The sequence below is a fragment of the Rhodococcus sp. USK10 genome (genome assembly GCF_019378875.1).
Taxonomy (GTDB): Bacteria; Actinomycetota; Actinomycetes; order Mycobacteriales; family Mycobacteriaceae; genus Rhodococcus_F; species Rhodococcus_F pseudokoreensis.
In genome coordinates this window covers 5,403,248-5,518,590 of record NZ_CP076048.1, presented here as the reverse complement: position 1 = coordinate 5,518,590, position 115,343 = coordinate 5,403,248, and the positions used below count along the sequence as shown (strand labels likewise).

The window sequence follows — 115,343 nt, the reverse complement described above, 5'->3', positions numbered from 1 at the left end:
GCCCTGATCGACGCCGTGCCGTCCACCGGGTGGCCCCTCGCCGCACCGTGGTGCGCAGTCGGAGCACTCCTCACCGGCAGCGCACTGACCGTTCGCGTCCTCCTCCGACACGTTCGGAACATCGACCGCGGATAGCCCGTCGTCGAGACACCCGGCCGATCCGACTCACGATTACAAATTCTCGCCCTGCCGCTGCGCGATGCTCCACGCCGCGATCTGCGCGCGGGAGGTGAAACCCAGTTTGGACAGGATGTGTTCCACATGGCCCTGCGCGGTGCGTTGCGAGATGACGAGCCTGCCCGCGATCGCCTTGTTCGTCAGGCCCTCGGCGACGAGTTCTGCGACTTGTTGTTCGCGCCGCGTGAGGCTCGTGGGTCCCGGCTCGATTGCGGTATCGGAAGGCCCCGTCTCGTCGAGGGCGTACGCTGCGGCGTCGTCGAATCGCATTTCGAGGCCCTGCCGGAATTCCGCCTCGAACGCGCGGTCACCGATCGCCAGGCGTGCCTGTTGCTCGAACCGGGCATGTTCGAGGTGTGCGCTCGGGAAAATGGTGCTCGGACTCCCCACCGTGTGAACAAGGGCCTCGGTGGCACCCATCAATCTGGCCGCGCGCCTCGGCGCCTCCTGATCCACCGCAATCCACGACAGGAGCTCCATACATCCCAAAGCGCTGATGCGGTCGTCCACCAGCCGTGCGAGCTGCAGCCCTCGCGTGACCAGATCCTTCGCACGGGGGCCCTCGCCGCGCCGCCAAGCGCCCATCGCAGCACCCCACAGAGACCATCCGCGGTACACGGATTCGCCGCGTGACTCGGTGACTTGCAGGATCTCCCGCTGACACTCCTCACTCCGGGTGCGGTCTCCGGCCGCGTCTCCGGCCAGCACGAGACCGAGCAGCGACCACATCAGATACAGCAGGTTGCCGTCCTCCCGGAGCACCGGAAGCGAGGATTCGAAGTACTCGCACGCCGCCGCGGACTCCCCGATGAACAGCGCATGCCAACCGGCTGCATCGGCCATCAGCGCCGCGCCGAGACGATCACCGACCTGAGCCGCCATCGCCGCTCCCCGCTCGGCATAGAGCGCCGACGCATCCGGGTCGCCATTGAGCCCCGACAGCGCACTGAGCACATACAACGCCTTGATCCGCTCCACACCGGGCGTGCCGCCCTGAACCGCCAGAAGCTGCGCGAGCCACCGCATGCCCTCGCGCAGCCGGCCCCGCACCCGCCAGTACGGGTACAGAGCCGCCGCCATCCGCAGTCCGGCATCCGCCTCACTCGGACCCGTCAGGCAGAACTGAAGGGCAGCACGGATGTTCGGAAGTTCGGCGTCGAGACGCGCGAGCCAGGCCACCTGCCGCGAGCTGATCCACTCCGACTCCGCCCGCAACACCAGGTGTTCGTACCAATCCCGGTGCCGACGCAACAGCGATGCGAACTCCCCGGTCTCCTGCAACCGTTCCGTACCGTAATCACGCAACGTCTCGAGCAGCCGATACCGCACCACCCCGCCCGCCTCTTCCCGGATCAGGATCGACTTGTCGATCAACGACCCCACCACATCGACCACCTGATCCGCACCCCTGACATGGCCGCAGATGCCTTCGACCGCGTCGAGCGCGAAGCCGCCCGAGAACACCGCCAACCGGCCCCACAACTCCCGCTCGGCCGGCGAACACAACTCGTGACTCCAGTCGATGCACCATGCCAAAGTCTGCTGCCGGACCGGCGCACCACGACCGCCCGTGGTCAGCAGCCCGTACCGATCTGTCAGCCGTTGCAGGATCTGATCCTCCGACATTGCCCGCAGCCGCACGGCCGCCAACTCGATCGCGAGCGGCAGACCGTCCAGTCGACGACAGATCCTCGCCACGACATCCTGATTGTTCCCGGTGACGGCGAAGCCCGGGACCACCATCGCCGCGCGTTCGGCGAACAGGCTCATCGCCTCGTGGTGGTCGATGTCCCCGCCGGCCGGGGACGGGCGGTCCGGGTCCGGCATGGTCAGGGGCGGCACCCGGTACACCGCTTCTCCCCCGATTCCGAGCGGTTCCCGGCTGGTCGCGAGAATCCGAAGTTCCGGGCACGCGCGCAGAAGGGAACCGGCGAGGTCGGCGGCCGGTTCGACAAGATGCTCACAGTTGTCCAGTACGAGCAGCGGTTTCCGTGCCACGAGGTACTCGACGAGCAATGCCTCGGGTGCGGCGCCCCCGCCCTCGCGAAGCCCCAACCCCGACAGGACCGCGTCGACGACGGCGCCCGGCTCCTGCACTTCCCCCAACTCGACCAACCACACGCCGTCGTCGAACGCGCGCAGGGAGTCCGCGGCGACCCGCAACGCGAGCCTGGTCTTTCCCACGCCCCCGATACCCGACAACGTCACGAGCCGCGACACCGACAGCAGCCGGCGAACCTCGACGATCTCACGGCGACGGCCGACGAAACTCGTCAGCTCATGGGGAAGATTCCCCACGTTCGCCCTGCCACCGAGCGGCATGAACCGTCACCTTCTCACGTACCCCCGCTGACCACGGTACCTCTGCCGATGGGCCGCGGTCTGGCGGTTCGCGACCGCCACCCGACGCGACCGGCGGGGAGGCAGTGTGTGCCTCGTTCAGTGTTGCCCTACAACGAGCTTCGAGTCCGAAGACGGCACTCGTCCTACCCTCGAATCCCGGACGAATTCGGCTGCAGCTCCTTTCGGCTCGCACACTGAGCCGCACCGCCTACCCGTCGGATGCCGACGCCCGAATCGGCCGGACGGGAGCGGTACCGACATCAGCCCGTGCGCCGCGCCGAAACGGCGGGCACGCCGATCCGTTCCCCTAGGACAATGACGTGACGACGCGAAGCGCCACCCGCATCGCCGGCCGAGGCGAGATCGACCCGGCCGATCCCGCCTCGGCACGGCCCCCATTGCGCGCCGTCCGCGAGTTCCTCGAGCAACTCACCCGGACCCCGGACCCCGAACCGCGTCGACGCCGTCGGGGTCGCCGACCTGCCCGGTTCCGCGGCCGCTTCCCGGGTTTCCTGCTTGCCGACGGGAAGCCCACCGACCACGGTGACGTCGCGGCCGATCTGCGCCACGCGGTGCTGGACGCACCTGCCACCACCGACCCATCCCTGCGCGCCGCCGCCGCAGCGGGCGGTCCACTGCCCGAACCCTGCCAGTCCTACGTCACCGCCGTCCGTGACGCGTCGTACACGATCACCGACACCGACATTGCCCGGCTCACCGCCGCGGGACACCGAGGATCAGATCTTCGAGATCACCGCGGCGGCAGCGGTCGGCGCGGCGCTCCGCAGCTTCGACGCCGGCCGGAACGCGCTCGGTCTCGAAGCCTGATCCGGAGTGTCAGTCCGTGATCGTGGGCGGCTCGGTCAGGAACGGGCGCAGCTCGAGCCATTCGTGGATCGGCTTCCCACCCGCACCCGGCGCCGCGGACAGGTCCCCAGCCAGCTCGAGCGCCCGCTCATAGGTCTCGACGTCGATCACCATCCACCCGGCGATCAGATCCTTCGTCTCCGCGAACGGGCCGTCCGTCACCGGCGGCCGCCCCTCCCCGTCGTAACGGACGAACGTCCCCTCCGGAGCAAGCGCCTGACCATCGACGAACTCACCGGTCCCCTCCAGCTTGGCCGCGAAATCCTGCATGTACTGCACGTGCGCCGAGATCTCCTCCGGCGTCCACTCCGCCATCGGCACGTCGTTCACCGCCTCCGGCGCGCCGCGGTAATGCTTGAGCAGCAAGTACTTGGCCATCATGTTCTCCTCGGTACGGATGCGACCCATTCTGGCCACATTCACCCCAGGGACGCAGCCGATCACCGGTTCTCGACATCGCCCCCGGAACTATTTCCGATCGAGGCGATCGAGCCAATCGCCGAGCAGCGCGGCGAGCAGTTCGGGCCGCTCGTGCACGAGCGCATGGCCGGCGTCCTCGAGGACGGCCAGGGTGGCGTGCGGGTAGCGCTCGGCCAATTCGCACGCGTCGGCGTACCCGGCGACCGAATCGCGCCGGCCCGCCACGATCAACGTCTGCCCCGCGAACGCACTCGATCCGACGTCGACCGCCCACCCGGCGAAGATGCGTCCGAGCGCATCCTCGTCGACGAGCGTCGTCCCCGGCACCACATGGTCGCGGTAGCGGCGAGCGGTGGCCCGGGTGCGCACGACGAAGTACTCGTCGAACCCCGCCCACAGCGCACGCTCGAGCTCGTCGTAGGCATCGGCGTCCTGACGAACCACGCTGTGCTCGGGCACATTCCGCGACCGCTCGGGGACCGGGCACAGCAACGCCAGGCCGAGCACCACGTCTGGTCGCTGCGCGGCCACACCACGAGCCAGATAGGCGCCGTACGAATGCCCGACCAGCATCACCGGGCCCGCCCCCAGGCCGTCGATGAAGTCGCCGAGCAACGTCACCACATCGTCGTTGCAGGTCAGCCCACCCGCTGTCGACAGGCCCATCCCCGGCAGGTCCGGGTAGATCCGCCGGTACCCGGTGGCCGGAACGACGGCCTCGATGGCCGCCTCGATCTCACGATGATCCACGCCGGCACCGTGCAGGGCGACAATCGGCAACCCACTGCCGTGCTCGACCCAATGGACCACGGCTTCGTCGATCCGGCGTTCCATGGCAACACCCTAACGATCCAAGGACCACACGAGTCGCACGAAGAACAGCCAGTCGGGCAAACGGGGGGGCAAGATTACGCAGCATCCTCTCGCAGGCAAGTGCAAGCGATCGGAACATTTCGTAGGCCTACACCCTACGAAATGCGCATCGGAGGGGTAGCAGTAACCAGCGCGCAGCACAGCCATACCGGCCCCACCGAACTCGTCGATACCCACTCGGGGCCGCAATGCTGACCACTCTGAGCAAACCATCCTCGATTTGGCGCGGTGTCGGCAACTCGGTGATGTCGAGATCGAAATCCCCGCCCTCACGCGAGCCGAAACTTGGGCGAGGACACGGTCGTGAGACTCGACGGCCGGAAAATGGTTGGCGGGCAGGACGCCCGCACTGCTAGCGTTCGGAAGACCGTGACTTCGAGCGAGGAGGTGAGACCCATGACCGCAGTACGCAGGTGGGTGCTCCCCCTCTTCACGGCCGGGCGATCGACGTAGGTGTCGCCGGGAGCGCCTCGACAACAAGGCAATCCCGAAAGGCAACACCATGCACTTCACCTCTGAGACATCGGCGAACGGTGTCATCGAACGCAACTTCACCCTGGGCGAGATCACCGGCGTGCTCTGGTCACCCGCATCCAGAACCGTCGGCGCGCCGCTGCTGCTGTCGGGGCACAGCGGCGGCATGCACAAGAAGGCACCGGGGCTGGTGGCCGGCGCACTCCACTGCGTGACCACGTACGGATACACCGTCGCCGCCATCGACGCGCCCGGACACGGTGACCGGCCGCGGAACACTCAGGATCGACGGTGGGGCGACGCGATCCACCGGGCCCGGGCGGCGGGCGAGCCGATCGCCCCGATCGTCATCGACTACAACGCGTCGCTGGCGGAGCGTGCGGTGCCGGAATGGCAGGCCACCCTCGACGCCCTGCAGGCACTCCCCGAGATCGGCGCCGATGCGCCCGTCGGCTACGGCGGCATGACGCTGGGTGTCGTGACCGGGCTGATGTTGGCGACGGTCGAACCCCGGATCGCCGCCCTGAGCATCGGTGCGGTCTTCGTCGACGACGCTCTGATCGAGACGGCACGCAAGATCACCGTTCCGATCGAGTACCGGATTCCGTGGGACGACGAATACATCGACCGCCGAGCCGGCCTCGCACTGTTCGACGCCTTCGGCTCGAGGGAGAAGACACTGCACGCCCACCCGGGTGGGTACACCCAGGTGCCCGAATACGAGCGCGACAGCTCGGCCCGGTTCTTCGCCCGCCACCTCCGCCGGGACGGCGCGACACCGGCCTGACGTGACCGGTAGCGGCGGCCGACCACCAGATTCGCCGACGCCGAATCACCCACCGCCTGTCGAGGACTGCGGCGGGTGATTCGGCAACACGGTCAGACGAGTTCGGCCTGGTAGTCGATGTTCGGACGTAGTGCTGCCCAGCCGAATCCCAGTGCCGCGCAGAGCGGGATCAGCAAGAGCAGCCACCGTGCGACGCCGCCCTGCCCGCCGAGCAGGACGCCGTAGTTCTGCACGGCGAGCCAGACGACCACCGCGAACCCGAGGAGCGCACCGGCCGGTGCCACCCTGGTCTTCCAGATGCTCGTCTCCAGACGGGTGCGGGCGAAGAAGGCGATGATCGACGCCGAGGTGAGGGCGAGGATCACGATGAGCGAGACGGTACCCAGCGAGAGCAACCAGCTGAACGTCACGGTGATCGGGTCCGCTCCGGCGAGGGCGAAGGCGGCGAGGAGGATCGCGAGCGAGATGCCGACCACCAGGGCAGCCGCAGCGGGGGTGCCGGTCTTGGCGTTGGCTTCACCGAGGCGGTGCGGCAGCACTTTCGCTCGCCCCAGCGCATAGAGGTAGCGGGAGAACATGTTCTGGAAGCCGATGAGCATGGCGATGAAGCTCGTGACCACCAGGATTTCCATCACGGTGCTCAACCAGGGACCGACTTCGGCCTCGGCGACGGCGAACACGAATCCGGCCGGGTCGTCGGTTGCGGCGGCCTGGACGGTGTCCGCGCCGACGGAGTTGCCCAGCGCCCAGGTGGTCAGGGCGTAGAAGACGCCGATGAACGCGATCGAGGTGTACACGGCGCGGGGAATGGTGCGGTGCGGGTCCTTCGCTTCCTCGGAGAAGACGACGGTGGCCTCGAAACCGGTGAAGCAGGTGATGCAGAACAGGAACGCCACACCGAGCCCCGGACCGACCAATGCGGAGGGATCGAAGGCCTCCAGCGAATTCCCCGAGACACCGCCCCCGAAAATGATCGCGACGTCCAGGACGACGAAGGCGGCGATCTCGGCCAACACGAGCAGTCCCAGCACCTTCAGGCTGACGTCGACACCGCGGACGGTGAGCGCGGTGACCAGGGCCAGGGTGGCGAACAGCAGCACCCACGCCGGCACGTCGACACCGAGTTTGTCGGTGATCAACTGTTGCGCGAACACCGAGTACTGGGACCACAGGGCCGCCTGCAGCGCCGTGTAGGCCAGGATGGCCAGCCCGGCGGCGGCAGTGGCCAGCCGCGGCCCGAATCCCTGTGCGATGTACGCGACGAACCCGCCGGCGTTGGTGATGTGCCGGCTCATCGTCACGTACCCCACGGAGAAGACCACGAACAGGAGGGCAGCCAGCAGATACGTCGCGGGGGCGGCAACGCCGTTGACGGAGAAGACGACGGGTGAGGCGCCGACGATCGCGGCCATCGGTGCGACTGCGGCGACGACGAAGAACACGATCGCTGCGACCCCGAGCCTGCCGGCCCGCAGCCCCGCCCGACCCTCCCCGGGTGGCTCGTTGTGACCGGTGTTCTGCGGCGGGACGGCCTGGTGGGGAGGGGTGGACATGGGAGCCTCCGAAGAAAGACATTCGCGGGGTAGTGCGGGGTGGGTGTCGCGGCGTGTTCGTGGGTGACAGTTGGCGGACGGATCCGCGTCAGGCCGTGGGTCCGGGGCGGGCGTCGTCGACGGACGGCGTGCGTTCGAATTCGCGCGCGTACGAGCCCATGGTGATGTTGACCAGGTCACCGCTCTGCTGGTCGATGCCGAATTGGATGCCGACGGTGCGGAGGGCGTTCAGGTCGACCAGGACCATGCCCTCGACGCCGACGTTCTTCTCCAGCCAGGAGAACAGGTATGTGTGCTCGCGCAGCTTCCAGTAGGTGCAGCTGTCGGTGTCACCCACACCGAGCTCGGCGCCGCCGATGCACAGCCAGGTGAAGAGGTTCTCGTTGAGGTAGACGTGGTCGTAGACGTCGTCGCGGCTGTAGGCGTAGCGCACCCGGCGCCCGATCAGCTCGTCGGTCGGCTCGTGGGCGTCGGCTGAGGTGGCGGCGCTGCCGGCGATCTGGCCCTGGAACCACCGCTGGCGGGCAAGGTGGGGGTTGGGGCCGAGGCCGAGTTCGCCGACCGCGCCGGTGACCTGACCGGTGGTCAGATCGAGGGCGGCGCTGACGACCACCGGGTGGTCCTCACCGCTGCGCCGGTAGTGGAGGTAGAACAGTCCGGGCTGCATCTCGAACAGCTCGTAGGTCTCGGTGCCGGCCTGCTCGCCGGTGCGCCAGCTCAGTTCTGCTTCGGAGAATGCGTGGGTGAGGGTGAACTCGTCACCCGAATCCACGAATCGGGCGTTCAGGGTGAGTTCCCGGCCGTCGAGGGCGCGGCTGTAGGCGGGCCGGTATTCGTCGAAGCCGTCGGCCATCTCGCTCAGCGAGGCCCAGTCGTCCTTGTTCCAGCTGAAGGCCGAGGTAGTGGAGGTGCTCATGATTTCAGGTGTCCTTGAATCTGTGGTGGGTTCTGATGGGTCGTTCGGGGCCGGGTCAGCCGAGGTTGACCCAGACGCCCTTGGTCTCGGTGAATTCGTCGATGGCGTTGGAGCTCATCTCCCGGCCCCATCCGCTGGAACCGAATCCGCCCCACGGGGCAGCGGGATCGAGGAACGGCAGCATGTTCACGAAGACGCTGCCGGCGTGGATCGACGCGGCGAGGTTGTGCGCCAGCTCGAGGTCCTTGGTCCAAATACATGCGGCCAGACCGTAATCGGTGTCGTTGGCGCGGGCGGCGAGCTCGTCGGCGTCGTCGTAGGACAGGATCGACAGCACCGGCCCGAAGATCTCCTGCCGGGCGATGGTCATGTCGTCGCGCACACCCGAGAACACGGTGGGGGCGAAGAAGTTCCCGCCGGACAGCTCGCCGCCGACGCGGCTGCCGCCGGTCACCAACTGCGCGCCCTCGGCGACTCCGGCGTTGACGAGGCGCTCGACGTGGTCGGCGTGTTCGGGCGAGGCCAGCGGGCCGATCACCGTCTCAGGCGACATGCCGGGACCGATCGGCAGCGCGCTCGCCGCGGCGGCGATCTTCTCGGTGAACTCGTCCACCCTCTTCGAATCGACGAAGAACCGCGTGTAGGCGGCACAGACCTGACCGCTGTTGAGCAGGGCGCCCTGCAGGTTCCCCGCGACCGCGGCGTCGATATCCGCATCCCGCGCAATGACACTCGGCGCCTTACCGCCGAGTTCGAGAGTGACCCGCTTGAGGTTGCCCGAGGCGGCGACGACGATTTGCTTACCGACCGCGGTGGACCCGGTGAACGACACCTTGTCGACGTCGGCGTGCTCGGTGAGGGCCTTGCCCGCCGCGGGACCGCCGGTCAGGCAGTTCACGACTCCGGGCGGGAACCCGGCCTCTACGCACAGCCTGGCCAGGAACACCGTGCTCAGCGGCGTCTGCTCGGCGGGCTTGAGAATCACCGTGTTGCCGCAGGCCAGCGCCGGGGCCAGCTTCCAGGCGGCGATCATCAGCGGGAAGTTCCATGGGGTGATCAGCGCGCACACGCCGACCGGTTCACGGCGGGTGTAGTGCATCGTGTTGGGGATCGACACCGCCGAGTTCTTGCCCTCGATCTTGGTGCACCAGCCGGCGTAGTAGCGGAAGACCTCGGCGGCCATGGTGAGGCTGACCGTCTTCGCGACCCCGAGCGGCTGCCCCTGGTCGCGGGTTTCGAGTTCGGCGAGTTCGTCGGCGTGCTGCTCGATCAGGTCGGCGACCTTCCACAGCAGCCGTGCGCGAGCGGCCGGCACCAGCGCCTTCCAGGCCGGATCGGTCAGTGCCTGCCGCGCCGCCGCGACCGCGGCGTCCACATCGGCGGTGCCGGCGTCCGCGACCGTGCCCAGCGGCTCACCCGTCGCCGGGTCGTAGGTCTTGAACTCGGCACCGGACCGGGCCGGAACCCAGCGGCCGTCGATCAGCAACTGCTCGCGCACATCCATTGTGAGAACTCCTCGAAATACTCGTGACCAGGCCACGTGACGTGAGTCTCACTCTGCTCCGGGATTCGCGGAACCGCATTGCCCGAAACCGTACAAACATTGACTAATCCCGCATACCTTCGGTGGCGCCGAGTCAATCGAGAGCGGTCGCGGCCGACGAGTCGCGCGCCACGAAAGTCGAATTCCGTTTCAGCAAACTATATTTGGGATTTCACGCGTCGCCCACCTCACTCGGCAAGTGAGCGCAGAAACCGGCGAAGATGCGCGAGCGCGGCCTCGTTGAGTTCGGGGCGATCGAGAGTGATCTGCTGAAAGATCAGTCCGTCGGCGGCCGCGATGAACAGTTGGGCCATCGCCTCGTCGCAGTCGATTCCGCCGTGCGCCAACTCTTCGCGCAGGGCCTGCCGATAGGTGCCGTACAGCGACTCGACGTGCGGACGCAGTTCGGGACGCCGCCGCGATTCGAGGATCAGTTCGTACTGGAAGGCCTGCTCGTCGGGGTTGGCGACGACCATCCCGATCAGCCCGGCGAAGAGCGCGTCGAGGTCCCCGGTGCCCGGCCGGGTGCTGATCGAGGTGACGCTGTTTTCGACGGAGTACTGCAGGGCGGCCTCGAGCAGGGCGTCCCGGCTGCCGAAGTGGTGGGCGACCAGGCCGTGCGTGACGTTCGCCTCGCGAGCGACGGCGCGGTAGGTCAGTTTTCGCAGCCCCTGGGCGGCGACGACGTGGACGGCCGCGGCGAGCAACGCCTGCCTACCCTCGCCGTACATCGGCGAACTCCGACCCGGTGTGGACGCAACAGCGGTCATCGGTGTCCTCCAGGATTCTTTTCATCTATCCACTTGACTAGTTCTACAGCACGGGGCATATTTGTGCCACCGATCACATCTATCCATCTGGATATTTTGCATCTGTTCGTTCGCGGTCCGGTCGGCCGCACCACTGCCCTCGGCACGCAGAAGGACCCCCACCATGACGAATACAGCAGACAACGAACCGCAGGCCACGCTCGCTGACCGGGAGGCGTCCGGCGCAGTCGCCATCGTCACCGGCGGTGGGAGCGGGATCGGTGCAGCCACCGCGCAGGCGCTCACTGCCGCCGGCTGGTCGGTGGTGATCTGCGGACGGCGTGCGGACGCGCTCGAGCGGGTGGCCGACGCCACCGGGGCACATCCGATCGTCGCCGACACCACCGACGCGGCCGCCGTAGCCCGCCTCGTCGAGAGCACCGTCACTCGCTTCGGGCGCATGGACGGACTGGTCCTCAACGCCGGAATCGTCCGGCCCGGCCCGGTCGGCGAATTGTCCGACAGCGATTGGGCGGCAATGGTCGAGACGAACCTCACCGCGCCCTACCGTCTGCTGCACACCGCCCTGCCGCACCTGGTCCGGAACGGCGGGGCGGTGGTCGGGGTGTCCTCGGTCAGCGGGCTGCGCGCCTCGGGCGGAACCCCCGGCTACAACGCCACCAAGGCGGGACTGAACATGCTGCTGCAGTCGGTCGCCGTCGACTACGGGCCACAGGGCGTGCGCGCCAACGTCGTCTGCCCCGGTTGGACCCGCACCGAGATGGCCGACGAGGAAATGGCCGAACTCGGCGGTGAACGCGGCCTCGACGCGGAGCAGGCCTATCGTCTCGCCTCCGCACTCGTCCCGCTGCCGCGGCCCGCGCACGCTGCCGAAGTCGCTGCCACCATCGCGTGGCTGCTCTCCCGCGCCGCCTCCTACGTCAACGCCGCGGTGCTGCCAGTGGACGGCGGGCACAGCGCGGTCGACGTAGGCACCGTCGCCCTCGACCCACGATTCTCGCTCGCCGTCTCCATGTCCTGATGGACCACATCCGCACAGTACGAACTGCTCACTCGACGCCCTACCCACGATGGAAAGAAGAACCGATGCCAACCGCGTTGCTCAATGGCCGCATCTACACCGTCGACCCGGCCACGCCCTGGGTGCAGGCCGTTCTGATCGACGACGGCATCTTCACGGTCGTCGGGTCCGACGACGACGTCCGTGACGCAGCCCCGGAGGGAACCGAGTTCGTCGACCTCGACGGTCGCATGGCGATGCCCGGGCTGCACGATGCCCACACCCATCTGCTGTTCAGCGGGTTGAAGTTTCGCTACGAGGCTCGTCTGACACCGGGCGGCTCCCCGCAGGAGATCGTGCACGACCTCAGCCACTGCAGATGCGCCGAACTCGTCGACGAGGACGTACAGCCCTGGATCGTCGGCGGCGAGTTCGTGCCCGCCGACTTCGCCGCGGGAGAACTGGACCGCAAATTCCTCGACGAGGCGTTTCCCGATCAGCCGGTCTTCCTGTACGACTACACCATTCACCACGCCCTGGCCAACACCACCGCACTCGACCTCGCCGGGCTCTCCGCCGACTCGGTGGACCCGCCCGGTGGCCGGCTGGTCCGCCGGGAAGGGACGAACGAGCTGACCGGGGAACTCGTCGAGCAGGCCCGCTGGCCCGTGATGCGCGCCATGTCCGATTATCGTGCCGGCATCTACCGTGACGCCGTCGGCTGGGCCGCGTCGGTGTGCCATCAATACGGCATCACGTCCGTGCAGGAAGCCTCCGCGTCCCCGCAGGCGCTCGCGGCCTACCGGGACCTCGACCGGGACGGCGCACTGAACCTGCACGTTGCCGCACACCTGGTCTGGAAGGAGGAGGGTTTCGGGATGGCCGATACCGCCGAACTCGACCGCACCATCGCCGAACGAGCGGCATTCGCCAGTGAACACTTGGACACCGGACGCATCAAGATCTGGCTCGACGGGTCGCCCCTGCCGCCGCACATGACCCAGGCGGACCTCGACGCACACGGCACCGTCGACCCTACCAACATTCTCGTCGACGAAGATCAACTCACCGAGGTGCTGCGCGGATTCGACGCGGCCGGATTGTCGGTGAAAATCCACTGCGCCGGTGCGGGTTCCGTGCGGGCCGCACTCGACGCCTTCGAGACCGTCCGCCGGACCAACGGCACGGGCGGCCCGGCCCACGAGATCGCGCACTGCCCGTTCATCCACGACGACGACTACAAGCGATTCGGTCAACTCGACATGATCGCCGAGATGTCGCCCGCAATCTGGCATCTCGACATTCCCGGGCACGACGATGCGTTCAAGTTCCGCACCATCCTCGACTCGGGTGCCACGATGACCGTCGGCTCGGACTGGATCATCACCCCGAATCCGAACCTGTTCCCGGCCCTGCAGGGCATGCTGCAACGCGGAGACGAGACCGTCGACCTCACCACCGCCGTGCATCTGATGACCCTCGGCGGCGCACAGGTCGTCGGCCGTGATCACGTGCAGGGCACGATCACCGCCGGGAAGTCCGCCGACCTGATCGTGCTCGACCGCAACATCTTCGAGGTCCCGCCCGAGCAGGTCGGATCCACGCAGGTGCTGCGGACCCTCTTCGAGGGGCGCATCGTCTTCGACACCGACGCATCGACCCCCGCCGATCTGCATCGGCCCTGAGCGCAATACACCCCTTCCGACTGTTGACCAAACCTGGAGGATCCACCGTGTCCAACCCTGATTTCGACACCGTCGCAGCCTTGTACGAGGCGTGGAACACCCGAGACATCGCGGCCTGGGTCGATTCGTTCACCCCCGATGCAACCTGGACGAATCTGCCCACCGGAGAGGTCCACGCCGGTCACGACGGGATGGCGGACAACTACCAGCGCTGGGACGGGCCGTTCCGCGACGGAACGTGCGAGAAGCTCACCTTCGCCGGGGGCGACGGGCTGATCGTCACCGAGTTCGTTGCCGTCGGCACCCACACCGGCCCCCTCACGACCCCGGACGGAGAGGACATCCGCCCCACCGGTCGCACACTGTCGGTTCCCTTCTGCGACATCCACCGGGTCGAGGACGGCCGGATCGCTTCGACCCGGCGGTATTGGGATCAGCTCACCGTCCTCACCCAGCTCGGACTGCACTGAGCCTGGACTTCCTCCACTCACGAAGGACCACCCGATGCCCCACACTCTCGACGATCGACGCACTCCCTTCGACAGCACCGATCCCAACTCCAAGGGACGCGTGGCACTGATCGTTCTCTTCTCCTCCGTTGTCGGCATGCTCCTGCTGATGGCCCCCGCCGTGGCAAGTCAGCTCCAACTTCAGCTGGGCCTGAATCCCTCACAGACGGGCGACTTGTTCTCGGCCGAACTCGGTTCGATGAGCTTCGCCTCGATCCCCGCACTGTGGTGGATGAAGAAATTCAACATCCGGACGATGTCCACGATCTTCGGCGTGATCTTCATCGCCGGCAACATCAGCTCCGCGTACATCGACGACTACGGCACCCTGCTCGCCGTACGCTTCCTGACCTCCCTCGCGGGCGGGTCACTGATGGTCCTGTGCATGTCGCTCGCCGCACAGACCCACGACCGCAACCGCGTGTACGGACTGTGGGTGATGGGGCAATTGTCCTTCGGGGCAATCGGATTGGCGGTACTTCCGCACTTCTTCGACAACTTCGGAATCGGCATCGTGTACTGGACCCTCGCCGTGCTGATGATCCTCGTTCTGCCGCTCGCACGATTCCTGCCGGAGCGTAACGTCACGGCCGGCCACGCCGGCACAGACGCGACCGGACCGACACGCAACTACGTGCTGCGCGCCGCATTCGGGCTCGTCGCGGTGCTCGCCTTCTACGTGAGCCTCAGCGGAATCTGGACGTTCGTCGGCGGTGTCGCCGCTGCATCCACCATCGGCACCGAAACCTCGAGCGCGATCTTGTCGATCGCCACCGTCCTGGGTATCGCCGGTTCGGCACTGGCCACCGTCCTGGGCGCCCGGCCGAGCACGAGAACCAACCTTCTCGTCGGGTATGTGGCGATGACCCTGTCGGTCGGTCTGCTCGCCGGAATGCCGGGACTGCTCCGATTCACCATTGCAGCACTGCTTTTCAAGTTCACCTGGACGTTCATCCTCCCCTACATCATGTCTACCCTGTCCGGACTGGACCGGTCGGGACGACTGGTGAACCTCGCCAACATCGCCATCGGCGGCGGCTTCGCGATCGGCCCGTTCATGGGAGGCCGCCTCGTCGAGAGCGCGGGCGGATACGGAACGTTGATCGCGGTCAGCGCCGCGGGACTGGTCCTGTCGCTGGCACTGATCATGGCTGCCCAGCCCCGGCGGACCACTGCGCCTGCCGTCACCACCCCGGTTCCGCAGATGGCCGAGTAGGGCTCTCAGTCGACAGGCTGATCGAGAGCACCGCCGGCCGACCGATAGCGGCCGGCGGTGACTCCGAAACGCGCCTTGAACAACCTCGAGAAATGCGCCGGGTCGGAGAACCCCCAACGCGCTCCCACTGCGGCCACCGGGAGGTGGCAAAGTCGCGGGTCGAGGAGATCTCGCCGGCACTGCTCGAGTCGGCGTTCTCGGATCCACCCGCCCACGGGGGTGCCGTCCGCCTCGAAGATCTTCTGCAGATGCCGCACCGAAATATGATGCGCGGCAGCGACCATCGCCGTATCGAGGCCCGGATCCGTCAGATGCTCCTCGATGAACGTGCCGACCCGGACGCGGAGGGCCGTGTGCCGCGATTCGAGCGACAGGCTGTCGGTGATCTGCAGTTGCTCGGCGAACGCCGCGGCGAGCACGTCGAGGACCGCGTCGTTGAGATGCACCGCCACCGCGGGCTCGGTATCGAACACCCGCTCGCCCAGATCCTTGACGAACGGCGCGACCAGGGCGCCCATGCCTTGGCGACCGGAGATCCGCCGTGCCGTGAGCTCCGCTATCCCGGCGGGCGGAATCCGCAGCAGCTCGCGCGGGAACATCATGACCAGCATCCGGAACCGGTCGTCGAACGAGAGTTGATAGGGCCTGGTCGTGTCGTAGATCGCGAAGTCACCGGGGGTCAACGCCGCCTCGCGGTCGTCTTGCGTCAGCACGCAGTAGCCGCGGACCTGCAAACCCACCTTGTAGAAACCCGGATCGCTCGCGCGGATCGTCCTCGGGGTGCGGCGCACCGTGTGCGCCGAGGCGACAACCTCGGCAACCTGGACCTGACCGAGGGAGGTGCCATGGATATAGCCCTCGAAATCGGTATCGGGGGCGATCGACGTCTCCAAGGGGACGAAACTGTCGGTCACCGACTCCCGGAACGTGTCGAGATCGAGTGATCGATCCCGGCGTTCGACAATCTCACCCATAGCTGACTCGGTCCTCGATGCCGGCGCACAACTGCGTCGCCGGTTCCGACGAGGAGGGCGACACGCTTCGTCCGGAACTGTTCTGCCGGAGCAGTTCCCGAAGATGGGCGAGAGCCCTCTCGGTCAGCTCGGGGGGACCGAGGGTGATCTGATGGAACACCAGGCCATCGGCGGCCACATAGATGAGGTGACTCAACGCCGGGTCGGGGTCCATCCCGGCGCACTCGAGTTCGAGCTGCAGCCGGTCGACGTACGCCCGGTAGATCGCCTCGACGTAGGGGCGCAACTCCGGCCGGCGCCGAGATTCGAGGATCAGCTCGTATTGGAAGGCGAGGTCGTCGGGGTTACTTTCCACCATCGTCGCCAATCCGGCGAAGACGGCGTCGAGGTCACCACTTCCCGGACGGGTGCTGATCGAGGTCACGCTGTTGTCTACGGAGAACTGCAGCGCCGCCTCGAGCAACGCGTCGCGGGACCCGAAGTGATGCGCCACCAGCCCGTGCGCGACACCGGCCTCACGCGCCACCGCCCGATACGTCAATTTCCGCAGGCCCTGCTCGGCAACCACACGCACCGCCGCGGCCAGGAGGGCGGTGCGCCCCTCCCCGTAGCGGGGCGTCTGCCGGGCTGAGCCCTCTTCGGAGACGGTCATCGCGGTAACTCCTCGCTGTCCACTTGGCCAGTTTCACGAGAAGTGTAAACGCCGGACAGCTCGCTGTCCAGATGGACAGATTTTGATTCGAACTGACTCTCGCGAGCACCCTCGGCCCTAGACTCGGCCCATGGGAAGGACCGACCGCGCCAGCCGGGTGATCGCGGCATCACCGGCGACCGTGTACGACGCCCTGCTCGATCGGGAATCCGTCGAGGCCTGGTTGCCGCCGGAGGGCATGCGGGGTCGGATCGAGCACTGGGACCCCCGGCCCGGTGGCGGGTTCCGGATGATCCTGACCTACCTCGACCCTGCCGAAAGTCCCGGCAAGAGTTCGGCGGCGACGGATGTCGTCGACGTCGGGTTTGCAGCCCTGGTGCCGCCGGAGCGGGTGGTGCAGCAGGCGGTGTTCGAGGCCGACGACCCGTCGTTCGCGGGCACCATGACGATGACCTGGCAACTCACCCCCACCGGTGGCGGGACCGAGGTGACCGTCACCGCCACGGACGTGCCACCGGGCATCAGCCAAGCGGACCACGAGGCCGGCATCGTGTCCTCACTTGCCAACCTGGCGTCGTATGTCGAGACGTCAGGTCGCCAGTGAGGCGGGTTCACGCCGGTAACAGCGCGAGCAGTTGACGGTGGGACACCTCGTCGCGGTCGGTGTCCGGGCGGTCGCTGCGCTGCGAGCACGCTGGAGGGTGTCGACGGCGAGGGCGACGGACTCGCACTGGCCGAGGGTGTAGTCCTCGTTCTCGATCGAGAGCGGTCCGGAATAGCCCGCGTCCCGGAGTGAACTGCTGGGCAATGCCGAGACCCGCCCCGATCAGGACGAGCCGTCGGATCCAGCGCACCCCCAGGTCGATGACGCCCGCGGTTTTCGCCTGCTCCGAAGTTGCCGGGGGCGATGGTCCGGCAAGTGTGACGCATCGCAAGCCCGAGCGACCGCGGCGATGCAATTTTGCACATCCCCTGTGCAGGTTCGGTGATTCCGCGATCGTCCCCGCGCGGGCACACTCGAAACCGTTCCCGGCGGAGAGCGACGCACAGCGGCCCGCTTCCCGGGATTCACCCACGACCTGTTGTTCGGATCGATGCCCCGTGCGTGGAACGTCGGCAACCACAAGGAGTACAGATGAGCAAGATCGCTTTCCTCGGGCTCGGAAACATGGGCCTGGGTATGGCCACGAATCTGACGCGAGCCGGCCACACGGTCGTCGGATTCGATCCCTCCCCGGCGGCCGCGGAGAAGGCGAAAGCACACGGAATCGCCTTCGCTGACAGTGCCGTCGCCGCTTCCGAGGATTCCGACGTGATCATCACGATGCTGCCCAGCGGCAAGCACGTGCTCGACGTCTACGCCGACCTGGTCCCGGCTGCGCGGGCGGGAACCCTGTTCCTCGACTGCTCGACGATCGATGTCGCCGATGCGCGGGCCGCCGCCGAACTCGCCGTCGCCGCCGGTCACAGCGCCGTGGACGCCCCCGTCTCCGGCGGCACCGTCGGTGCGGACGGCGGAACCCTCACATTCATGGTCGGTGGCCCGGCCGACGCGGTGGACCAGGCTGCCACGTTCCTCGACGCCATGGGGTCCCGCATCGTCCGATGCGGCGACGCCGGCGCCGGACAGGCCGCGAAGATCTGCAACAACATGATCCTGGGAATCTCCATGATCGCCGTCAGCGAAGCTTTCGCGCTGGGCGCCAAGCTGGGCCTGACCGACCAGGCACTGTTCGACGTCTCGTCGACCGCGTCCGGTCAGTGCTGGGCACTGACGACCAACTGCCCGGTCCCCGGGCCGGTGCCGACCAGCCCCGCCAACCGCGACTACGCCGGCGGATTCGGGAGTGCGTTGATGCTCAAGGATCTTCGCCTCGCGCAAGCCGCCGCCACCGACAACGGGGTGGACACCTCGCTCGGACGGCGTGCGACCGAACTGTACGAACAGTTCGTCGCTCAGGACGGCCCGGGCCGTGACTTCTCCGCGATCGTGACGGCGATCCGTTCCGGCGCCTTCGACGCGAAGGCATGACCCGTGCGCATCATTCTGACAGGACCGCCCGGAGCGGGTAAAGGAACTCAGGCTCAGTCGCTTTCGTCGGAACTGCAGATCCCGCACATCTCGACAGGCGATCTGTTCCGCAGCCATATCGCGCAGGGCACGGAACTGGGCCTGCGAGCGAAGTCGTTCCTCGATGCAGGCGACCTGGTGCCGGACGACGTCACCATCGGGATGGTGGTGGGGCGACTCGCCGACGACGACACGACCGCCGGGTTCATTCTGGACGGCTTCCCCCGCACCGTGGCTCAGGCAATCGCCCTCGACGAAGTCCTGGCCGAGCAGCTGATCCAAATCAACGCTGTTCTCGACTTTTCGATCGCGGACGATGCGGTCGTCGGGCGGATGCTGGCCCGCGGACGCGCCGACGACACCGAGGACGTCATCCGTCGACGTCTGCGGGTCTATCACGACGAGACCCGCCCGCTGCTCGACTACTACTCGGCACTGCTGCTGACGGTCGATGCGGACGGGGAGGTCGACGACGTCTACGCCCACGCGATCGACGCGCTGTCCGAGCGCGGAAGTGTCGCGCCCACTCCCTAGCACTGCCCCCATTGCTTCCGTCTTCGCTGCACTCGCAGCAGAGCTATCCCTTATCAAGGAGATTCCGACATGACCTCCACTCAGCCCACACTCGCTGATCTCGCGATTCCCGAAGCCCGCGACTACCCCATGTTCGTCGACGGCGGTTGGGTCGAAGCCCGCTCCGGCGAATGGACGGACGTGACGACCCCGGTCCTGCGTGAGCACGTGATCGGCCGCGTCCCGTCGTCGAGCACCGAGGATGTCGATCGGGCGGTCCGCGCGGCGAACAAGGCGTTCCCGCAGTGGCGTTCCCAGCACTTCACCGCACGGGCCCGGATCCTGGCGAAGATCGCCGACGCCATCGACGCCCGCTCCGAGGAACTCGCACGGCTCACCGCCCTCGACACCGGCAACGCGCTGCGCACCCAGGCCCGCCCCGAGGTCGCCACCCTGGCGAACCTGTTCCGCTACTTCGCCGGCGTCGCGGGTGAGATCAAGGGCACCGTACTGCCTGCAGGCGACGACCAGCTGCAGTACTCCCGGCAGGAGCCGCTCGGCGTCATCGGCGCCATCCTGCCCTGGAACTCCCCGCTGATGATCGCCGGCTTCAAGATCCCCGCGGCCCTCGTCGCCGGCAACACCGTCGTCGTCAAGGCCGCCGAAGCCGCACCGCTCAGCGTCCTGCTGCTCGCCGAGATCTGCGCCGAATACCTGCCCGCCGGTGTCCTCAACGTCCTCACCGGATCCGGCAGGGTGGCCGGTGAGGCGCTCGTGCAGCACCCGGACGTCCACAAGGTCTCCTTCACCGGTTCCACCGAGGTCGGCCGACACGTGGCCCGCGAAGCCGGCGGCCGCCTGGCCCACGTCTCCCTCGAACTCGGCGGCAAGAACCCGTCCATCGTGTTCCCCGACGTCGACGTCGACGACGACTTCATCAACCAACTGCTGCTCTCCACCCGCGTGCACCGGCAGGGCCAGAGCTGCACCGCCGGCTCCCGCCTGTTCCTGCACCAGGACATCTACGACCAGGTCCTCGACCGACTCGTCACCACCCTCGCCGGCCTGAAAGTCGGTAACCCGCTGGACGAGGCGACGGACATGGGCGCCATCATCAACGACAAGCAGTTCGCGTCGGTGAACGGATTCCTCGAGGACGGCCTGAGCTCGACGAAGGTCTCCACAGTCCTCGACGGCTCCCCCGACCGGATCGGCAACACCGACGGCTACTACATGGGACCGACCGTCTTCTCCGGCGCCGACAACACCTGGCGCCTGTCGCGGGAAGAGATCTTCGGACCCGCCCTGGTCGCGATCCCGTGGAACGACCACGCCGACGTCATCTCGATGGCCAACGACTCGCACTACGGTCTGGCCGCGTACGTGTGGACGCACAACCTCGACCTGGCCCTGTCCACGGCCCACGCACTCGAAACCGGGTGGGTGCAGGTCAACCAGGGTGGCGGCCAGATGGTCGGCCAGTCCTACGGCGGATACAAGCAGAGCGGCCTCGGCCGCGAGGTGTCCCTCGAGGGCATGATCGCCGGCTTCACCCAGACCAAGCAGGTCAACGTGCGCCTGCGCACACTCTGAGGAGGGAACGCATCATGACTGTCGGACCTCTCAACGACATTCTCGTGCTCGACGTTTCGCGGGCACTGGCCGGACCGATCGCCGCGATGATGCTCGGCGACCTCGGCGCCCGCGTGATCAAGGTCGAAGCCCCGGGCACCGGCGACGACTCCCGCACCTGGGGACCGCCGTTCGTCGGGCCGCAGGACGACCCGCAGTCGTCGTACTTCATGTCGGCGAACCGGAACAAGGAATCGATCGTGCTGGATCTGAAATCCGAGCACGGCAAGGACGCGCTACGACGCCTCATCCGGCAGGCGGACGTGCTGATCGAGAACCTCAGGCCCGGCGCCTTCGACCGCCTCGGGTTTTCGCCGGAGGTGCTCGAAGAGCTCAACTCGCGGCTGATCACGTTGTCGATCACCGGGTTCGGGCACGACGGGCCGGAAGGATCGCGTGCGGGCTACGACCAGATCGCCCAAGGCGAGGCCGGTCTCATGTCGGTGACCGGAGACCCCGACGGGGAACCCACGCGCATCGGTGTGCCGATGGCGGACGTGCTCGCCGGTGTCCACGGCACCGCCGGAGTGTCGGCGGCGCTGGCGGCCCGGGAGAAGACCGGCAAGGGCATGGTGGTCCGGACGTCCCTGTTGGCCGCCGCGGTCAGCGCGCACACCTTCCAGGGCACGAAGTGGACCGTCGGCGGCCAGGTCGCGCAGCGGTCCGGCAACCACCATCCGCAGATCGCCCCGTACGGCAGTTTCCGCTGCGCGGACGGCTACGTGCAGATCGCGGTCGGCAGCGAGGCGATCTGGGCGAAGTTCGCCCCGGTGGCCGGCCTGTCGGCCGACGACCCGCGGTTCGCGGTCAACCGTGACCGGGTCGCGGCCCGCGATGCACTGATCGCCGCCATCGAGGCCGACTTCGCCGGCCGCACTCGGGTCGACGTGCTCGCCGCGCTCGAGGCCGCGGGTGTTCCCGCGGGGTCGATCCGGACGATCGACGAGGTGTACGAGTGGGAGCAGACCCGCAGCCAGGGACTGCTACTCGAGGTCGAGCACCCGGTGGTGGGACCCGTGCAGTTGCCCGGTCCGTCCTTGCGGATGGAATCGGCACGCGGCGACTCGCTGGTGCGCGCCGAGCACGCTGCACCACCGGTGCTCGGGCAGCACACCGAACAGATCCTCGACTGGCTCGACGCAGTGGACGCCGCCGATCCGCTCGACACCAAGGTGCCCGCGCAGGCGTGAATTCGGCAAGAGTCCGCCTGGCACACCGGTCAGCGGCGTTGCGGGAGTCTGCGTCCTGCAACGCCGCCCCGGGGACTACCGGGTCGGGACCAGTTCGTCTCGACGACTGAGCGCCTCTTCCTGGATCGCTTGCCGGACAGCCTGTACCGCAGGATTGGTCAGGCTTTCGCGGCGAGCGGCCAGGGAGAAGGCGAGGCGGACGTCGACGGTGTCGGGCAGGATCCGGCGCAGATCGGCGTGCTGGTCGGCCATGAACGCCGGCAGCAGTCCGATACCGCCGCCGCACCGGGTGGCCGCGACGTGAGCGAAGATGTTGGTGGACATGAATTTTGCCGCGACCCCGGGCAGATGCCGATTCAAGTCGAGATCCCCGACCTGCAGCAGGGAATCGACGAAGAAGACCAGCGGGTGCGCCGTCAGCTCCTCGATGCTGCCGGGTTCACCGTAGTCGCGGAAATACTCTTCGCTGCCGTACAACCCGAGCGAGTACTGGCACACGCGTTCGGAGACCAGCCGACTGGTGATCGGTGTCCCCACCGCGACGGCCAGGTCGAACCCCGATTGATAGAGGTTGAGTTGCCTTGTATCGGTGACCAATTCGACGACGAGATGCGGATGATTCATTCTCAGCTTAGCCAGCGCCGGAGCGACGAACAACGAGCCGAATCCGTCCGGGGCGGTGATCCGGACCGTTCCGCGGAGTGGATTCTCACTGATGCCGAGGACCACGTCCGCAGCTTCCTGAACGGCTTCCTCGATCTGTTGCGCCTTCTCCGCGATCGATCGGCCGACATCGGTCAACTCCCACCCGTCGGCACTGCGCTGCAGCAGTCGGACGCCGAGGACCTTCTCGAGCGCGCGCACTCGCCTCGAGACGGTGGTGTGATCGACGCCCAGGTCCATCGCCGCGGATTGGCGACGACCGGTGCGCGCCACGGCGAGCAGGTACCGCAGATCATCCGAGCGAATGTTGCGTACGTCGATCACGGCCGGCCCTCCGACATTTCGGCGGCCGCGGTCGATGCCCGCCGGGTTGCGGTGAGTAACTGTTGCAGACCCTCGTGGAGACGGTGCATGTCCTGCGGGTCCGCGAGAGCGACGCCGTCGAGGGCTCGGCTCGCCGAGGCCCCCACCTCGAGGCCCTTGTCGGTGACCGTGACGAGGGTCGAGCGACGATCGGAGCGATTGATCGTCCGCACGCACAGCCCTGCCTCTTCGAGGCCGTCGACGAGCGTTCCGATGGTGGTCGGGTGCCGGTCCAGGGCACGGACGATCCGCACCATCGGCAGGGGGCCATTCGCGGCGACCATCATCGCCAGGACCTCGTACCGGGCGAAGGACAGGCCGAGTGGGCGCAGCGTGGAGTTGAGGTGATGGGTGATCAGCTTCTGCGTCTGCAGGACGGCGGCGATCAGCGCCGTGGTCGGCGCCGGGTGTGGTGGTTGCGTAGTGGCCACCGGTAGCCTCCTCGTGGTTCGTACTCGGGCATCCAATGAACGACCACTTTCGGGTCACATCCCACTGGCAATTTACATGGATATCCAACTATAGTACTTCCAACTACCCGAACCTGAAAGGGTCGATTTGTATGTTCACCTTGACCGATGACGAGCGGGCGATCAGTGACACGGCCCGTGATTTCGCGGCCGAGCATCTGGCGCCGCATGCTGTGGAGTGGGATCAGACCAAGCATTTCCCGGTCGATGTGCTGCGGAAGGCGGCCTCGCTGGGGATGGGCGGGATCTACATCCGCGAGGACGTGGGCGGCTCCGAGCTGACCCGGGTGGATGCGGCCCGCATCTTCGAGCAGCTCGCGAAGGGCTGCCCGTCGATCGCCGCCTACATCTCCATCCACAACATGGTCACCTGGATGATCGACAAGTTCGGCACCGACGAGCAGCGGCACACCTGGGTGCCGGGACTGTGTGCGATGGATCAGCTGGGCAGCTACTGCCTCACCGAACCCGGTGCGGGCTCGGATGCGGCGGCGTTGAGCACCAGGGCGGTCCGCGACGGCGACGACTACGTTTTGAATGGGGTCAAGCAGTTCATCTCCGGGGCCGGCACGTCGGAGGTGTATGTGGTGATGGCCCGCACCGGCGACACCGGGCCGCGCGGGATTTCGGCGTTCATCGTCCCGAAGGATTCGGCGGGGCTGTCGTTCGGGCCGAACGAGGTGAAGATGGGCTGGAACGCCCAACCGACCCGGCAGGTGATCTTCGAGGACGTGCGGGTGCCGGCGGGCAACCTCCTCGGCACCGAGGGCGGCGGGTTCCGGATCGCGATGGCCGGCCTGAACGGGGGCCGGTTGAACATCGCCGCCTGCTCGGTCGGCGGCGCGCAGACCGCGCTGGAGCGGGCCGTCGCGTATCTGGCGGACCGCAAGGCGTTCGGGTCGTCGTTGCTCGAGTCGCAGGCGTTGCAGTTCCAGCTGGCGGACATGCGCACCGAACTCGAGGCGGCCCGGACCCTGTTGTGGCGGGCGGCGGCCGCGCTGGAGGAGGGGGCCCCGGACGTGGTGGAGTTGTGTGCGATGGCGAAGCGGTTCGCCACCGACACCGGCTTCGAGGTCGCGAACAAGGCGCTGCAGCTGCACGGCGGGTACGGCTATCTTGCCGAGTACGGGATCGAGAAGATCGTCCGCGACCTGCGGGTGCATCAGATCCTCGAGGGCAGCAACGAGATCATGCGGGTGGTCATCGCCCGCAGCGTCGTGGCGGGACACGGGAAGCAGGGAGCGGCATGACAGACGCGGCAACAGCGACGGACGAGGTTCTGATCGGCAAGCACGGTGGTGTGGGCCGGATCGTGTTGAACCGGCCGAAGGCGATCAACGCCCTCAACCACGCCATGGTGGCGCGGATCGCCCCGGCACTGGAGTCGTGGGCGGGGGACGACGCGGTGCGGGCGGTGCTGATCACCGGCGCCGGGGAACGCGGCCTGTGCGCGGGCGGGGACATCGTCTCGATCTACCACGACGCCAAGGACGGGGGCACCGGGTCGCGGGAGTTCTGGCGGGACGAGTACATCCTCAACGCCGCGATCGCGAACTACCCGAAGCCGTATGTGGCGATCATGGACGGCATCGTGATGGGCGGCGGGGTCGGGGTGTCGGCGCACGGCAGTGTGCGGATCGTGACCGAGCGGTCGATGATCGGGATGCCCGAGACCGGGATCGGGTTCGTCCCCGACGTCGGCGGCACCTACCTGCTGGCCCGTACCCCGGGGGAGCTGGGCACCCACATCGCGCTCACCACGGCACGGCTGAGTGCCGGGGATGCGATCGCGTGCGGGTTCGCCGACCACTTCATCCCGTCCGGGAAAATCGACGCGTTCGTCGAGGCGCTGTCGACTTCGTCGGTGGAGGAGGCGTTGGCGGAGTTCACCGAACCGGCCCCCGAGTCGGATCTGCTGGCGCAGCAGGGTTGGATCGACGCCGCGTACTCGGCGGACTCCGTTGCGGAGATCGTGGCCCGGCTGCAGGCCAGTGGGGTGCCGGAGGCGGCGAAGGCGGCCGGGCAGGTGTTGGCGAAGTCGCCGACCGCGTGCGCGGTCACCCTACGGTCGCTGCGCCGGGCCCGGGTCGCGGGCAGCCTCGAGGAGGTCCTCAACGAGGAGTTCCGGGTGTCCGTGGCGTGCCTGGGTTCGGCCGATCTGGTCGAGGGGATCCGGGCGCAGGTCGTCGACAAGGACCGCAACCCACACTGGTCACCCGCGACGATCGACGAGGTGACCGACGCCGCCGTCGCCACATTCTTCGCACCCCTCGGCGACCTCGAACTCGGCCTCACGGCCCCTACGACAATCGGAGATCAGCAGTGACCGACTACGACACCATCCTCCTCGACCGCAAGGGCCGGGTCGGAATCATCACCCTCAACCGCCCGAAAGCGCTGAACGCGTTGAACTCCCAACTGCTGCGCGAACTCGTCACGGCAGTCGAGGAACTCGACACCGACAGCGACATCGGCGCGATCCTCATCACCGGCTCCGACCGGGCGTTCGCCGCCGGCGCCGACATCAAGGAGATGCAGACCAAGTCGTACATGGACGTCTACCTCGACGACTTCTTCTCCATCGGCGACCGCATCGCCGCCGCCCGTAAACCCATCGTTGCCGCAGTGGCGGGATACGCCCTCGGCGGCGGGTGCGAACTGGCAATGATGTGCGACATCCTGCTCGCCGCCGACACCGCCAAGTTCGGTCAGCCCGAGATCAAACTCGGCGTCATCCCCGGCATCGGTGGCTCACAGCGCCTCACGCGCGCCGTCGGCAAGGCCAAGGCGATGGAACTGTGCCTGACGGGCCGGAACATGGACGCCGAGGAGGCCGAACGAGCCGGACTCGTCGCCCGCATCATCCCGGCCGCCGACCTGTTCGACGAGGCGCTGGACACGGCCACCACCGTCGCCGAGATGTCGCTGCCCGTCGCGATGATGGCGAAGGAAGCGGTCAACCGCGCCTTCGAAACCACCCTCACCGAAGGACTCCGCTTCGAACGACGCGTGTTCCACTCGACCTTCGCCACCGAGGACCAGAAGGAAGGCATGGCCGCGTTCGTCGAAAAGCGGTCACCGACGTTCACCCACCGGTAGTCCCCCAGCCCGACCCGAACACCCCGCACCGAGCATCCGGTGCGGGGTGTTCGTGGGTCTAGTCGGCGGCGTCTCGCCAGAAGACGTCGATGAGGCGGTCGACGATCTGCTGCATCTGCTGGAGGGCTTCGGGGATCCGGTCGCGGCCGAACCGGTACCGCGGACCGTTGAGGGTCAAGATCGCGACCAGGTTTCCGGCGGGGTCGCGAATCGGGCGCGAGAGGGACAGCAGTTCTTCCTCGAGCTCGTTGTCGATGACACCGAAACCCTGTTCACGGACCTGGTCGAGTTCCCTCAGCAGAACTTTCCGGTCGGTGATGGTGTGCTCGGTGAAGGCCTCGAGCTTCTCCGGCAGCAGTGCGACGAGCTTCTCCAGCGGCCACTCCGCGAGCAGAACCTTGCCGGTCGAACTGGCGTGCAGCGGGTATTGGCGTCCGACCATGTCGTTCGCCATCCGGGACATGATGCCGACGACGTGCGATCCGGAGGCCTCGGCGATCAGATCGAGACCGTCGTTGGAATTGGGCACCGACATGGTCACCGATTCGTTGACCTTGTCGGCCAACTCCTGCAGCAGCGGCTGCGCGCGGGCAGCCAGACCCGCGTACGGGTCGGCGTGCCGGCCCAGCCGGGCCATCTCCCATCCGAGGATGTAGTTGTTGTCGACCCGGTCCACGAGGCCGGTGCGCTCGAGGCTGTAGAGCAGACGGAACGCGGTGGGCCTGGAGATCTTGACCGCTTTCGCCAAAGTGGTCACCGTCGCACCGGTTTTCGGCTGGGCCGCGATTTCCCGGAGCAGCCGGACGGCTTTGGTCACCGACTTGTTGGCGATCTCCGCGGGCTCGGCGGCTTCTCCCTCGACGTATTCGGTAGCCTCGGGCTCGGTCATGGCACCCCCTTGCTCTCCGGTGCGCCCCGCCTCGACGTGACGCGTTCTCACGTCCACCATACATGCAAAGTGTTCAATAAGTGAACGCTCATGGTGTGCGGTGGACCCGATCACGTCGAGGTGGGGGTCGGAGATCAGGAGTGCGAACGCCCCCAGTTGGCCGATTCGCCCGCGGCGTTGACCGCCTGCGGAACCTGGAGGGGGTTCCGGTCCTGGACGGGCGCCGGAATCAGGGCCTCGGGGGCGTCCTGATACGTGACCGGACGGAGGAAGCGTCGAATAGCGGTGGTGCCCACCGAAGTATGCGCGACCGCGGTGGTTGCGGGGTACGGGCCACCGTGATGCTGGGCGTGGGTGACTGCGACGCCGGTGGGCCAGCCGTTGAAGACGAGTCGGCCGGCGCGGGTCGCGGCGATCCGGGTGATCCTGCGGAGTTCGTTCTGCTCCTCGGGTGTCGGCTCGGTCCGGGTGTGGACGGTCACGGTGAGGGTGCCGTCGACACGGCCGAGGACGCGGTGGACTTCGTCCTCGGTGCCGTATTCGGCGATGATCGCGGCGGGTCCGAAGCTCTCTTCGAGCAGCGTGTCGGCGTGGGCTCCCAGGTGTTCGGCGGTGGTGCGCAGCAAGGTGGGGCTGACCTCGGGGACGCCGCTCTCGCCGGTCGACGCGGTGCCCTTGACCAGGACCTCGACACCGGGCACGGCGGCGGTGTCCTCGATCCGGTGGTGGTAGCCCTCGGCGATCTTGGCGGTGAGCATCCGGGCCGCGGGAACCTGCTGGGTGAGGGCGGTGATGCGGTCGGTGATCGGCGAGCCGGTGGGGACCAGCAGGATGCCGGGCTTGGTGCAGAACTGTCCCGCGCCGAGGGTGAACGAGGCGACGAAGCCGGTGGCGATGTCTTCGGCCCGCTCGTCGAGGGCGCCGGCGGTGACGACGGCCGGGTTCACGCTGCCGAGCTCACCGAAGAAGGGGATCGGGATGGGGCGGGCGGCGGCGATGTCGAACAGGGCCCGGCCGCCGGCGACGGATCCGGTGAACCCGGCTGCCGTGATCCGCGGGTCCTTCAGCGCGCGGACGCCGGCCTCGAATCCGGTGATCAGCGCGAAGACGCCCTCGGGGGCACCGGCGGTGGCCAGTGCGTCGCGGACGATCGCGGCGGTGGCCGCGGAGGTGCGGGGGTGACCGGGGTGTGCCTTGAGGACGACCGGGCAGCCGGCGGCCAGTGCCGAGGCGGTGTCGGTGCCTGCGACGGAGAACGCGAACGGGAAATTGCTGGCGGCGAAGACCAGGACCGGACCCACCGGGATCTGGTATCGGCGCAGATCGGGGCGGGGGCCGAGGACGAAGTCCGGGTCGGCACGGTCGATGATCACGTCCAGGAAGGTGCCGTCGATCAGTTCCTCGGCGAACATGCGCAGTTGGACGCTGGTGCGCTTCATTTCGCCGGTCAACCGGCCCTCGGGCAGTCCGGTCTCCTCGACTGCGACGCCGACCAGTGCCGAGGCCTGCCCTTCGAGGGCGTCGGCGACGGCGGTGAGGATGGTGGCCCGCTCGTGCGGTGCGCGGTCCGCCCAGTACGTGGCCGCGCTCGTGGCGGCGGCGAGGACGGTTTCGAGTTGTTCGTCGGTGGTGTCGGCAAGGTGCGTGGTGTCGGTCATGACGTCCTTCTGTCGGAGATCGCGGAGGTGGTGGGCGTGCGGTCAGGCGACGGCGGGTTCGCGGTATCCGCCGAGGCGGCCCTTGTGGAAGACCAGCGGTTCGCTGTCGCCCGCGGCGTCCATCTGCAGGACCCTGGCGATGACGATGACGTGGTCGCCGCCGTCGAGTTCGTGGGTGACCTCGCAGTCGATCCAGGCGTGCGCTCCGGCGATCCGGGGTGATCCGGCCTCGGACAGCGACCAGTCGATGTCGGCGAACTTGTTGGGCTGTTTGCTCGAGAGCGCGCGGCAGACCGACTCCTGCCCGTCGGCGAGGACGCTCGCGCACAGCCGTCCGGCGGCGCGGACCTTCGGCCAGCTGGTGGAGGTGTGGGCCACGCTGAAGCTGACGAGCGGCGGCTCCAGTGACAGGGACTGGAAGGTGCCGACCACCAGGCCGCAGGGGTATTCGGCGGTGGGGGTGATCCCGGACAGGGCCACTACTCCGGTCGGGAGGTGTCCCATCACGCTGCGGTAGTGCGTCTGGTCGATGGTGCTGAGCATGGTGGCTCCTTGTCGGGTCATGCGCCGGCTGGGCTGCCGGTGAGTTGGGGGGTCAGGGTGTCGGTGATGTCACGGGAGGTGTGCAGGGCGCGTTCGATGGCTCCGTCGATGAAACCGGGCCACAGGTTGGCGGTGTCGCTGCCGGCGAAGTGCAGTACACCCTCGGTGCGCTGCTGTCCGTCCAGGTAGCGAGTGAGCTGGTTCGGTCGGTGCATGAGCCAGGTTTCCCGCGAGTGGGGATCGGCCATCCAGTCGTGTCCGGTGACCTCGAGTACTTCCAGGTCGTCGCGCCAGACTGTGAGTGCCCGGGTGACCGCGTCGATGTCTTCGGGATGGAGGCGGGTGGCGTCCGCGCCGAAGCCCACGAGCACGGCATCGCTGTCACCGACGTACTCGGTGCGCACCACCGCGAGCGGATGGTCGGCCGACGAGTACGCGGCGAACGGGGCGATCGGCCCGCGCACCCGGATCCAGACCTTCACACCGCGCGACGCGACCTTCTCGCGGGCCGCGGCGCGTTTTTCCGCGTTCAGCGGTGGTTGCACGTCGAGGTCGCCGAGGACGTTCTGCGGCAGCGTCAGCACGACACGTCGCGCCGAGATCCGGCGCCCGTCGCTGGTCTGCACGTCGGCGCCCTCGGGATGGTGGTCGATGCGGCAGACCTCGGCCTGGGTTCGGATCTCGGCGCGGCCGTCCGCGGCGAGCGCCGCGACCAGTGCCGCGGTTCCCCCGCTGAGCCGGAACACCGCCGAGGCCTCGTGCATCAACTGCCACGATCCGGCCGTGGCGGCGGTCCACCGCAAAGCGCTGGTGAAGGCACCGTCGGCGAGAGGTCCGTTGAAATGGCCGATCCAGGCTGCCTCATTGGCGTGATACTCGTCGTCGCCGAGGCGGAGTTCGTCGAGCTTGTCCTGAACGCTGAAGCCGTCGATCTCCGAAAGATCGGCCCGGGCCTTCGGATTTTCGGCGGGCCGGGGAAGCCAGGACATCGTCGCGGCGGTCAGCCGGCGCATTCCCGGTTCGATCAGCTCGAGATAGTCGTCGATGCTGCCGGTGCGTATCCGGTCGCCGGCAAGCCAGTAGACCTGCTCGGGACGGGGACCGCGGGTGATGGGCAGCCCGTAGCGGGTGATCTCGGCCCACACGTGGGGCTGCAGCCAGTGCACCCAGGTTCCGCCGATCTCCAGGTCGCGGCCGAGCCGATGGTCGGTCCATACTCGGCCACCGAGTCGGGGACGTGCCTCCAGCACGATCACCCGCAGACCTGCCCGGGAGAGTTCCCGGGCGGCAACGAGGCCGGAGATACCGGCACCGACGACAACGACGTCGGTATTCTCGCTGACTTCGGACCCCATGGCCCCTCCCTTCGATAGATATACGTTCAATATATGAACGTTTCGTTCAATTTTTGTGACACTGATCATGCGTCCCAGGTCACAATCTGTCAAGACGGGAGGCGGGTCACGGAGGCAATGCGCAGCTACCGGACGGGATCCGAATCCCGAGGCCGGACAACAGGCGGTCGCGAGCGCACCGCGTGCTTCTATGTCTTATCGGCGACAACGCTTCCCGCACTCTGCACTCAGCCCACACCTGCTGCCACCGACGTTCACATCCCGAATCCGAATCCAGTCTTGACGCACGCTGAGGTCCATGTCACACTTTTGATCGCAGCGTTCAGTTTATGAACACATCACGGACTGTTCGCGTATCCCGTAAACGCCCATCCCCCGGTTTGCCAAGCTGCCGGCGAGTAATGAACTCGTCACTGCGCAGCTCCCACGAAGGTCGTGACATCTGTGCGAACACCCCCCTCTCGCTCATTCGCCCACCCGACCGACTACTGCCATCCCGCGTCCGCCGACCGTGCCGTCCGGTACCTCGGCGCTCGCCAGCAAGGAGTGACCTGGTGACGACAACCAATCAGGAATCCGTCAGTCGGAACCAACAGGGTTCGATCGACAAGCAGCGATTCACCACCAAACTGACCGGCGTGATCGCCGGCGGCATGTTCATCGACGGCTACATCCTCGGCGTCGTCGGCACCGTCATCGCCGCGATCACCGTCGATCTCGACATGTCGTTGTTCTGGGAAGGGCTGATCGGAGCATCCGCGCTCGTCGGCATCTTCATCGGCGGCCCCCTCGGCGGCTGGCTCGCCGACAGACTCGGTCGCAAGCCGCTCTTCGCGATCGACCTGGCGATCTTCATCTTCGGTTCGGTACTGCAGTTCTTCGTCGACTCGGCGTGGCAACTGTTCATCGTCCGCCTGCTGATGGGCATCGCGATCGGCGCCGACTACTCCGTCGGCTGGCCGCTGCTCTCCGAGTTCTCCCCTCGGCGGCTGCGCGGCAAGTTGCTGGCCTTCTGCGAGGTCGCCTGGTATGTCGGCTTCATGTTCGCCTTCGTGGTCGGTTACGTCATGACCACCGCCTTCTCCGTGGATTGGCGAATCATCCTCGGCACCAGCACCATCCCTGCGGTGATCTTGTTCCTCGCACGACTCGGGATGCCGGAGTCGCCGCGCTGGTTGATGAACAAGGGCCGTACCAAGGAGGCGACCGAGATCGCCCACGCCTATCTCGAGGACCCGACCGACGTCCTCGACATCACGAACGAGGAGACCCGCAAGGGCACGTTCGCGATGCTGTTCTCCCCGGCCTACCGACGCGCCACCATTTTCGTCTCCGTCTTCTGGTTCTGCTGCGTGGCACCGTACTTCGCGATCGCCACGTTTGCCGCGAGCGTGCTGTCCGACTATGGTCTCGGTGACGGGCTCATCGGCGCCATCGGCGTCAACGGACTCGCCCTGGTCGGAGTCGTGGTGTCGGTTCTGCTGATCGAACGCATCGGCCGCCGCAAGCTGACCATCCCGCAGCAGTGGGTGTGCGCGGTGGTCCTGCTCATCATCGGCTTGTGGACCTCGGCGCCACCGGCGTTGGTACTGATCTGCTTCCTGGTCTTCGCGTTCGCCAACGCCATGTGCACCGCCCTGACCGGCGTCTACCCCGGCGAGATCTTCCCCACCGAGATCCGCGGTCTGGGAACCGGATTCGCCACCGCGTTCAGCCGGATCGGGGCCGGCCTGGGCACCTTCCTGCTGCCCTGGTCGATGCACAACCTCGGCGCCGGTGTCACCATGCTGATCGCCGCAGGAATCTGCGTCGTCGGCGCGGCGGTCTCCCAGGTCCTCGCACCGGAGACCATGGGCCGCAACCTCAGCGAAACCTCAGCTCCCCGTTCGTAACCCCCAGCAGCGGAGCGCCCGGAACGACAACGCGGTCACCCCGGGCGCTCCGCACCCCACCCGAGCGACTCGCCACCACAGTGCGGCCGTGAAACGAAAGGAACCAGCGATCATGTCGACCATCACCGACGCCGTCACCGCACTGGCGAACAAAGGCATCGTTCTCGTCGTCGACGACGAAGACCGGGAGAACGAGGGCGACCTGATCATGGCCGCCGAACACGCCACCACCGACACGGTGGCCTTCTTCCTCGAACACACCTCCGGCTTCCTGTGCGTCGCCATCGACGAATCCCGCGCCGACACACTCGGCCTCGACCTGATGGTGCCCGACAACACCGAGCGCCACCGCACCGCATTCCTGGTCAGCGTCGACTACACCCACGGCACGACCACCGGCATCAGCGCAGGCGACCGGGCCGCGACCGTCCGGGCACTCGCCGATCCCGGCCTCGCGCCCGCCGACCTCGCCCGGCCCGGCCACGTGATGCCGCTCCTCGCCAAGCCCGGCGGCGTACTCGAACGCCCCGGCCACACCGAGGCCGGAGTCGATCTATGCCGCATGGCCGGGCTGAGCGGGGAGGCGCTGCTCTGCGAAATCGTCACCTCCGACCGGCGAGAGATGATGCGCGGCAAAGACCTCGAGGAGTTCGCTGCCGCCCACGGCATTCCGATGGTGTCCATCGCCGACCTGCAGGCGTGGCGCCGGCGCACGGCCCGCAGCGAGCAGGTCGTACACCGCATCGCACCGCCCGCCCGCACCGTGGTCCGCACCGGCCGGAGCACCCTGCCCACCGAGGTCGGCACGTTCGACGCCCTCGCCTTCGAATCGGCGAGCGACGGCATCGAGCACATGGCCCTGGTGATGGGAGATCCCGCCGCCGACGCCGCGCCGCTGGTGCGCCTGCACAGCGAGTGCCTGACCGGCGACCTCGCCGGTTCCCTGCGCTGCGACTGCGGAACCCAGTTCCGGTCCGCGCTCAGCGCGATCGCCGACGCCGGCTCCGGTGTCCTGATCTACCTGCGCGGACACGAGGGCCGCGGCATCGGCCTCGGTCACAAACTCCGCGCCTACGAGCTGCAGCAGCACGAAGGTCTCGACACCGTCGACGCCAACCTCAGCCTCGGACTGCCGGTCGACAGCCGCGACTACCGCGCCGCCTGCGAGATCCTCGACGATCTCGGCGTCCGCCGGGTGCGGCTGATGACCAACAACCCGGACAAGGTCGCGGCCCTCCGGGAGCACGGCATCACCGTGACCGAACAACTCGCCCACGAATCCCTTCCCACCCGCCACAACCTGCCGTACCTGGTGGCCAAGCGCGACCGCCTCGGCCACACGCTGCAGCGACTCGGCTGAGCACCCTGGAACGGCACCCCTGCCACGTCATCCGCGTGGCATCACCGACGGCCCCCACCGGGGCCCGACCCGAAAGGATCACCATGACGACCACCGAGAACATCGTCGAAACCCGCCCGGCACCCTTCACCTGGGCACAGTCCGCGCAGTACAGCCAGGGCGCCAAGGCCGGCGAGCTGGTGTTCACCTCCGGTCAGGCCGGCTACGACGACGCCGGCAACCTCGTCGACGGCGGCTTCGAAGCCCAGGCACGCCAGGTGTTCCGCAACATCGACAAGATCCTGACCCAGCACGGCGCCTCGATGTCGTCGGTGGTCAAGCTGACCGCCTACCTGGGCAACCGCGACGACTTCGACACGTTCAAGAAGGTTCGCGCCGAGTTCTTCTCCGCCCCGTATCCCGCGGTGACCGCAGTGCAGAACTCGTTCCTCGTCGAGGGCATGCTCTTCGAAGCGGACGCCGTCGCCGTCGCCGGTGCCCAGCGAGTCCTCGCCGACACCGACGCCAGCTAGCCACCCTTTCCACCACCAGTACAGAACTGGGATTTCCATGTCTGAGACCCTCTTTCCGACGCTGTTCTCCCCGCTGCAGGTCGGCGACGTCACCCTGAAGAACCGCATCTTCTCCTCCGGGCACGACACCGTGATGGTGCACGACGGCGCGGTCACCGACCAGCTCGTCGACTACCACCGCGCGCGGGCGGCCGGCGGTGCCGGGCTGATCATCATGCAGGTCGCCGGTATCCACGAGACCGCGCGGTACACGTACCACGTGCTCATGGCCACCGACGACAGCTGCATCGAGGGATACCGGCGCGTCGCCGAGGCCGTGCACGAGCACGGGTGCGCCCTGTTCGGGCAGGTGTTCCACCCGGGACGGGAGATCATGGAATCCCAGGACGGTGCGCTCCCGGTCGCGTACGCCCCGTCGGCCGTGCCGAACGAACGATTCCGGGTGATGCCCCGGCCGATGTCCCAAGCGATGATCGCCGAGGTCGTCGCCGGGTACGCGGCCGGAGCGCGCCGCCTCCAGCAGGCCGGACTCGACGGTGTCGAGATCGTGGCCAGCCACGGCTACCTGCCCGCCCAGTTCCTCAACCCGGAACTGAACGTGCGCACCGACAGGTACGGCGGCGACCTCGACAATCGGATGCGGTTCCTGCGCGAGATCATCTCGGCCGTCCGCGAGGCCGTCGCCCCCGGGTTCGCGGTCGGCGTCCGGGTATCCGGGATCGAGCACTCCTCCGTGGAGGACGAGCCCACCGACATCGTGGAGGTGTGCCGCAGGCTGGACGCGGACGGGCTGCTGGACTTCCTGAACGTCACCGAGGGCACGTCCGCCAGCCGGTCCGGGTCCCTGCACATCGTCCCGCCGATGAGCGAGGAAGCCGCCTACACCGCACCCGCTGCCGCGAAAGTCAAGGCAGCGGTGTCGGTTCCAGTGCTCGTGGCCGGGCGTATCAACCAACCGCAGGAAGCCGAGATCGTCGTCGCCAAGGGGCAGGCCGACGCCTGCGCGATGACCCGGGCCCTGATCTGCGACCCGGACATGCCGGCCAAGGCGCAGGCCGAGCGACCGGACGACATCCGGGCCTGCATCGGGTGCAACCAGGCGTGCATCGGTCACTTCCAGGCCGGCTACCCGATCTCCTGCATCCAGCGACCGGAGACCGGACGTGAACGCGAGTTCGGCACCCTGGTGCTCACCCCGAAACCGAAGGACGTCATGGTCGTCGGCGGCGGGCCCGCCGGGATGAAGGCCGCCTCGGTCGCGGCCCAGCGCGGTCACCGGGTCACCCTGTACGAGGCGAGCGGTCGGGTCGGCGGGCAGGTGCTGCTCGCCGAGCGGCTGCCCGGCCGGTCCGAGTTCGGCGGCGCCGCAACCAATCTGCAGTCCGAGCTCGACCGCTACGGGGTCATAGTGAAGACCCGCGTCGAGGTCGATGCGGCGATGATCACCGGGGAACGCCCGGACCACGTCATCATCGCGACCGGTGCCACCCCGTACCGGCCGCACCTCGAACTGGACGGGGACATGCCCGTCGTCGACGCCTGGGACGTGATCACCTCGAACGGTGGCAACACCCCGAAGGGTGAGATCGTGGTCGCTGACTGGCGTGGCGACTGGACCGGACTCGGGGTCGCGGAAATGCTTGCCCGCGAGGGGCGCAAGGTGACCCTGTGCGTCAACGGCTACGCGGCCGGCGAGAACCTGCAGCAGTTCACGCGGGTGTCGATGCTGCGCGCGGCCACCGAGGCGAAGGTCCGCATCGTCCCGCACGCCCGCCTGTTCGGGGCGGACGACGACACCGTGTATCTGGTCAACACCCTGACCGGCGAACCGATCATTCTCGACGGCATCGACGGCCTCGTCCTCGCCCTCGGGCATCAGCAGAACGACACCCTGCTCGCCGAGCTCGAGTCCTCCGGCATCTCGTATACCGGAGTCGGCGACTGCCTGGCCCCACGCACCGTGGAAGAGGCCGTACTCGACGGCCTGAAAGCTGCCGCAGCCTTCTAGCCCCCGAGTCGGTCCCGCCACCTCAGGCAGCGGGACCGACTCGGCGGGAGAAGCTTTCGCAACGACAAAGAAGCGCGTCCCGAGTGAGGACGCCGCGGCGGTTCGATCATCACTCTGATCGGATTGGGCACGGAGCCCGCCCCGACACCCGCACGAGCAGCGATCAACGGTGCCGTGGAGGCGTTCACCGTTGCCGCCGCCAGGGACCTCGCCGACTCGATCCGAACAGCCGTCCTGCGCATCGTCCCCGACAACGAACCGATCGACGAAGACACCACTGCCCCACTCGACTTCGACGACGCTCTCCTCGGACTCGTGGACGGCAGCACCGATACCCGGTCGGGACTGATCTTCCCCACACGGATGAGGGTCTCCGTCCCGAGCCACTGACACCGCATCCGCGGACACCGACGAACTGCAGGAGTAACCAATCGTGACGTTGACGACCGAGCCCACCACACCGCCGGCAGTCGAGCTGACCGACGAGGAGATTTTCGCCGGCCACGTCGGGGGAAAGCTGTCCGTGGAGTTGACGACCCCGCTGGACAATCAGCGCGACCTGTCCATCGCTTACACGCCCGGTGTCGCGCAGGTGTCCCGCGCGATCGCCGCCGACGAAACCCTCGCCGACCGCTACACGTGGACCAGTCGTCTGGTGGTAGTCGTCTCCGACGGTTCCGCGGTGCTCGGCCTCGGTGACATCGGCCCCCGCGCCTCCCTTCCGGTGATGGAGGGCAAGTCGGCCCTGTTCAAGAACTTCGCCGGGTTGAACTCGATCCCGCTGGTCCTGGGCACCAAGGACCCGGATGAGATCGTGGAGACCCTGATCCGGCTGCGCCCGAGCTTCGGCGCGGTGAACCTCGAGGACATCTCCGCACCCCGCTGCTTCGAGATCGAGAAGCGGGTCATCGAGGCCCTGGACTGCCCGGTGATGCACGACGACCAGCACGGCACCGCCATCGTCGTCCTCGCGGCGCTCAAGGGCGCGGTGAAGGTCCAGGACCGCGACCTCCACGACCTGCGGGTCGTGATTTCCGGTGCCGGCGCCGCCGGTGTCGCGTGCGCGAACATCCTGCTCGCCGCCGGGATCGCGGACGTGACGGTACTGGATTCGAAGGGCATCGTCTCCGAGGATCGTCGGGATTTGAACGCGGTGAAGGTCGACCTGGCCGGACGCACCAACCCGGCCGCCCGCCGCGGCGGTGTCGCCCGGGCCCTCGACGGTGCGGATGTGTTCCTCGGCGTGTCCGCGGGCACCGTCCCGGAGGAGCTGATCGCGACCATGGCGGAGAACTCCATCGTGTTCGCACTGTCGAACCCGGACCCGGAGATCCACCCGGACATTGCCCGTCGGCATGCGGCGATCGTCGCCACCGGACGCAGCGATTTCCCGAACCAGATCAACAATGTGCTCGCCTTCCCCGGTGTGTTCAAGGGCGCCCTGGATGCCGGCGCCCGCCGGATCACCGAGGGCATGAAGCTCGCCGCCGCCGAGGCGATCCTCTCGGTCGTCGGTGACGAGCTGGCTGTGGACAGGATCGTTCCCAGCCCGCTCGATCCTCGCGTCGCCCCCGCTGTCGCGGAGGCAGTCGCCGCCGCTGCTCGTGCAGAAGGCGTCACCGACTAGCGAGAACCTCAATCCGAGCACCCCGATCCGGAGCCCGCACCCAGGTTCCAGATCGGGGTGTTTGCCGTGTCAGCGAGAGGTCGTGCCGCGATGGATGTGCCGCCTGCCGAGGCGAGCCCGTTCGGTCTCGGACATGCCACCCCAGATGCCGTAGTGTTCAGCGGCGGTCAGGGCGTGGGTGCGGCATTCGGAGAGCACGGGGCAGTCCGCGCAGATCTGCTTGGCACGTCGTTCGCGGCGGGCGCGGGCGGTTCTCTGTTCGCGATCGTCGGGCGAGAAGAACATGTCGGTATCGGTGCCGCGGCATGATCCCTCATTTCGCCAGTCCCAGCCTGGCGGACGGTCGGATGGTTGCTCGGTGATGGTCATTCGGTTTCTCGTGGTCGACGTAGCTTCTGCATCGATGCTCATACGACGAAACCACCGCTGCCCGACGATCAGGTGTGGCCGGGAGCGGTGGTTCGCGTGCACGTGGAGGGCGGGTGCCTGACGCCGACACAGCAAGTCAGGCACCCGCGTAGTTCGTTCAGTCAAGAAAGGCGCTCTCGGTTCCTGAACAAACGTGCTGCCGCGGGGGGAATACTCACCCCGCGAGTCTTTCTCGTGACCCGGCAGAGGGTCAGTTGGTGGCGATGGAAACGTCGAACTCGATGGCGCCGAAGCCCTCGAACTCGCCGACCCAGCGTCCGGCCTGGTTCATGGGGACTGCCTGCAGGCAACTGCCGGGGAGGATGACCTGGCCGGCTTCGAACTCGACGTCGTAGGCGGCCAGGCGGTTGACGAGCCAGGCGACCGCGGCGAGGGGATTGCCGAGGATGTTGCGCGTGTTCCCGGTGATGACCTCGTGGCCGTTGAAGCGCAAGGTGCCGCGCATGTTCCGGAGGGTCAGGTCGGTGACACGGCGGGGAGTACCACCGAGGATGACGGCGCCGGTGGAACCGTTGTCGGCCAGCGTGTCCGGAAGGTCGATGGCCCAGTTCTGAACACGGGAATCGATGATCTCGATGGCAGGCAGTGCGTAGTCGATGGCGTTGATGACGTCGGCGACGGTGACGTTGGGTCCGCGCAGACTGCTTTTCAGCACGAAGGCGGGTTCCAGTTCGACGAACGGTTCGATGTAGTCGCTGCGATCGAGGGTGGCACCCTCGTAGGCGAAGATGCCGGCGAGCAGGAATCCGTAGTCGGGCTGGCCGAGGCCGAAGGCTTCCTGCATGACCTTTGCGATGTTGCCGAGTTTGTATCCGACCAGTCGATCACCCTCTGCGACAGCGTGTTCGACGTTGATGCGTTGCACGGCGAAAGCGGAGTCCGCGTCGAGGCCGGGCCAGGTCTTGGTCGGCGCGGTGATCGGTGCACCGTTAGCGCGTGCGGTGCGCAGGGTGGCCGCGACATCGTGGAGTTCGGTGGTCAGCATGGTGCTCCTTGCATTGTCGGTCGCCGGGACGGGACGCGAGTTGACCGACGCCCCGTCCCGACGCTTCGTGGAGGGGTCAGACAGCGGCCGCGACCGGTGTGCGCGCACCGAATCGGTGACCAGGGTGGTCGTCGCGGAGCCGGACTGCTCCCTTGCCGTACAGCTTTTCGCGCAACGTCGAACCTTCGTATTCGGTCCACATGGTGCCGCGGCGCTGCAGTTCGGGGACGACGAGTTCGATGAAGTCCGCCATGTCCTGGTACTTGACGGCGTGTCCGAGGTTGTAGCCGGCGATACCGGTTTCATCCATCCACCGGGTCAGCTCGTCGGCGACGGTGGTGGGGGAGCCGACGATGGTGGGGCCCGTGCCGCCGATGCCGACGAATTCGGCGATGTCGCGCGGGGTCCACTCCTTGTCGGGGTCCATCTTCGAGAACAGGTCGACCATGGTCTGCCCGGCGTTGGTCTTGACGTGCTCGAGCGGCACGTCCGGGTCGAACTGGGACATGTCCAGCCCGGTCCAGCCGCTGTAACGGGCCATGGCGCCGGTGTAGCTGACCAGCTTGCGGTACGACTCGTACTTGGCGTGGGCCTCTTCGTCGGTCGGTGCGACGACGACGTTGAGCATCTGCAGGACGTTGACGTTCTGCGGGTCACGGCCGGACTCGGCGGCGAGGCTGCGCAGGGCGTCGACCTGCTTCTTCAGCGCCGGAATGGACACGGCGTTGACGAACACCGCTTCGGCACTCGCGGCGGCGAGGGCGCGGCCCTTCGAGGATCCGCCGGCCTGGAAGATCACCGGGGTGCGTTGCGGGGACGACTCGCACAGAGCAAATCCCGGCACGTCGAAGTACTTGCCCTTGTGCTCGATGTTGTGCACCCGACTCGGGTCGATGTACATGCCGCGCTCGGCGTCGCGGACGACGGCGTCGTCCTGCCAGGACCCCTCCCACAGCTTGTAGCAGACCTCGAGGTACTCGGCAGCCATGTCGTACCGCTCGTCGTGCGGAACCTGCTGTCCGGTACCGAGATTGCGGGCAGCGCTGTCGGAGTAGGAGGTCACCAGGTTCCAGCCGACGCGGCCGTCGGTGAGGTGGTCGAGGGTGCTGAACTTGCGCACCAGTGCGTACGGGTGCTCGTAGGAGGTGGACCCGGTCAGCCCGAACCCGAGGTTCTTCGTCACCGCGGCCATCGCGGAGACGACCATGAACGGATCCTGCGCGGGGATCTGCGCGGCGTCGGCGAGCGCGGCGTCGGCGCTGCCCTCGTAGATGTCGTGGTAGCCGACGTTGTCGGCGAAAAAGATGCCGTCGAACCGGGCCTCTTCGAGCATCTTCGCGTAGGCGGTCCAGTAGGCGAGGTTCTTGTAGTTCGCGCCTTGATCGTCCGGATGCCGCCAGAGACCAGCCGACAGGTGTGCCGGGCCCTGGTAATCGAAGGCGAACAGCCGCATGCGTCGAGACGCCATTGTCTATCTCCGTTCACTTTTTGAACACTTAGTTCATGTGGTGAACACCACTGTAAGAGGTGGAATGTGCGGTCGTCAATACCGCATTTCGGGTTCATGCCCGGCAGACACTCCGGGTCCGGCCCCTCCGGTCGCGTGAGCAGACAGCAGGGGTCGACTCCCCCACCGAGCCGAGGGCGGCATCGTCGTCGAGGCGGGACTCGCCGCGCACACGAAAGCGCGCCGACTGGGCACACGGGCCCCGTCGACGCGCGAGGGTCTTCCGAGAGGCAACCCCTCAGAGGGTGCACTGGCGAGTCAGCCCAACGCGGACAACCACACCCTGCCGCCAGCGGTGCTGCACGCGTTCCGACGGCGAAAGTCCACCCCAGATACCGTGCGGCTCATTCGCGGTGATCGCGTAGTCGCGACATTCCTCGATCACCGGGCAGTCGGCGCAGATAGCTTTGGCGGCCACCTCCGACAGCGTCTCGCCGTCGTAGAACACGTCGACATCAACCGACCGGCAGCGGGCGTTCCGTTGCCAGTCCCATTCCGAGATCAACGGCCGGGGCAGCTGCACGGGTCGTTCGCGAAGCATGACTTCCTGACACGTGAGAATGGACGGCGGTGCGGGACGGCGGGCGCTGCGACGACGCACGCGAGGGCTCGCACGTCCGATCATCCACAGACGCTCAACTCGAACGCCGATCGTGCTCATTATTGAACACATCGACCGAAAAGTGAATGCACTGAGGGCGGGATCCGGCTGCGTACTCCGCATCCGCCCCGGACGGCTCGACCGCTAGACCGGCAGGACCGCCGAATCGTCCTCCACCGAATCAACTTTCGACCGACGGTCGACTGCGGTGGCGACGAGGAGGACGGCGAGCGCGGCCACGGTGAGTGCCGCTCCCATCCAGATCGGCGAGGTGAAGCCGAGCCCTGCGGCGATGGTGATGCCGCCGAGCCAGGCTCCGAGTGCGTTGCCCACGTTGAAGGCGGCGATGTTGGCGCCGGATGCCATGGTCGGCGCCTGCGCCGCGTAGTTCATGATGCGCATCTGCAGTCCGGGGACGGTCGCGAATCCGAAGAGTCCCATGAGGAAGAGAGCGACGATCGTCATCGGCTTGCTGCCTGCGGTGAGGGCGAACACGACGAGGACGACGGCGAGCACGGCGAGGACAGTGGTCAGCGTGCGGGTGAGCGCCTTGTCGGCGGCGCGGCCGCCGAGGACGTTGCCGACGAACAAGCCGCCGCCGAAGAGCACAAGGAGCCACGGCACGCTCGTCGACGCGAATCCGCCGACCTCGGTGAGGGTGAACGCGATGTAGGTGAACGCACCGAACATGCCGCCGAACCCGAGGATGGTGACGGCGATCGAGAACCACACCTGCGGGTTCCGGAAGGCCCGCAGTTCGCTGCGCAGACCCGCAGGTTCCGGTGCGTCCGCCGCACGGGACACGGACGGCACCAACGCGGTGATGCCGATCAACGCCACGACGCCGATGACGGTGATGGCCCAGAACGTGGAGCGCCAGCCGAACTGCTGGCCGAGGAACGTGCCGAACGGGACGCCGAGAACGTTGGCGATCGTCAGTCCGGCGAACATCGTCGCGATGGCTGCGGCCCGCTTGCTCGCGGTCACGAGGTCGGCGGCGAGGACCGATCCGATGCCGAAGAACGCGCCGTGGCACAGGGCCGCGAGGACGCGTCCGCCCATCATGACCTCGTACGTCGGGGCGATCGCCGACAGGAGGTTGCCGCCGATGAACAGCACCATCAGCGACTGAAGGACTGTTTTGCGGTCGAAGCGGGTGACCGCCGCGGTGATGACGATGGCTCCGATGGCGACGGAGAGGGCGTAGCCGGAGATGAGGTAGCCGGCCACCGATTCGGTCACCTGAAAATCGGCCGCCACTTCCGGCAGCAGTCCCATGATGACGAATTCGGTGAGACCGATCCCGAAGCCGCCCATTGCGAGAGCGAGTAGACCCAGTGGCATCGCAGCCACTCCTTTCATACAGATCTGGGAGATAAGAGCGCTAGCTCGAATACCGCGTCTGCATTAGTTGCAGGCGCGTCATAAATAGTTGCACACGCCTGATATGTGCGCAAGCTGGTATTCTGACCTGGCACTCGTATCCACAGGAGGTGGCCATGGCAGTCGCTGACGACGCCGTCGAGATCCGGTCGCAGGGATGGCGCACGCTCGCGGCCCTGCACGGTCTACTCGAGGCAGAACTCGAACGCGCCCTGCAGCGGGGCCACGACCTATCGGTGGTCGAGTACACGGTGCTCGACGCACTGAGCCGCCAGGACGGCTGGCACATGCGGATGGCTCAGCTCGCCCGCGCGGCCGCGCTGAGCAGCAGCGCCACCACCCGGCTGGTGAACCGGCTGGAGAACCGCGGGCTGCTCACGCGGATCCTGTGCGACGACGACCGTCGCGGCATCTACACCGAACTCACGCCCGCGGGCCGGGCGGCGCTGGACGAGGCGCGTCCGACCCACGACGCCACCTTGGAGTCGGCGCTGGACCGGGCCGCCGAGGTTCCCGAACTCGCCCACCTCGCCCGCGCCCTGCACGAGCTCCCCGCCTAGGTGAGTGGCAAAGCGTGCGGGAGCACACTTTGCCACTCACCTCAGGACAGCGGCGTGAAGTCGCGCGACGCGATGTACTCCGGCCGTGGCCGCGGTGCGGCAAACGGTACGACGAGCGTGTTCTCGACACTGTTGAACACGAGGAACAGATTCGACCGCGGGTAGGGCGTGATGTTGTTGCCCGACCCGTGCATGACGTTGGAGTCGAACCACAGCGCGGTGCCGGCAGCACCGGTGAACTGGTCGATCCCGAATTCCGCGGCCATCCGGGTCACGTCCTCCCGGCGCGGAACCCCGACCTCCTGCTCGACGAGGGAGGACGTGTAGTTGTTTTCGGGGGTGGCGCCGACGCACTGGACGAACCGCTTGTGCGAACCGGGCATCACCATCAGCGACCCGTTGAACGGGTAGTTCTCGGTGAGGGTGATCGAACAGCTGACGGCCCGCGGCACGGGAAGACCGTCCTCCGCGTGCCAGGTCTCGAAGTCCGAGTGCCAGTAGAAACCGGTGCCCTTGAAACCGGGCATGGAGTTGATTCGGCTCTGGTGGATGTAGACGTCGGAGCCGAGGAGTTGCCGTGCGCGGTCGAGAATCCGGCCGTCGCGGATCAGCGCGGCCACCATGTCGCTGCGCCGGTGGACGTCGAAGACGGACCGGACCTCGTCGGTGCCGCGTTCGGTGATGACGCGACCACTGTCGCTCATCGACGGATCCCGGGACAGCCGGTCGAGCTCCTCCCGGCACGACGTCACTTCGCCGGCGCCCAGGACGTTGTCGACGATGGTGAAGCCGCGTGCCTCGTGTCCGGCGAGGGCGGCCGCGTCGAAAGGTCCGTCCGAGGGTTTTCCCCAGACTGCGGGTTCGTTCCGTTGGAGCATCGACGGACCGGAGGCGATCCGAGTGGGGTAGCGATCGTGACTGTTGGTGAATCCCTGAACCTCAGCTACCTGAGTCATTGCCCCTCCTCGGCAGTTACCTCTACTTCACTGTCGCTACGACGACAGAGTCTTTTGATCGGCGCGGAGCCGCTGGACGGCGTCGTCCAGGTGTTCGGCGAGCAGTTTCTGCACCTCGCCGGCCGTGCCCGACCGGATCGCCTCGCGCAGGGTCGCGTGTTCCTGCGCCTGCTCGCGGATGTCGTCGTACGTGGTCTGCAACGCACCCAGGCACATCCGGGTCTCGATCAGCAGCGTCCGCGCCGCGCGGATGAGCCGAGGGCTCTGCGCGCTCTCCACCAGGATCTGGTGGAACTGCTGATCGGCGTCCGAGACGGCGGCGGCGTCGCCGCGCTCGGCCGCGGCCTGCATCACGAGGACGGTGGGTTCGAGCGCCAGGTAGGTGGCTTCCCGGCGACCGTCGGCGAGAATCATCTCGAGGGCCCCGCGCTCGATGACCGACCGGCTGCGGTACACGTCGACGACGTCGTCGAGGGTCAGTTCCGTCACGAAGATCCCGCGGTGACGGATGCTGTGCAGTATGCCCTCGGACACGAGCCTCTGCATGGCTTCGCGCAGGGGTCCGCGCGAGACCTGGAAGTGCGCGGCCAGTTCCGCCTCGCCCAGCTGTGCACCCGGTTCGAGGGCACCCTTCATGATGGCGACCCGCAGGCGGTCCGCGATGAATTCGGCAGTCGATTGACGACTGACGGGTTCCAGGTCAGTCAGAGCCATGACTGTGGCCTTTCTCGAACAAGGTTCCTAACGACGGTTGCACCGCCGTGTGGCCCGCAAGACGCAGGCCTTCCCAGATGGTCACCTGGTTTGCCGTGAGGACCGGCTTGCCGAGGCGCTGCTCGAGAGTACTCAGCGCACCCAGCGTCCTCATGGCCGTGTCGGGGATGAGCAGGGCTTCGGCGTCCGGGTGGTCGTTTTCCACCGCGAGTTCCACCACGGATTCGGGGCTGAGCTGACCGACCTCGGCGGCGGTGTCGATCCCCGCGCTCGACATCGACAGCACCTCGATGCCGGCGGCGGCGAGGAATTCGACGAACAGCTTCGCGACGTCCTCCGGGTAGCTCGCGGCCACCGCGACCCGGGTGATCCCGAGGGCGTGCAGGGCGTTGACGAACGCGAAACTGGTGCTGGACGTGGGCACACCGGTGGCCGCGGCGAGCGTCTCGGCCTGTTGCTTCGCGCCGTCGGGGCCGTAGACGAAGCTGCCCGACGTGCACGCCCACACGACGGCGTCCGGCTTCTCGTCGGCAAGCAGCGCGGCCCCGCCGGCGAGCTTCTCGGGACTTCCGAGGTCGAGCAGTTCGGGCACGGCGTGCAGGTCGGTGCCGTAGATGTGCACGACCGGCAGATCCACTCCGAGCATCTCCGCGGCGAAGGGGTAGTCGTCTTCGGCGGCGTGGTCCGGGTAGATGAATCCCACAGTGGGGGTCGGCGTGCTCGTCATGCGTTCTCCTCGTTCCGTGTAGTGAGGGTGTGTCAGAAGACGTTGCGGAGCCACTTGCCGGGCCCTGTCATGGGGAGTTTCATCCGGCCGAGACAGGCCCAGATCGTGAGCTGGTTGGCGGTGAGCACCGGTTTGCCGAGTTCCTGTTCGAGCGGCGCGATGACGTCGTAGGTCGGCAGGTTGGTACAGCTGACGAAGATCGCCTCCGACCGGGGGTCGTCCGCCGCGATGATCCGCTCGGCGATCGTGCGGTAGTTGACCTTCCAGATGCCGCCGCCGAGCCCGAGGTGATCGGAACGCACCACCTCGGTGCCCGCCTCGTTCAGGAACGCGTGCAACCGTTCGGTCAGCGGGGCGTCGTACGGTGTGATCACCGAAAGCCTGCTCAGCTCGAGGTGTTCGATCGCCTCGACCAGCGCCCCGGACGTGGTGACCGCGTGCTGGGCGCCGGCCTCGCAGATCGCGTCGCACAGCGTCCGCTCGTATTCGAGGCCCTTGATGAAACTTCCCGACGTGCACAGATACGCCACGACCTCAGGCTCGACGTGCAGGACGTCGCGCGTCGCGGCCATGAGGTGTCTTCGCTCGGACACGAGTTCGGCCATCTCCAGGCTGACGGGCACGGGTTCGTACGGCGTGCGCGCCAGATGCAGGCTCACCTCGAGGGGAGCCCACCGCCAGAGTTCACGTTCGAGCGCCAAGTCGAACGGGGCGATGATGCCTATTCCCCGTTGCGCGATCGGCCCTTCGAATTCGGGAATGTTCAGTTCCAACACCAGGCCTCACCTTCGATTCGGCCGCGCCCGAGCATTATCAGATTGTTGACAATCATACGAGTTACTCTTACGGTGTCAACGTGAGTCGGAACCCGATCGTCGCGGTGCTACATGCCCACGTTCTGCCGAGCGACGAACTCATGGCACCGGTCGCGTCCCGTGCCGAAGTTCGCTACACCGGCAAGGCGGGGCTGAGCGACGCCCTCGACGGCGCGGACGTGCTGTTTCTCTACGACTTCCTCACCGATGCGGTGCCCGGAGCGTGGCATGCCGCCGGTTCCCTGCAGTGGCTGCACATCGCCGCGGCCGGCGTCGATCCCGTCATGTTCCCCGAGGCCCGCGACAGCGACGTCACCATCACCAACTCCCGGGGCGTGTTCGACGGCGCGATCGCCGAGTACGTGCTCGCCCAGATCCTCTCGTTCGCGAAGGATCTGCCGGGTTCGCTGCGACTCCAGCAGTCCCACACGTGGCAGCACCGCGAATCCGAGCGGATCGCGGGCCGCACCGCCCTGATCGTCGGCACCGGACCCATCGGCCGCGCGATCGCCCGGCTTCTCCGCGCCGCGGGGATGAAGGTCAGCGGATCGGGTCGCACCGCCCGGGGTGCCGATCCCGACTTCGGGACGGTCACCGACACCGAAGATCTGCCGCAGCAACTCGCCGACGCCGATTACGTGATCGCGGTGGCCCCGCTCACCGAGCAGACCCGCCACCTGTTCCGCGATACGACGTTCGCCGCGATGAAGCCGGGCGCCCGCTTCGTCAACGTCGGACGGGGTGAGCTTGTGCGCACCGACGACCTCGTCGCCGCGCTGCGGGCGGGAACGATCGCGGGCGCCGCGCTCGACGTGTTCGACACGGAACCGCTCCCCGCGGACCATCCGCTCTGGGACATGCCGAACGTGTCGATCACGCCCCACAATTCGGGCGACTTCGCCGGCTGGCGCAACGACCTCGTCACCGTGTTCACCGACAATTTCGAACGCTGGGTGACGGGGTACCCGCTCGAGAACGTAGTTGACAAGCACCTCGGGTACGTACCGAGCCGATGATGACAGGGCCCGAACGTCCAGGCTGAAGGAGTTCTCATGAATCCCACCGACATGACCGCCGTCGAACTGGTCACGGCCTACTCGTCCGGAGAACTTTCGCCGGTGGAGGCGACGCAGGCGATGCTCGACGCCATCACCGAGCGTGATCGCGCCATCAACTCCTACTGCCTCGTCGACGAGGAGCGGGCGCTCGCGCAGGCCCGGAAGTCCGAGGAGCGCTGGAACACCGGGTACTCCAAGGGGCTGCTCGACGGCGTCCCGATCTCCATCAAGGACATCTTCCTCACCGACGGCTGGCCGACGCTCCGCGGATCGCAGGCCGTCGACGAGGACCAGCCGTGGGATGTCGACAGTCCCGTGGCCGCCAGGCTGCGTGAGGACGGGATGGTGTTCCTCGGCAAGACGACGACCCCCGAGATCGCCTGGAAGGCCGTCACCGACAGCGCCCTGTGCGGGATCACCCGCAACCCGGCCGACCCGACGAAGACGGCCGGTGGTTCCTCGGGCGGCAGTGCCGCGGCGGTCGCGGCGGGTCTCGGCCCCTGCTCCGTCGGCACCGACGGCGGCGGCAGTGTGCGGATCCCCGCGTCGTTCTGCGGCGTCGTCGGTTTCAAGCCCACCCACGGCCGGATCCCGCTGTTCCCGGCGAGCCCGTTCGGGCCGCTGGCGCACGCAGGCCCGATCACCCGCACCGTCGAGGACGCGGCACTGCTGATGGACATCCTGGCGCTGCCCGACCCGCGCGACCCGACGTCGCTCGCCCCGTTCCCGACCACGTTCCGCGGCGAGATCGGCCGCGACGTGGTCGGACTCGGCGTCGCGTACTCCCCCACGCTCGGCTACGTGACCGTCGATCCGGAGGTCCGGGCGATCGTCGACCGGGCCGTGCAGGCGATCGACGCCGCGGGTCTGCCGGTCACCGCCGCCGACCCCGGGTTCGGCGATCCGATCGACGCGTTCGAACTGTTGTGGGCGGCCGGGGCCGCGGCCATGCTGAAGAACTTCCCGGACGGGGCACGCGACAAGGTCGACCCGGGCCTCGGCAAGGTCTGGGAACGGGGCGAGAAGTTCAGCGCGGTCGACTATCTCGACGCTCGCGCGGTCGCCGCGGACATCGGCATCACGATGGGCAAATTCCATCTGACGCACAACGTCCTGCTCACACCCACCGTCCCCATTCCGGCTTTCGAGGCAGGCTACGACGTGCCGCCGGGCAGCGATCTCACCGGCTGGCCGCAGTGGACGCCGTTCACGTACCCGTTCAACCTGACGCAGCAACCGGCGATCAGCATCCCGGTCGGCCGCACGTCGGCGGGTCTTCCGGTGGGCCTGCAGATCATCGGCCCCCGGCATTCGGACGACCTCGTACTCGCGGTCGCGCGGTACGCGGAACACGTCCTCGGCTAGGTCGGCCGAAAAGCACCCGATTCGCGCCGTATCCGAGGATGATCAGACCTGGGCCCGGTGCTGCGAACATCTGCTCTGCTGCCGGGTGACAGTTGCCCGACAGAAGTTTTCGGGGTCGGGGAGAGCCCGGGAGAGTAGATGACAGCAATGCCGGTGTCCGGGGTCCCGCCGCATTCGCCGCAGGACCGGGATCCGTTCGCCCCGGGCATGGTCGTCGCCACTCGATACACACTCCTAGGACGATTCGCCGCACCCGACTGGGTGCAGTGGTGGCACGCGCACGACACCGAACTGTGCAGGGACGTCTCGCTCAGCCTCGTCGACTCGGCGCACCTCCGCGACACCGATACCCGTCCGGATCCGGTGGCGCGGTTCTGCCGGAACACCACCGGGACCAGCTTCAGCCACGAGGGGCGGATCGCGCAGGTCTACGACATCGAGGCGGTCGGCAACCGGATCGCCGTGGTCGCGGAATGGACGCCCGGATGGCGTGTCGCGGATATCGCGCGTACGGTGCCGCGGCCGCTGGACGCTGCGCGCATCGTGCGCGACCTCGCCGCCGCCACCGCGGACGCGCACCATTTCGGCGCCCGGATCTCGCTCGATCATCCCAACCGGGTGCGGATCTCCCGGGACGGACTCGCGGTCCTCGCCTTCCCCGCCACCCTCGCCGACGACAGCACGGCCGACGACGTCGCCGGCCTCGGCGCGCTGCTGTACGCGCTGTTGCTCGGCACGTGGCCGCTGCCGTCGTCCGGCGACACGCTCGCTGCCGGGCTTCCCCCGGCCGGTCGTCGGGGTGACGGTTCCGTCGTTCCGCCGCATCGGGTGCGGCCCACGATTCCCCACCGTCTGTCCGACGTGGCCGTCAACGCCCTCACCCGCCAACCCGGAATGGGCACCGCGCAGGCGGTGGTCGACGCCCTCGATCGAATGCTGGCGGACGCGCGGGCACGGTCGGCACCCGCGTTCGCCCCGAAGAAGATCCGCCCGAGGCCCGACGACCGGACGGCCCGACCGCGGGCGCCGCTTCCCGCGATGAGCGCCGCGCTCGCCGTGGTCGTCGCCCTCGGCGCCGCCGGGTGGGCGATCAGCACCGCGTTCACCGCGTCGGACGCACCGCCCGCGGCCGTCGCGGACAGCACGCTCAGCGAGATCGCGCCCGCGCCGGAACCCGACCCGACGCCGCTGATCCCGTCGTCCGCGGTCGTCTACTCCCCCCAGCACTTCCCCGACAACGGGACGAGGGCGTCGCTCGCGGTCGACGCGAACCCGGCAACGTTCTGGGCCACCGACCGCTACCCGCAGCAACTGCCGCCGACGAAGGGCGGCGTGGGCCTGATCGTGTCGTTCCCCAAGCCCGTCGATCTGCGGACCGTCTGGATCGAATCACCGACGCCGGGAACCAGGGTCGAGATCCGGACCGCGCCCGCCGCCTGGGCCAACATCGGCCACACCCAGTTGCTCGGCGCCGCCACGCTCGCGCCCGGAGTCACCCGGATCGCCGCCCGGACCCCCGCACCCACCACCCGCGTCCTCGTGTGGATCTCGGGCCTGTCCCCGGTCGATTCCGGATTCCAGTCGAGCCTGTCGGAGATCGGGTTCCTGGGCGGCGGCGCATGAGTCGCGACATCTTCGGCCCCACGCAGCCGAACACGGGCAGCACCGCGCGCGACCACCTCGCGAACGAACGCACCTATCTCGCGTGGCATCGCACCGGCATCAGTGTCGCCGCACTCGGTGTGGCGGTGGCGAAGTTCGCCCCGCACCGCGGCGACCACGCCATTGCCGCCGGATTCATCCTGATCGGCGCGGGCCTGCTGGTGTCCGCCTACGGCACCTACCGATACCGGGTCATCAGCAGGCAGATCGAATCCGGGGTATTCGCGCCGGCGACGTTCGCCGCCGTCGTCACCTCCAGCGTCGTCACACTGCTCGCGCTCCTCGCCGTGCTGGTTCTACTCTGACCCCGGCGCGGCCTCGACGCAGCGGAATCCGATGTGGCTCATCCCGGTGTCGACCATCTGCGGCCGCCGCGCCGCGGGCCGGTACCGGCGGCAGTAGCTGTCGGCGCAGAGGAACGATCCACCCTTGATCACCCGCCGCGGAACCCGGAACTGGGGTTGACGCGGGTCGAAGCTCTCCGCCATGCCGGGTCCACGCGGATTGCGTGGCGCACAGCACGACTGCGCGGTGTCGTCGTGCCGATCGGCGTACCAGTCGGCGGTCCACTCCCACACGTTTCCCGCCATGTCGAACAGTCCGTAGCCGTTGGGCCGATAGCTTCCGACGGCGGTCGTGGTGCCGTACCCGGGGTCGGCGCGCCACGGGAAGTCCCCGTGCCAGTAGTTCGCCGGCGGCGGGGATCCGGCGTCCGGGGCGTCGCCCCAGGTGAATTCGGCCTGGTCGAGACCGCCGCGCGCCGCGGCCTCCCACTGCGCCTCCGTGGGGAGGGACCGTCCGGCCCACTGTGCGTACGCGGCCGCGTCCTCGTGGGCGACGTGGACGACGGGATGCCGTTCGCAGCCGGCGATCGTCGACGCCGGCCCGGTGGGGTGCTGCCAGGACGCGCCGACGGTCCAGGTCCACCACTGGCTCAGGTGACGGAGATCGACCGGCCCGCGGGTGGGGGTGAACACCATCGACCCGGGTTGCAGATTCTCCGCCGGAGCCCCGGGAAAGTCAGCCGGGTCCAGCGGACGCTCGGCGACCGTGACGTAACCGGTGTCCCGGACGAACGTCGTGAACTGTTCGTTGGTGACCTGGTACGCCTCGATCGCGAACGCGTCGACCGCCACCCGATGCGCCGGACCCTCCTCCGGATAGTGCCGATCCGAGCCCATGGTGAACGTCTGGGCGGGGATGAGACGGACGTCGGAAAAGGTCACGGTGTCCACGAATTCTCCCCTTCCGACTGCTCAGGTGACGGCCGGCGAGAACACGCTCGTCCAATCGTTCTTCATGCTTACCACGGTCCAGTTGTTCGCTCGTGCCTCTTCGAGGGCCTGCTCGGCGCCGGCGACGTAGTCGAACTCGCGGTCGGCGTCGTCGTGCAGGATCAGCACCCGCAGGGACGGGCGGTCGGGTAGCCCGGAGAACGCCAGCATCGGCAGGTCGCCGTTGGAGTTGCCGACGGACAGGATCGGCCGCCGCCCGATCCTGCTCCAGATCCGGACCGGTTTCTCCGGTCCGTCGTCGAAGAAGTCCATCGCCGCCTTGTAGAGCAGTTCCGTTCGGCCTTCCTCGGCGCGGTAGGTGAGGCCGAGTGCGCTGCCGATGATCCGTTCGGGCGGCACCCCGTAGAGCTGCCCGGCGATCGGGCGCATGAAGTCCCGGTCACCGCCGGATGCGAGGTAGGTCGTGAATTCGTTCGCCTCCAGGTAGCGCAGCAGTTCGACCATCGGTGCGTATCCGCAGCCCCGGTACGGCCGGCCGAGCGTCGGATGGTCCGCCCCGTCGAAGAATGCGGTGACGCGGGCGTCGTAGTCCTCGACGCTGACCTCGTCGAACGCCCGGGTGATCGCACCCATCAACAGCTTCAGATCCGCGTCGTCGCCGTGATAGTGCTTGACCATCGCGGCGCCCAGCCATGTCAGGTCGTGCTCGTGCGCGGCCTGCCAGGGTTGCGTCTGCTGCAGTTCGGGATCGGCGGCGGCCATCTCCGCCAGGCGCCGGATGGTGAAGTCGAGTTGGATCGGCATCGGCTTCTCACACCACAGTGTGCCGTCGTTGTCGAAGACGGCCACCCGGTCCGCAGGCTCGACGAAGTCCGGCCCCCGCGCCGTCACCCGTCCGACGAAGTCCTCGATCGCGGACCGCGTCGATCCGTCCGCCCAGGAACCACCCAGTCCGGCGCCCATCCCGGTCAGTCCTTCGACAGGAAGGCGTGCAGCTTCGCCACCGCGTGGTCGATCGTGAAGCTGGCCGGCTCCTGCCGCGGAGGAAATTCCTTGAACGTCTCGAGGAATTGAGTCGTGATGACCGTTCCGTAGATCGCGATGTAGTCGTGGTCGAGGAACCAGTCCCAATAGGTGTTCGACGTGATGTCGGCCCGCTCGAACGGGTCGGTGCGCAGGTTGAACAGTTTCGGTAGCCGCAGTGGAGTGAACGGCTCCGCCCACAGTCCGAGGGTGCCCTGCGACCGCTGCTCCATGAACACGATCTTCCAGTTGTCGAAACGGATGCCCAGCACGTCGCAGTCGTCGGAGAAATAGACCATTCCCCGTCGCGGGGACTTCTCGACCTCACCGGTGAGATACGGGAGCAGGTTGTAGCCGTCGATGTGCGCCTTGAACCTCTTGCCGCCGGCGTCGTGACCGCTCTTCAGTTGCTCGACGACCTCGGGCGCACCCGCGGCGGCGAGGAAGGTGGGCAGCCAGTCGTGGTGCTGAACGATCTCGTTGGAGACCACGCCGGCGGGAATCTTGCCCGGCCATCGGATCACTTCCGGGACGCGGAACGCGCCCTCCCAGTTGGTGTCCTTCTCACTGCGGAACGGGGTGGTCGCGCCGTCCGGCCACGTGTTCGCGTGCGGGCCGTTGTCGGTGCTGTAGATGACGATGGTGTTCTCGGCAAGACCCAGTTCGTCGACTGCGTCGAGCAACTGGCCGACGTGCTTGTCGTGATCGACCATGGTGTCGTGGTACGGCGACTGCCAGTGCCCGGCCTGCCCGACACTTTCCGGTTTGGTGTGCGTCCGCAGGTGCATGTGCGTGGTGTTCATCCACACGAAGAACGGGGTTTCAGCCTCCTTCTGCCGCGTGATGAAGTCGATTGCCGCGGCGACCGTCTCGTCGTCGATGGTCTCCATGCGCTTCTTGGTCAGCGGCCCCGTGTCCTCGATGCGCTGCTTCCCGAACGGCCCGTACCGCGGATCGACCTCGCCGGCATCTTCCTCGGTGGCCCAGCAATGGAGGACGCCGCGCGGCATCATCACCTCGTGCAGTTTGGGATAGTCCTGCGCGCTGGGATAGTCGGGGAGCTCGGGTTCTTCCTCCGCGTTGAGGTGATAGAGGTTGCCGAAGAACTCGTCGAACCCGTGCACGGTCGGCAGATATTTGTTCAGGTCGCCGAGATGGTTCTTCCCGAACTGCCCGGTGGCGTATCCGAGGGGCTTGAGCAGTTCGGCGATGGTGGGGTCCTCCGGCGACAATCCGACGTCGACTCCCGGGATTCCCACCTTGCTCATCCCGGTGCGGTACACGCTCTGCCCGGTGATGAACGACGCCCGGCCCGCGGTACAGCTCTGTTCCCCGTAGGAATCGGTGAACCTCATCCCCTCGTCGGCGAGGCGGTCGATGTTCGGTGTGCGGTAGCCCATCAGCCCGTCGCTGTAGCAGCTGAGATTGGTGATACCGATGTCGTCGCCCCAGATGACCAGAATGTTGGGTTTCGCGTCCGTCATCTGTCTCTCCTCGCATCATCGGGGGAATCGCAATCCTGACGATGCTCGCGGGACGTCCCGGCCACATCACCCGCACCGGGTGAGAACCTCGTGGCGCCGACCGGCGTCAGTCCGGCGGCACCGACGCCGGTCGGTCCACAGTCAGGATGTACACGCTGATCACCATCACCCACGCCGGAAACACCAGCGTCACCCAGAGACTGAAGCTGACGACCACCAGGAGCGTGAGTGACAGCACGTAGGTGGCGACGGCCAGCCATCGCGGCATCAGCCCGGTGCGGAGCCAGATGGTCCCCAGCGAGATCATGAACACCCCGGCCATGCGAACTCCGTAGACGTTGTTCATGTGCAACATCACCTCGCGACCGAAGTAGACGAGGTCATTCTGCGGAGCGTTGGGCAGCCGGGATATGGCGAGCATTCCACCGGCGAGTGCCATCGACACGAAGGTCGTCGCGAGGAACAACAGCCCACTGCCCAGGAAGACGGTCGAGAAGAATCGGTCTTCGAGGTCTCCGAGCCGGTCGCGAACGACGCCGATGAACCACAGGAACGCGATGCCCGCGAAGGGCGCGAGGACCAGAGCCGTCGTGATCTGAGTCTGGTGGCTCACCCACGGGGTGCCCGCGGCGCCCGGCAGTGCGCTGCGCAGCAGGACGATGCTGGAGGCGAACAGGACACCGAAGACGACGCCGGCGACGGCTGCGGCCCGTGGGGTCCGCAGCCGGTGGTACTCGGCATCGCCCCGTGTGCCGGCCATGAGTTCAGTCTTCGCCGAGGTCGCGCTCCGGGGCAACAGGGACCGCGGATCGAGCAGCTACCCGGAAGCGTCCAGTGTCGCCTTGAGGACGGTGACGTCCAGCGTGGCCGCGAGATCGGCGATCGTCACACCTGACAGCGTGTCCCGCCACGCACGCTCGGCGCCGGCCATGACCTTCGCGATGCCGCAGGGGGTCGTGCACTGTTCCTGTGGCGCGGCGAGCAGCCCCTGCTGCCGGATCTCGGTGCACCGAAATGCCGGCGCATCGCCGTCGACCGCCTGCACGACGTCGAGCACCGTGATGTCGCCGGGGGCGCGGGTGAGGACGTACCCGCCGTCGCGGCCCTCGGTCGGGTGGACGAGGCCGGCTCGTGCCAGCGACTGCAGGTGCTTGGCGAGATAGGACTTCGACACCCCGTGCAGGTCTGCCAGCCGCGCGGTCGGCACCGGACCCTCGGCCTGGCTGAGCACGACGCAGCAGTGGAGCGACCACTCCACACCACCGGAAATCTTCATGCTCACGACCCTATTTGCGCAACCATTCGTCCAGGGTGGTCGGGGCGATCCAGGCGCCGGCGCCGGGTGTCGGCGTGATGGCCGCGTCGTCGAGTTGCGCACCGAAGTAGCCGGCGGCGGGGTCGGTGGTCACGGACCGCTTGTCTCCGGTCGACGCGAACAGCCGGCGCACCAGTTCGTCGATGCCCAGCGGCTCGGGACCGGCGATCTCGACGGTACCGTTCAACGGGGAGCCGGCGGCGACCTCCGCCACCCGCGACACGACGTCGCGTGAGGCGATGGGCTGCAGGTGCGCCGGCGTCGCGTGCACCGTGTCGCCGACGGTCCCGGCGTCGGCGATGCCCGCGATGAACTCGAAGAACTGGGTCGATCGCACGATCGAGTACGGCACCGGACCGGCCTTGACCACGTCTTCCTGCGCAACCTTGGCCCGCATGTATCCGGAGTCGGGAAGCCGGTCGGCGCCGACGATCGACAGGACCACGTGGTGCCCGACGCCGGCGGCCTCCTCGGCGGCGAGCATGTGCTTCGTCGAGTCCCGGAAGAATGCCAGGACGTCGTCGTCCGCCCACGACGGCGAGTTGGTCAGGTCCACCACCGCGTCGGCGCCCGCGACGGCCTCCGCGACGCCCTTGCCGGTGGTCGTGTCGATTCCGTCTGCGCGGCCGAGTGCCACGACGTCGTGCCCGGTCTCGCCGAGCGTGGCCGCGACCTGCCGTCCGATCAGTCCGTTCCCGAAAATGACGATCTTCACGTCTTCTCTCCTTTACTCGGATAAGTCGTATCCGAGTTTACTCCGACAAGCGTTGTCCGAGTCAAGACCCGCATCACGCCGATTCCGGCCGCACCACGACGGGGACGCCCTCGTACGGCGCGAGGGTGATCGGGAAACTGTGCAGCTCGTCCACGGCGCCGATCTGTTCGTCGGTGAACAGGTTGACCGCAGGCGAGCCCGCCGGCAGGAATTGCGACTGGACGGTCGCGGCGATCTCCTCGGACGTGAAGTTGAGGACCGTGACCTCCAAACTGGCGTCTGCCAGTTCGTGGACCATCACGAGCAGCCCCTTGTGCGACACGGTCGGCACGTCGAGCTGGACGGCGGTGGCGATGCCGAATCGGTTCCGGACGTCGATGATGCGGGCCAGCCGGCGAGCGAAGGAGGTCGGATCCTGCAGTTGCACAGGCAGACTCCCGTACAGACTGTGCCCGCGGGGAATGCCCGACTCCGACCGCTCGGCGTCCGGGTTGACGCCCATCAGGTCGTGCGCACCCCGGTTGATCCAGCGGGTGTCCCCCTCGGCGAGGAGATCGGCGACGTCCTCGGACGGCACGGGAAGCAAACCGCACAGGTCCCAGCCCGACAGTGCGAAGACTCCCGGCTGGAGTGCGTTGAACATCGCCAGCAGCAGGTGGGCCTGCTTGACGGTGTCGATGTCGGCGGCGTCCATCCGGTCGAGGTCGCGGATGCCCAGCGCGGCGGTGATGACACTGGCTGTCGTGCAGGCGATCCCATTCGTCGTGAACGTGCGGTTGTACGGCGCCCACCGCCCGGTGAGCCGCTCGCACAGGTCCTTGCGGATGCGGTCACCGAGGTCCGACCCGGTGACGGACTCCCCTCCGTAGTCGAACTCGTCGTCCTTGTGCAGCGTCGCGAAATGGACCAGCTCGAACGTCAGCTCGTCGTGGTTCTGCAGAGCGTGGACGAGCGAAGCCGCGTCGACGCCGTGATCGCGGGCGAGGTTCATCGTCAACCGGAGGAATTCGGTGTTCCCCATGACCAGCGCATGGTGGTAGGCGGGGCGATTGATGAAGTCGTACGACAGGTCGGCGCCGGTCGTGCCCATCGCCTTGATGTCGTCGATGGTGAGATTCAACTCCTGGAACGTGAATCCGCCCATCTTCCGCACGATGCTGGCGATGAGGTGATTCGCCGCCTCCGACAGCGGGTGCCCCTCCGACCAGCCGGGAAGTCCCTCGGTGCGGCGTTCCACCCCGAGGAAACCGTTGGCGTCCAAACGGAGCGCCCCTGCGCCGAGGTCCGCGATGGAATGGCATGCGTCGCCGATGACGAGGCGCATGCCCGCGAACGACGGATCGAGCCAGTTGATCGACGGCTGCCCCGCCTTGAAATAGTGCAGATACACCCACCTGCGCTCGACGCCGTCCACCCCCATCACCGCGGGTGTGACGCTCCAGTTGGTCTCCTTCACCCCGAGCTCGTAGAAGATGACGCGCTGGAGTTGCCCGATGATGTACCCGGCGCGGGCGAGTTGCGCCTCGGTGTCGGCGTCGATGTTCACCGCGTCGCGGCCTTCCGGCACGCGGGGAAGCAAATGCCAGTCCTGCTGTTCGATCTCCACCATGTGATAGATGCCGGGATAGTCGGCGTGCGCCATCTCGGCGAGCCGGAAGTCGGCGCCCTTCCCCGTGTGACCGGGGACGATGTCGTCGATGACGATGCCGTCGTACGCTGCGGCGACGACGCAGAGCTTGCGGAACTCCTCCTCGGTCCCGAACGCCGAGTCGATCTGCATGCTGATGCGGTCGAAGTGGCCGTCCACCGAGGGCGTGGCCCGCCACCCGTCGATCCCGCCGGCCTGCTTCACCGGCCCCGTGTGCACCGCCGTCACTCCGATCTCGGAGAACGCCTGCCACAGCGACTCGTCGCCGAGCGAACTCAGGAAACTCGCGCCGGGCGCCGTGATGATCGAGATCGGGTACGCCGTGAACCACACCGAACCCCGCTCCACCGCGGCCCGCGGATTGGGATCGGCATACGGGTTCTGCCACATGCTGCCCTTGCCGGACAACTGCTCCGCGATCAACTTCGCGTCGTGCAGGATCGACTGGTTGATCAGCCACTCCACGTACTTCGGGTTGTCCGGCACCGGGTCACCCGACTGCGCATCCACCCTGGCCGCGCGGCGCACCGACGGTTTCAACGGCCGCGGGCGCGCCGGGTAGAACTGCTCGTCGTAGCTGATCTCGCTGGGCTCGTGATGGATCTCGGGGTTCATGGTCCTCCGTCGTCATCTCGTCGACTCCGCCGCACCGGTCGGCTGCCCGTCCACCGTCCCACGGAAACGACCGCCCGGCACGTTGTTGATTGTTTCCACGCGTGACCCCCACGTGAGTGGGAAAGTGTGCTCGGGCACTCTTTCCCACTCACGTGGGGGTCACGATTCGCGCGGGCGGGCGGTGCTGGCGCGCACGACCAGTGATGTCTTCATCAACGACCGCGTACGGGTGCCGCCGCCCAACCGATCGAGCAGGATCGTCGCGGCCGCCCGCCCCTTCTCGACGATCGGCTGATGAATCGTGCTGAGACCGAGAAGTTCCGCGACGGGCGCGTCGTCGAAACCGATGACGGACATGTCGTCCGGCACCGACAGTCCGCGCTCGCGCAGCACCTGCCACGCCGCCACCGCGTGCACGTCGGACGTCGCCACGAGCGCGGTGGGCTGTGCGGCGTCGAGCAGGATCCGGGTGGCCTCGGCACCGGAGTCGCTGTCGATGTCGCCCGCCACCACGATGGACAGTTCCTCCACCGGAAGGTGGTGGTCGCGGGCGGCGTCGAAATAGCCGGCGAGGCGTTCGCGTGCGTTGCGCTCGGTCGCCGCACCGACGTCGGCCGCCGTGACCATCCGGCAGTCGGAGTCCTGACCGAGTTTGTCGACGATGATCCCGATGCGCCGGTGGCCCAGTTTCAGAATGTGGTCCATCTGGAGATAGGCGCCGTTCCGGTCGTCGATGGCCACGAACGGCAGTCCCGCGCTTCTGGGCGAATCGACGACGACGGCCGGGATACCCCGCGCGATGATCGCCTCGACCAGCGGATGCCCGTCCGGGACGTTGTGGATGACCACACCGTCCACGAGTCCACGCAGGACCAGCGAGTTCGGGGGCGAGTCCGCGGCGCCACCGCGCGAGGCCGGGAACAGGGTGAGGGCGATGTCGGCGGAGTTCCCGATCTCCGCGATGCCCTTCATCAGCAGGGTCACGGACGGATCCTCCAGCGCTTGCACCGGGGAGTCGGGCACGATCACTCCGACCGCGCCGATCCGTCCCGACCGCAGGCTGCTCCCGGCGATGTTCGGCCCGGCGTAGCCGAGGTCCGCGGCCACGGAGTAGATGCGTTCCCGTTGTGTCGCAGAGACCTTCGACGATTTGCTGAAGGCGTAGGAGACGGTGGCGACCGACACTCCGGCCGCCTTCGCGACGTCTTTCATCGTGACCACGTGGTACTCCCTCGTCGGCGTTCATCGGCCACGACCGGCCGTTGCACACCGAAGCGCACCAGGTGGCGAAGCCCGATCCTAGTCCGCGGTCGAGCGCTCCCCGGCGCTCCCCTCGACATCACCCATTGACAGCGCTCCAGCCGGTGATACGATTCACCATCATAAGTTAATCGTTTCACCATCCAGTTTCACCATTCCGGTTCCACCATCCATGGGAGCACTCATGACCAAGGTCCTCTACCTCTACGGCGGCTGGCCCGGCCACCATCCATACGACATCGCCGCGTGGGCACGCGAACTGTTCTCCGAGCTGAACTACCAGGTCGAGGAGTCGCAGGACATCTTCACCCTCGACCGCGACCTGACCGGATACGACCTGATCGTGCTCGGCTGGAACAACGCGCTCACCACCGAAGACCTCAGCGATTCGCAGGAGAAGAACCTGCTCGACGCCGTCGCCGCCGGAACCGGGGTCGCGGCGTGGCACGGCGCCGCCGCCGCGTTCCGGGCGAGCCTGAAGTACCACTTCCTCCTCGGCGGCGACTTCGTCGAACACCCTGCGGGAGAAGCCTTCCCGCAGCCGTACAAGGTGAGCATCACCGACCGCGAGCACGAGGTGACCGCCGGGGTCGAGGACTTCGCCGTCGCGTCCGAGCAGTACTACATGCACGTCGACCCGAACAACCGGGTCCTCGCGGAAACCGAGTTCAGCGGCGAGCACCTGCCCTGGCTGGAGGGACTGCGCAGCCCGGTGGCGTGGGTGCGGCAGTGGGGCGCCGGCCGCGTCTTCTACCACTCGATCGGCCACACCCCGGCCGACCTGTCGGAGCCGAACGTCCGCCGGCTGACCAAGCAGGGGCTGCGCTACGCCGCCCGCGTAGCGCACTGACACGACCCATCACGACACGAGGAGAAACGATCATGGCGAAATTGACCGGCGGGCAGGTAGTCGCCCAGGTCCTGAAACAGTACGGCGTCGAATACGTCACCGGCATTCCCGGCCACGGCATCTGGTCGCTCACCGACGCGTTCCTGGAGAAGGGATCCGAGATCCCGTTCATCCAGGTCTACCACGAGCAGAGCGCCACACACCTCGCGGACGGCTACTACCGGGTGTCCGGCAAGCCGATGGCCGCGGTGGCGTCGATCGGGGCGGGCGCCGCGAACACCGTGCTCGGTCTCGCGACCGCGTACAGCGACTCGACGAGCCTGCTGTGTATCACCGGCGGGCCGCCCACCCACATGCGCGGACGCGGTCTGCTCCAGGAACTCGAGCGCCACACCGACAACGGATTTCCGCAGGTCACCGACGCGGTGTCGAAGCGCAGCTGGGTCGCCACCCGCGTGGAGGAACTGCCGTTCATCATGCACCGCGCGTTCAGCACCATGCTGACCGGCCGCCCGGGACCCGCGCATATCGAGGTGCCGATGGACGTGCAGGCCGAGGCCGCCGACGTGTCGCTGCACGACCTCGCGCGACGGCTGCCGGTCGGCCTCCAGCAGCCCGACCCACTGGCGATCGACAAGGCCGTCGACGTGCTCCGTGACTCGCGTCGGCCGGTGATCGTCGTCGGCGGCGGCGCCATCACGTCCGACTCGGCCGACGAAGTGCTCGCCCTCGCCGAGGCGTGGCAGATCCCCGTGGTCACCACGTGGAACGGCAAGGGCGCGTTCCCCGAGGACCACGCGCTGTTCGCCGGCAGCGTCGGCCAGACCGGCACGATCGTGGGCAATGCCGTCGCCTCCCGCGCCGACGTGGTGATCTCCATCGGATGCCGGTTCACCGACTGGTCGTCCTCGAGTTACGCACAGGGAGTGACGTTCTCGATTCCGCCCGCCAAGCTCATCCACATCGACATCGACCCGCACGAGATCGGCAAGAACTACCCGGCCGAGGTCGGCATCGTCGCCGACGCCAAGCCGACCGTCGCCGCGATCGTCTCCTCCCTCCCCCGCAGCGGCGCCGACCGCTCCGAATACCTCGCCGAACTCGAGCAGTTGAAGGCGGAGTGGGAGGCCAAGCTCGCGGGCCGACGCGATTCCGACCGGTTCCCGTTCACCTCGCAACGCCCCCTCGGCGGCCTGCGGTCGGTGATGGAACGGGACGGCATCATCGTCGCCGGCTCCGGCAACACCCAGGGCGCCGTGAAGCAGACGTTCCCGGTGTATCACCCGCGCACGCATCTCACCTCCGGCGGATTCTCGTCGATGGGCTGGGCCGTGCCCGCCGCGATCGGCGCCAAGCTCGCCGCCCCCGACCGTCAGGTCGCGTGTGTGCTCGGTGACGGCGACTTCCTCATGACGTCGCAGGAAATCGGTGTCTGCGTGCAGCACGACATTCCGGTCGTGTTCGTGGTCCAGGACAACGCCGGCTTCATGTCCATCCGGGGCGGCCAGCGCAAGCAGACCAGCCGGCACATCGGCACCGAATTCAACCGCCCCGACGGCACCCCGTACAGCCCCGATTTCAAGGCGCTCGGCCAGTCGTTCGGCCTCGAATCGTTCCGGGTGGACGACCCAGCCGACCTCGAGAGCACATACCGGAAGGCCTTCGACTCGAAAGCGCCTGCCCTGATCGAGATCCCGACGGATCGTGACGCCGCCGGACCGTGGGTTCCCGGGTGGTGGGACTTCCCCGTCCCCGCGTACATCGCCGACGAACGTCAGGACGAGTACTGGGCGACCCGAGCCAAGGAACAGCACCTGTGAGAACCTCGGGCCACGATCAGATCGACGCGTATTCACCGCTGCGCGAGGGCGCGGTGGTCGAGGTGGGCGACTCCGACACCGTCACGGCCGATGTCGTGGTCGTCGGGTCCGGGATGGGTGGTTCGACCCTGGCGTGGGCGCTCCGGGATCGGGACGTCGACGTCCTGGTCGTCGAGCGCGGCCGGTTCCTCCCCCGCGAGGTGGAGAATTCGCAGGCCGCGGAGATGTTCCTCGAGGGCCGGTACAAGACCGCCGAACCGTGGTTCGACGGCAGCAACGGTGAGCCGTTCCAGCCCGGGGTGTACTACTGGGTGGGCGGCAACACGAAGTTCTACGGCGGCAGCCTCCCACGCTTCCGCGTCACGGATTTCGAGGAGACGCAGCACTACGACGGCATCTCACCGAAGTGGCCGTTCCGCTACGCCGAACTCGAACCGTTCTACGCCGAAGCGGAGCGCCTCTACCAGGTGCACGGCAGCGACGGCGAGGATCCGACGGAACCGCCGCGGTCGTCTCCGTACCCGTTGCCGCCGCTGCCGCACGAGCCCACGATCGAGCGTTTCGCGTCCTCGCTGCGCAAACAGGGTCTGCACCCGTTCCACACACCGAACGGCATGAACCTGACCACGCAGGAGCATCGCCGGCAGTCGACGGCGTCGGACGGCACCCCGTCGCAGACCGATCACAAGAGCGAAGCGGAGAACCGCGCACTTCGCCCCGCCCTCGAATCGGAGCGCGTGCGCCTGCTCACCGAGGCCAAGGTGACACGTCTGCTCACCGACGCGAAGGGCACGCGAATCGTCGCCGCGGAGGCCGAGTTCCGTGGCCGCACGATCCGGATCACCGCCAACCAGTTCGTCGTCTCGGCGGGCGCGGTCAACACCGCGGCGCTGCTGCTCCGCTCGGCCGACGAGCGGAACCCCGATGGCCTCGGCAACTCGTCGGGACTGCTGGGCCGGAACTACATGGTGCACAACAGCACGTTCTTCATGGGCGTCAACCCCTTCCGGACCAACACGACCGCGTGGCAGAAGACGCTGGGCATCAACGACTGGTACGTCGCAGGCCCGGACAACGAATTCCCGCTCGGCAATCTGCAGATGCTCGGCAAACTGCAGGCCTCGCACGTGAAGGGCGCACGACCCTGGGCGCCGATGTGGGCGCTGAAGGCAGTGGTGGATCGCAGTCTCGACATCTACCTCACCACCGAGGACCTGCCGGCGCGCAGCAACCGGGTCCGGGTCGACGGCGATCGGATCATCGTCGACTGGACGCCCAACAACACTGCGCCGCACCGTGAACTGGTTCGCCGGGTCTCCGCGGCGGTCCGCAGGGCAGGGTATCCGATCATCCTCACCGAACGGATGGGGATCGCGACGAACTCGCACATGTGCGGAACCGCGGTCGCGGGGACCGATCCGGCGGCGAGTGTCCTCGACCCGAACTGCCGCAGTCACGACGTCGACAATCTGTGGGTCGTGGACGGGTCGTTCTTCCCGTCGTCGGCGGCGCTCAACCCCGCACTGACCATCGCAGCCAACGCGCTGCGGGTCGCACCCCACATCGCGTCCGCCGCAGAATAACGTCGATCCGCGGCCCTTCCGATCGCGTCGCACCCCGCTGGGTGGGTGCGACACCGAGGAAGGGTCCGCGGATCGACGCTGTTATCACCGGCTATCCGAGCTCGTACACCTGCCCGGTCTGGATGCCGTGCACGGACTTGACGAAGGCGCGGGCAACGTCGGCGACGGGAACGGGCGTGAACCCCGGGAAGTAGTCGCCGTACACATCCAGGGATTCGGTCACGACGGAGGGACTGACGGCGTTGATGCGCAGTCCCCGCGGCAGCTCGGTGGCCGCGGCGGTGACGAACGATTCCAGTGCACCGTTGATCGTGGAGGCGACGACGCCGGACGCGACCGGCTCGCGGCCGAGGACACCGCTGATCAGGGTGAACGAGCCGCCGTCACGCACGTGCGGGATTCCGCGGAGGACGAGGTCGATCTGTCCGAGCAGTTTGCTGTCGAAGCCCTCCCGGAAATGATCGGTGGTGGTGTCGGCGAACACGGGGAACGGGGTGGCCCCAGCAGTAGAGACGACCGCGTCGACCGTGCCGGTCCGTTCGAACAGGGCCGTGATCGACTGCGCATCGCCGATGTCGACGCCGACCGTGGACGACCGGGACGCCACGACGACCTCGTTGCCCGGGGTCAGGGCGTCCACGACAGCCGTGCCGATGCGGCCGGTACCTCCGACGACGAGGACCTTCATTGGTGAACTCCTAGGTGTTGAAGACATTCCAGTGTCTGTAGCGGCCATGGCGCCTGATCTATTCCGGGCCCGCTATCGTCCGACCGATTCCTTCTCGTTCGGAACTGTCGCGACAAGGGAATGACTCGCACCGAGGCGCGCCTGTCGCATCACCGGTGGCCCGATGACCGCGATCACGAGCGCCAGTACTGCTGGGATCACCAGCGCGAGAGTCAATCCGGCGTGGACTACGACAGTGCCGATGAGGACCGGTCCGACAAGCAGCCCGCCGTACCCCAGCATGTTGACGATTCCGATGTTGGTGCCGCTTCGGGCCGGGTCGATGCGACCGGCTGTGGCCAGCACCAGCGGGACGATGGGAGCGAGCCCGAGACCGAAGACGAAGAGCCCAACCAGCGCGGTGTACGGATGGGGTAGCGCGAGGGTGAACGCAAGACCGAGAGCGGCCAGAAGTCCCGAGGTCGCGGTCACTGCCGTCGCTCCCCATCTCCGTGTGAGAGCGTCGCCACCGAGACGGCCGGCCAGTTGGCCGGCTGAGAAGAACGCGAAGGCGAGCGCAGCGACTGCCGTGGTGGTTGCGAGTTGTTCGTGCAGGTACTTCCCGGTCCAATCCGATGACGCCTCGCCGAGCATGGCGCACAGACCGGTGCATCCGAGAACGACGGCCAAGAGCGTGCTCGCCGGCCGTGCCGGGCTCGATGCGGCGGCCGATCCACCAGCGGATGCGCGGTTGTCGATCGCCGTGCCACCGTGGCCTTCTGCAGCCTCCGGGAGGTACCACCGGCTCAGGACGATCACCGCAACGGCGACGGCGATCCCGTTGACGGTCAGGCACAGCACCGGATCGTCGGGCGCCAGCCTCGAAAATTGGGCACTCACGAGGCCACCGACCAAGCCACCAGCGGGCCAGGCCGCGTGGAATGCGAGCATCGTCGACCGCCCGAGACGACGCTCGACTGCTACACCATGAGCATTCACGCTCGTGTCCGTCGCGCCGCGCAGAAATCCCATCGCCAACGCGGCCGCCCCCAGAGATGCTGCTCCTGTTGCGAATCCGACAGGCAGCAGCGATACGGCGTACAACGCCGCCGACAGTCGCAGCGTCCGCTTCGGCCCCCAACGGTCGACGACGCGGCCCGCCGCGATGCATCCGACTGTGGCCCCGATACCGATGTAGAGGGCAACGATCGCGTACTGGCCGTCGCTGACGTCGTTGTGGCCCTGGATCAGCGGAACGTTCGACACCCACATTGCGACGGTGTACCCGCCGAGGAAGAACGAGGCGAATGTAGCCAACCGCGCATTCCTCACCGTGCCGAGATTCCCGATCGAGTCGTCCGTTGCGTTGCGCACATGCCCTCCAGAACCGTCGATCCTTGGATATTCCTGTCGATTGTCGACAAGTATGGCCCAGGTTACATCAGCCCGAAACCGAGAGCTGGGCGACGAAGGGCCCGAACACAGAACCCTCGCGACGGGCCATGCCGAGCTACCGGAGCGAGCACCGGAGGCATTCGACAACATTGCGGCCTCTAGTTTATTGTCGACAGATCGTTCATCGCAGCGGATTTGCGCCTCGTGAAGCGCCCGCTGATTTGCCGGGGGCGATGTTCTCACACCCTGCGGGACAGTCGATCCCGCCGAATGGATAGGTTCCCCATGCGAAAGATATTTCTGGCCTGCCCGTACAGCCACGCGGACGAGCGTGTCGTCCACGAGCGATTCCTCGCCTGCAACGAGGTCGCCGCGACGATCGTCGAGTCAGGCAACGTCGTCTTCAGTCAGGTGTCGATGTCGCACCCGATCAATCTGGCCTTCAAGACAATCGACCCGAGCGAGGTCGGCAAGTTGTGGGCACCCGTCGACGCCCACTTCATGGAATCGATGGAGGAGTTGATCATTCTCGACTTGGACGGGTGGGATCGGAGTTCGGGAATCAAGCGTGAGATCGCTTTCTTCGAAAGCCGCGGCCGTCGCGTCAGCCTGTGGTCGCAGGCGTCGGACGAGTTCGTCACGGAGACCGCCTCCGCCTGAGCCAGTGCCTCGGTTCGTCCCATCACGGACGGCGGTCGGTCACCGGCCGCCGTCCACCGACGGGCATCACCGTCCGTGTACACGTCAGGCCGAAGGCTGGGACTCCCACTGCATCTGGGTACCCGGTGGGCGTGAGCGAGGAAGCACACGCAGGGCGCGGCGCCGGCGTGTCTCGTCCCGTCTCGCGCGCGGGATCATCGTCTGCCGGTCGCGCTCGGTGGTTCCACCCCACACGCCGTACGTCTCACCTGCCGTGACGGCGTGGTCTGCGCATGCTCGCCGGACGGGGCAGCCCATGCAGATTTCCTTGGCCGCTCGCTCTCGGCGGGCACGAGCAGCTCGCCCTTCCCCGTCATGCGAGTAGAACAGCTCTGTGTCCATCTGCCGGCACTGCGCATGGATCTGCCAATCCCATTCCGGAGTAATCGGTTTGGGAAGAATCAACGCCCGAATCGTGGTCATCGTCAGCTTTCCCGCCCCGATGCGGGAGGTCCGGTTTCGGACCTGCCCACGGGACGAAGACATTGTGAGGGCCGACCGGAACCGAGGCGCCTGGCCAGTGTCCGGTCAGCGGTGTGCAGTCGAAGTCAGTGGTCGACGAGTGCGCTGACACCCACCTCGAGGCTTCTCCGTCCGTCACGGGTACGGAACGGGGTGCGGGCCGCCGCCGACTCTGTGCACAGCGCCGCGGGGTCACGGTCGAGCCAGTGGTCGATCACCACCCGGATTCGTTCCCGCAACGGCCGGGGTGCCGGGCGAAACGCCTCGACCGCGGTGGTCACCGCGAACTCGCCGACAAGACGGGACGCACCGCGCTGCACCACTGGGTGGTCGCTTCGATGATCAATCCTGCGACCTCGCGGTGCGCGAGGTCGTTGGGAATGTCGTGGTAGCCACCGGGGATCGCGACGGCGCGGCACTGGTGGAGTTCGCCAGCGAACTCCGCTGCCTTACCGGGTGCGGCGAATGCGTCGTGCTCGCCGTTGATCAACAGGATCGGCATGATGAGGGCGGGAAGCCCCGTGCGGACCTTGCATCCGGCGACGGCGAGCGCGCTCCACAGGTTCGGTTCGGCTGGGGCGGTGTCGAATCCGAGCGGATCGTTCGCGAGCGCGTCGAGGTATGCCTCGTCCTTCGCCATGATCAGATCGGTGCGTCCCTCCGCCTCGGGCGGCAGCCCCCACAGCGGTGCACCGGTCATCACCAGGCCGGTGCGGCCGGTCGCGGTGCGCATCGCCAGCAGCGCCCCGGTCAACGCGCCCAGCGAGTGCCCGACGATGACGACGGGCAGGTCCGGGTGAGTGCTCGTCATGAGATCGAGCAGGATGCCGGCGTTGGACGCGAGTTCGTCGACGGAAGGGAACATTCCCGCGCGGCCGCCGGTGTGGCCGTGTCCGAGATGATCTGGGCCCCACACCTCGATGCCCGCATCGGTCAGTTGCCCGGCCAGCCGGTGGTAGTGCCCGGTGTGCTCCCCGAAGCCGTGCAGAAGCAGCACCTGGGCGTGGGGGGACCGGGCAGCCCAGTGCCGGTAGTAGACCTTGTTGCGTACGCCGTCGAAGAAGGGCACGTCACGCCTCCGGTGCGGTCGAGTCGGGGGCCTGCCCGTCGGACAGGTCGTGGAACCAGGTCGGCGACGTCAGCCACTTCAACGGGATCGGGGGGCTCGGGTAGCCGGCGACGAGGATGGTGTTCGCGTGCACCGAGTAGTCCCCGGTCTGGACGAAAACCTTGACCCGGTCGCGCAGTTGGTAGAACTCGGGCAGATAGCGCAGTTCGTGCACGTTCTCCTCCCCCACCAGTTCGGAGACGAATTTCCGACCCTCCGGGTTGGCCCGGATCATGTCCTCGGTGACGATTGCCGCCTCGAAATCTCCGGCCTCGCACAGCACGGAGAGCAGGTCACCGACCGAGGGCAGACCGGGAGCGATGCCCAGATCGATCGTCTCGACCTGCGGTGACAGCGGCACCAAACTGGCCGCCGAGGTGCCGCTGCCGGCATCGGCGATGTAGACCATCTCGCCGTGGCGTAGCTGGCTCACCACTGCCGCCAACCGCTCGTGCAACAGACGGACCTTCGGTGCCATGGATGTGTCCTCTCCTCGTGGTGGAATCGCCGCGATCCGCGGCCGGAACGACCGATCGACCTCGGCCCGTCGAACGCCGAATGTGCTCTAGTCGACAATCGACTAAAAACGTAAGCCGGGCGACGGCATCCGTCAAGAGGTGTTCGGCCCGGCAAATCGAGGCTTGACCCGGCCGCCCGAAGCACGCACACTAAACATGTCGGTCGATTGTCGACAAAGGATCAATCCCCTGCGCGGCGCGACCCGTTTCCGCGAAAACCACCCTGAAGGAGCGAACTATGGGCCAGCTGCTCGAAGGCAAGACAGTAATCATCACCGGTGCCGGAGGCGGGATCGGCCTGGCCACCGCTCTGCATCTGCACGACGAGGGCGCCCAGGTGGTCGCCACCGTCCACTCCGAGGCGAGCTTGCCGCAGTTGAAGGTGGACGACGACCGCCTGATCGGCAAGGTCGTGGACGTGACCGACGAAGAGCAGGTCAAGAGCGTTATCGACTTCACCGTGCAGACCTTCGGAAAGCTCGACGGCATCGTCAACAACGCCGGCATCCTCAAGCCCGGGACGATCCTCGACGCCAGCGTCGAGGACTTCCAGAAGACGTTCGACGTGAACGTCAAGGGAGTGTTCCTCGGGACGAAGTACGCCATCCCCGAGCTGCTGAAGGCCGGCGGCGGATCGATCGTCAACTTCGGCTCGATCAACTCGATCGGTGCGGAGAAGATGCTGACCACCTACACCGCGAGCAAGGGTGCGGTGCTGACACTGACGAAGGCGGTCGCCCTCGACTTCGGCGCGCAGGGCATTCGGGCCAACACCCTGTGCCCGGGCTTCGTCGACACCCCGCTGAACGTCCCGCACTACACCGCTCTCGGTGGCCGTGACGAGCTCGAGGCCGGGCTCCCCGACTTCCAGCCGATCGGGCGCGCCATCCTCCCCATCGAGATCGCCCACTCGGTCGCGTTCCTGCTCTCGGATCACTCCACGGCCATCACCGGCACGGCGTTCGTGGTCGACGGCGGTGTCCTCGCCGGCGCCTGATCGCCCCTTGACGTGCGGTGGAGGCCCGGAGAGCCTCGGGCCTCCACCGCATTTCCATTTGACAGCGGACGTGACGCACGCCACTATGACAAAATGTCGACAATTAGACGAAATGAGGTCGACTCCGATGACTTCCACCAGCCACGATGTCACCGAGCACGATTCCGTCGATGTGCTCGTGATCGGCGCGGGTCCGTCCGGCGCAGTGGTCACCCATACGGCCGCGACTGCCGGCCTGAACGTCCTGTGCCTCGAACAGGGCGACTGGGTCAACCCCAGCGATTTCCCCGCCAACCACCCGGAATGGGAATTGCTGATCCAGCACGACTGGGCGCACGACCCGAACGTGCGCGCACTGCCCTCCGATTATCCGGTGGATGTCCGCGACTCCGACATGTGGCCGGTGATGTTCAACGCCGTCGGGGGCAGCTCCATCTACTACGGCGCCGAGTGGCCGCGACTGCTGCCCTCGGACTTTCGGGTCAAGACCCTCGACGGCGTCGCCGACGACTGGCCGATCGCCTACGACGACCTCAAGCCGTACCACGACGAGGTCGACGCGTTCATCGGCGTGTCCGGCGTCGACGGTGACACCGCCTACCCCGACGGCCTCGAGTACCCGCTGCCGCCGCATCCACTGGGCAAGCCGGGAATGAAGGCGGCCGAGGCGGCGAACAAGCTGGGCTGGCACTGGTGGCCCGGCACCAACGCGATCCCGAGCCAGAAGAACAAGACCCTCGAGCAGTGCGGCCGCTGGGGCGTGTGCGAATGGGGTTGTCCGCAGGGCGCGAAGGCCTCGTTCGATCTGATCTACATGCCGCAGGCGCAGCAGGCCGGGGCGCAGGTGCAGACCGGGGCGCGCGTGCGCAGGATCCGAACCGACGACACCGGGCGAGCCACCGGTGCCGAGTGGATCGACCGCGAAGGCACCGTCCACTTCCAACCGGCGAAGTCGGTCGTCCTGTGCGCCAACGGAATCGGCACACCCCGACTATTGCTGCTGTCAGCGGACGAGCGCAACCCGGACGGGCTCGCCAACTCCTCCGGGCTGGTCGGCAAGAACCTGATGCTGCACCCGAACTGCACCGCGGTCGGCTACTACGAGGAGAACCTCGAGAGTTGGCGCGGCCCGGCCGGGCAGCTGATCCACTCGATGCAGTTCTACGACACCGACACCTCCCGCGGTTTCGTCCGTGGTGCGAAGTTGCACGCGCTGCCGACCCCGGGACCGCTGAACACCATCGAGACCCACCGCCAGCTCGACTTCGACGAGCTGTGGGGACCGGCCGTCCACGACGTGGCACGCGCGTCGTCGAACGGCATCCTGTGGGCGGCCAACGTCGAGGATCTACCCGAGGAACACAACCGGGTCACCCTCTCCACGGAGGAGTTCGATTCGGACGGGCTGCCCGCACCGAAGGTCGAATATCGGGTCAGCGAGAACACCCGCAAGATCCTGAAGTACACCGTCGAGCGGATGGTGGAATTGCACAAAGCGGCAGGCGCCAAGCAGATCATCACCCAGGAACTGTGGGTCGATCAGCCCGGACATCTGCTCGGCACCGCCCGGATGGGCGACGACCCGGCCAGCTCGGTCGTCGATTCCTTCGGCCGCAGCCACGACGTCGACAACCTCTACATCGCCGACGGCAGCATCTTCGTCACCTCGGGCTCGGCCAATCCGACCTGCACCATCAGCGCTCTGGCACTGCGGGTGGGCCGCAAGGTCGTCGAGGACGTCACCGCAGGAAAGGTCCAGGCATGAGTACCACACCCATCGAACTGAAGACGTCGGCGCCGCAGCGACTGTCCGTGCCGGTTCGCACGCTGCGCCCGCCCCGGCAGCTGTCCGAGGACGAGCTGACCATCCTGTTGCGGATCGCGGACAGCCTTATCCCCGAATCCGGGGAGAATCCCGCCGCCAGCAAGGCGCAGGACTATCTGCGGTATCTCGATCTGGCGCTGGCCGCCCGCGCCGACGTCTTCGACGCGGTCGTCACGGCGATCAACGATGTCGCGGACCTCCACGGCGACGAACTCCATGCACGGTTGAAGCGCATGTGGGCCGAGGACAAGTTCACCTTCGACCCGCTCTCCTCGATCGTGGCCGGCGCCTACTTCATGACCCCGCAGGTCAAGGCGCTGATCGGGTACCCCGGGCAGCACCGGGACGCGGCCGGATTCGAGGACGCCGCCAACGAGTTGTCGACCGGCATTCTCGACCCCGTGATCGAACGCGGATCCATCTACGTCTCCGCTACCGGGGAGTGAGGCCTCCAGGCCGGTCACCAGCTGATCTACTGTCGACAAGACACCTGCAACCCGAGTAGGACTGATACCACCTCGTCGAGTGAGCAACCACGAGGCCGAAGCAAGAAAGGACAACGGGATGACTCTGTCACCGAATCGTCCGGGGTCGACAGTGGGCCGCGACGAGGGGGAGATTTCCCTCGGACGGATCCAACAGCGCACCACGCCCGGCACCGTCGCCAACGTGCTGCGCACCGCCATTCTCGACGGCACCCTGGCGCCCGGCAGCCAGCTGCGGGAGGCACACATCGCGGCCGATCTGGGAGTGAGCCGGGCACCCCTCCGCGAAGCTCTGGGCATTCTCGCCGACGAAGGTCTCGTGGTGAAGATCGCCTATAAGGGTGCGTTCGTCGCCGAGGTCAGCGCCCAGGGAATGGCGGAGATCGCCAGCCTGCGCAAGCGCCTGGAACCGTATGCGATCGAGCTGGCGATGCCGAGGCTGGCAGCCGGTGGCCGCACGAAGGTCATCCGCGCGTTGCAGGACATGGCCCGCGGCGCCGACGACGGCGACATGACCCGAACCATCGACGCCCACATGAGTTTTCACCGGGTGTTCTACGAGCTCTCCGAGCACGGACTGCTGCTCGATCTGTGGCGCAGCTGGGAATCGCAGTTGCAGCTGTTCCTGTCCGCCGATCACCAGTCCTTCGCCGACCTGCACGACGTGGTCGCCGAGCACGAGCGGCTCCTGGCGATCATCGACACCGGCGACATGGACGCGATCACCCGCGAGATCGATCGTCACGTGCACGGTCCCGCATCCGCCCTGGACGCCGTCGACACCGCGCGCGAGGCCGCTTCCGCCACGCATGCGTGAGTACGTCGACTTCCTCGGCGGTCAGCCGCCGTACGACGAACTCGACTCCACCGACCTCGACGCCCTGGCACGCCTGGTCGAGGTCGAGTTCTTCCCGGCCGGGACCCGCATCATCGAGGCCGGCGAATCCCCGTTGTCGCACTTCTACGTGGTGCGCACCGGGGAGGTCGAGGTCGTCGACCGGGGACGGGTGATCGACCTGCTCGGGTCCGGGGAGACGTTCGGGCAGATCTCGGTCCTGTCCGGGCTGCCGCCGCCCCTGGACGTGCGGGCCGCCGAGGACAGCCTCTGCTACCGGTTCCCGGACCCGAGACCGATCCTCGCTCACCCCGAACGCCTGCAATTTCAGCACTACAACACCCTCGTCACCCGGGAACGCCTCACCCGGTCCGGCCTGGTGGATCAGGCACTGCGCGCCGCCCGCCACCAGATGCGACCGGCAGTATGGTGCCCCGTCGGGGCCACCGTGTCCGAGGCCGCAGCGGTGATCACCGACGCCGCCCAGTCCTACGCCCTGCTCGACCGCGGTGGGGAGATCGGGATCGTCACCGACAGCGACTTCCGGCGCGCCCTCGCGACAGCGTCGTTCGATCCGCACGCCCCCGTGACCACCATCGCCTCCTTTCCTGCCGAATCCATCGGTGCCGATGCCCTGGTGGGTGACGCCTTCCTCCGCATGATCGAGTGCGGACTGCACCACCTCGTGGTCCGGGGCGCCGCCGACCGGCCCGTGGGCGTGCTGCGGGTGGTCGACCTCGCCTCCGCCGAGGTACGCAATCCACTCGTCATCCGCCGCGCCGTGGACGACGCCCACACCATCGACGAACTCGCCGCCGCGGCCGCATTGCTGCCCGGCACCTGGGTCGAGCTGTACGACACGGGCGTGGCACCGATGCACATCGCCGGACTTCTCTCGGCGGTCGTGGACGCCCTGTTGCAGCGGCTGGTCGAACTCACCGACATCGGTGACGACCGCGTGCCCCACCGGACGTCCTGGCTGCTGCTGGGCTCGGTGGCACGCCGGGAGCCGCTCCCCCGCTCGGACGTCGACACCAGCCTGGTCTGGGAAGACCTGCCCGGAGAACGCAATCCGGCGCGGAAATTGCAGCGCTGGGCCGGGCGCGTCCTCGACAACATGGAGCGGTGCGGGCTGGAGCGCTGCGTCGACGGCGCCAATGCCACCAACCCGGAGTTCGCCCGCTCCCGCGCCGACGCCGTCTCCACCGCCACGTCGTGGATCCGCAATCCCACCCAGCACAACGCACTGCTGCTGTCGTCGATGATCGCGGACAGCCGCCCGGTGACCGGGCTGTCGCTGGGCCGCTCGGTGTCGGATGCGATGCTGGCGACCACCCGGAGCCGCGAGTACCTCTCGGCGCTGCTGCGCTACACCGTCTCGAGCCGCCCGCCGGTGGGTTTCGTCCGCAACTTCGTGGTCGAGCAGTCCGGCGCCAACCGGGGCCACCTCGACCTGAAGGCCCGCGGACTGGTCCCGATCGCCTCGCTGGGGCGGTGGATCGCGGTGGTCACCGGCGACGACCGCGGCTCGACGATTACCCGGTTGCGGCGGGGCGGCGCGTCGAACCTGCTCACACCGGACGAGACCGAGGTCCTCGTGCAGGCCTTCGAGTACATCTACGGGCTGATCCTCGGCCGGGAGATCGACGCGATTAAAACCTCCACTGCCGCGACCACCTGGGTGGCCCCGAATCAGCTCGACTCCCTGACCCGTCGTTACCTGCGGGAGGCGTTCCGCGCCGTCGCGGAGGTGCAGAATCGGCTCGAGAGCGAGTGGGTGGCGCGACTGCCATGACACCGCTCTGGAGACGAAGACGCGAGGACCCCCTGCGAACACCGTGGCGGCAGGGCGAATATCTCGTCGTCGACCTCGAGACCACCGGGCTGGACCTGAAGAAGGACACCATCGTCTCCTACGGCGCCGTCGTCATCCGGGACGGCCGGGTCATCACCGCCGAGAGCGTCTACGACCTGGTCCGCCCGCAGTCGGCAATGTCCCCGGAGGCGATCGCCGTCCACTCCCTGCGCCCGGCGGACGTCGCGGATGCCCCACCGCCGGATGCCGCAGTGCACACTCTCGCCGCCCTGATGACCGACCGGGTGGTCGTCGCACACTCGGCGTGGGTCGAGCAGGCCTTCCTCACCCGCGCGTTCCGGGACGCCGGCATCCGGTTTCGGACCCCGCTGATCGACACCGCGGCCCTGGCCCGCGCGTGCGGCACTGCGCCCGCGGGTCAGCGCGGCGACGCGGCTCTCGAATGGCTCGCCACCGCGCTGGGACTACCCGTCGTCGATCCGCACCACGCACTCGGTGACGCCGTCACCACGGCGCAGGTCTTTCTGGTGCTGGCCTCCCGCCTGAGCGGCCGCGGATACGACACCGCTCGATCCCTGGTCGATCTGACCTGCGGGGACCGGGGTCTGCTGTCCCCCTGATCGGCCTGTAACCCGGCCGAAACAACCAGTGATTGAGATCACACGGATCTATGGTAGATTGTCGACAGTTGCTCAAAGAGCGGATAGACTTCCCCTTGTGCGGCTACCCCAGACCCCAGCCTCGCCGCACTGCCGAGGCTTTCTCGACACCGACCAGTGAGGTCAGCATGGCCACAAAACCCGAAGAGCCGACCGTGTCCACTCAGCCACCCGCGCCCGGACCCGACTTCGAGTCCGCGCCCACCGGGACGCCCGCGGACTCCGATGCCGCGTACCTGGAAAAGCTCGGGTACAAGCAAGAGCTCAACCGCACGCTCGGACTCTTCTCCGCGTTCGGGGTGCAGTTCACCTCGATCGCGATCGCCTCCGGCATCTTCACCACCCTCATCGTAGGATTCGGATTCTTCGGCCCCGCCTCGTTCTGGTCCTTCCTCGTGGGCGGCGGCCTGCAGGTGTTCACCGTGGGCCTGGCAGTGGCGCAGCTGGTGTCCGCCTACCCGCTGGCCGGCGGCGTCTACCAGATCACCGGCCGGATCACCGGCAAGCCGTGGCTCGCCTGGCAGACCGGGTGGTGGCTGCTCATCGCCCACACCGTCGCCGTCACCACCGTGGCGGTCAGTATTTCCCCGTTCATCGCCGGATGGTTCGGCGTCACGTTCGACGGCCCCGCCGACACCCTGCCCTGGGCGCTGGGCCTGATCGTCCTCGGCACGATCATCAACATCGCAGGCGTCAAGGTCGCCGCGGTGCTCAACAACATCGGCGTCGTCGCCGAGGTGCTGTGCGTGGTTGCACTCGTCGGCGTCCTGCTGGTCGTCAAGCATCCCACCCAGCCGCTGTCCTTCCTGAGCGACTCGGGCGGGACCGCCTCCGGCGGGAACTGGTTCGTCCCGTTCTTGTTCGCGATGATCCTGCCCGCCTATGCGATCTCGTCCTTCGATGCCACCGGCAACGCGTCCGAGGAGACCAAGGACGCTGCCCGCAAGGCCCCGATGGCGTCGGTGATGGCGAATGTGTCGTCCTACGTGGTCGGCGTGTTCATGGTCGCCCTCATCATGCTCGCGATCCAGGACCTGCCCGCGGTGATGGACAGCGACACCCCGGTCAAGCTGATCCTCGACACCGCCGTCGGCTCAGCGTTCGCGAATGTCTTCGAGGCCGTCGCCATCATCGCCCTGTTCGCGGCGCTGGTGATGTTGCAGCTCACCGGAATCCGGGTCCTGTGGTCGCAGGCCCGCGACGGTCAGGTGCCTGCCGCACACTGGCTGCGCAAGGTCAGTGCGCAGCGCATCCCGATCAACGCCACCCTCACCATCTTCGCCCTGTCGGTGATCTTCGCCCTGTGGTCGTCGCTGCTGTCGGTACTGGCCGCCATGACCGCCCTGGCCTGGGGACTGGCGTACGGCGTCGTGGTCACCGTCGGCCTCTGGGGTCTGCTCAAGCACAAGCTGCCGAAGCACCCGTGGCACTACGGATTCCTGAGCCCGCTCATCTTCGTCCTGGCCATCGCCTGGTCGGTGGTGCTGTGCGCGCTGCTGATCTACTCCGACCCCACCCACGTCGGAATCGGCATGCTGCTGGTGATCCTCTCCGGCGCAGTCGTGTACATGACCATCCCCAAGAGCCGACGCGGCAAGTCCATCGACACCCTGCAAGGCCACCTGTAACCCCACCCGCCGACAATTCGCAACCGAGGAAAGGTTTCACATGTCGTCCTCCATCCAGCTCACCAACATCATCGACGGCAAGGCGGTGACGGGATCCTCCGACACAATCCGCACGGTCCTCAACCCCTCCACCGGTGAGGTGGTCGCCGAGCTGACCGAGTCCACGATCGAGGACGCCGACCAGGCGGTCGCCGCCGCCCGCGCCGCCTTCCCCGCCTGGTCCGCCAAGACCCCCGGCGAACGTTCGCAGATCCTGCACGAACTGGCGAATCTGCTCGAGGCCAACCTCGACGAACTCGCCCACCTGGAAACGATCGACGCCGGCAAGCCCACCACCGCGGCCACCGGTGACGAACTGCCCGGGATCGTCGCGGCGTTCCGGCACTTCGCCGGGGCGGGCCGGACACTGGCCGCCCAGGCCGCCGGGGAATTCGTCGCCGGCAACACCAGCTTCGTCCGGCGTGAACCCCTCGGCGTCGTTCTCGGCATCACCCCGTGGAACTTCCCTCTGTGGCAAGCAGTCTGGAAGCTGGCCCCCGCCCTGGTCGCCGGCAACACGGTCGTGATCAAGCCGGCCGAGCTGACCCCGATCGCCACCACCCGGTTCGCCGAACTCGCGCAGCAGCTGCTGCCCGCCGGTGTCCTCAACGTCGTCCACGGCAAGGGCAGCGTCGTCGGTGATCACCTGGTGCGCCACCACGAGGTCAACCTGGTCTCCTTCACCGGCTCCACCTCGGCCGGTCAGCGCATCGCTGAGGCGGCGGGCGCGACGCCCAAGCGTCTCGTGCTCGAACTCGGCGGCAACGCTCCGGTCGTGATCTACGACGACATCGACCTCGAGGCCGCGCTGCCGATCCTGACCAACGGCATCCTGTTCAACGCCGGCCAGGAGTGCATGTCCGCCACCCGTCTGCTGGTGAGCGAGAAGATCCACGACCGGTTCGTCGAGGCGCTCGCGGCCAGCCTGGCCGCTACCAAGATCGGGGACGCGGCCGACGCGTCGACCGTCCTCGGACCGCTGATCTCCGAAGGCCAGCGCGCCCGGGTCGCCGAGCTGGTCGACCGGCTCCCCGCTCACGCCCGCGTCGTCACCGGCGGCAAGGTCGTCGACGGTCCGGGTTACTTCTACGAGGCCACCCTGATCGACGGGCTGCAGCAGGACGACGAGCTGGTCCAGGAGGAGATCTTCGGACCGGTCGCGACGGTGCAGACGTTCACCGACGAAGCCGATGCCCTCGCCAAGGCCAATGCAGTCGAGCAGGGGCTGGCCGCCTCGGTGTGGACCCGCGACATCGGCCGCGCTCTGCGGAACGTCAACGCCATCGAGTCCGGGGTGGTCTGGGTGAACAACCACATGGCCGTCGGACCGGAAGGCCCGCTCGGCGGCTTCAAGGGCTCCGGCTACGGCAAGGAAGGCGGCGCTGCGGGGCTCGAGGAGTTCACGCGAGTCAAGCAGGTCATCGTCAGCCTCTCCTGATCCGCTCCTCGCGATCGCCCGCTGATTGTCGAAGTGCGCCGCGCCATGCCGAAAGCATTGGCGTGGCGCACTTTTCGTTTCACAAAGAGTTGCGAAACGTCTTGACCGACGCCCCACAACAGTCCACAATTACAGTCAACAGTCCTCGATAATCCACAGAATCAGGAGGGTCGCCATGCTCGCAGCAGAACGTCACCGCCGGATGACCGAGGCACTGCGAGTGAGCCGGATCGTCAGCACCGAGGAATTCTCACGACTGCTGGGCGTGTCCCCGGAGACCGTCCGCCGCGACCTCGTGGCCCTCGAACGCACCGGCGTCCTGGTTCGCGTACACGGCGGCGCCACCATCGACACCGACACGGTCGGCGAGGAGGCACCGTTCGCCGAGAGATCGGCGGAGCGGCACGAGACGAAGAGCCGGATCGGGAAGTTGGCCGCGGAGCAGGTGTTCCCGGGACAGACACTGATCTTCGACGTCGGCACCACCGTCCTCGAGGTCGCTCGTGCCCTGCCGAACTCCTTCCGCGGAACCGTCGCCACCTGCTCGTTGCTGGTCGCTGCCGAACTTGCCGGGCGGACGGGCGTCGAGGTACTCGTCTCCGGCGGCCGGGTGCGGGGTGGCGATCTCGCGTGCTCGAATCATCAAGCACTCGAGTTTTTTTCGAACATTCGTGCCGACGTCGCGTTCCTCGGGTCCGGTGGTCTCGACGCCGATGCCGGGCTGACAGACTTCCACATCGACGAGGCCGCTACCCGCAAGACGATCCTCGCCGGCACCGCCAAGAGCTACGTCCTGGCCGACGCGACGAAATTCGGTCGCGTTGCCCCACACCGGGTCTGCGGATTCGACCGCGTCGAGGCAGTGATCACCGACCAGTGTCCGCCCGACCGGATCCGCGACGCCATCGAGTCCGCCGGCGCATCCGCGCTGTTCTGATCCGGCGCTCACACTCTCGAAAGGAAGAGATCGTGGCAGTCCTTGCCATCGACCAGGGCACGTCCGGGACCAAGGCGGTCGTCGTCTCCGACGACGGCGACATCCTCGCCATCGCCGAGAACACCGTACGCCCAACGTATCTCGCAGACGGCGGCGTCGAGCAGGATCCGATGGACCTGCTGCACTCCGTCCTGGGCGCCGGCCGAAAGGCGGTCACCCAGGCGGGAGTGCCGGTGTCGGCCGTCTCCCTCGCCAACCAGGGCGAGACCGTCCTGGTGTGGGATCCGGAGACCGGACGACCGCTGAGCCCGGCTGTGGTCTGGCAGGACCGCCGGTCGGAAACGCTGTGTCGCGACAAGGCGGGCGCCCGGAGTTGGGTCGAACAGCGGACCGGATTGATTCTGGACCCGTACTTCTCGGCGCCCAAGATGCAGTGGCTGCGCCGCAACGTCTCCCGCGAGGGCGTGGTCACCACCACCGACACCTGGATCGTGCATCACCTGACCGGCGAATTCGTCACCGACACCGCCACCGCGAGCCGCTCGCTGCTGACCGGTCTCGACACCGGAGCGTGGGATCGGGAACTGCTGGAGCTGTTCGAACTCGCCGAGGAGCGGTTGCCCGAGATCGTCGGCAACGACGCCCTGGTGGGCAAGACCGATGCCTTCGGCGGGAGCGCCGCCGTGGGCGGGCTGATCGTCGACCAGCAGGCGGCGCTGCTGGCGGAGCAGTGCCTCGATCCCGGCACCGCCAAGTGCACCTTCGGCACCGGAGTGTTCCTGCTCGCCAACACCGGCCTGCGCCCGGTGCGCTCGGCCTCCCAGCTCGCGTCCTGCGTGGCGTGGAACGTGCGGGGGCAGACGTCCTACTGCGTGGACGGGCAGGCGTACACCGCCGCGTCGGCGATCCGGTGGATACAGGACCTCGGGCTGATCGCGTCAGCGCGGGACCTCGACAGCACCGCCGCCGAGGACTCCGGAGGCACCTACTTCGTCCCGGCGCTGGCAGGACTGGCCGCACCGTGGTGGCGACCGGACGCGACCGCCTCGTTCACCGGAATGACCCTGTCCACCGATCGGGCGCAGCTGGTGGCCGCGGTATTGGAAGGCCTGGCGGCGCAGACCGCCGAGCTGGTGTCGGCCGTGGAGGTCGATCTGGGCGGCCCACTCACCCGGCTGCGCGTCGACGGGGGGCTCACCCAGTCTCGGCGGTTGATGCAGGCGACCGCGGACCTGACCCAGATCCCCATCGACGTCTATCCCTCCTCGCATGCGACCGCTCTCGGCGCGGCCGCGTGCGCGCGCCTGGCGATGAATCCCGGCCTGTCCCTTGCCGACGCGGTCACCGACTGGACTCCCGCCACCACCTACGAACCTCGCTGGTCACCCGACCGCGCAGCAGAATTCCGACACCACTGGACGTCGGCGGCACACGCGACGCTTCCACAGGAGAAACGATGACTGACTCACCCACCCCCACCGACTACGACTTCGTCGTCCTCGGTGCCGGCATCGTCGGCTCGGCGATCGCCCGCGAACTGGCCGGATACGACCTCACCATCGCGCTCGTCGAGGCCCGTGACGACGTCGGTGACGGCACCAGCAAGGCGAATACCGCGATCCTGCACACCGGATTCGACGCGAAACCCGGCACGCTCGAATCACGGATGGTCAGCCGCGGTTACACCCTGCTGTCGGCATACGCCGAGCAGACCGGAATTCCCGTCGAACACACCGGGGCGATCCTCGTCGCCTGGAACGACGAGGAGTTCGACGCTCTGCCGAGTCTGCGGGACAAGGCCGCCGCCAACGGCTACACCGAGTGCGAAATCGTGGACGCCGACACCGTGTACGGGATGGTGCCCGATCTCGGCGAGGGCGTTCTCGGCGGTCTGACCGTGCCGGACGAGTCCATCATCTGCACCTGGACGACCAACCTCGCGCTGGCCACCGACGCGGTCGCCCGCGGGGTGACGCTGCGGACCGACACTCGTGCGGATTCGGTGACGGTCGAGGCAGACCGCACCACCCTGCACACCTCGGCGGGCGACATCACCGCCCGCTGGGTGATCAACGCGGCCGGTCTCGGGGCGGACTTCCTCGATCAGGCCTTCGGCTACGACCGCTTTCACATCACCCCGCGCCGCGGCGAACTGCTCGTCTACGACAAGCTGGCCCGCCCCCTGGTCGACAAGATCGTGCTGCCCGTTCCCACCTCCCGGGGAAAGGGTGTGCTCGTCTCGCCGACCATCTACGGCAACGTCATGCTCGGCCCGACCGCAGAGGACCTCACCGACCGGTCGGCGACGGGCACCTCGGCGAAAGGGTTCGAATTCCTGCTCGGCAAGGGCGCCAAGCTCCTGCCCCGGCTGCTCGACGAAGAGGTCACCGCCACCTATGCCGGGCTCCGGGCCGCAGCCGACTACGGTGACTACCTCATCGAGGTCGACACCGATCAGCGGTACGTCCTGGTCGGCGGCATCCGGTCGACCGGCCTGACGTCCGGAATGGCCGTCGCCGAGTACGTCGGTGAACTTCTCACCAAGGCCGATGCTCTCGGCGAACCCCGCGCCGAGCTACCGGACCCGCCGGCGATGCCGAACATCGGTGAGGCGTTCACCCGCCCGTACCAGGACGGTGCGCGCATCGCCGCGGACGCCGAATACGGCAAGGTCGTCTGCTTCTGCGAGCGGGTCACGGCCGGTGAGATCCGCGATGCCTACGCCTCGCTCATTCCCCCGGCCGGGCTCGAGGGTCTGCGCCGGCGCACCCGCGCCATGAACGGCCGATGCCAGGGCTTCTTCTGCGGGGCAGAGGTGGGCGCCCTCGCCGAGGGCTACCGATGCGCCGGCCGCTCCGCCGCCACGACACCGAAGGAAAACCGATGAGCGTCCCTACCTCACCACGCACCGTGGTCACGACCGACATCGCGATCGTCGGGGGCGGCCCGGCGGGCCTGTCCGCTGCCACCCGGCTCGGCAAGGTCCACGGCCGCCGCGCCCTCGTCCTCGACCGGGAGAGCCGTGCCGGCGGAATCCCCAGGCACTGCGACCACCCCGGGTACGGCATCCGCGACCTCCACACCTTCATCGGAGGTCCCGCGTACGCCGAGCGCCTGGTCCGGTCGGCGACTGACGCCGGGGCAGACATCCGGACCGATGCGACGGTCACCGCCGTCCACCCCGACGGCGCGCTCGATGTCACCAGCCCGGCCGGACTGCTGCGGGTGGAGGCGAAGGCACTCGTCCTCGCGACCGGTGCCCGTGAGCGGGCCCGGCCGGCCCGCCTGATCCCGGGTGATCGACCCGCCGGCGTGTACACCACCGGGCAGTTGCAGAATCTCGTGCACCTGCACCACGGTCGCGTCGGCAAACGTGCCGTCATCGTCGGCGGCGAACTCGTGAGCTGGTCCGCGGCAATGACATTGCGCCACGCCGGCTGCGACACCGTACTGATGACCACGCAATACCCCTCACCGGAGTCGTACGCCGCCTTCAACATCCCCGGCAAGGCGCTGTTCCGGTTCGCGATCGCCACCCGCACCCGCGTCGTCGGTATCATCGGCCGCAAGAACGTCGAAGCGATCGAGATCGAACACCTCGACACCGGCGTCCGGACGAAGATCGACTGCGACACCGTCATCTTCACCGGCGATTGGATCCCCGACCACGAACTGGCCCGCAGCGCAGGCATCGAACTCGATCCCGGCACCAAGGGGCCACTGGTCGACACCGCGCTGCGCACCAGCGCTCGCGGCGTCTTCGCCGCCGGCAACGTCCTGCACCCGGTCGACACCGCCGACATCGCCGCACTCGACGGCACCTTCGTCGCCGATCAGGTGGCCGGCTACCTCGACGCAAATGCGCCCGCTCCCACCGGGGAGGGTCTGCGCATTCTCGCCGAAAAACCGTTCCGGTGGGTATCTCCCGGCCTGCTGCGCCCGGGCGACCCGGCGCCGCCGCGGCAGCGCCTGCTGTTGTGGACGGACACGCTCGTCCGGTTCCCCAAGGTCACCGTCTCCCAGAACGGCCGCGTCGTGACCGCCCGGACACTGCCCTGGGCGGCCTCCCCCGGCCGCGTGTTCCGGGTGCCGTGGTCGATCATGCGCGACGTCGACCCGTCCCGAGGGCCGGTGACGGTCGGCCTGGCGAACGCAACCCGGACCGCACCCACGCTCAACGGAGTCGGGCAGTACATCCCCGCCCGCTGCTCCTGACACACGCCCGCACCCACGATCGCTTTCTGACCGCCCTGCCGAACCAGTCATCCTCCTGCGGTGCCTGATTCGGCAGGGCGGCTTTCGCAGTCCGGTGACGGCCGGGCGGTCGTCGGAATGCTCGGACGGGAGGGAGCGCCGCGGCTGGGCACGCAAGCGCGAACTCCAACGGAGATTCTCCGTTGGAGTTCGCGTATCCGTCGTGCCCTGCCGCGGCGGCTTCGCGCGCGAGCGCGATGCCGTGCTAGAACCGAACCGCATCCACGAACTTCCGCAACTCCTCGTTGCGGCACTGCGTGAATGCTTCCTCAGGTGTCGCGTCCACCACGATCTTGCCTTCCGAGAAGTACACCAGCCGGTCTGCCGCCTTCGCAGCGAAGGCCATGTCGTGGGTGACCAAGGCGACCGAGATGCCCTCGTCCTGCTTCAACCGTGTGAGGACGCCGAGCACCTCTGCCGCCACCGGCGGGTCCAATGCACTCGTAATTTCTTCGCACAGTAGTAGTTTCGGCTTCATCATCAATGCCCGAGCGATTGCCACCCGCTGCCGCTCACCACCGGAGAGTTGCGCGGGTCGCGCGTCGATGTGCGATTGCATGCCCACTTCACCGAGCGCACGGGCAGCGTCGGCCCTGAGATCCCGGCGGTGTCCGCCGCGCACCTTACTCGGCGCAACCACGAGATTCTCGACTCACACTCATATTGGGCCAGAGCGTGTAGCTCTGGAACACCATGCCGATGTCGGCTCGCGCCGACGCCCATGCAGCTGTCCGGTTGCCGTCGTCGAAGACCACTTTTCCGTCGACAGCGATCGAACCGCTGTCCGGCTCGGTCAGGCCGGCGACGGCCCGGAGCAGAGTGCTCTTTCCGGATCCGCTTCGCCCGATGATGACGGTGATGTCGCCACGATGGAGGTCGAAGTCGACGTTGTCGAGGACACGCCGGTTGTGGAAGGTCTTGTGCAGTCCACGCGCCGATACCATCGCGGTTCCCTGCCGCCCTTCGTGCCCGGTCGAGTCGTCCAATGTCACGGTGTCGGTGTGTCGTTCGTTCACGCGAATGTCCCCTTCCTCTCGAGGGTGAGCATGTTCCTGCGACGCGGTGGTGCCACGGTCCTCATCTTTCGCTCGATGGTGCTCGCTATCAGCGAGATCGGGAACGCGATCGTGAAGTACATCGCGGCAGCCAACGTCAGGATTTCGACCGGCCGATAGGTGAGGGTGGCTTGGGTGTTGGCCACGAACATCAGGTCGGCCACGGCGATGGTCGACACGAGCGCGGTGTCCTTGAAGGTGGAGATGTTCAGCGAGAGGATGACCGGCAGCTGCTGTCGCAGGGCCTGAGGAACGATGATGTGCCGGAGCCGCTGCACGGATGTCAGCTGGAGCATGCGCCCCGCCTCGATTTGTTCGACGGGGACATTCTGAAATCCGCTTCGATAGGCCTCTGCCATGAAGGCCGTCAGGTTTGCCGTCAGTGCCACCAGCGCCGACGTGAAGCCGCTGAACGAGCCCCCGGTCAGGATGGGGAGACCGTAGAAGATCCAGAACAACTGAACCAGCAGTGGGGTGCACCGGAAGAGTTCGATGTAGGCCTGAGCGATCCACCTGACCGGCCGCACCTCGGACATCCTGGCCACCGCCACCGGCACCGCCAGGACCATACTGATGGAGACTGTCAAGACGGTGATCTCGATGGTCGCGATCAGACCGTCGAGCATGAACGGCAGCGCACCCTGGGCCGCGGTCCAGTCGAACTGGAAGGCGCTCATTTGGCAACCTTCTGCATGGCGCCGAGTTCGCCGATATCCATGTAGCCGACATCCGCGAGTGCGTCGACCATGGCGGCCTCGGTTTCGGCAATCGCGGCGTTGACCGCCTCGAGGGATCGTTGATCGGTGTCCTTCCGCACCCCGTAATTGGCGGTGGCTTGGTAGATCAGCGGATCGGGCACCACGATCTTGAGCGACGGATCTGCCTGCACCTGCGCTTCGGCGGTGGGGAGGTCGGTGAACTCGGCAACGGCCCGCTTCGCCTTGACCGCCTGAACCGCATTCGGATAGGTGTCGATCGGTAATGTCTTGCCACCCAATTCGACGATCTTCGCCTCGTGCGCCGAACCTTGACTCGTGGCGATCGGAAGCTCCGCGGCGAAAATATCCGTAGCGGTGTGTTCCGCCGAGTTGTCCAGGACAACGAACACCCCGTGCGGCATGTACACGGCATCGGTAAAGGAAATTGCCCTTTCGCGCTCCTCGGTCTTGTCGAGGTTCGCCGCGAAGTCGTACTTGTCCGATACCAGGCCCGACACTATGTTTCCCCATGTGGTCGGTACCGTCTACACCGAGCTGTTCGGCCAAATGCCGCAAGGGGATCAGATTTGGTCCCGACATGGTCCCGTCGGCTTGTTGGATCGTCATGGGCGGCGCCACCGCCACGCCGACCCGTAACACCCCAGCAGACTTGATGTCGCCGAGAAGATCCGTTTCTGTCGAGGATCCGGCTGACCCTGATCCACATGCTCCGAGTGCTGTCGCGACGGCGAGACCCACGCAGAGGGCTGCCGAACTCCTGAGCCCACGTGAAAGTGACATCACTACCTCCGGTGATTAGGGAACGTGGTCGAGACCGCACCCCACAGGGTGGTCGACAATCGACCAACATGGCGCAAACTATGACACCGATCACATTCACTGTCAACGGCGACTGGATCGGTTTACTGTCAGCATCTTTCGCCGACCATTGCGCATACGACCGCGGATCGCCCGGGGCGCCCGGAGCGCGCCTGGCGACCCTCACCTTCACCCCGCAAGCAGGTGACCGGGCGCGCGCGAAGTGGCTTTACTCGACGTTGACATTGCGTGTGACCCGGACAACAATCAGGAAGTCACTTGTCGACAATAGACCGCACTACAACTTGTGCGGGTGCCCACGAATCGATCGGAAGCGTCCATGACAGAACACCAGGGCCATCTGCACGGCTCGGAGATGCGTCGAGCCATCACCGCGGCGGCCATCGGAAACTTCATCACCTGGTTCGACTTCGCGGCCTACGGGTTCCTCGCCGTACTCCTGGGGCAGATCTTCTTCCCCTCCGAAAACCCCGCCACCAGCCTGCTGGCGACCTTCGCCGCATTCGGGGTCGCCTTCCTGATGAATCCGATCGGCGGATTCGTCTTCGGCCGTCTCGGCGACAAGGTGGGCCGCAAGAAGATCCTGGCCACCGTCATCATCTTGATGTCGATGTCGACCTTCGCGGTCGGCCTGCTGCCCGGCTACGCCTCCATCGGCATCGCCGCGCCCGTCCTGCTGGTGGCTCTGCGCATCCTGCAGGGCTTCGCCGCCGGTGGCGAACCCGGCGGTGCCGCCACGTTCCTGGTCGAGTCCGCCGCACGGGGACGACGGGCACGCACGGTGAGCTTCTGGCACTGCTCGAGCTACCTCGCCAACGCCGCCGCCTCGATCCTCGTCCTGAGCTTGAACGCGGCCCTGAGCGACGACGCGATGTTCGCCTGGGGCTGGCGGATACCGTTCCTGATCGCCGGTCCGCTCGGACTGGTGGGCCTCTACATCCGGCTCAAGCTCAGCGACACAGCGGAGTTCGAGCGCTTGCAGGCTTCCGGCGAGGTGAGCGAGTCTCCCATCAAGGACGCCCTCGCCACCAGCCGGCGCCAGATCGTGCAAGTCGTCGGCTGCATCGCCTTCCAGGCCGCCGCCTTCTATTTCATCTTCGTCTACATGGAGACCTACCTGCAGGCCGAGGTCGGATTCTCGTTCGGCATGGCGTCCGCGTCGACGGTCACCTGCCTGGTGTCGGCCGCGGTGTCGATCTTCGTCTTCGCCCGCTTCTCGGACCACTTCGGCCGCAAGCCGGTCATCATCCTCGGCGCGGTGTCGAGCACACTGATCGTCTTCCCCGCCTTCGTGGCGTTCTCCACCGGCAACATCGCCGCCATCATGGTCGCCCACGCCGCCATGGGCGTGTGCCTGGCCATGTTTATGTCGGCCTCCGGCGCCGCGATGGTGGAGATCTTCCCCTCGCGGGTGCGCTACGCCGGCTTCTCGATCGGCTTCAACATCTCCGTCGCGCTGTTCGGTGGCACCGCACCGTACGTTGCGACCTGGCTGATCTCTGCCACCGGAAGCCCGATGTCCCCCTCGGTGATCCTGATCGTCACCGGGGTCACCGCGATCGTCGCCGCCGCCACCCTCCACGAAACCGCCGGACGCAAGACCGACGCCGTCATCGCCGCCCGTCCGGCGAAGTACGACCCGCTCCGGGTCGGCGAATGAGAACCCGTCACCCGAACCCTTGACAAGCACCGCGCGCCACAGTTAAGTTTCTATCGTTCACTTGTCGACAATCGTCAATCTACGACGTCGAGGAGACGAGCGGGATCCGGGCCATCGACTCGGAGAATCCACGGCACTCGAGTAGCCGACCAACCACGACACAAGGACACGAACATGACCAAGAAGCTGGGTGGCATCCTCGCTGCCGTATCCACTCCCTTCGCCGCCGACGGCTCCGTCGACGAAGGCGCACTGCGCAACCACGTCGACTTTCTGATCGACAACGGTCTGCACGGTCTCGTTCCCGGTGGCAGCACCGGCGAGTTCGCGGCACTGTCCCTCGACGAGCGCAAGCTCGTCAACAAGGTCGTCATCGACCAGGCCGCAGGCCGGGTGCCCGTCGCTCCGCAGACCGGCTCGACCCGCACCGCGGACGCGATCGAACTGTCCAAGCACGCCGCCGACGCCGGAGCGGACGCAGTCCTGCTGGTCCAGCCGTTCTACGAGGCCCCCACCCGCCACGAGGTCATCGAATACTTCGCCACCGTCGGCGAGGCCGCGAACATCCCGGTCATCGCGTACAACCTGCCCGGTGTCACCGGAATGAACCTCGACCGCCCGTTCTACCGTGAGCTGCTCGAGCGCACCGACTCCGTGAAGTACATCAAGGACACCTCCGGCTCGATCGAGCAGGCCTTCGACCTCATCTTCAACCTCGGTGACGCCATCGACACGTTCGTCGGCTGGGACACCATCGTGCTGCCCGCCTTCTCCGCCGGTGCCGCCGGATCCATCTGGGGTGCACCGAACTTCGCGCCCAAGGAGACCGTGGCGATCTACGAGCTGGCCAAGGCCGGCAAGTACACCGAGGCACTCGAGATCTTCAAGCGCCTGTGGAACGTCCTCGACTTCCTGGGCAAGGAAGGCTACGCCGTGGCCACCAAGGCCGCCGCACAGGCCGTGGGTGTCGACCTCGGTGTGCCGCGCGCACCCTACGGCGAACTGCCCGCGGACAAGAAGGAAGAGCTCACCAAGCTGATCGCCGAGACCGGCCTGAACTACGGCAAGTAGACCGGTCCCTCACCGACTGTCGGCGATGCCGGCCCACCGCGGCCGGCATCGCCGACCCGAATCGCACGCGTTTCGAAAGGAGCGACCCTTCCCATGACACGCGCGCAGAGGCCGGTGGCGAACGTCTCCGTCACCGATCCCGTCTCGTACCTGATGCCCTGCATCGCCGACGCCCGCGCCCGAGAGATCCTCGCGCGGCGGTGGCGGTGCAGGATCAGACTCACCGCCACCCCGACACCGCTGCATCTGCTGCCGAACTTCTCCGAACGCCTGGGCCGTGAGGTCTGGATCAAGCGGGACGATCTGACCGGGTTCGCTGCCGGCGGCAACAAGTCCCGGAAGCTGGAGCTGATTCTCGCCGATGCGATGAACGCCCGCGCGACCAGTCTGGTCACCGTCGGGGCGCAGCAGTCCAATCATGCCCGCACGGTCGCCGCCGCCGCGACCGCAGCGGGTATCGACGCGCACCTCGTTCTCGGGGGCAGCGCCCCTGAGCATTCCAGCGGCAATCTGCTCCTCGACAACCTGTTCGGCGCGGAAGCCCATTTCGTGGACTCTCTCGACTGGGACGCGATGACTGAACATGCCCACCAGTTGTGCGCGCGGCTGCAGGATCAAGGGAAACGCAACAAGCGACCATACTTCGTCCCTGCCGGCGGCAGTACCAGCTTGGGCGTCTTGTCCTATGCCGCCGCGTTCCTCGAACTCCACCACCAGCTCGACCTCGCCGGACAGGCCGACGCCACCATCGTGGTCGCCTCCTCGACCGGCGGCACCCAAGCCGGTCTCGAGCTCGGTGCCGCACTGCTCGGCGTCCCGGCGAACATCGTCGGCGTCGACGTCGCGCAGATCCACTCCGACCTCGGCGGACGCGTCCGGGATCTGGTCGCCGCCACGGCGGTCGATCTCGGATTCGAGATTCCCTCGGTCGATCCCACCGTGTTCACCGACTACCTCGGCCCGGGGTATGCCCTCGCCTCCAACCGATCACAGGAAGCGATGACCGAACTGGCCCGCGACGAGGGCATCGTCACCGACCCGGTATACACCGCCAAGGCCGTCGCCGCCCTGAAAGATCCCCGCCTAACCGGCCCTCTCGTGTTCCTGCATACCGGGGGTGTGCCGGCCATGTTCGCCGAGGAAGCAGCGGCTACGTACCCGGCCGTGCGACAGTCGAGGAAACGGCCGCTGGCCGCGGCGCAGAACAAATACTGACGCTGCTTCGATGAGTGACATCGGAGTGCATCGAATCGGAGGAAGACATGCGATGGAGCCGAATCGTCAACGTGGTCAAGTGTCACGTGGGCGGCGAAATCAACAACGTCGTGACCGGCGGCATCGGTGACGTTCCGGGCGCCACGGTATTCGAGAAGATGAAGCACTTCCGGGACAACCAGGACGAACTGCGTCAGCTGCTGCTGCACGAACCGCGCGGCGCAGTTACCCACTGCGTCAACTACATCGTTCCGGCCACCGACCCGGAAGCCCAGCTCGGCTACGTCATCGCCGAGTCGACCGAGTATCCGGCGATGTCGGGCAGTAACACGATGTGTGTGGCCACGGCGCTGCTCGAGACCGGGATGATCCCCATGGTCGAACCCGTCACCGACATCGTCCTCGAGGCACCCGCCGGGCTCATCCGCATCCGGTGCACCTGCGAGAACGGCAAGGTCACCGGCGTCGAGTTCGAAAACCAGCCCGCCTTCGCCTATGCGGTCGAGGTACCGCTCGAACTCGACGGATATGGCACCCTCACCGTCGACGTCGCCTGGGGCGGCATGGCGTACGTACTCGCCGACGCCGAGGCCCTCGGCCTGAAGTTGGTCCCCGACGAGGCCCGCGACCTGTGCGAACTCGGGCAGAAGCTGAAAACCGCAGCAGCGGAGCAAATTCCGGCTCAGCACCCCACCAACCCGGAGTTCGCCGGCATCACCCAGACCGAATTCGTCGGCCCGCTGTCCCGCCACGAGGGCGTCCTGACCGCGCGTAACGCGGTCGTGGTCTCACCGGGGCGGCTGGATCGCTCGCCCTGCGGCACCGGCACGTCCGCACGTCTTGCGGTTTTGAAAGCGAAAGGCCTGATCGAGGTGGGTGAGACCTTCGTCCACGAATCCGTGATCGGCAGCCGATTCACCAGCCGCATCGACCGGCTCACCAGCGTGGGCGACTACGAGGCGGTCGTACCCCGCGTCACCGGGCAGGCGTACATCACCGAACTCAGCCAGGTCGGCCTCGACCCCGCCGACCCCTTCCCCACCGGCTACACACTGTCCGACAACTGGCCGACCGGACACTGACCATGTGAGTGGGAAAGTGTGCCGGGACACGCTTTCCCACTCACATGGGATTCGGCCGTTTCACGTCCCGGCCGGCGCGCGCTCTCCGGAAACGATGGCCGTTGCCCTGTCCCACGGTCGGTCTTCGGCGAGGAACGGATTCTCCCGCGTCATCCACTCCTCGATGAACCCGGGCGGATCGATCCCACGCTCGACGCATCGGCGGTAGGCGACCACCGGGTCGGTGGAGACCCAGATCGTGGCGTCGAACCATCCGGCTAGGTCGCGGTGGGTTGCCCCTACTCCTTCGACGAAGACGACGTTCGCGGTATCCGGAATGTCGATGGAACCGGGCCGTCCGCGTGCCACCCACCCGGGTGGACGGAACGAGACAGGCGCCCCGCACTGCCGGAGAGGGCAGAGGATGCCGTCGGCAAGAAGATGGTGCCAACCGAAAAAGGAGTGGTGCCAGGCTATGTCATCGGTATGGACGATGACGCTGTCACCGGTCGCTGCAGCGAGTCGAGCGGCAACGGTGGACTTTCCCGACCCACTCCGGCCATCGATTCCGATGACGATCGGGCGGTTCGTGTTCATCTGTCGTGTTTCGCAGAGGCGGGCGAGCAGTTCGTCAGGAGTCGTCTCGACCCAATCGAGGACCGTGCCTTCGTTGTCACTCGTCATTGCGGGGATCCTCCTCCAGGATGCCGAGGAGCGCACGCGCAGCGTCGGTCCCGAGCCCATCCACCTTTCGCCGCAGCGGCAAGGTATCGAGAAAGGCGCCGGCCTCGACGGTTGAGTCGATGCGGGGCACGACAACGGCGACACGGTCGCGATCGATACTCCGGCTTCTCGTGCGGTGTCCGCCATGCGCACCGAGTCTCGCAGCGGAGATGTCGTTCTCGGATGCATCTGCTCTTCTTCACGACGCTGATGCGGTTCAGCACCCTGTCGAGTGCTGAACCGCATCAGTGGTTCGGTCGGGCCGGGTCAGCCGGCCGCGATGGGTCGTTGCTCGTTGTGTGCCTCGTCGACCGGCTTGTGGTAGCGCGGCACCAGGCGCATCAGCGCGGGACCACCGATCGCGATCAGCGCGAGGAGGATGGCCGGCAGCAGTGGCATCCATTCGATACCGAGGTTGTCGACGACGACCGTGATCGCCGCAGGCCCGACGAGCATGCCCACGTAGCCGATCGCGTTGACGAGACCGATGTTCCGTCCCGCATTCTCCGGATCGCGTCGCCCGGCCGCCGACAGCATGAGCGGCGCCATGCAGGCCAGGCCGAGACCCAGCAGCACGAAGCCGGTGAGTGCGAGCGGCGCCGAGCCGCCCAGCATCGCGAGAAGAGCACCGGCGGCACCGATGACTCCGCTCGCGCCGACGATGAGGCGGGCGCCGAAGTACTCGGCCAGCCTGTCGCCGAACAACCGGCCGACGAACTGCGCACCCGAGTAGAGCGTCACTGCCGTCGCCGCCAGCCCCGCCGTGGTGCCGACCGCACGGCGAACGAACTCCTGGCCCCAGTCCAGGACCGCGCCCTCGCTCAACATCGACCCGAGCAGGAGCACACCGAATCCGATCATCACGAGCAGCGTCGCGGTGGTGGCCGACCGCTTCCCTGGGTGAGCGGGGTCGGCTGCGCCCGGAATCTCGTCCTGCTCAGGGGGCAGCAACTCGTCGAGGGAGAGGAGCCACTTGCCGAAGACGAAACCGAGGACCGACAACACCACGCCGATCGAGATGTAGGAGAGGGCCGGGCTGTCGGTAAAGTGCCGGGCCAGCGCGCTGCCGACGAGACCGAGAACGAAGCCACCCGCCGGGTAGGCGGCGTGGAACGCGGACATGATGGGTCGCCCGTAGTACCGCTCGACCTGCACACCATGGGTGTTGAACGCCGTGTCGAAGGCGCCGCGCAGCAGCCCGATGAGCACGCCGATCGCCATCGCTCCGACCAGTCCGTCGAGGAACGCGAGGGGGATGTAACAGAGCGGGTAGATCACCATCGTGGGCATGGCCGTGTTTCGCGGGCCGTACCGATCGATGAACGGGCCGATGGCGAAGCAACCGACGGCTGCGCCGATGCCGATCGACAGCGCGAGGAGGCCGAACTGCGAATCGCCGCCGTCGCCTTCCCATCCGAGGTGACTACGCAACGAGGTGGTGCTCGTCGACCACATCAACATCACGGCGCCCAACTGGAAGAAGCCGAAAAATGTTGCAATTCGCGCCTTTCGCACGCGTGTATGGTCGAGCACGGGAGCGGTGCCTGCTCCATGTGTTGCCATGATTTCGTCCTTGCGGTAGGTCTCGGACCGCCGCGGGCGCCTCGGGGGTAGGCATCCGTTCGGCGAGTAGCGAGTGCGTGAACTTTCGATCAACACCGACTGGATGGCCGGAATCTTGGTGAAAACACTACGAAGGTGACGCGCCGCACAACAGGTACAGACCGTGTACCTCCCGCGCGCAGACTGCACAGAGTGAGAACCCCCTACCGACGGTTTCATGGTCGCCCGCTCCGCACTCATGGTCGCCCGCTCCGCCGCGCCGCGACCGACGACCCCTCGAGCAGATCCAGCCCCTTCACCGCGAGCAGCAGGCTCTGCCGGGTGGCGGCGTCGTCCAGGGATTTACCCAGGATCGCGGCGATGCGGTCGAGCCGGTTGTACAGCGTCCGGCGCTGGATGAAGAGTTTGTCCGCCGCTTCGGTCTTGCGGCCGTCGACGGCGAGGAAGGCCCGCAACGTGGGGAGCAGCGGCGTCGTGGACTTCGCGTCCTTCGTGAGCAGTGGACCGAGTTCGTCCTCGACGAAGGTGGCGAGTTCGGGACCCTGCGCCAACGTCACGAGCAGACGTTCGACGCCGAGGTCGTCGAAATGCAGCATCGGTGAGGCGGGCAGGGAGCGCGACACCGCGGCGGCACTCTTCGCCTGCGTGACCGCGACCTGCAGCATCGAGGCGGGCACCGCGCGGCTCATGCCGCCCCCGTGCTCCATCTTCCCGAGCAGGCCCGCGAGTTCGGCGCGTGTTCGCCCGGATTCCGCCGCCACCGCCACGACGTAGTCACCCATGTCGGCGTGGATCGCCCCGGTGTCGAGCTGGCGGCCCCCGCGCGGAGCGGACGACTCGTCGCGGCCGTCCTTGTTCGCGATGACGACGACGATGTGTCCCGACCCCAGCTGATATCCGAGCCGGCCTGCCTGGTCGACGAATTCCGTTCCCGAGAGGTCGCCGATCAGCAGTCGCGTGATCAGTGCCGTGCTCCGCTGGTCGTCCCGTGCTTCCCGGCTCCGGTCGGTCAGCAGGGAGATCGCGACGGACGCGGCGGCGCGCTCCGCTGCGAACGCGGCGGTGGAGCGTGCGGCCGCGGGCCGGTCGGTGAAGACGTGGATCCAACCCCACGGCTGACCGCGCATCAGAACCGGCCTGCGAACGCATCCGTCGTCGTCGCTGTGGAGGCCCCGCGCGTGCTTGTCCCAGTCCTCGATGCCGGCCTCCTCGTCGAACTCGCCGACGTACGCCATCACGCGGTGCGCGATGTTCTCGAGCACCACCGTGCCGTCGGTGAGTTCGGCGAGCGTCTGCACGATCGACAGGTAGTCGGCGCCGTCGAGCAGCAGGTTCGAGAATGTGGACTCGACTTCCCGCTCGTAGGTGAGCGCCTGCAGGCGCTTGTCGGTCAGGATCTCGTGCACCTGCGCCGAGACCCCGGCGAACGGCACCTCGCGGGCGAGGGCGATGATCGGCAGGTCGCATGCCTGCCCTTCGGCGACTACGGCATCCGGTACGCGGTCGAACATCCGTCCCGACTCCTCGATGACGAGAGCGGCGGCCCCGGCATGAGCGGCTGCGCGCACGAACACCTGCTGGAGGGCGCCCGTGTTGCCCATTCCGAGCCCGGCGGTCAGGAGTAATTCTCCACCCCGGAGGAAGCGGGCGATATCCGAGATCTCGGAGGAATGCACCCAGCGGACCTCACGGTCGAGGCTGCCCGATCCGGTCAGGACACGGGCTCCCGCGTCCTTGAGGAGATCGATTTCGAGGGCATCGGCGACGGTGAAGACCATGAACAATGGTACACAGAACGTGCACGAACCGACGCAAATAGTTCCCACAATGCAACTGTCGTAAACGGTGTGGCATCGCAATGCTGAATGACAACAGATCCAGCCCCTCGCTCATCCGAAGGAAGCACCCATGTCATTCGTTCTCAAGGCCGCCGTCGGTGAACCAGCGCAGCGGGCGAGCAACCCCGCCGTGGTCGACACCGTCGCCGCCGTCATCGCCGACGTCCGCGCGAACGGCGACGACGCCGTCCGGAAGTACTCCGAGAAATTCGACGGCTGGTCCCCCGAGTCGTTCCGGCTGAGCGAGGACCAGGTCGCGGAGATCGTGAAGTCCGTGCCGGAGACCGTCCTCGACGACCTGCGGTTCGCGCAGCGCCAGATCCGCAACTTCGCTCAGGCGCAGCGGGACTCGATCCAGGACATCGAGGTCGAGACGCTGCCGGGAGTCTTCCTCGGCCACCGCAACGTCCCGATCGACGCCGCGGCCGCGTACGTGCCCGGCGGCCGCTACCCGCTGACCGCCTCCGCGCACATGACCGTGCTCACCGCGAAGGTCGCCGGCGTCGAACGCGTCGCCGCGACGACCCCGCCGAACGCGGGCGAGGCACCGCCGATCAGCGTCGCCGCCATGCACCTGGCCGGCGCCGACGAGATCTTCGTCCTCGGCGGCGTCCAGGCGATCGCCGCGCTGGCACTGGGCACCGACACCATCGACCCGGTCTCGATCCTCACCGGCCCCGGCAACGCCTTTGTGGCCGAGGCCAAGCGGCAACTGTTCGGTGAGGTCGGGATCGACCTGTTCGCCGGGCCGACCGAGACGCTCATCGTCGCCGACGACCACGCCGACCCGTTCACCATCGCCGTCGACCTGCTGTCGCAGGCCGAGCACGGCCCCGACTCCCCGTGCGTGCTGATCAGCACGTCCGAGGCGGTCGGCCGGGCCACCCTCGACCACATCGAGGCCCTGCTCCCGGGCCTGGTGACCAACGCCATCGCCGGTCCCGCGTGGCGCGATCACGGGCAGGTCCACATCGTCGACACCCTCACCGAGGCCTACGCCCTCGCCGACAAGTTCGCGTCCGAGCACGTCCAGATCCTCACCGAGGACCCGCGCCAGGCCCTGACGTCCATGCGCAACTACGGTGCCCTGTTCCTCGGCGAAGGCACGTGTGTTCCGTACGGCGACAAGCTGATCGGCACCAACCACGTCCTCCCGACCCTAGGTGCCGCCAACTACACCGGCGGCCTCTGGGTGGGCAAGTTCCTCAAGACGCTCACCTACCAGGAGGTCCGCAATCTCGACACCAGCGCCCAGTTAGGTGAGATCTGCGGACGGGTCTCGCGGCTCGAGAAGTTCGAGGGCCACGCCCGCTCCGGCGACCTCCGGGCCGCCAAGTTCGGCAACGCCCCGCTGGCGTGGGGCGACGTCCCGACCCGGGTGACCTCGGACCGATGACCCGTCTCGAGCACGATCTCCTCGGCGACCGGGAAGTTCCCTCCGACGCCTACTACGGCATCCACACCCTGCGGGCGACCGAGAACTTCCCCATCACCGGCATTCCGCTTTCCGCCCATCCCGACCTCGTGTCGGCGCTGGCCGCAGTGAAACAAGCAGCAGCACAGGCCAATGCGAACCTCGGCCTGCTCCCCTTGCGCGAGGCGGGGGCGATCGCTCAGGCGTGCGAAGAGATACGGGCAGGCGCCCTCCGGGACCAGTTCGTCGTGGACGTCATCCAGGGCGGTGCCGGCACCTCCAGCAACATGAACGCCAACGAGGTGGTGGCCAACCGGGCCCTGGAACTGCTCGGCCACGCCCGCGGCAGCTACGAGCATCTCCATCCGCTCGAGCACGTGAACCTGAGCCAGAGCACCAACGACGTCTACCCCACCGCGATCAAGGCCGGCCTGCAAACCGCCCTGACCAGGCTGCGGGCGTCGATGCACGAGTTGGCGGCGGCGTTCGCGGTGAAGTCGACGGAGTTCGCCGACGTCCTCAAGGTCGGGCGCACCCAACTGCAGGATGCGGTTCCGATGACCCTGGGGCAGGAGATCGCGACGTTCGCGCTGATGATCGACGAGGACTCGCAGCGGCTCGGGGAGGCGGCGACGCTCATCTCCGAGATCAACCTCGGCGGAACGGCGATCGGGACCGGTCTCAACGCGCACCACGAGTACGCGTGGCGGGTGCGCGAGCATCTCGCCGCGATCACCGGCATCGAGGTGACGACGGCGTCCGACCTGATCGAAGCCACCCAGGACGTCGGGGCGTTCGTCCAGCTGTCCGGGGTACTCAAGCGCACCGCGGTGAAGCTGTCGAAGATCTGCAACGACCTTCGGCTGCTGTCGTCGGGGCCGCGCGCCGGTTTCGGTGAGATCACGCTGCCGCCCGTGCAGGCCGGCTCGTCGATCATGCCGGGCAAGGTGAATCCGGTGATCCCAGAAGTGGTCAACCAGATCGCTTTCCGGGTGATCGGGAACGACCTGACCGTCACGATGGCCGCCGAGGGCGGGCAGCTGCAGCTCAACGCGTTCGAGCCGATCATCGCGCACAGCCTGTTCGAGACGATCGAACTGCTCACCCGCGGATGCGCGGTACTCCGCGAGCGGTGTGTCGTGGGGATCGGTGCGAACATCGAGCACTTGAAGAACACCGTCGACGCGTCCATCGGCGTGGTCACGGCCCTCAACCCGCACATCGGGTACACCGCGGCCACCGCGATTGCCGCCGATGCACTGGCGACCGGTCGCACCGTGGCCGCGCTCGTGCTCGAGCGGGGTCTGCTCAGTCGCGAGCAGCTCGACGACGTGCTGCGTCCGGAGAATCTCACTCGACCACTCGTGCCCTGACGACCGCGAGCAGCTCGTCCCCGCCGGGATGAGCTGCTCGTGTGGGGTTGACATCCACCACGTCGTCGCTAACCTTTAGTTATACGTATAACCAACTCGTCACACCACTCTCTACGACCGAGGAGCAGGACCCATGAGAGACGCATCCGTGGGGGAGCCCACAGGCCCGAGCAAACACAGCTACGACGTCGTCATCGTCGGCAGCGGAATGGGCGGTGGGACGCTCGCCTACGCGCTCGCGGAGTCGGGAGTCGATGTGCTTCTGATCGAGCGTGGCGACTTCCTGCCGCAGGAAAAGCAGAACTGGAGCCCGCAGGAGGTCTTCGAAGGACACCGGTACGCGAACGCCGAGCAGTGGTACGACACCGAGGGCAGACCGTTCAGCCCCGGCACGTACTACTACGTCGGCGGGAACACCAAACTCTACGGTTCCTCGCTGGTGCGGTTCCGCCGGGAAGACTTCCAGTCGACGCAGCACGAGGCCGGCGAATCACCCGAGTGGCCCTTCTCGTACGACGACTTCGCGCCGTATTACGCACGCGCAGAACAGGTGTACCGGGTCCACGGTGACCACACCGACGACCCGACCCTGCCCCGCGACGAACCGTTCCCCTACCCCGCGATCGGACACGAACCGCCGGTGCAGGAGGCCGCCGACGCCCTGTGCCGCCTCGGATACACCCCGTCGAACATTCCGCTGGGCATCGACCTGCGCGAGGGCGGCGGTTGCATTCGATGTCGGACCTGCGACGGGTTCCCCTGTCGCGTGCTTGCCAAGTCCGATGCGGACGTGCGCTGTGTGCGTCCCGCCGTGGCCTCCGGCACGGTGGAACTGCTGACCAACGCCTACGCCGAACAGGTCCTGACCGACGACACCGGCACGCAGGCCACCGGAGTTCGGCTGCGGCACCGCGGGACCGAACTCGTCGTCGAGGCAACCACCGTCGTGGTCTCCTGCGGCGCCGTCAACTCCGCGGCGCTGCTGCTGCGGTCGGCGAACCCCGCGCACCCGGGCGGTCTCGCCAACTCCTCCGGCATGGTCGGACGAAACTACATGGTGCACAACAACTCCATCATGGTCGGCATCAACCCGCTGAAGAAGAACACCGCCGAGTTCCAGAAGACGCTGTACCTCAACGACTTCTACACCCGCGGCACCGCCGAGCACCCCTACCCGCTCGGGCACGTGCAGCTGATCGGGAAACTACAGGGCGAGATGATCAAGGGCCAACGTCCGCTGATCCCCAAGTGGGCGCTGAGCCAGGCGACGGCCCGCAGCATCGACTGGTGGCTGTTCACCGAGGACCTGCCCGATCCGGACAACCGCGTCACCCTCACCGCCGACGGCAACATCCAGATCGCGTGGACCCCCAACAACACGCGCGCCCACGAGGTGCTGGTCCGCGAGATGCGCAAGATCCTCCGCAAGATCGGGTACACGTTCGTCTTCAGCGAGGGCACCGGCATCGAGGTCAACTCCCACCAGGCCGGCACCGTCCGCGCCGGAACCGACCCCACGACCTCCGTGCTCGACGCCGACTGCCGCGCCCACGACGTGCACAACCTCTACGTCGTCGACTCGTCCTTCTTCCCGTCCCTGCCCGTGATGAACCCCGCCCTGTCCATCGCGGCCAACGCCTTCCGCGTCGCCGAGGCGATCACCGCACAGCACCGCACGACCGCAGGCCGGACTTCCCCGGCCGAGCCCACGTCCGTCTGACACCGTCACCGACAGCTAGGAACCACAGACATGACAACACAGCAACTCACCGGCGGGCAGATGGTCGTCGACTTCCTCATCCGCGAGGGAGTCGAGAAGGTCTTCGCGATCCCCGGCCACGGCAACACCGCACTCCTCGACGCGTTCGTCGACCGGGCCGACGAGATCGAACTCGTGCCGGCCATGCACGAGCAGGGCGCCGCCCACATGGCCGACGGCTACTACCGGGCCTCCGGGAAGATCGCCGCGATCTGTACCTCCATCGGCCCCGGCGCCACCAACACCCTCACCGGGCTGGCGACCGCGTTCGCCGACTCGATGCCGATGCTCCTGATCACCGGCGCCGTGCACACCTACATGGAGAACCGGGGTGTACTGCAGGAGATCGACCGCCCGCACGGCAACAACTTCCCCCGCATGGTCGAACCGGTCGTCAAGCGCTGGTGGCAGCCCAGCCGCCTCGAACAGCTCCCGGTGGCGCTCGCCCAGGCGTTCAACACCATGCACGAGGGCCGGCGCGGACCCGTGCTCGTCGACATTCCGCAGGACCTGCAGGCCGAATACGGCGACTACACCCCCGACACCGGCACCCGCAGGCCCGCCACCCGCGCCACCGGTGACCCGGCCGTGATCGCCGAAGCCGCCCGCCTGCTCGCCGGTGCGAAGCGTCCCGTCATCGTCGCCGGCGGCGGCGTCATCCACGCCGAGGCCGCCGCCGAATTGATGGCCGTCGCCGAGCACCTCGGGGCACCGGTCACGCACTCGTTCCAGGGCAAGGGCGCCTTCCCCGCCGACCACGACCTCTACGCCTGGCCGTGCGGCGACATGGGTTCGATCCCGGGCAACGGCGTCACCCGCACCGCCGACGTGATCCTCGCCGTCGGCTGCCGGTTCAGCGACCGCATCACCTCCTCGTACCGCCCCGGCGTCACGTTCGACATCCCGAGCACCAAACTGGTGCAGATCGACATCGACGGATTCGAGATCGGCCGCAACTACCCGGTCGAGGTGGGTGTCGTCGGCGACGCGAAAACCTCCCTGCAGTCCCTGCAGAACGCCCTCACCGACCTCGGGCCCGGCCGCGACTACCGCAGCACCGACTACTTCGCGGAACTGCAGGACCTCAAGGCGCAGTGGGACGAGCACCTGCGGCCGATGCGGACCACCGACTACCTGCCCATGACCAACTCGCGGGCGATGGTGGAGATCCGCAAAGCCCTTCCTCGCGAAGGAATTCTGGTCACCGACTCGTCCAACCCCGCCAACCAGGCGTTCAACGAGTTCCCGATCTACGACCCGAAGACCAACATCGTGGCCGGCGGGTTCTCCGGCATCGGATTCGGTGTGCCCGCCGCCATCGGCGCGCAGATCGGCGCCCCCGACACCCCCGTTCTGGCGATGGTCGGCGACGGCAGCTTCCTCCAGACCGGCACCGAAATCGCGACCGCCGCCATGCTGGGAGTGCCGCTGGTGATCGTCGTGCTCAACAACGGCGGCTGGGAGGCGATCAAGGACCTCCAGATCAGCCTGTTCGGTGAGGAGCGCGAAATCATCTCCGGGTGGAAGAACCTCGACGGGACACCGTATTTCGCCGACATCACCCGGTTCGCCCAGTCGCTCGGCTGCAGCGCCGAACGCGTCGAGGACCCGGAGAAACTGGCCGACGCGATCGAGCGCGCGTTCGCGACACCGGGCCCGGTGATCATCGAGGCGATGAGCGCGCACGAACTGCCGTGGACCGAGATGCACCCCACCGGCTGGTGGGACATCACCGTCCCCGCCTACCACGGCGAGGTCCGCGACGATTATGTCGCGCACCGCGGATTCTGATCGGAGACCGGCATGGGAGAGATCAAACTCGGTCTGAACCTGGAGTTCGCGCGGTTCGAGAACGGGTCCTTCGACTGGGCGATGGACCAGGCCGCGGAGATCGGCTACAAGTTCGTCGAACCGATGGTCTACTGGGGCCGCGAACTGCTGAGCACCGCCGGGTACTTCCACACCCGGTCGATGCTCGACGACCCGCTCATCATGCGGGACGCCGCCGAATCCCGCGGGCTGAGCATCTCGTCGCTGTCCAGCCACGCCCCGCTGGCCAAGCCGGACGTGTCGGTCGACTACCTCAAGCAGTCGATCCGCTACGCCGCCGAGGTCGGGTCCCCGATGATCATGGTCGACGACGGCCCGCTGCCGACGTGGACCACCGAGGCGGAGAACTACATGCTGATGCGGTACACCCTGCAGGAGGCGGCGAAGGTGGCCGAGCCGCGCGGCATCAAGATCGCGATCGAGACGCACGGCGAGTACACCGCGACTCCGGAGCGTCTCGAGAAGATCATGACGCTGATCGACAGCCCCGCGCTGACGATCAACCTCGACACCGGGAACAGCTACCTCAGCGAGAACGACTCGCACGAGTGGCTCGAGCAGATCATCGGGGACGTCACCCACCTGCACGCCAAGGACATCGGCGTCGACGATGCGAAACGGCTGCGCGGCAGGGTCCGCGGCATGCTCGGCTGCGCCTGCGGCGACGGCGTCATCGACTGGGAACGGATCGTGAAAACCCTCCACGAGGCGGACCACGACGTCGTCCTGTCCGTCGAATGCGGTGGCCTCGACGCCGCGAAGAGGAGCTACACCTATCTCACCGATCTGATCACCCGCATCCAGACCGGCTGACAACGGCGTCACCGGCCCGCAGGTGATCCCACGACACGCTGGATCCTGAACCGACATTCGAGTCTCCGGCGCGTCGTGTCCACAGCGTGCCGCCCGACACACCCCGTGCGCCGGGCGGCACGCTTCACCCCTACCAGTAGTGCGGATGGCGATAGGAGCGATCCGGGAAGAGCTTGTCATGAATACTCCTGCCCGCACCGAGGCACGTCATCGGGTGGTGATCGTCGGCTCCGGATTCGGCAGCCTGTTCGCCGCGAAGGCGTTGCGCCGGGCCGACGTCGACGTCCTCGTCGTCGACCGGACCAGCCACCACCTGTTCCAGCCGCTGCTGTACCAGGTGGCGACCGGGATCCTGTCCGAGGGCGAGATCACGCCGGCGACGCGGATGGTGTTGAAGAAGCAGTCGAACGCCTCGGTGATGCTGGGGGACGTCACCGACATCGACCTGGCGGGGCGCAGCATCACCTCGACCCATCAGGGCAGGACGACCACCACCGAGTACGACAGTCTGATCGTCTCGGCCGGGGCCCGGCAGTCGTACTTCGGCAACGACCACTTCGCCGAGCACGCCCCCGGCATGAAGACCATCGACGACGCACTCGAACTCCGCGGCCGGATCCTGGGCGCGTTCGAACGTGCCGAACTGTCCACCGACGCGGAGGAACGCGCCCGCCTCATGACGTTCGTGGTGGTCCGCGCAGGGCCCACCGGAGTGGAAATGGCCGGGCAGATAGCCGAACTGGCGCACCGGACCCTTGTCGGCTCGGGGCGGCCGTCACCGACGTCGACGCGGACGGGGTGACGATCAAGGACGGGCGAGGCGAGACCGTCCGCATCGAAGCCGCGTGCAAGGTGTGGTCGGCGGGCGTGGAAGCCAGCCCGCTGGCCCGGCAGCTTGCCGAGCAGTCGGGGGCCGAACTCGTCCGCGCCGGGCGGATCGCCGTCCGCGAGGACCTGACGGTGCCGGGGCACCGGGAGGTGTTCGTGATCGGCGACATGATGGCCCGCGACCGCCTCCCCGGGGTGGCGCAGGTCGCGATCCAGGGTGGCCCGTACGCGGCGCAGCAGATCGCAGCACGTGCCCGAGGGCGTGACTCGTCACCCGACCGCGCTCCCTTCCGGTACCGGGACAAGGGGTCGATGGCGACGATCTCGAGATTCAACGCCGTCGTGAAGGTCGGGGGCGTCGAACTCGCCGGATTCCTGGCGTGGATCCTGTGGCTGGCCGTCCACGTCGTCTACGTCGTCGGGTTCCGAAGCCGTCTGTCCACGCTCATGTCGTGGACGTGGACATTCCTCGGCTCGTGGCGGGGACAGCTGACGGTCACCGATCAACAAGTGTTGGCACGCAACGTCCTGGGCAAAATCGTCTCCTCGACCGGTGCGAGGGATGTTCACCCATCAGGGCCGTACAGACAATTAGCAATGAGGCTGCCAACTTGCTAACGACCCATAAGAGAAGGAGCTCCTCATGACCACTCCGACGTCCGGTAACAAAGCGACCGACACGAAGGTCTCCGGTGGAAATACCTCCCGCGCAACAGATGCCGGGAAGGGTAAGGATCAGAACGCGTTCGCAAGCATCGGGCCGAAGGTCGTCGACACGAGAGATGGAGCGCCGCCCGAGTCTGATCGGCGACTGCGGTAGGCAGCCGACGGACGAGGGTCCACGAGCACGAGTTCGTAGCCGGCGGCCGCACCGGCCAGGGCATACGCACGCCCAACTTCCCCACACCCGACAATTGCAACCTTCACGACGCGTCCTACTTTCGTTAGCTCGAGTTGCTTCGAGGATGGCACGATCAGTGGCCGATTCGGCAGACGATTTATCTTTCGCCGGCGCATGACAATGCTTATCGGTCAGCCGATTCCACGTTCGCCGAACACCACCACGCGGGTTCTCCCGAGTCGCGTCGGCGGGGACGTTGTCGCGCTACACCACTTACGCTCTGATATGGAATCAGTTTTGTCAAGAGGGCAGAGTGAAGCGGCGTCCACGACCGTCGTCGTGGACGCCGCTTCCTTTTGGACCGAAAAGGCCCCTGGGTGGTGGCGAGCGTGTCGGCATCGACGCGTTTGTCAGTCTGATATGCGCGGGTTGGTTACCGCAGGACGGGACTGTTCGGCTGGAGTGGTTCGCGTGTCTAGAGATCGAGCGTGATCCCAACGTGGAGTTAGGGATTGCTCATAGAGCGTTCGCGGGTCACTCCCAGGCGCTGGCCGTCACCACCCTGGTGGGTCATCCGGACACTTGTGGACGGCGGCGGTCAGCCGTCGAGTATCGCCAGCGACCAGCACCAGCCGGCGAGCTCACGGGCGATGGCGGTGTTGGCGACCACTGGTCGCTTACGTCGCTGATCGAAGCTCTGCCACCGACCGTACAGGCGGCGGTTGCCTTGCTGTCCGCGTGCCCGCGCCGACGGGGTGGCCCGGTCCCACCGTCGCCGCAGATCCACACCGGGATGGTGGTAGGGGCTGGCGGTGATGCCAGGCGGCCTCTATCAGCAGTCGGCGGGCGTGAGCGTTGCCGGTCTTGGTAATCGACCCCTGCGAGCGTGACGCGCCCGAGGACGACTCGGTGGGCACCAGGCCAAGGTAGGCGCCGATCGACCGTCCGGTGAGTCGTTGCCAGTCTCCGATCTCGACGGCCAGCCCGAACGCGGTCAACGTCGAGATTCCGCGTAGGCATCCGAGCCGGGTCACCACCGGTGTGTAGGCGCTGTCCGCGGCCATCTCGGCGATCGCCGCATCCAGGCGGTCTCGGCGATCGACGGTGGCAAGCATGGTGTCGAACGCGGTGTCGTATGCCAGTTGCAGTCCCGGGACGGTGAACGTGTGCGTCCGTAGCCACACCTGATGTTTACCCGTCCACGCTTTTCCGCCGGAGTAGACGATTCCTTGCCGGAGAAGCAGTTTTGAGATGCGGTGCCGGGCTGCCATCAAGTCCCCGCGCACATCCTCTCGTGCCCGGACCAGATCGCGGGCAGCTTCCTGCTCCACGCTCGGAATCGTCACCGGCACAATTTCACTCAGATGCAAAAGTCGGGCCAGGTGCCGGGCATCGCGGGTATCGGTCTTGACCCGATCGCCCGACGGGCGTTGCAACTTCGACGGCGCCGCCACGAGACACACGATCCCGGCCGCGAGCAGGAACCTGGCCAGACCAAACCCTGTCGGACCCGCCTCGTAAGTCACCGCCGCCCGCCCCGGTAACGAACGGATCCACACGAGGATCTCATGATGATCCGGCGTCAACCGACGCTCGAACATCTCACCGGTCTCACCATCGAGACCACACGCGACCACCGACCGCGCGTGCACGTCCAACCCGACACTCGTACGCTGACTCATCACTGGGGCCTCCCACATCTTGTGGCTCTACCGGCCAGGACCACATTCCTGTCGGTAACCCACGTTCACATGTGAGCGAGGCCCCAGCCACCCCCCATACCGTCTAGGAGGTCGTGCCGAGCGTCAGATTTCGTCTGCCGGCCGTGAGCAGTCCAGCCAGTCCCCCGCCCGCGCCCACTGAACTCTCCCAGCCCTCACAGGGGCAGGGGCCGGTTGTCGGCCACGCTCTTCATGACGAGGGTGGAGCTGAGGCTCTGGACGCCGGGGAGGGTGGCGAGGCTTTCGTCGTAGAGCGTCTGGAAGCCGGGGAGGTCGCGGGTGATGACCCGCAGAAGGTAGTCGGGGTCGCCGAACAGCCGTTGAGCCTGCAGGACATGGGGAATGGCAGCTACGGCCTGTTCGAATGCCTCGATGGTGTCGCGGTCGGCGGCGCGCATGGTGACGAAGACGAGCGCCTCGAATGTGAGTCCCAGCGCGTGGGCGTCGAGCTGCGCGCGGTAACCAGTGATCGCGCCGGAGCTCTCCAGTGCGCGCAGCCTCCGGTGGCAGGGCGAGATGCTGAGGCGGACCCGGTCGGCGAGTTCGGTGAGGGTGAGTCGACCATCTTGCTGGAGTTCAGCAAGGATTTTCCTGTCAACGCTGTCCATGCGGAAGATTCTTCCCCAAAAGTGGGGTGTTCAGGGAATCTTTGGCAACACTTTCTCCTCCATTATTTCTAATCTTTCTTATCGGAACCGCTGGGCGTTCCGGTGTTCCGCGAGAGTGAAGGACTAGGGAGATTATGGCGATCGGTACCGTTGCCGCGTTCTGGGCGGTTTCTTTTCTGTTCGTGCTGACGCCTGGCGCGGATTGGGCGTACGCGATCGCGGCTGGGTTGCGGCATCGCACCGTGGTGCCGGCGGTCGGTGGTCTGTTGTCGGGGCACCTGGTGATGACCGCGGTGGTGGCGGCCGGCGTCGCTACGCTGGTTTCCCGCTCGCCCTTGGTGCTGACCGCGTTGACCGGGGTCGGGGCGGCGTACTTGGTGTGGCTGGGGATCACGATGCTCGCAAGACCTTCGGCGCCGCCGCAGGCCGGTCCCGAGCAGGCACCCGAATCGTGGGTACGGCAGGCCGTCAAGGGCCTGGGGATCAGCGGGCTGAACCCGAAGGTGTTCCTGCTGTTCCTGGCTCTGCTGCCGCAGTTCACCGACGCGGGCGCGCGGTGGCCGCTCGCGGTCCAGATTGTGCTGCTCGGTTTGGTACACACGGCCAGCTGCGCCGTCGTCTACACCGGGGTGGGGGCAGGTGCGCGGGTGGTGCTGCGCACCCGCCCCGCCGCAGCGCGGGTGGTGACCTGGATTTCCGGTGCCGCGATGATCGGAATCGGGGCCGTGCTGCTGGTCGAGCGGGTGGTCGGATAGGGCTCGTTCATCACGGCCGCGCTGGACCTGTGGGTGCCGGGGACTGCCATTCCCGGGGGAAGGGCACCGGCAGCGTTCCCCGTGTGACCGGGGTGTGCTCGGCCGCCGCGTACAGCCGCATGTTCCGTACGACCACGGCACCACCGCGCACCATAGTCTCGACCAGTTCGGCGGCCAGTGTCTCCGGAGTACAGCGCAGCAACTGTGCAGCGTCGGTCAGCCACGCACGCGCATGCAGGTAGGGCTCGACCTCGTCGGCGGAGATTCCGTCACGAATCATCAATGTGAAGGCGAAGATTCGCCGAATTCCGTACCATACTGCGCCGTCCGGGTCGTCGACGAGGCGTCGCGCCCGGTGCCGTGCACTGGCCAACGCCGCGCCGGGGTCGGCGGGAATCGGTCCGTGCCCGGGCAGCAGCGCCCGCGGCCGCAGGTCGGTCAGCCGGTGGAGCGACTGCAGGGCCGCGTGTGCCGCGTCGGGGCCGTCGAGGGCACTGTTGACCCAGCCGACGTCGTAGTCCGACAACGCATCTCCCACAACCAGTAGCCGTTCCTCAGGCTGCCACAACGCCAAGTGGCCCGGGGTGTGGCCGGGGGTGCGAACCACCTCCCAGTCGGCGTCTCCGAGCCGGAGCACGTGCCCGTCGTCGAGCGGCTCGTCGACGGTGTAGGGAGCGACCGGCTGGTCCAGGTACTCCGCGAGACAGCAACCCGGGTCACGACGCGCGACGGCGTCGGCGTCCGGGGCGCTGGCCGCGATGCCGGCGCCCCTCGCCTGGAGCAGCGCATTGCCGCCGACGTGGTCGGCGTGCCAGTGCGTGTTCACGACTCGGGTGAGATTGTCGCTGTGTGCCCGCACCCAGTCGGCTGTCTGCTGCGCGTGCCCGACGAAGCCGCTGTCGACGAGCGCCGCTTCCCGCCCGTCGATCAGCAGCAGGTTGGCGTCGGGAAACGGTCTGTGCTGCCAGATCACCCAGTCGGGCAACCGCTCTGTGTCATTGGTGTCCACTCCGGTCACCAGTCGGCGGGGCGGCCCTTGAGCTGTTCCCAGTACCGGCGGTGGGCGCGCCGGGACGGCTCGCTCGTCATGCCGGCGGCCAGTTCCTTCCGGTCCAATGGGTCGGACAGGTCCGCGATGTCACGCAGGGTCGGGGACTGCAGCGCTCGCTTGGTGTACGCGTAGTTGTCGATGCAGTCCTCGGGGGTCAACTCGGCAATGGCGACGGCCCGGTCGAGCAGTTCCTCGGCCGGCACCACCTCGTGCAGAATCCCCATTTCGTGCGCCTCGTGCACCGAGAAGATCTCCCCCTGCAGGCAGGTCCGGGATGCCACCGGCTGCCCCCAGGCGTACGCCAGCATCCGCAGATACACCGCGGGCATCGGGATCCCGATGTTGACCTCGTTGATTCCGAACCGAGCCTCGCCGGCGGCGGCGACCGTGCGATCGCACACGGCGGCGGTGATGAGACCTCCAGCGAAGGCGTGCCCGTTCACCGCGGCCACCGTCGGTCTCGGGTAGGTGAACAGCCGCATGTTCGTTGCCCGGTAGTCCTGGAACCACGATGCGACCGCTGCCTCGTCGCCGGCGAAGAGCCGGAAGTGCTCGGCCAGGTCCAGACCGGCGGAGAATCGGGTGCCGGTGCCGGTCAACACCGCCGGCGACTGCGGATGGTCGCGCTCGAGTCGGTCGAATGCGTCGTGCAGGTCCGTGAAGAAGGCACGGTTCTGCGCGTTGACCAGGTTGGTGTTCATCGTGACGACGGCGACGCGACCGCGTCGTTCGATTGTCCAGCTCATCATGTCCTCCGTTTGGCTTGTCGTGAATGTTGTTCGAGTACGAGCGTGTTCGGGTTAACACCCGAGGATCTGGAGAGCTTGTTCGCGCATGTCGACCTTGCGGACCTTCCCGCTGACGGTCATGGGGAACTCGTCGACGCAGTGCACGTAGCGCGGGATCTTGTAGTGCGTGAGTCGACCCGTGCAGAATTCCCGGAGGTTGTCGGCGTCGATCTTCTCGGCGCCCTCGCGGAGCCGTAGCCAGACCATCAGCTCTTCCCCGAACTTGTCGTCGGGAACTCCGATCACCTGGGCGTCGAGGATGTCGGGATGGGTATAGAGGAACTCCTCGATCTCCCGCGGGTAGATGTTCTCCCCGCCGCGGATCACCATGTCCTTGATGCGCCCGGTGATGGCGACGAACCCGTCCTCGTCCATGGCCGCGAGGTCGCCGGTGTGGATCCAGCCGTCGGTGTCGACGGTCTCGGCGGTCTTGTCGGGTTCGTTCCAGTAGCCGAGCATCACCGAGTAACCCCGGACGCACAGCTCACCGGACCGTCCTCGTGCCACGGTCTCGCCGGTCGCAGGATCAACGACCTTGACCTCTACGTGGGGGTGGGCACGACCGACAGTGGACACCCGACGGTCCAGGGAGTCGTCCACCCAGGTCTGGGTGGAGGCCGGGGATGTCTCGGTCATTCCATACGCGATCGCCACTTCCGGTGCCCACGCCGTGACCTGCTTCATGATTTCCACCGGGCACGGTGAGCCTGCCATGGCTCCGGTGCGTATCGACGAGAGGTCGTATGAGCTGAAGTCGGGGACGTCGAGCATGCCGATGAACATCGTCGGCACTCCGTATACCGAGGTGCATTGCTCCTGCGCACACGCCGTCAGCGTGGCGACGGGATCGAACGACGGTGACGGGATGACGACACACGCGCCGTGCGTGTTGGCCCCGAGGTTGCCCATGACCATGCCGAAGCAGTGGTAGAACGGCACCGGCACGCAGATCCGGTCGAGTTCGGTGTAGCCGAGCAGCTCGCCGACGAAGAACCCGTTGTTGAGGATGTTGCGGTGCGAGAGGGTGACGCCCTTCGGCGACCCGGTGGTTCCCGACGTGTACTGGATGTTGATCGGATCGTCCGGTGACAGGACGGCCTGCACCTCGGTGAGCCGTTCGAAAGAGGCCTGATCTCCGCGGATCAACAGTGACGCCCACTCGTCGCTGCCGAAAATTATCACCCGATCGAGCCCCGGGCACCGGGGCGAAACCTCTGCGACCATCGCCTCGTAGTCGGAGGTCTTGAACGACGGGACCGCGAACATCAGCCGGATCCCCGCCTGGGTGAGGACGTATTCGAGTTCGTGGGCGCGGTATGCGGGATTGAGGTTCACCAGGATGGCACCCACCTTCGCCGCCGCGAACTGCACCAGCACCCATTCAGGGCAGTTCGGGGCCCAGATCGCAACCCTGTCCCCGGGGACGATCCCCTCCTCGAGCAGGGCAGAAGCCAGCGCATCGACGTCGGCGCGGAGACCGGCGTACGTCCACCGCCGGCCCGTGGGAACGTCGACCAAAGCCTCGCGCTCGGGAAATCTCGCGGCGGTCCGGTCGAAGTTGTCGCCGATCGTCATCTCGAGCAGCGGCAGCTCGGTCGGACCGACGGTGTGACTCAGCCTGATGTCCATGTGTGTTCCTCCGTTCTGGGAGGTATGTGACCCGTGAAACGAACGGAGCGGGACCCCCGAAGGTAGGTCGGGGATGTCGTACCCACCTTCGTGGGTACGACGTTGCCACGGTGTGACGGCACTCACTAGCCTCGGGATCAGATGTTTAGTTGGAGGCCGACGTGACCATGTCATTCGAAACCGATACGCCGATCGAACGGCGCATCCTCGCGCGCTCGCTGGAGACTCTCCGCAAGCACGCCGGTATGGACATGGTGTTCGGTGGGCCGGTGCATCACGGGGCAGCGGCGATGGAGATCACCGACCTGACCGGGGTCCGCACGCGCTCGGCGGTGAACCTGGTCGTCCGCAACGGTGAGGGACTCGGCGGCAAGGCGCTGATGCTCGCCCGCCCGGTGTCGGTGGCCGACTACTTCTCGGCGCAAGGCATCACCCACGTATACGACCACGCCGTGCGACCGGAGGCCATCGAAACCCTGGCCGCGCTTCCGATCATCGTCGACCGCACACCCCGGATCCTGATCTACCTGGCGGCCCGCACCCATGTGCGTCTGGGTGACCGCTGGTTCGACAGCTTCACCCCGCTGGTCCGGCGGCTCGAACGCGACATCGCGGTCGAGGACGAAGTGCGGCGACGACTGAGCCTCATGCGCGCCACCGCCGAGGCCGACCGGGCGACGCTCAGTCGCGCCGACCTGTACGACATCGCTCAGGAACTGACGAACCTGGCCGACCAGATCGAGGACGAGACCCTGCGCGCCAAAGTGGAGGCCGTGGGGAACCGGTTTGCGCCTGTGCTGGGGTCTGCCAGATCGCAGGAACCCCCCACCCTGCTCCGGCCCCGCGAGGTCGACGTGCTCGAACACGTCGCACGCGGGCTGAGCAACCGTGAGGTCGCCGAGGCCCTCGGTCTGCTGCCCAACACCGTCAAGTCCTACCTCAAGAGCGCCATGCGCAAACTGCACGCGACCAACCGGGTGCAGGCGATCCTCGCCGCCCGTGAGCGCGGTCTCCTCCGCTGACCCGTGCGAACGCGGGACTCGGCACGCCCGAACCGTACCCACGAAAGTAGCTGTCCGGGAGGGCAACCCACTTTGGGGGGTGTAGGACCCGATGTAACGGCGCTCACACTGCTCGTCGTACCTCAGCTCCTCCGCCAGCGGGCGGATGGGCCCACCGAGCAGGAGATCTCAGATGTCCCGAACCGTCGACCCGGTAACGAGCCCACCGACCACACCGATGCGCCGTGTCGCCATTGCCAGCTGCAACGGCACCACCATCGAGTTCTACGACTTCTTCATTTACGGCACCGCGGCAGCACTGGTCTTCCCGAAGGTCTTCTTCCCCGCCCTCGGCACCGCCGCCGGCACCGTCGCCTCCTTCGCCACGTTCGCCGTCGCGTTCGTCGCCCGGCCTCTCGGCGCCGCGATCTTCGGCCACTTCGGTGACCGGATCGGCCGCAAGAAGACACTGGTCAGCACGCTGCTGCTGATGGGGATCAGCACCGTCCTCATCGGACTGCTCCCCGGTGCCGCCACCATCGGTGTGGCCGCACCGATCGCGCTGATCGCGCTGCGGATTGCGCAGGGCCTCGCCGTCGGCGGTGAATGGGCCGGGGCAACCCTGCTGGCCACTGAATACGCCCCCACCGGCAAACGGGGCCTCTACGCGGTATTCCCACAGCTGGGACCATCACTGGCCTTCGCTCTGTCCAACGGCACCTTCCTGGCGGTCAACCTCTTCGTCGGCGAAACCTCGCAGGCGTTCCTCGACTACGGCTGGCGGATCCCCTTTATCGCCAGCGCACTCCTCGTGCTCATCGGCCTCTATGTCCGGTTGAAGGTGGAGGAGACACCGATGTTCGCCCGTCAGGCCACCCAGACTCGCCACACCGGCGCGGGCCCGCTCCTCGGGGTCTTCAAGAACCAACCCCGTGAGCTGCTCGTTGCCGCCGGATCCCTGGCGATGATGTTCGCGTTCTTCTACATCGGCACCGCATACCTCACCTCGTACGGCACCGCCACCCTCGGCTTGAGCCGCACCACAGTTCTGTCCCTCGGACTCCTGGCCGCCACCGTCTTCTGCGCGGCAATCATCCTGTCCGCCATCTACTCCGACCGAATCGGCCGCCGCAAGATGGTGCTCGCCTCCTGCATCGTGGCCATCCCCGGAGGACTGGTGCTCTCCCCCCTCCTCGACACCGGCTCCCCGCTCGCGTTCCTCGCCGGCCTGGCCCTCGCGCTGGTCATCATGGGCGTCTCCTACGGTCCCGCGGGGGCACTGCTCCCGGAGATGTTCCACACCGAATACCGCTACACCGGCGCCGGTATGGCATACGCGATCGCCGGCGTCATCGGCGGCGGCACCGCACCCATGCTCGCCGCGGAACTGACCTCTCGATACGGCAGCACCGCGGTCGGTTGGATGCTCGCCGGCTTCGGCCTCCTCAGCTTCGCCTGCGCCCTCGCCCTGCCCGAAACCCGGCACCGCGACATGGAGGACACCGAATCCGACGCCGCCGGTCGGGCGTCCCACCCCGTTCCCGAAACCGCCTGAGAAGGAGGAACTTCGAGAACCTGGCAGCAGCAACGAAGACCTCCCGCTACCCGGCGGAGATCGTCGACTACCTCCGCGGCCACGGCCCGCGCACGGTGCTGTTCAGTTCCGACCCATTCCTGCGCGAGAGCGTGATTCGCGCCTTTCAACTCCCACCCTGACCGACAAATCACAACCGAGGAAGCACATGTTCACCAACACCTTCACCGAGACCTTCGGGATCGAGCACCCCATCGTGTGCGGCGGCATGACCGCCGTCGGCACCGCCGACCTGATCAGCGCGGTGGCCAACGTCGGCGCACTCGGATTCCTCACCGCCCTGACCCAACCGACCCCCGAGGCACTGGTCAAGGAGATCGCCCGCTGCCGCGACCTCACCGACAAACCGTTCGGCGTCAACCTCACCATCCTGCCCACCATCCAACCCGTCCCCTACGACGACTACCGCGACGCCATCGTCGACAGCGGCATCACCATCGTCGAAACCGCCGGCGGCAACCCGGCCCCGCACCTGCCGACCTTCAAGGCCGCGGGTGTCAAGGTGATCCACAAGGCGGTCTCGGTCCGGCACGCCGTCAAGGCCGAGCACCTCGGCGTCGACGCGATCAGCATCGACGGCTTCGAATGCGCCGGACACCCCGGCGAAGACGACGTCCCCGGCCTCGTGCTCATCCCCGCCGCCGCCCGGGCCCTGACCATCCCGATCATCGCCAGCGGCGGAATCGCCACCGGAGCCGGACTCGTCGCCGCCCTCGCACTCGGTGCCTCCGCCGTCAACATGGGCACCCGATTCATGGCCACCACCGAAGCGCCCATCCACCACAACGTCAAACAGCAGATCGTCGACAACACCGAACGCGACACCCGAATTGTGTTCCGCGAGTTCCACAACACCGCACGCGTCGCCCGCAACTCGGTCTCCGAAGAGATCGTCGACCTGTCCCGTCGCCCGGGTGCCAGCTTCGACGACATCGCCC

At 67.2% G+C, this 115,343-nt stretch carries 104 protein-coding genes and 3 pseudogenes (2 of these 107 running past the window's edge); 56 read left to right on the top strand and 51 right to left on the bottom strand.

Annotated elements, in window-relative coordinates:
• A protein-coding gene (locus I1A62_RS32615) for an MFS transporter (protein WP_257890598.1) crosses the window boundary here: on the top strand, window positions 1-135 show its 3' end. The gene continues 1,134 nt to the left of window position 1, outside the view; the window shows 135 of its 1,269 coding nt (coding positions 1,135-1,269); the start codon falls outside the window, past its left edge; the stop codon is at window positions 133-135.
• Window positions 136-171: 36 nt separating this feature from the next.
• Here the strand turns inward: I1A62_RS32615 and I1A62_RS32610 are convergent, their stop codons facing one another.
• Complete coding sequence (locus I1A62_RS32610) at window positions 172-2,499, bottom strand: LuxR C-terminal-related transcriptional regulator (protein WP_219456431.1); 2,328 nt, start codon at window positions 2,497-2,499, stop codon at window positions 172-174.
• A gap of 341 nt (window positions 2,500-2,840) precedes the next feature.
• Here I1A62_RS32610 and I1A62_RS46640 point away from each other — a divergent pair, with 341 nt between their 5' ends.
• Window positions 2,841-3,368 (top strand): hypothetical protein, encoded by a 528-nt coding sequence (locus I1A62_RS46640; RefSeq protein WP_257890597.1) that lies wholly within the window; start codon window positions 2,841-2,843, stop codon window positions 3,366-3,368.
• Here I1A62_RS46640 and I1A62_RS32600 read toward each other — a convergent pair.
• On the bottom strand, window positions 3,358-3,765 hold the full coding sequence (locus I1A62_RS32600; protein ID WP_219461545.1) for a YciI family protein: 408 nt from the start codon (window positions 3,763-3,765) through the stop codon (window positions 3,358-3,360). The two genes, I1A62_RS46640 and I1A62_RS32600, sit on opposite strands and share 11 nt — an antisense overlap.
• Window positions 3,766-3,855: 90 nt before the next feature.
• A complete protein-coding gene (locus I1A62_RS32595; protein WP_219456429.1) occupies window positions 3,856-4,641 on the bottom strand; it encodes an alpha/beta fold hydrolase in 786 nt (261 codons plus the stop codon).
• Window positions 4,642-5,182: 541 nt separating this feature from the next.
• On the opposite strand from I1A62_RS32595, the gene I1A62_RS32590 reads away from it, so the two are divergent.
• On the top strand, window positions 5,183-5,941 hold the full coding sequence (locus tag I1A62_RS32590) for an alpha/beta hydrolase (protein WP_124392117.1): 759 nt from the start codon (window positions 5,183-5,185) through the stop codon (window positions 5,939-5,941).
• 92 nt (window positions 5,942-6,033) lie between these two features.
• Here I1A62_RS32590 and I1A62_RS32585 read toward each other — a convergent pair whose 3' ends face one another.
• The 4 genes from I1A62_RS32585 to I1A62_RS32570 form a co-directional block, all read right to left on the bottom strand.
• A complete protein-coding gene (locus I1A62_RS32585) occupies window positions 6,034-7,494 on the bottom strand; it encodes an APC family permease (RefSeq protein ID WP_219456427.1) in 1,461 nt (486 codons plus the stop codon).
• 88 nt (window positions 7,495-7,582) lie between these two features.
• Window positions 7,583-8,410 (bottom strand): MoaF C-terminal domain-containing protein, encoded by an 828-nt coding sequence (locus I1A62_RS32580; RefSeq protein WP_219456425.1) that lies wholly within the window; start codon window positions 8,408-8,410, stop codon window positions 7,583-7,585.
• A gap of 55 nt (window positions 8,411-8,465) precedes the next feature.
• Window positions 8,466-9,914 (bottom strand): aldehyde dehydrogenase, encoded by a 1,449-nt coding sequence (locus I1A62_RS32575; protein WP_219456424.1) that lies wholly within the window; start codon window positions 9,912-9,914, stop codon window positions 8,466-8,468.
• Window positions 9,915-10,141: 227 nt separating this feature from the next.
• A complete protein-coding gene (locus tag I1A62_RS32570; protein ID WP_219456422.1) occupies window positions 10,142-10,723 on the bottom strand; it encodes a TetR/AcrR family transcriptional regulator in 582 nt (193 codons plus the stop codon).
• 163 nt (window positions 10,724-10,886) lie between these two features.
• On the opposite strand from I1A62_RS32570, the gene I1A62_RS32565 reads away from it, so the two are divergent.
• From I1A62_RS32565 to I1A62_RS32550, 4 genes are all read left to right on the top strand, one after another.
• Entirely contained in the window at window positions 10,887-11,744 is an 858-nt protein-coding gene (locus tag I1A62_RS32565) for an SDR family NAD(P)-dependent oxidoreductase (protein ID WP_124392112.1), read from the top strand.
• Between the two features lie 65 nt (window positions 11,745-11,809).
• Window positions 11,810-13,408: an amidohydrolase gene (locus I1A62_RS32560; RefSeq protein ID WP_257890596.1), complete on the top strand. Its 1,599-nt coding sequence runs from the start codon at window positions 11,810-11,812 to the stop codon at window positions 13,406-13,408.
• A gap of 47 nt (window positions 13,409-13,455) precedes the next feature.
• Window positions 13,456-13,878 (top strand): ester cyclase, encoded by a 423-nt coding sequence (locus I1A62_RS32555; RefSeq protein ID WP_219456420.1) that lies wholly within the window; start codon window positions 13,456-13,458, stop codon window positions 13,876-13,878.
• Between the two features lie 34 nt (window positions 13,879-13,912).
• Window positions 13,913-15,133, top strand: a complete 1,221-nt coding sequence (locus tag I1A62_RS32550) for an MFS transporter (RefSeq protein WP_219456419.1) — start codon at window positions 13,913-13,915, stop codon at window positions 15,131-15,133.
• A gap of 5 nt (window positions 15,134-15,138) precedes the next feature.
• On the opposite strand, the gene I1A62_RS32545 is transcribed toward I1A62_RS32550, so the two are convergent.
• Complete coding sequence (locus tag I1A62_RS32545) at window positions 15,139-16,107, bottom strand: helix-turn-helix domain-containing protein (protein ID WP_219456417.1); 969 nt, start codon at window positions 16,105-16,107, stop codon at window positions 15,139-15,141.
• Window positions 16,100-16,759, bottom strand: coding sequence for a TetR/AcrR family transcriptional regulator (locus I1A62_RS32540; RefSeq protein WP_219456415.1), 660 nt, complete (start codon window positions 16,757-16,759; stop codon window positions 16,100-16,102). The genes I1A62_RS32545 and I1A62_RS32540 overlap by 8 nt, the downstream gene beginning before the upstream one ends.
• Window positions 16,760-16,889: 130 nt before the next feature.
• On the opposite strand from I1A62_RS32540, the gene I1A62_RS32535 reads away from it, so the two are divergent.
• Window positions 16,890-17,363: an SRPBCC family protein gene (locus I1A62_RS32535; protein WP_219456413.1), complete on the top strand. Its 474-nt coding sequence runs from the start codon at window positions 16,890-16,892 to the stop codon at window positions 17,361-17,363.
• Here I1A62_RS32535 and I1A62_RS32530 read toward each other — a convergent pair.
• Entirely contained in the window at window positions 17,349-17,567 is a 219-nt protein-coding gene (locus I1A62_RS32530; RefSeq protein ID WP_219456412.1) for a hypothetical protein, read from the bottom strand. The genes I1A62_RS32535 and I1A62_RS32530 overlap by 15 nt on opposite strands.
• Before the next feature lie 297 nt (window positions 17,568-17,864).
• Between I1A62_RS32530 and mmsB the strand changes: the two genes are divergently transcribed.
• The 4 genes from mmsB (at window position 17,865) to I1A62_RS32510 (ending at window position 22,165) form a co-directional block, all read left to right on the top strand.
• Window positions 17,865-18,791: a 3-hydroxyisobutyrate dehydrogenase gene (mmsB, locus tag I1A62_RS32525; RefSeq protein ID WP_374710712.1), complete on the top strand. Its 927-nt coding sequence runs from the start codon at window positions 17,865-17,867 to the stop codon at window positions 18,789-18,791.
• A 3-nt stretch (window positions 18,792-18,794) separates the two neighbouring features.
• Window positions 18,795-19,364: an adenylate kinase gene (locus I1A62_RS32520; RefSeq protein WP_219456410.1), complete on the top strand. Its 570-nt coding sequence runs from the start codon at window positions 18,795-18,797 to the stop codon at window positions 19,362-19,364.
• A 69-nt stretch (window positions 19,365-19,433) separates the two neighbouring features.
• The gene (locus I1A62_RS32515) at window positions 19,434-20,936 is read left to right on the top strand and encodes an aldehyde dehydrogenase family protein (RefSeq protein WP_124392103.1); all 1,503 of its coding nucleotides are present in this window, start codon (window positions 19,434-19,436) and stop codon (window positions 20,934-20,936) included.
• Between the two features lie 14 nt (window positions 20,937-20,950).
• A complete protein-coding gene (locus I1A62_RS32510) occupies window positions 20,951-22,165 on the top strand; it encodes a CaiB/BaiF CoA-transferase family protein (protein ID WP_124392102.1) in 1,215 nt (404 codons plus the stop codon).
• 75 nt (window positions 22,166-22,240) lie between these two features.
• Here I1A62_RS32510 and I1A62_RS32505 read toward each other — a convergent pair whose 3' ends face one another.
• Window positions 22,241-23,152 (bottom strand): LysR family transcriptional regulator, encoded by a 912-nt coding sequence (locus tag I1A62_RS32505; RefSeq protein ID WP_095863134.1) that lies wholly within the window; start codon window positions 23,150-23,152, stop codon window positions 22,241-22,243.
• Window positions 23,149-23,622 carry a MarR family winged helix-turn-helix transcriptional regulator gene (locus I1A62_RS32500; RefSeq protein WP_219456408.1) on the bottom strand — a complete coding sequence of 158 codons (474 nt, stop codon included), beginning with the start codon at window positions 23,620-23,622 and terminating at the stop codon, window positions 23,149-23,151. The genes I1A62_RS32505 and I1A62_RS32500 overlap by 4 nt, the downstream gene beginning before the upstream one ends.
• A gap of 131 nt (window positions 23,623-23,753) precedes the next feature.
• Between I1A62_RS32500 and I1A62_RS32495 the strand changes: the two genes are divergently transcribed.
• Genes I1A62_RS32495 through I1A62_RS32485 form a run of 3 tightly spaced genes read left to right on the top strand, consistent with a single transcriptional unit; the run spans window position 23,754 to window position 26,760 of the window.
• On the top strand, window positions 23,754-24,911 hold the full coding sequence (locus I1A62_RS32495; RefSeq protein ID WP_219456407.1) for an isobutyryl-CoA dehydrogenase: 1,158 nt from the start codon (window positions 23,754-23,756) through the stop codon (window positions 24,909-24,911).
• Complete coding sequence (locus I1A62_RS32490; RefSeq protein ID WP_219456406.1) at window positions 24,908-25,987, top strand: enoyl-CoA hydratase/isomerase family protein; 1,080 nt, start codon at window positions 24,908-24,910, stop codon at window positions 25,985-25,987. Before I1A62_RS32495 ends, I1A62_RS32490 begins: the two co-directional genes overlap by 4 nt.
• Window positions 25,984-26,760, top strand: coding sequence for an enoyl-CoA hydratase (locus I1A62_RS32485; RefSeq protein ID WP_219456405.1), 777 nt, complete (start codon window positions 25,984-25,986; stop codon window positions 26,758-26,760). The genes I1A62_RS32490 and I1A62_RS32485 overlap by 4 nt, the downstream gene beginning before the upstream one ends.
• A gap of 58 nt (window positions 26,761-26,818) precedes the next feature.
• On the opposite strand, the gene I1A62_RS32480 is transcribed toward I1A62_RS32485, so the two are convergent.
• The 4 genes from I1A62_RS32480 to I1A62_RS32465 all read right to left on the bottom strand — a co-directional run bounded on the left by I1A62_RS32480 (window position 26,819) and on the right by I1A62_RS32465 (window position 31,205).
• Complete coding sequence (locus I1A62_RS32480) at window positions 26,819-27,649, bottom strand: IclR family transcriptional regulator (protein ID WP_124396453.1); 831 nt, start codon at window positions 27,647-27,649, stop codon at window positions 26,819-26,821.
• Window positions 27,650-27,783: 134 nt separating this feature from the next.
• Window positions 27,784-29,307 carry an aldehyde dehydrogenase (NADP(+)) gene (locus I1A62_RS32475; RefSeq protein WP_219456403.1) on the bottom strand — a complete coding sequence of 508 codons (1,524 nt, stop codon included), beginning with the start codon at window positions 29,305-29,307 and terminating at the stop codon, window positions 27,784-27,786.
• A gap of 42 nt (window positions 29,308-29,349) precedes the next feature.
• A complete protein-coding gene (locus I1A62_RS32470; protein WP_124396451.1) occupies window positions 29,350-29,850 on the bottom strand; it encodes a flavin reductase family protein in 501 nt (166 codons plus the stop codon).
• A gap of 17 nt (window positions 29,851-29,867) precedes the next feature.
• A complete protein-coding gene (locus I1A62_RS32465) occupies window positions 29,868-31,205 on the bottom strand; it encodes an NAD(P)/FAD-dependent oxidoreductase (protein WP_219456402.1) in 1,338 nt (445 codons plus the stop codon).
• Window positions 31,206-31,759: 554 nt separating this feature from the next.
• Here I1A62_RS32465 and I1A62_RS32460 point away from each other — a divergent pair.
• The 6 genes from I1A62_RS32460 to I1A62_RS32435 all read left to right on the top strand — a co-directional run bounded on the left by I1A62_RS32460 (window position 31,760) and on the right by I1A62_RS32435 (window position 38,604).
• The gene (locus tag I1A62_RS32460) at window positions 31,760-33,097 is read left to right on the top strand and encodes an MFS transporter (RefSeq protein WP_219456400.1); all 1,338 of its coding nucleotides are present in this window, start codon (window positions 31,760-31,762) and stop codon (window positions 33,095-33,097) included.
• Window positions 33,098-33,209: 112 nt separating this feature from the next.
• Window positions 33,210-34,457, top strand: a complete 1,248-nt coding sequence (ribA, locus tag I1A62_RS32455) for a GTP cyclohydrolase II (RefSeq protein ID WP_124396449.1) — start codon at window positions 33,210-33,212, stop codon at window positions 34,455-34,457.
• Window positions 34,458-34,540: 83 nt separating this feature from the next.
• Window positions 34,541-34,969, top strand: a complete 429-nt coding sequence (locus I1A62_RS32450; RefSeq protein ID WP_219456399.1) for a RidA family protein — start codon at window positions 34,541-34,543, stop codon at window positions 34,967-34,969.
• Between the two features lie 37 nt (window positions 34,970-35,006).
• Window positions 35,007-36,977, top strand: coding sequence for an FAD-dependent oxidoreductase (locus I1A62_RS32445; protein ID WP_219456396.1), 1,971 nt, complete (start codon window positions 35,007-35,009; stop codon window positions 36,975-36,977).
• 123 nt (window positions 36,978-37,100) lie between these two features.
• A complete protein-coding gene (locus I1A62_RS32440) occupies window positions 37,101-37,367 on the top strand; it encodes a hypothetical protein (RefSeq protein WP_219456394.1) in 267 nt (88 codons plus the stop codon).
• A gap of 43 nt (window positions 37,368-37,410) precedes the next feature.
• Window positions 37,411-38,604 carry an NADP-dependent malic enzyme gene (locus I1A62_RS32435; protein WP_219456393.1) on the top strand — a complete coding sequence of 398 codons (1,194 nt, stop codon included), beginning with the start codon at window positions 37,411-37,413 and terminating at the stop codon, window positions 38,602-38,604.
• A gap of 69 nt (window positions 38,605-38,673) precedes the next feature.
• Here the strand turns inward: I1A62_RS32435 and I1A62_RS32430 are convergent, their stop codons facing one another.
• The 5 genes from I1A62_RS32430 to I1A62_RS32410 all read right to left on the bottom strand — a co-directional run bounded on the left by I1A62_RS32430 (window position 38,674) and on the right by I1A62_RS32410 (window position 43,470).
• Window positions 38,674-38,973 carry a WhiB family transcriptional regulator gene (locus I1A62_RS32430; RefSeq protein ID WP_219456392.1) on the bottom strand — a complete coding sequence of 100 codons (300 nt, stop codon included), beginning with the start codon at window positions 38,971-38,973 and terminating at the stop codon, window positions 38,674-38,676.
• Window positions 38,974-39,223: 250 nt separating this feature from the next.
• Window positions 39,224-40,018, bottom strand: a complete 795-nt coding sequence (locus I1A62_RS32425) for a 2-keto-4-pentenoate hydratase (protein ID WP_219456390.1) — start codon at window positions 40,016-40,018, stop codon at window positions 39,224-39,226.
• A 76-nt stretch (window positions 40,019-40,094) separates the two neighbouring features.
• On the bottom strand, window positions 40,095-41,486 hold the full coding sequence (locus I1A62_RS32420) for an LLM class flavin-dependent oxidoreductase (protein ID WP_124394414.1): 1,392 nt from the start codon (window positions 41,484-41,486) through the stop codon (window positions 40,095-40,097).
• Window positions 41,487-41,763: 277 nt separating this feature from the next.
• Window positions 41,764-42,066 carry a WhiB family transcriptional regulator gene (locus I1A62_RS32415; protein WP_124394413.1) on the bottom strand — a complete coding sequence of 101 codons (303 nt, stop codon included), beginning with the start codon at window positions 42,064-42,066 and terminating at the stop codon, window positions 41,764-41,766.
• A 204-nt stretch (window positions 42,067-42,270) separates the two neighbouring features.
• Window positions 42,271-43,470, bottom strand: a complete 1,200-nt coding sequence (locus I1A62_RS32410; RefSeq protein ID WP_219456389.1) for an MFS transporter — start codon at window positions 43,468-43,470, stop codon at window positions 42,271-42,273.
• Window positions 43,471-43,625: 155 nt separating this feature from the next.
• Between I1A62_RS32410 and I1A62_RS32405 the strand changes: the two genes are divergently transcribed.
• Complete coding sequence (locus tag I1A62_RS32405; protein WP_012691665.1) at window positions 43,626-44,069, top strand: MarR family winged helix-turn-helix transcriptional regulator; 444 nt, start codon at window positions 43,626-43,628, stop codon at window positions 44,067-44,069.
• Between the two features lie 41 nt (window positions 44,070-44,110).
• On the opposite strand, the gene thpD is transcribed toward I1A62_RS32405, so the two are convergent.
• The 4 genes from thpD to I1A62_RS32385 are packed head-to-tail and all read right to left on the bottom strand — an operon-like array spanning window position 44,111 to window position 47,242.
• Window positions 44,111-45,025 (bottom strand): ectoine hydroxylase, encoded by a 915-nt coding sequence (thpD, locus tag I1A62_RS32400; protein WP_219456387.1) that lies wholly within the window; start codon window positions 45,023-45,025, stop codon window positions 44,111-44,113.
• Window positions 45,026-45,061: 36 nt separating this feature from the next.
• Window positions 45,062-45,739 (bottom strand): GntR family transcriptional regulator, encoded by a 678-nt coding sequence (locus I1A62_RS32395; protein WP_206007171.1) that lies wholly within the window; start codon window positions 45,737-45,739, stop codon window positions 45,062-45,064.
• Complete coding sequence (locus I1A62_RS32390; RefSeq protein WP_087562034.1) at window positions 45,726-46,466, bottom strand: aspartate/glutamate racemase family protein; 741 nt, start codon at window positions 46,464-46,466, stop codon at window positions 45,726-45,728. The genes I1A62_RS32395 and I1A62_RS32390 overlap by 14 nt, the downstream gene beginning before the upstream one ends.
• 32 nt (window positions 46,467-46,498) lie before the next feature.
• Window positions 46,499-47,242 (bottom strand): Asp/Glu/hydantoin racemase, encoded by a 744-nt coding sequence (locus I1A62_RS32385; RefSeq protein ID WP_124394408.1) that lies wholly within the window; start codon window positions 47,240-47,242, stop codon window positions 46,499-46,501.
• 80 nt (window positions 47,243-47,322) lie between these two features.
• On the opposite strand from I1A62_RS32385, the gene I1A62_RS32380 reads away from it, so the two are divergent.
• From I1A62_RS32380 to I1A62_RS32365, 4 genes are all read left to right on the top strand, one after another.
• Window positions 47,323-48,297 carry a D-2-hydroxyacid dehydrogenase gene (locus I1A62_RS32380; RefSeq protein ID WP_219456385.1) on the top strand — a complete coding sequence of 325 codons (975 nt, stop codon included), beginning with the start codon at window positions 47,323-47,325 and terminating at the stop codon, window positions 48,295-48,297.
• Between the two features lie 36 nt (window positions 48,298-48,333).
• Window positions 48,334-49,704, top strand: a complete 1,371-nt coding sequence (locus tag I1A62_RS32375) for an amidase (protein WP_124394406.1) — start codon at window positions 48,334-48,336, stop codon at window positions 49,702-49,704.
• A 138-nt stretch (window positions 49,705-49,842) separates the two neighbouring features.
• A complete protein-coding gene (locus tag I1A62_RS32370) occupies window positions 49,843-51,327 on the top strand; it encodes a hypothetical protein (protein WP_124394405.1) in 1,485 nt (494 codons plus the stop codon).
• Window positions 51,324-51,671 carry a YidH family protein gene (locus I1A62_RS32365; RefSeq protein WP_095863124.1) on the top strand — a complete coding sequence of 116 codons (348 nt, stop codon included), beginning with the start codon at window positions 51,324-51,326 and terminating at the stop codon, window positions 51,669-51,671. Before I1A62_RS32370 ends, I1A62_RS32365 begins: the two co-directional genes overlap by 4 nt.
• On the opposite strand, the gene I1A62_RS32360 is transcribed toward I1A62_RS32365, so the two are convergent.
• The 8 genes from I1A62_RS32360 to I1A62_RS32325 form a co-directional block, all read right to left on the bottom strand.
• Window positions 51,663-52,547: a formylglycine-generating enzyme family protein gene (locus tag I1A62_RS32360; RefSeq protein ID WP_257890981.1), complete on the bottom strand. Its 885-nt coding sequence runs from the start codon at window positions 52,545-52,547 to the stop codon at window positions 51,663-51,665. The two genes, I1A62_RS32365 and I1A62_RS32360, sit on opposite strands and share 9 nt — an antisense overlap.
• A gap of 75 nt (window positions 52,548-52,622) precedes the next feature.
• A complete protein-coding gene (locus tag I1A62_RS32355) occupies window positions 52,623-53,564 on the bottom strand; it encodes an HAD family phosphatase (RefSeq protein WP_124394403.1) in 942 nt (313 codons plus the stop codon).
• A 5-nt stretch (window positions 53,565-53,569) separates the two neighbouring features.
• Entirely contained in the window at window positions 53,570-55,108 is a 1,539-nt protein-coding gene (locus I1A62_RS32350; protein WP_219456382.1) for an arylsulfatase, read from the bottom strand.
• Window positions 55,109-55,214: 106 nt separating this feature from the next.
• Entirely contained in the window at window positions 55,215-55,868 is a 654-nt protein-coding gene (locus tag I1A62_RS32345; RefSeq protein ID WP_124394401.1) for a hypothetical protein, read from the bottom strand.
• A gap of 57 nt (window positions 55,869-55,925) precedes the next feature.
• Window positions 55,926-56,384: an Rrf2 family transcriptional regulator gene (locus I1A62_RS32340; RefSeq protein ID WP_124394400.1), complete on the bottom strand. Its 459-nt coding sequence runs from the start codon at window positions 56,382-56,384 to the stop codon at window positions 55,926-55,928.
• Between the two features lie 10 nt (window positions 56,385-56,394).
• Window positions 56,395-57,138 (bottom strand): SDR family oxidoreductase, encoded by a 744-nt coding sequence (locus I1A62_RS32335; RefSeq protein ID WP_219456380.1) that lies wholly within the window; start codon window positions 57,136-57,138, stop codon window positions 56,395-56,397.
• Window positions 57,139-57,211: 73 nt separating this feature from the next.
• A complete protein-coding gene (gene treS / locus I1A62_RS32330; RefSeq protein WP_124394398.1) occupies window positions 57,212-59,401 on the bottom strand; it encodes a maltose alpha-D-glucosyltransferase in 2,190 nt (729 codons plus the stop codon).
• Between the two features lie 159 nt (window positions 59,402-59,560).
• On the bottom strand, window positions 59,561-60,622 hold the full coding sequence (locus I1A62_RS32325) for a LacI family DNA-binding transcriptional regulator (protein ID WP_219456378.1): 1,062 nt from the start codon (window positions 60,620-60,622) through the stop codon (window positions 59,561-59,563).
• A gap of 223 nt (window positions 60,623-60,845) precedes the next feature.
• Between I1A62_RS32325 and I1A62_RS32320 the strand changes: the two genes are divergently transcribed.
• Genes I1A62_RS32320 through I1A62_RS32310 form a run of 3 tightly spaced genes read left to right on the top strand, consistent with a single transcriptional unit; the run spans window position 60,846 to window position 64,914 of the window.
• Window positions 60,846-61,511, top strand: coding sequence for a ThuA domain-containing protein (locus I1A62_RS32320; protein WP_219456376.1), 666 nt, complete (start codon window positions 60,846-60,848; stop codon window positions 61,509-61,511).
• Between the two features lie 32 nt (window positions 61,512-61,543).
• A complete protein-coding gene (locus tag I1A62_RS32315) occupies window positions 61,544-63,331 on the top strand; it encodes a thiamine pyrophosphate-binding protein (RefSeq protein ID WP_219456375.1) in 1,788 nt (595 codons plus the stop codon).
• Window positions 63,328-64,914 (top strand): GMC oxidoreductase, encoded by a 1,587-nt coding sequence (locus tag I1A62_RS32310; RefSeq protein WP_219456373.1) that lies wholly within the window; start codon window positions 63,328-63,330, stop codon window positions 64,912-64,914. The genes I1A62_RS32315 and I1A62_RS32310 overlap by 4 nt, the downstream gene beginning before the upstream one ends.
• 91 nt (window positions 64,915-65,005) lie before the next feature.
• Here I1A62_RS32310 and I1A62_RS32305 read toward each other — a convergent pair whose 3' ends face one another.
• Window positions 65,006-65,602, bottom strand: coding sequence for a short chain dehydrogenase (locus tag I1A62_RS32305; RefSeq protein WP_219456372.1), 597 nt, complete (start codon window positions 65,600-65,602; stop codon window positions 65,006-65,008).
• A gap of 72 nt (window positions 65,603-65,674) precedes the next feature.
• Window positions 65,675-67,126 (bottom strand): MFS transporter, encoded by a 1,452-nt coding sequence (locus tag I1A62_RS32300; protein WP_374710711.1) that lies wholly within the window; start codon window positions 67,124-67,126, stop codon window positions 65,675-65,677.
• A gap of 135 nt (window positions 67,127-67,261) precedes the next feature.
• Here I1A62_RS32300 and I1A62_RS32295 point away from each other — a divergent pair, with 135 nt between their 5' ends.
• Entirely contained in the window at window positions 67,262-67,636 is a 375-nt protein-coding gene (locus I1A62_RS32295; RefSeq protein WP_219456368.1) for a DUF1937 family protein, read from the top strand.
• Between the two features lie 84 nt (window positions 67,637-67,720).
• Here I1A62_RS32295 and I1A62_RS32290 read toward each other — a convergent pair whose 3' ends face one another.
• From I1A62_RS32290 to I1A62_RS32275, 4 genes are all read right to left on the bottom strand, one after another.
• The gene (locus tag I1A62_RS32290) at window positions 67,721-68,098 is read right to left on the bottom strand and encodes a WhiB family transcriptional regulator (protein WP_219456366.1); all 378 of its coding nucleotides are present in this window, start codon (window positions 68,096-68,098) and stop codon (window positions 67,721-67,723) included.
• Window positions 68,099-68,223: 125 nt separating this feature from the next.
• The gene (locus I1A62_RS32285; RefSeq protein WP_219456364.1) at window positions 68,224-68,418 is read right to left on the bottom strand and encodes a hypothetical protein; all 195 of its coding nucleotides are present in this window, start codon (window positions 68,416-68,418) and stop codon (window positions 68,224-68,226) included.
• Complete coding sequence (locus I1A62_RS32280) at window positions 68,415-69,206, bottom strand: alpha/beta fold hydrolase (protein WP_219456362.1); 792 nt, start codon at window positions 69,204-69,206, stop codon at window positions 68,415-68,417. Before I1A62_RS32280 ends, I1A62_RS32285 begins: the two co-directional genes overlap by 4 nt.
• A gap of 1 nt (window position 69,207) precedes the next feature.
• On the bottom strand, window positions 69,208-69,723 hold the full coding sequence (locus I1A62_RS32275; protein WP_219456360.1) for an RbsD/FucU domain-containing protein: 516 nt from the start codon (window positions 69,721-69,723) through the stop codon (window positions 69,208-69,210).
• Between the two features lie 278 nt (window positions 69,724-70,001).
• On the opposite strand from I1A62_RS32275, the gene I1A62_RS32270 reads away from it, so the two are divergent.
• The 12 genes from I1A62_RS32270 to I1A62_RS32215 all read left to right on the top strand — a co-directional run bounded on the left by I1A62_RS32270 (window position 70,002) and on the right by I1A62_RS32215 (window position 84,637).
• Window positions 70,002-70,760: an SDR family NAD(P)-dependent oxidoreductase gene (locus tag I1A62_RS32270; RefSeq protein ID WP_219456359.1), complete on the top strand. Its 759-nt coding sequence runs from the start codon at window positions 70,002-70,004 to the stop codon at window positions 70,758-70,760.
• A 127-nt stretch (window positions 70,761-70,887) separates the two neighbouring features.
• Window positions 70,888-72,525: a GMC family oxidoreductase gene (locus I1A62_RS32265; protein WP_219456357.1), complete on the top strand. Its 1,638-nt coding sequence runs from the start codon at window positions 70,888-70,890 to the stop codon at window positions 72,523-72,525.
• Window positions 72,522-73,031, top strand: a complete 510-nt coding sequence (locus I1A62_RS32260) for a hypothetical protein (protein ID WP_219456355.1) — start codon at window positions 72,522-72,524, stop codon at window positions 73,029-73,031. The genes I1A62_RS32265 and I1A62_RS32260 overlap by 4 nt, the downstream gene beginning before the upstream one ends.
• A 118-nt stretch (window positions 73,032-73,149) precedes the next feature.
• Window positions 73,150-73,887: a GntR family transcriptional regulator gene (locus tag I1A62_RS32255; RefSeq protein WP_218272317.1), complete on the top strand. Its 738-nt coding sequence runs from the start codon at window positions 73,150-73,152 to the stop codon at window positions 73,885-73,887.
• Complete coding sequence (locus tag I1A62_RS32250) at window positions 73,880-75,700, top strand: putative nucleotidyltransferase substrate binding domain-containing protein (RefSeq protein ID WP_219456353.1); 1,821 nt, start codon at window positions 73,880-73,882, stop codon at window positions 75,698-75,700. Before I1A62_RS32255 ends, I1A62_RS32250 begins: the two co-directional genes overlap by 8 nt.
• Window positions 75,697-76,341: a PolC-type DNA polymerase III gene (locus I1A62_RS32245; RefSeq protein ID WP_219456352.1), complete on the top strand. Its 645-nt coding sequence runs from the start codon at window positions 75,697-75,699 to the stop codon at window positions 76,339-76,341. Before I1A62_RS32250 ends, I1A62_RS32245 begins: the two co-directional genes overlap by 4 nt.
• Window positions 76,342-76,535: 194 nt before the next feature.
• Window positions 76,536-78,008, top strand: a complete 1,473-nt coding sequence (locus tag I1A62_RS32240) for an APC family permease (protein ID WP_219456351.1) — start codon at window positions 76,536-76,538, stop codon at window positions 78,006-78,008.
• A 40-nt stretch (window positions 78,009-78,048) separates the two neighbouring features.
• Complete coding sequence (locus I1A62_RS32235; RefSeq protein ID WP_219456349.1) at window positions 78,049-79,485, top strand: aldehyde dehydrogenase family protein; 1,437 nt, start codon at window positions 78,049-78,051, stop codon at window positions 79,483-79,485.
• Between the two features lie 175 nt (window positions 79,486-79,660).
• Window positions 79,661-80,422 carry a DeoR/GlpR family DNA-binding transcription regulator gene (locus I1A62_RS32230; RefSeq protein ID WP_218272313.1) on the top strand — a complete coding sequence of 254 codons (762 nt, stop codon included), beginning with the start codon at window positions 79,661-79,663 and terminating at the stop codon, window positions 80,420-80,422.
• Between the two features lie 32 nt (window positions 80,423-80,454).
• Window positions 80,455-81,882, top strand: coding sequence for an FGGY family carbohydrate kinase (locus I1A62_RS32225; protein ID WP_219456347.1), 1,428 nt, complete (start codon window positions 80,455-80,457; stop codon window positions 81,880-81,882).
• On the top strand, window positions 81,879-83,309 hold the full coding sequence (locus I1A62_RS32220) for an NAD(P)/FAD-dependent oxidoreductase (RefSeq protein ID WP_219456345.1): 1,431 nt from the start codon (window positions 81,879-81,881) through the stop codon (window positions 83,307-83,309). Before I1A62_RS32225 ends, I1A62_RS32220 begins: the two co-directional genes overlap by 4 nt.
• Window positions 83,306-84,637, top strand: coding sequence for an NAD(P)/FAD-dependent oxidoreductase (locus tag I1A62_RS32215; RefSeq protein WP_219456344.1), 1,332 nt, complete (start codon window positions 83,306-83,308; stop codon window positions 84,635-84,637). Before I1A62_RS32220 ends, I1A62_RS32215 begins: the two co-directional genes overlap by 4 nt.
• Before the next feature lie 244 nt (window positions 84,638-84,881).
• Here the strand turns inward: I1A62_RS32215 and I1A62_RS32210 are convergent, their stop codons facing one another.
• The 4 genes and pseudogenes from I1A62_RS32210 to I1A62_RS32195 all read right to left on the bottom strand — a co-directional run.
• Window positions 84,882-85,298, bottom strand: a complete 417-nt coding sequence (locus I1A62_RS32210; RefSeq protein ID WP_257890980.1) for an ATP-binding cassette domain-containing protein — start codon at window positions 85,296-85,298, stop codon at window positions 84,882-84,884.
• 1 nt (window position 85,299) lies between these two features.
• Window positions 85,300-85,692, bottom strand: a complete 393-nt coding sequence (locus I1A62_RS32205; RefSeq protein ID WP_219456340.1) for an ATP-binding cassette domain-containing protein — start codon at window positions 85,690-85,692, stop codon at window positions 85,300-85,302.
• Window positions 85,689-86,408, bottom strand: a complete 720-nt coding sequence (locus I1A62_RS32200) for an amino acid ABC transporter permease (RefSeq protein ID WP_219456339.1) — start codon at window positions 86,406-86,408, stop codon at window positions 85,689-85,691. Before I1A62_RS32200 ends, I1A62_RS32205 begins: the two co-directional genes overlap by 4 nt.
• A pseudogene (locus tag I1A62_RS32195) lies at window positions 86,405-86,959 on the bottom strand (transporter substrate-binding domain-containing protein); the annotation flags it as partial. The pseudogene I1A62_RS32195 and the gene I1A62_RS32200, both read right to left, overlap by 4 nt.
• 629 nt (window positions 86,960-87,588) lie before the next feature.
• On the opposite strand from I1A62_RS32195, the gene I1A62_RS32190 reads away from it, so the two are divergent.
• The 4 genes from I1A62_RS32190 (at window position 87,589) to I1A62_RS32175 (ending at window position 92,297) form a co-directional block, all read left to right on the top strand.
• The gene (locus tag I1A62_RS32190; protein WP_219456336.1) at window positions 87,589-88,929 is read left to right on the top strand and encodes an MFS transporter; all 1,341 of its coding nucleotides are present in this window, start codon (window positions 87,589-87,591) and stop codon (window positions 88,927-88,929) included.
• A gap of 174 nt (window positions 88,930-89,103) precedes the next feature.
• Window positions 89,104-90,000: a dihydrodipicolinate synthase family protein gene (locus I1A62_RS32185; protein ID WP_219456335.1), complete on the top strand. Its 897-nt coding sequence runs from the start codon at window positions 89,104-89,106 to the stop codon at window positions 89,998-90,000.
• A 93-nt stretch (window positions 90,001-90,093) separates the two neighbouring features.
• The gene (locus tag I1A62_RS32180) at window positions 90,094-91,215 is read left to right on the top strand and encodes a 1-aminocyclopropane-1-carboxylate deaminase/D-cysteine desulfhydrase (protein WP_219456333.1); all 1,122 of its coding nucleotides are present in this window, start codon (window positions 90,094-90,096) and stop codon (window positions 91,213-91,215) included.
• Between the two features lie 47 nt (window positions 91,216-91,262).
• The gene (locus I1A62_RS32175) at window positions 91,263-92,297 is read left to right on the top strand and encodes a proline racemase family protein (RefSeq protein ID WP_219456331.1); all 1,035 of its coding nucleotides are present in this window, start codon (window positions 91,263-91,265) and stop codon (window positions 92,295-92,297) included.
• Window positions 92,298-92,357: 60 nt separating this feature from the next.
• On the opposite strand, the gene I1A62_RS32170 is transcribed toward I1A62_RS32175, so the two are convergent.
• From I1A62_RS32170 to I1A62_RS32160, 3 genes are all read right to left on the bottom strand, one after another.
• Window positions 92,358-93,020 carry a uridine kinase gene (locus I1A62_RS32170; RefSeq protein WP_219456330.1) on the bottom strand — a complete coding sequence of 221 codons (663 nt, stop codon included), beginning with the start codon at window positions 93,018-93,020 and terminating at the stop codon, window positions 92,358-92,360.
• Window positions 93,021-93,266: 246 nt separating this feature from the next.
• Window positions 93,267-94,562, bottom strand: coding sequence for an MFS transporter (locus tag I1A62_RS32165; protein WP_219456328.1), 1,296 nt, complete (start codon window positions 94,560-94,562; stop codon window positions 93,267-93,269).
• A 236-nt stretch (window positions 94,563-94,798) separates the two neighbouring features.
• The gene (locus I1A62_RS32160; protein ID WP_219456327.1) at window positions 94,799-96,340 is read right to left on the bottom strand and encodes a PucR family transcriptional regulator; all 1,542 of its coding nucleotides are present in this window, start codon (window positions 96,338-96,340) and stop codon (window positions 94,799-94,801) included.
• 130 nt (window positions 96,341-96,470) lie between these two features.
• Here I1A62_RS32160 and hisD point away from each other — a divergent pair, with 130 nt between their 5' ends.
• The 6 genes and pseudogenes from hisD to I1A62_RS32130 all read left to right on the top strand — a co-directional run bounded on the left by hisD (window position 96,471) and on the right by I1A62_RS32130 (window position 105,035).
• Window positions 96,471-97,796, top strand: coding sequence for a histidinol dehydrogenase (gene hisD, locus I1A62_RS32155; RefSeq protein ID WP_219456325.1), 1,326 nt, complete (start codon window positions 96,471-96,473; stop codon window positions 97,794-97,796).
• Complete coding sequence (locus I1A62_RS32150) at window positions 97,793-99,187, top strand: aspartate ammonia-lyase (protein ID WP_219456322.1); 1,395 nt, start codon at window positions 97,793-97,795, stop codon at window positions 99,185-99,187. The genes hisD and I1A62_RS32150 overlap by 4 nt, the downstream gene beginning before the upstream one ends.
• 133 nt (window positions 99,188-99,320) lie before the next feature.
• Complete coding sequence (locus I1A62_RS32145; protein WP_219456320.1) at window positions 99,321-100,907, top strand: GMC family oxidoreductase; 1,587 nt, start codon at window positions 99,321-99,323, stop codon at window positions 100,905-100,907.
• A 30-nt stretch (window positions 100,908-100,937) separates the two neighbouring features.
• The gene (locus tag I1A62_RS32140; RefSeq protein ID WP_219456319.1) at window positions 100,938-102,737 is read left to right on the top strand and encodes a thiamine pyrophosphate-binding protein; all 1,800 of its coding nucleotides are present in this window, start codon (window positions 100,938-100,940) and stop codon (window positions 102,735-102,737) included.
• 12 nt (window positions 102,738-102,749) lie between these two features.
• Entirely contained in the window at window positions 102,750-103,589 is an 840-nt protein-coding gene (locus tag I1A62_RS32135) for a sugar phosphate isomerase/epimerase (RefSeq protein ID WP_219456317.1), read from the top strand.
• 178 nt (window positions 103,590-103,767) lie between these two features.
• A pseudogene (locus I1A62_RS32130) lies at window positions 103,768-105,035 on the top strand (NAD(P)/FAD-dependent oxidoreductase).
• An 821-nt stretch (window positions 105,036-105,856) separates the two neighbouring features.
• On the opposite strand, the pseudogene I1A62_RS32125 reads toward I1A62_RS32130, so the two are convergent.
• Both I1A62_RS32125 and I1A62_RS32120 read right to left on the bottom strand, forming a co-directional pair.
• A pseudogene (locus tag I1A62_RS32125) lies at window positions 105,857-106,958 on the bottom strand (IS110 family transposase).
• A gap of 176 nt (window positions 106,959-107,134) precedes the next feature.
• Window positions 107,135-107,587 carry an Lrp/AsnC family transcriptional regulator gene (locus I1A62_RS32120; RefSeq protein WP_219456316.1) on the bottom strand — a complete coding sequence of 151 codons (453 nt, stop codon included), beginning with the start codon at window positions 107,585-107,587 and terminating at the stop codon, window positions 107,135-107,137.
• 134 nt (window positions 107,588-107,721) lie between these two features.
• On the opposite strand from I1A62_RS32120, the gene I1A62_RS32115 reads away from it, so the two are divergent.
• Complete coding sequence (locus I1A62_RS32115) at window positions 107,722-108,342, top strand: LysE family translocator (protein ID WP_219456314.1); 621 nt, start codon at window positions 107,722-107,724, stop codon at window positions 108,340-108,342.
• A 10-nt stretch (window positions 108,343-108,352) separates the two neighbouring features.
• Here I1A62_RS32115 and I1A62_RS32110 read toward each other — a convergent pair whose 3' ends face one another.
• The 3 genes from I1A62_RS32110 to I1A62_RS32100 are packed head-to-tail and all read right to left on the bottom strand — an operon-like array spanning window position 108,353 to window position 111,810.
• A complete protein-coding gene (locus I1A62_RS32110) occupies window positions 108,353-109,351 on the bottom strand; it encodes an MBL fold metallo-hydrolase (protein WP_219456312.1) in 999 nt (332 codons plus the stop codon).
• Between the two features lie 5 nt (window positions 109,352-109,356).
• Complete coding sequence (locus tag I1A62_RS32105; RefSeq protein ID WP_219456310.1) at window positions 109,357-110,139, bottom strand: enoyl-CoA hydratase/isomerase family protein; 783 nt, start codon at window positions 110,137-110,139, stop codon at window positions 109,357-109,359.
• A gap of 54 nt (window positions 110,140-110,193) precedes the next feature.
• Window positions 110,194-111,810 (bottom strand): AMP-binding protein, encoded by a 1,617-nt coding sequence (locus I1A62_RS32100; protein ID WP_219456307.1) that lies wholly within the window; start codon window positions 111,808-111,810, stop codon window positions 110,194-110,196.
• A 167-nt stretch (window positions 111,811-111,977) separates the two neighbouring features.
• On the opposite strand from I1A62_RS32100, the gene I1A62_RS32095 reads away from it, so the two are divergent.
• The 3 genes from I1A62_RS32095 to I1A62_RS32085 all read left to right on the top strand — a co-directional run.
• Window positions 111,978-112,832: a LuxR C-terminal-related transcriptional regulator gene (locus I1A62_RS32095; protein WP_257890979.1), complete on the top strand. Its 855-nt coding sequence runs from the start codon at window positions 111,978-111,980 to the stop codon at window positions 112,830-112,832.
• Window positions 112,833-113,004: 172 nt separating this feature from the next.
• Window positions 113,005-114,366, top strand: a complete 1,362-nt coding sequence (locus I1A62_RS32090; protein WP_219456304.1) for an MFS transporter — start codon at window positions 113,005-113,007, stop codon at window positions 114,364-114,366.
• Window positions 114,367-114,553: 187 nt separating this feature from the next.
• Window positions 114,554-115,343, top strand: partial view of a nitronate monooxygenase family protein gene (locus I1A62_RS32085; protein WP_219456302.1) — the 5' portion only. 191 nt of this gene lie beyond the right edge of the window; only the first 790 of its 981 coding nucleotides appear in the window; the start codon lies at window positions 114,554-114,556; its stop codon lies beyond the right edge, outside the window.

Coding starts and splice junctions, on each gene's coding strand:
- I1A62_RS32475 (WP_219456403.1), bottom strand. CDS start 29,307: ATGACCGACACCACGCACCTTGCCGACACCACCGACGAACAACTCGAA.
- I1A62_RS32585 (WP_219456427.1), bottom strand. CDS start 7,494: ATGTCCACCCCTCCCCACCAGGCCGTCCCGCCGCAGAACACCGGTCAC.
- I1A62_RS32220 (WP_219456345.1), top strand. CDS start 81,879: ATGACTGACTCACCCACCCCCACCGACTACGACTTCGTCGTCCTCGGT.
- I1A62_RS32295 (WP_219456368.1), top strand. CDS start 67,262: ATGCGAAAGATATTTCTGGCCTGCCCGTACAGCCACGCGGACGAGCGT.
- I1A62_RS32350 (WP_219456382.1), bottom strand. CDS start 55,108: ATGACGGACGCGAAACCCAACATTCTGGTCATCTGGGGCGACGACATC.
- I1A62_RS32545 (WP_219456417.1), bottom strand. CDS start 16,107: ATGGGTGAGATTGTCGAACGCCGGGATCGATCACTCGATCTCGACACG.
- I1A62_RS32510 (WP_124392102.1), top strand. CDS start 20,951: ATGACTGTCGGACCTCTCAACGACATTCTCGTGCTCGACGTTTCGCGG.
- I1A62_RS32570 (WP_219456422.1), bottom strand. CDS start 10,723: ATGACCGCTGTTGCGTCCACACCGGGTCGGAGTTCGCCGATGTACGGC.
- I1A62_RS32265 (WP_219456357.1), top strand. CDS start 70,888: ATGACTTCCACCAGCCACGATGTCACCGAGCACGATTCCGTCGATGTG.
- I1A62_RS32340 (WP_124394400.1), bottom strand. CDS start 56,384: ATGAAGATTTCCGGTGGTGTGGAGTGGTCGCTCCACTGCTGCGTCGTG.
- I1A62_RS32395 (WP_206007171.1), bottom strand. CDS start 45,739: ATGGCTCTGACTGACCTGGAACCCGTCAGTCGTCAATCGACTGCCGAA.
- I1A62_RS32275 (WP_219456360.1), bottom strand. CDS start 69,723: ATGGCACCGAAGGTCCGTCTGTTGCACGAGCGGTTGGCGGCAGTGGTG.
- I1A62_RS32145 (WP_219456320.1), top strand. CDS start 99,321: ATGAGAGACGCATCCGTGGGGGAGCCCACAGGCCCGAGCAAACACAGC.
- I1A62_RS32575 (WP_219456424.1), bottom strand. CDS start 9,914: ATGGATGTGCGCGAGCAGTTGCTGATCGACGGCCGCTGGGTTCCGGCC.
- I1A62_RS32590 (WP_124392117.1), top strand. CDS start 5,183: ATGCACTTCACCTCTGAGACATCGGCGAACGGTGTCATCGAACGCAAC.
- I1A62_RS32430 (WP_219456392.1), bottom strand. CDS start 38,973: ATGACCATCACCGAGCAACCATCCGACCGTCCGCCAGGCTGGGACTGG.
- I1A62_RS32095 (WP_257890979.1), top strand. CDS start 111,978: ATGTCATTCGAAACCGATACGCCGATCGAACGGCGCATCCTCGCGCGC.
- I1A62_RS32595 (WP_219456429.1), bottom strand. CDS start 4,641: ATGGAACGCCGGATCGACGAAGCCGTGGTCCATTGGGTCGAGCACGGC.
- I1A62_RS32270 (WP_219456359.1), top strand. CDS start 70,002: ATGGGCCAGCTGCTCGAAGGCAAGACAGTAATCATCACCGGTGCCGGA.
- I1A62_RS32515 (WP_124392103.1), top strand. CDS start 19,434: ATGACCTCCACTCAGCCCACACTCGCTGATCTCGCGATTCCCGAAGCC.
- I1A62_RS32425 (WP_219456390.1), bottom strand. CDS start 40,018: ATGCTGACCACCGAACTCCACGATGTCGCGGCCACCCTGCGCACCGCA.
- I1A62_RS32375 (WP_124394406.1), top strand. CDS start 48,334: ATGAATCCCACCGACATGACCGCCGTCGAACTGGTCACGGCCTACTCG.
- I1A62_RS32105 (WP_219456310.1), bottom strand. CDS start 110,139: ATGAGCTGGACAATCGAACGACGCGGTCGCGTCGCCGTCGTCACGATG.
- I1A62_RS32560 (WP_257890596.1), top strand. CDS start 11,810: ATGCCAACCGCGTTGCTCAATGGCCGCATCTACACCGTCGACCCGGCC.
- I1A62_RS32370 (WP_124394405.1), top strand. CDS start 49,843: ATGACAGCAATGCCGGTGTCCGGGGTCCCGCCGCATTCGCCGCAGGAC.
- I1A62_RS32090 (WP_219456304.1), top strand. CDS start 113,005: ATGTCCCGAACCGTCGACCCGGTAACGAGCCCACCGACCACACCGATG.
- I1A62_RS32150 (WP_219456322.1), top strand. CDS start 97,793: ATGACCCGTCTCGAGCACGATCTCCTCGGCGACCGGGAAGTTCCCTCC.
- I1A62_RS32355 (WP_124394403.1), bottom strand. CDS start 53,564: ATGGGCGCCGGACTGGGTGGTTCCTGGGCGGACGGATCGACGCGGTCC.
- I1A62_RS32535 (WP_219456413.1), top strand. CDS start 16,890: ATGGGAAGGACCGACCGCGCCAGCCGGGTGATCGCGGCATCACCGGCG.
- I1A62_RS32420 (WP_124394414.1), bottom strand. CDS start 41,486: ATGGCGTCTCGACGCATGCGGCTGTTCGCCTTCGATTACCAGGGCCCG.
- I1A62_RS32360 (WP_257890981.1), bottom strand. CDS start 52,547: ATGGGCTCGGATCGGCACTATCCGGAGGAGGGTCCGGCGCATCGGGTG.
- I1A62_RS32135 (WP_219456317.1), top strand. CDS start 102,750: ATGGGAGAGATCAAACTCGGTCTGAACCTGGAGTTCGCGCGGTTCGAG.
- I1A62_RS32390 (WP_087562034.1), bottom strand. CDS start 46,466: ATGACGAGCACGCCGACCCCCACTGTGGGATTCATCTACCCGGACCAC.
- I1A62_RS32215 (WP_219456344.1), top strand. CDS start 83,306: ATGAGCGTCCCTACCTCACCACGCACCGTGGTCACGACCGACATCGCG.
- I1A62_RS32550 (WP_219456419.1), top strand. CDS start 13,913: ATGCCCCACACTCTCGACGATCGACGCACTCCCTTCGACAGCACCGAT.
- I1A62_RS32170 (WP_219456330.1), bottom strand. CDS start 93,020: ATGGGCTCGGGACCGACGCTGCGCGTGCGCTCCTCGGCATCCTGGAGG.
- I1A62_RS32115 (WP_219456314.1), top strand. CDS start 107,722: ATGGCGATCGGTACCGTTGCCGCGTTCTGGGCGGTTTCTTTTCTGTTC.
- I1A62_RS32345 (WP_124394401.1), bottom strand. CDS start 55,868: ATGGCCGGCACACGGGGCGATGCCGAGTACCACCGGCTGCGGACCCCA.
- I1A62_RS32540 (WP_219456415.1), bottom strand. CDS start 16,759: ATGACCGTCTCCGAAGAGGGCTCAGCCCGGCAGACGCCCCGCTACGGG.
- I1A62_RS32200 (WP_219456339.1), bottom strand. CDS start 86,408: ATGAGCGCCTTCCAGTTCGACTGGACCGCGGCCCAGGGTGCGCTGCCG.
- I1A62_RS32290 (WP_219456366.1), bottom strand. CDS start 68,098: ATGACCACGATTCGGGCGTTGATTCTTCCCAAACCGATTACTCCGGAA.
- I1A62_RS32495 (WP_219456407.1), top strand. CDS start 23,754: ATGTTCACCTTGACCGATGACGAGCGGGCGATCAGTGACACGGCCCGT.
- I1A62_RS32185 (WP_219456335.1), top strand. CDS start 89,104: ATGACCAAGAAGCTGGGTGGCATCCTCGCTGCCGTATCCACTCCCTTC.
- I1A62_RS32480 (WP_124396453.1), bottom strand. CDS start 27,649: ATGACCGAGCCCGAGGCTACCGAATACGTCGAGGGAGAAGCCGCCGAG.
- I1A62_RS32300 (WP_374710711.1), bottom strand. CDS start 67,126: ATGTTGTCGAATGCCTCCGGTGCTCGCTCCGGTAGCTCGGCATGGCCC.
- I1A62_RS32610 (WP_219456431.1), bottom strand. CDS start 2,499: ATGCCGCTCGGTGGCAGGGCGAACGTGGGGAATCTTCCCCATGAGCTG.
- I1A62_RS32230 (WP_218272313.1), top strand. CDS start 79,661: ATGCTCGCAGCAGAACGTCACCGCCGGATGACCGAGGCACTGCGAGTG.
- I1A62_RS32490 (WP_219456406.1), top strand. CDS start 24,908: ATGACAGACGCGGCAACAGCGACGGACGAGGTTCTGATCGGCAAGCAC.
- I1A62_RS32165 (WP_219456328.1), bottom strand. CDS start 94,562: ATGGCAACACATGGAGCAGGCACCGCTCCCGTGCTCGACCATACACGC.
- I1A62_RS32315 (WP_219456375.1), top strand. CDS start 61,544: ATGGCGAAATTGACCGGCGGGCAGGTAGTCGCCCAGGTCCTGAAACAG.
- I1A62_RS32260 (WP_219456355.1), top strand. CDS start 72,522: ATGAGTACCACACCCATCGAACTGAAGACGTCGGCGCCGCAGCGACTG.
- I1A62_RS32320 (WP_219456376.1), top strand. CDS start 60,846: ATGACCAAGGTCCTCTACCTCTACGGCGGCTGGCCCGGCCACCATCCA.
- I1A62_RS32565 (WP_124392112.1), top strand. CDS start 10,887: ATGACGAATACAGCAGACAACGAACCGCAGGCCACGCTCGCTGACCGG.
- ribA (WP_124396449.1), top strand. CDS start 33,210: ATGTCGACCATCACCGACGCCGTCACCGCACTGGCGAACAAAGGCATC.
- I1A62_RS32465 (WP_219456402.1), bottom strand. CDS start 31,205: ATGGGGTCCGAAGTCAGCGAGAATACCGACGTCGTTGTCGTCGGTGCC.
- I1A62_RS32235 (WP_219456349.1), top strand. CDS start 78,049: ATGTCGTCCTCCATCCAGCTCACCAACATCATCGACGGCAAGGCGGTG.
- treS (WP_124394398.1), bottom strand. CDS start 59,401: ATGAACCCCGAGATCCATCACGAGCCCAGCGAGATCAGCTACGACGAG.
- I1A62_RS32180 (WP_219456333.1), top strand. CDS start 90,094: ATGACACGCGCGCAGAGGCCGGTGGCGAACGTCTCCGTCACCGATCCC.
- I1A62_RS32305 (WP_219456372.1), bottom strand. CDS start 65,602: ATGAAGGTCCTCGTCGTCGGAGGTACCGGCCGCATCGGCACGGCTGTC.
- I1A62_RS32140 (WP_219456319.1), top strand. CDS start 100,938: ATGACAACACAGCAACTCACCGGCGGGCAGATGGTCGTCGACTTCCTC.
- thpD (WP_219456387.1), bottom strand. CDS start 45,025: ATGACTCAGGTAGCTGAGGTTCAGGGATTCACCAACAGTCACGATCGC.
- I1A62_RS32175 (WP_219456331.1), top strand. CDS start 91,263: ATGCGATGGAGCCGAATCGTCAACGTGGTCAAGTGTCACGTGGGCGGC.
- I1A62_RS32365 (WP_095863124.1), top strand. CDS start 51,324: ATGAGTCGCGACATCTTCGGCCCCACGCAGCCGAACACGGGCAGCACC.
- I1A62_RS32445 (WP_219456396.1), top strand. CDS start 35,007: ATGTCTGAGACCCTCTTTCCGACGCTGTTCTCCCCGCTGCAGGTCGGC.
- I1A62_RS32250 (WP_219456353.1), top strand. CDS start 73,880: ATGCGTGAGTACGTCGACTTCCTCGGCGGTCAGCCGCCGTACGACGAA.
- I1A62_RS32580 (WP_219456425.1), bottom strand. CDS start 8,410: ATGAGCACCTCCACTACCTCGGCCTTCAGCTGGAACAAGGACGACTGG.
- I1A62_RS32190 (WP_219456336.1), top strand. CDS start 87,589: ATGACAGAACACCAGGGCCATCTGCACGGCTCGGAGATGCGTCGAGCC.
- I1A62_RS32415 (WP_124394413.1), bottom strand. CDS start 42,066: ATGCTTCGCGAACGACCCGTGCAGCTGCCCCGGCCGTTGATCTCGGAA.
- hisD (WP_219456325.1), top strand. CDS start 96,471: ATGTCATTCGTTCTCAAGGCCGCCGTCGGTGAACCAGCGCAGCGGGCG.
- I1A62_RS32405 (WP_012691665.1), top strand. CDS start 43,626: ATGGCAGTCGCTGACGACGCCGTCGAGATCCGGTCGCAGGGATGGCGC.
- I1A62_RS32255 (WP_218272317.1), top strand. CDS start 73,150: ATGACTCTGTCACCGAATCGTCCGGGGTCGACAGTGGGCCGCGACGAG.
- I1A62_RS32470 (WP_124396451.1), bottom strand. CDS start 29,850: ATGCTCAGCACCATCGACCAGACGCACTACCGCAGCGTGATGGGACAC.
- I1A62_RS32410 (WP_219456389.1), bottom strand. CDS start 43,470: ATGCCACTGGGTCTACTCGCTCTCGCAATGGGCGGCTTCGGGATCGGT.
- I1A62_RS32120 (WP_219456316.1), bottom strand. CDS start 107,587: ATGGACAGCGTTGACAGGAAAATCCTTGCTGAACTCCAGCAAGATGGT.
- I1A62_RS32600 (WP_219461545.1), bottom strand. CDS start 3,765: ATGGCCAAGTACTTGCTGCTCAAGCATTACCGCGGCGCGCCGGAGGCG.
- I1A62_RS32160 (WP_219456327.1), bottom strand. CDS start 96,340: ATGGTCTTCACCGTCGCCGATGCCCTCGAAATCGATCTCCTCAAGGAC.
- I1A62_RS32245 (WP_219456352.1), top strand. CDS start 75,697: ATGACACCGCTCTGGAGACGAAGACGCGAGGACCCCCTGCGAACACCG.
- I1A62_RS32100 (WP_219456307.1), bottom strand. CDS start 111,810: ATGGACATCAGGCTGAGTCACACCGTCGGTCCGACCGAGCTGCCGCTG.
- I1A62_RS32450 (WP_219456399.1), top strand. CDS start 34,541: ATGACGACCACCGAGAACATCGTCGAAACCCGCCCGGCACCCTTCACC.